This window comes from Sorangium sp. So ce321 (assembly GCF_051530195.1).
Lineage (GTDB): Bacteria > Myxococcota_A > Polyangia > Polyangiales > Polyangiaceae > Sorangium.
This window is the reverse complement of the sequence record NZ_CP150329.1, coordinates 2,529,977-2,645,319: the sequence shown is the minus strand read 5'-3', so window position 1 is coordinate 2,645,319 and position 115,343 is coordinate 2,529,977. Positions and strand designations below refer to the sequence as shown.

Annotated in this window: 85 protein-coding genes and 1 pseudogene (2 of these 86 running past the window's edge); 43 read left to right on the top strand and 43 right to left on the bottom strand. The window is 71.8% G+C overall.

The genetic code is table 11. From position 1 onward, the window contains the following. Positions 1-2,266: the 5' portion of a FecR domain-containing protein gene (locus WME89_RS10310; protein ID WP_438009046.1), read on the bottom strand. The gene continues 170 nt to the left of window position 1, outside the view; 2,266 of the gene's 2,436 nt are visible here — the first part of the coding sequence; the start codon lies at positions 2,264-2,266; its stop codon lies beyond the left edge, outside the window. 68 nt (positions 2,267-2,334) lie between these two features. Here WME89_RS10310 and WME89_RS10305 point away from each other — a divergent pair, with 68 nt between their 5' ends. Then, on the top strand, positions 2,335-4,158 hold the full coding sequence (locus WME89_RS10305) for an OmpA family protein (RefSeq protein ID WP_438009045.1): 1,824 nt from the start codon (positions 2,335-2,337) through the stop codon (positions 4,156-4,158). Positions 4,159-4,260: 102 nt separating this feature from the next. Next, a complete protein-coding gene (locus WME89_RS10300) occupies positions 4,261-6,045 on the top strand; it encodes an adenylate/guanylate cyclase domain-containing protein (RefSeq protein WP_438009044.1) in 1,785 nt (594 codons plus the stop codon). Positions 6,046-6,082: 37 nt separating this feature from the next. Here the strand turns inward: WME89_RS10300 and WME89_RS10295 are convergent, their stop codons facing one another. The 4 genes from WME89_RS10295 to WME89_RS10280 form a co-directional block, all read right to left on the bottom strand. Beyond that, a complete protein-coding gene (locus tag WME89_RS10295) occupies positions 6,083-7,090 on the bottom strand; it encodes a PAS domain-containing sensor histidine kinase (RefSeq protein ID WP_438009043.1) in 1,008 nt (335 codons plus the stop codon). Between the two features lie 11 nt (positions 7,091-7,101). Next, positions 7,102-7,353, bottom strand: coding sequence for a hypothetical protein (locus WME89_RS10290; RefSeq protein WP_438009042.1), 252 nt, complete (start codon positions 7,351-7,353; stop codon positions 7,102-7,104). 210 nt (positions 7,354-7,563) lie between these two features. Next, positions 7,564-7,920, bottom strand: a complete 357-nt coding sequence (locus tag WME89_RS10285; protein WP_438009041.1) for a response regulator — start codon at positions 7,918-7,920, stop codon at positions 7,564-7,566. Positions 7,921-8,248: 328 nt separating this feature from the next. Beyond that, positions 8,249-9,529: a serine hydrolase domain-containing protein gene (locus WME89_RS10280; protein WP_438009040.1), complete on the bottom strand. Its 1,281-nt coding sequence runs from the start codon at positions 9,527-9,529 to the stop codon at positions 8,249-8,251. Between WME89_RS10280 and WME89_RS10275 the strand changes: the two genes are divergently transcribed. The 12 genes and pseudogenes from WME89_RS10275 (at position 9,528) to WME89_RS10220 (ending at position 25,362) form a co-directional block, all read left to right on the top strand. After that, positions 9,528-9,692 (top strand): hypothetical protein, encoded by a 165-nt coding sequence (locus tag WME89_RS10275; protein ID WP_438009039.1) that lies wholly within the window; start codon positions 9,528-9,530, stop codon positions 9,690-9,692. The two genes, WME89_RS10280 and WME89_RS10275, sit on opposite strands and share 2 nt — an antisense overlap. A 2,332-nt stretch (positions 9,693-12,024) precedes the next feature. Next, complete coding sequence (locus WME89_RS10270; protein WP_437652375.1) at positions 12,025-12,480, top strand: hypothetical protein; 456 nt, start codon at positions 12,025-12,027, stop codon at positions 12,478-12,480. 1,125 nt (positions 12,481-13,605) lie between these two features. Further along, positions 13,606-14,061, top strand: a complete 456-nt coding sequence (locus tag WME89_RS10265) for a hypothetical protein (protein ID WP_437652375.1) — start codon at positions 13,606-13,608, stop codon at positions 14,059-14,061. A gap of 846 nt (positions 14,062-14,907) precedes the next feature. Next, complete coding sequence (locus WME89_RS10260) at positions 14,908-15,363, top strand: hypothetical protein (RefSeq protein WP_438009038.1); 456 nt, start codon at positions 14,908-14,910, stop codon at positions 15,361-15,363. A gap of 264 nt (positions 15,364-15,627) precedes the next feature. Beyond that, positions 15,628-16,812 carry a cytochrome P450 gene (locus WME89_RS10255; RefSeq protein ID WP_438009037.1) on the top strand — a complete coding sequence of 395 codons (1,185 nt, stop codon included), beginning with the start codon at positions 15,628-15,630 and terminating at the stop codon, positions 16,810-16,812. A 370-nt stretch (positions 16,813-17,182) separates the two neighbouring features. Continuing rightward, positions 17,183-18,430 carry a hypothetical protein gene (locus WME89_RS10250; protein WP_438009036.1) on the top strand — a complete coding sequence of 416 codons (1,248 nt, stop codon included), beginning with the start codon at positions 17,183-17,185 and terminating at the stop codon, positions 18,428-18,430. Positions 18,431-18,793: 363 nt separating this feature from the next. Then, a complete protein-coding gene (locus WME89_RS10245) occupies positions 18,794-19,384 on the top strand; it encodes a GTP-binding protein (protein WP_437511272.1) in 591 nt (196 codons plus the stop codon). 139 nt (positions 19,385-19,523) lie between these two features. After that, positions 19,524-20,837, top strand: coding sequence for a magnesium transporter (gene mgtE, locus WME89_RS10240; RefSeq protein WP_438009035.1), 1,314 nt, complete (start codon positions 19,524-19,526; stop codon positions 20,835-20,837). A 307-nt stretch (positions 20,838-21,144) separates the two neighbouring features. Then, positions 21,145-21,630 (top strand): hypothetical protein, encoded by a 486-nt coding sequence (locus WME89_RS10235; RefSeq protein WP_438009034.1) that lies wholly within the window; start codon positions 21,145-21,147, stop codon positions 21,628-21,630. Between the two features lie 245 nt (positions 21,631-21,875). Beyond that, positions 21,876-22,247, top strand: coding sequence for a molecular chaperone DnaJ (locus WME89_RS10230; protein WP_438009033.1), 372 nt, complete (start codon positions 21,876-21,878; stop codon positions 22,245-22,247). A 667-nt stretch (positions 22,248-22,914) separates the two neighbouring features. Beyond that, positions 22,915-23,277: pseudogene (locus WME89_RS10225) on the top strand (cellulose binding domain-containing protein); the annotation flags it as partial. A 288-nt stretch (positions 23,278-23,565) separates the two neighbouring features. Then, positions 23,566-25,362 carry a rhamnogalacturonan lyase gene (locus tag WME89_RS10220; protein ID WP_438011918.1) on the top strand — a complete coding sequence of 599 codons (1,797 nt, stop codon included), beginning with the start codon at positions 23,566-23,568 and terminating at the stop codon, positions 25,360-25,362. A 124-nt stretch (positions 25,363-25,486) separates the two neighbouring features. On the opposite strand, the gene WME89_RS10215 is transcribed toward WME89_RS10220, so the two are convergent. The 10 genes from WME89_RS10215 to ligD form a co-directional block, all read right to left on the bottom strand. After that, positions 25,487-26,596, bottom strand: coding sequence for a HupE/UreJ family protein (locus tag WME89_RS10215; RefSeq protein WP_438009032.1), 1,110 nt, complete (start codon positions 26,594-26,596; stop codon positions 25,487-25,489). Positions 26,597-26,692: 96 nt separating this feature from the next. Then, positions 26,693-27,694, bottom strand: coding sequence for a rhamnogalacturonan acetylesterase (locus tag WME89_RS10210; RefSeq protein WP_438009031.1), 1,002 nt, complete (start codon positions 27,692-27,694; stop codon positions 26,693-26,695). 156 nt (positions 27,695-27,850) lie between these two features. After that, positions 27,851-29,854, bottom strand: a complete 2,004-nt coding sequence (locus WME89_RS10205; protein ID WP_438009030.1) for a rhamnogalacturonan lyase — start codon at positions 29,852-29,854, stop codon at positions 27,851-27,853. 384 nt (positions 29,855-30,238) lie between these two features. Continuing rightward, complete coding sequence (locus WME89_RS10200) at positions 30,239-31,405, bottom strand: hypothetical protein (RefSeq protein WP_438009029.1); 1,167 nt, start codon at positions 31,403-31,405, stop codon at positions 30,239-30,241. Then, positions 31,402-32,460: a tetratricopeptide repeat protein gene (locus WME89_RS10195; protein WP_438009028.1), complete on the bottom strand. Its 1,059-nt coding sequence runs from the start codon at positions 32,458-32,460 to the stop codon at positions 31,402-31,404. The genes WME89_RS10200 and WME89_RS10195 overlap by 4 nt, the downstream gene beginning before the upstream one ends. Continuing rightward, positions 32,457-33,095: an RNA polymerase sigma factor gene (locus tag WME89_RS10190; protein ID WP_438009027.1), complete on the bottom strand. Its 639-nt coding sequence runs from the start codon at positions 33,093-33,095 to the stop codon at positions 32,457-32,459. Before WME89_RS10190 ends, WME89_RS10195 begins: the two co-directional genes overlap by 4 nt. Before the next feature lie 105 nt (positions 33,096-33,200). Beyond that, positions 33,201-34,403: an arabinan endo-1,5-alpha-L-arabinosidase gene (locus WME89_RS10185; RefSeq protein WP_438009026.1), complete on the bottom strand. Its 1,203-nt coding sequence runs from the start codon at positions 34,401-34,403 to the stop codon at positions 33,201-33,203. A gap of 332 nt (positions 34,404-34,735) precedes the next feature. Then, the gene (locus WME89_RS10180; RefSeq protein WP_438009025.1) at positions 34,736-35,644 is read right to left on the bottom strand and encodes a TolB family protein; all 909 of its coding nucleotides are present in this window, start codon (positions 35,642-35,644) and stop codon (positions 34,736-34,738) included. A gap of 149 nt (positions 35,645-35,793) precedes the next feature. Then, on the bottom strand, positions 35,794-37,281 hold the full coding sequence (locus WME89_RS10175) for an MDR family MFS transporter (protein ID WP_438009024.1): 1,488 nt from the start codon (positions 37,279-37,281) through the stop codon (positions 35,794-35,796). A gap of 119 nt (positions 37,282-37,400) precedes the next feature. After that, positions 37,401-39,746, bottom strand: a complete 2,346-nt coding sequence (gene ligD / locus WME89_RS10170) for a non-homologous end-joining DNA ligase (protein WP_438009023.1) — start codon at positions 39,744-39,746, stop codon at positions 37,401-37,403. A 556-nt stretch (positions 39,747-40,302) separates the two neighbouring features. On the opposite strand from ligD, the gene WME89_RS10165 reads away from it, so the two are divergent. Further along, positions 40,303-41,556 carry a GAF domain-containing sensor histidine kinase gene (locus WME89_RS10165; protein WP_438009022.1) on the top strand — a complete coding sequence of 418 codons (1,254 nt, stop codon included), beginning with the start codon at positions 40,303-40,305 and terminating at the stop codon, positions 41,554-41,556. A 195-nt stretch (positions 41,557-41,751) separates the two neighbouring features. Here WME89_RS10165 and WME89_RS10160 read toward each other — a convergent pair whose 3' ends face one another. Together WME89_RS10160 and WME89_RS10155 are read right to left on the bottom strand one after the other, a co-directional pair. Then, positions 41,752-42,186, bottom strand: coding sequence for a hypothetical protein (locus tag WME89_RS10160; protein WP_438009021.1), 435 nt, complete (start codon positions 42,184-42,186; stop codon positions 41,752-41,754). 411 nt (positions 42,187-42,597) lie between these two features. Continuing rightward, complete coding sequence (locus WME89_RS10155; protein WP_438009020.1) at positions 42,598-43,173, bottom strand: PadR family transcriptional regulator; 576 nt, start codon at positions 43,171-43,173, stop codon at positions 42,598-42,600. Between the two features lie 138 nt (positions 43,174-43,311). Between WME89_RS10155 and WME89_RS10150 the strand changes: the two genes are divergently transcribed. From WME89_RS10150 to WME89_RS10140, 3 genes are all read left to right on the top strand, one after another. Next, positions 43,312-43,722 carry a Smr/MutS family protein gene (locus WME89_RS10150; protein WP_438009019.1) on the top strand — a complete coding sequence of 137 codons (411 nt, stop codon included), beginning with the start codon at positions 43,312-43,314 and terminating at the stop codon, positions 43,720-43,722. 67 nt (positions 43,723-43,789) lie between these two features. Beyond that, the gene (locus WME89_RS10145; RefSeq protein ID WP_438009018.1) at positions 43,790-45,202 is read left to right on the top strand and encodes a sigma 54-interacting transcriptional regulator; all 1,413 of its coding nucleotides are present in this window, start codon (positions 43,790-43,792) and stop codon (positions 45,200-45,202) included. Between the two features lie 160 nt (positions 45,203-45,362). Beyond that, the gene (locus tag WME89_RS10140) at positions 45,363-45,953 is read left to right on the top strand and encodes a hypothetical protein (RefSeq protein ID WP_438009017.1); all 591 of its coding nucleotides are present in this window, start codon (positions 45,363-45,365) and stop codon (positions 45,951-45,953) included. Positions 45,954-46,099: 146 nt separating this feature from the next. On the opposite strand, the gene WME89_RS10135 is transcribed toward WME89_RS10140, so the two are convergent. Both WME89_RS10135 and WME89_RS10130 read right to left on the bottom strand, forming a co-directional pair. Then, positions 46,100-46,492, bottom strand: a complete 393-nt coding sequence (locus WME89_RS10135; protein ID WP_438009016.1) for a hypothetical protein — start codon at positions 46,490-46,492, stop codon at positions 46,100-46,102. Positions 46,493-46,605: 113 nt separating this feature from the next. Next, positions 46,606-47,991 (bottom strand): MATE family efflux transporter, encoded by a 1,386-nt coding sequence (locus tag WME89_RS10130; protein WP_438009015.1) that lies wholly within the window; start codon positions 47,989-47,991, stop codon positions 46,606-46,608. Between the two features lie 429 nt (positions 47,992-48,420). Here WME89_RS10130 and WME89_RS10125 point away from each other — a divergent pair, with 429 nt between their 5' ends. Continuing rightward, positions 48,421-49,908 carry a carboxypeptidase-like regulatory domain-containing protein gene (locus tag WME89_RS10125; RefSeq protein WP_438009014.1) on the top strand — a complete coding sequence of 496 codons (1,488 nt, stop codon included), beginning with the start codon at positions 48,421-48,423 and terminating at the stop codon, positions 49,906-49,908. A 448-nt stretch (positions 49,909-50,356) separates the two neighbouring features. Beyond that, entirely contained in the window at positions 50,357-51,559 is a 1,203-nt protein-coding gene (locus tag WME89_RS10120) for a glycoside hydrolase family 5 protein (RefSeq protein WP_438009013.1), read from the top strand. 239 nt (positions 51,560-51,798) lie between these two features. Here WME89_RS10120 and WME89_RS10115 read toward each other — a convergent pair whose 3' ends face one another. From WME89_RS10115 to WME89_RS10075, 9 genes are all read right to left on the bottom strand, one after another. Further along, positions 51,799-51,984 (bottom strand): hypothetical protein, encoded by a 186-nt coding sequence (locus WME89_RS10115; RefSeq protein WP_438009012.1) that lies wholly within the window; start codon positions 51,982-51,984, stop codon positions 51,799-51,801. 211 nt (positions 51,985-52,195) lie between these two features. Then, the gene (locus WME89_RS10110) at positions 52,196-53,896 is read right to left on the bottom strand and encodes an AMP-binding protein (RefSeq protein WP_438009011.1); all 1,701 of its coding nucleotides are present in this window, start codon (positions 53,894-53,896) and stop codon (positions 52,196-52,198) included. Then, positions 53,893-54,837, bottom strand: a complete 945-nt coding sequence (locus tag WME89_RS10105) for an SAM-dependent methyltransferase (RefSeq protein ID WP_437624930.1) — start codon at positions 54,835-54,837, stop codon at positions 53,893-53,895. Before WME89_RS10105 ends, WME89_RS10110 begins: the two co-directional genes overlap by 4 nt. Beyond that, positions 54,834-55,160 (bottom strand): acyl carrier protein, encoded by a 327-nt coding sequence (locus tag WME89_RS10100; RefSeq protein ID WP_437308924.1) that lies wholly within the window; start codon positions 55,158-55,160, stop codon positions 54,834-54,836. The genes WME89_RS10105 and WME89_RS10100 overlap by 4 nt, the downstream gene beginning before the upstream one ends. 155 nt (positions 55,161-55,315) lie before the next feature. After that, a complete protein-coding gene (locus tag WME89_RS10095) occupies positions 55,316-56,347 on the bottom strand; it encodes a hypothetical protein (RefSeq protein ID WP_438009010.1) in 1,032 nt (343 codons plus the stop codon). A 104-nt stretch (positions 56,348-56,451) separates the two neighbouring features. Then, a complete protein-coding gene (locus WME89_RS10090; protein WP_438009009.1) occupies positions 56,452-57,498 on the bottom strand; it encodes a polysaccharide deacetylase family protein in 1,047 nt (348 codons plus the stop codon). After that, the gene (locus WME89_RS10085; protein WP_438009008.1) at positions 57,491-58,339 is read right to left on the bottom strand and encodes a class I SAM-dependent methyltransferase; all 849 of its coding nucleotides are present in this window, start codon (positions 58,337-58,339) and stop codon (positions 57,491-57,493) included. Before WME89_RS10085 ends, WME89_RS10090 begins: the two co-directional genes overlap by 8 nt. Positions 58,340-58,348: 9 nt before the next feature. Then, entirely contained in the window at positions 58,349-59,113 is a 765-nt protein-coding gene (locus WME89_RS10080) for a class I SAM-dependent methyltransferase (protein ID WP_438009007.1), read from the bottom strand. 266 nt (positions 59,114-59,379) lie between these two features. Beyond that, positions 59,380-60,369 carry a transaldolase gene (locus WME89_RS10075; RefSeq protein ID WP_437652405.1) on the bottom strand — a complete coding sequence of 330 codons (990 nt, stop codon included), beginning with the start codon at positions 60,367-60,369 and terminating at the stop codon, positions 59,380-59,382. Positions 60,370-60,483: 114 nt separating this feature from the next. Here WME89_RS10075 and WME89_RS10070 point away from each other — a divergent pair, with 114 nt between their 5' ends. Then, positions 60,484-62,454: a MutS family DNA mismatch repair protein gene (locus WME89_RS10070; protein ID WP_438009006.1), complete on the top strand. Its 1,971-nt coding sequence runs from the start codon at positions 60,484-60,486 to the stop codon at positions 62,452-62,454. A gap of 49 nt (positions 62,455-62,503) precedes the next feature. Here WME89_RS10070 and WME89_RS10065 read toward each other — a convergent pair whose 3' ends face one another. After that, positions 62,504-63,442, bottom strand: a complete 939-nt coding sequence (locus WME89_RS10065) for an alpha/beta fold hydrolase (protein WP_438009005.1) — start codon at positions 63,440-63,442, stop codon at positions 62,504-62,506. 156 nt (positions 63,443-63,598) lie between these two features. Between WME89_RS10065 and WME89_RS10060 the strand changes: the two genes are divergently transcribed. Beyond that, the gene (locus tag WME89_RS10060) at positions 63,599-64,117 is read left to right on the top strand and encodes an LEA type 2 family protein (RefSeq protein WP_438009004.1); all 519 of its coding nucleotides are present in this window, start codon (positions 63,599-63,601) and stop codon (positions 64,115-64,117) included. A 103-nt stretch (positions 64,118-64,220) separates the two neighbouring features. Here WME89_RS10060 and WME89_RS10055 read toward each other — a convergent pair whose 3' ends face one another. Then, positions 64,221-64,925, bottom strand: a complete 705-nt coding sequence (locus tag WME89_RS10055) for a Uma2 family endonuclease (RefSeq protein ID WP_438009003.1) — start codon at positions 64,923-64,925, stop codon at positions 64,221-64,223. Between the two features lie 229 nt (positions 64,926-65,154). Between WME89_RS10055 and WME89_RS10050 the strand changes: the two genes are divergently transcribed. The 6 genes from WME89_RS10050 (at position 65,155) to WME89_RS10025 (ending at position 69,928) form a co-directional block, all read left to right on the top strand. Continuing rightward, positions 65,155-65,445 carry a hypothetical protein gene (locus WME89_RS10050; RefSeq protein ID WP_438009002.1) on the top strand — a complete coding sequence of 97 codons (291 nt, stop codon included), beginning with the start codon at positions 65,155-65,157 and terminating at the stop codon, positions 65,443-65,445. A 19-nt stretch (positions 65,446-65,464) separates the two neighbouring features. Beyond that, positions 65,465-66,346, top strand: a complete 882-nt coding sequence (locus WME89_RS10045) for a galactose mutarotase (protein WP_438009001.1) — start codon at positions 65,465-65,467, stop codon at positions 66,344-66,346. Between the two features lie 179 nt (positions 66,347-66,525). Continuing rightward, positions 66,526-67,566 (top strand): polysaccharide lyase, encoded by a 1,041-nt coding sequence (locus WME89_RS10040; RefSeq protein ID WP_438009000.1) that lies wholly within the window; start codon positions 66,526-66,528, stop codon positions 67,564-67,566. Positions 67,567-67,679: 113 nt separating this feature from the next. Beyond that, positions 67,680-68,045 (top strand): DUF2089 domain-containing protein, encoded by a 366-nt coding sequence (locus tag WME89_RS10035; protein ID WP_438008999.1) that lies wholly within the window; start codon positions 67,680-67,682, stop codon positions 68,043-68,045. Continuing rightward, positions 68,042-68,695, top strand: coding sequence for a YIP1 family protein (locus WME89_RS10030; RefSeq protein WP_438008998.1), 654 nt, complete (start codon positions 68,042-68,044; stop codon positions 68,693-68,695). Before WME89_RS10035 ends, WME89_RS10030 begins: the two co-directional genes overlap by 4 nt. Before the next feature lie 147 nt (positions 68,696-68,842). After that, a complete protein-coding gene (locus tag WME89_RS10025; RefSeq protein WP_438008997.1) occupies positions 68,843-69,928 on the top strand; it encodes an alpha/beta hydrolase in 1,086 nt (361 codons plus the stop codon). Between the two features lie 105 nt (positions 69,929-70,033). Here WME89_RS10025 and WME89_RS10020 read toward each other — a convergent pair whose 3' ends face one another. Then, on the bottom strand, positions 70,034-70,477 hold the full coding sequence (locus tag WME89_RS10020; protein ID WP_438008996.1) for a VOC family protein: 444 nt from the start codon (positions 70,475-70,477) through the stop codon (positions 70,034-70,036). A gap of 79 nt (positions 70,478-70,556) precedes the next feature. On the opposite strand from WME89_RS10020, the gene WME89_RS10015 reads away from it, so the two are divergent. Continuing rightward, positions 70,557-71,747: a peptide-N-glycosidase F-related protein gene (locus tag WME89_RS10015; RefSeq protein WP_438008995.1), complete on the top strand. Its 1,191-nt coding sequence runs from the start codon at positions 70,557-70,559 to the stop codon at positions 71,745-71,747. Between the two features lie 70 nt (positions 71,748-71,817). Here the strand turns inward: WME89_RS10015 and WME89_RS10010 are convergent, their stop codons facing one another. After that, positions 71,818-72,345: a hypothetical protein gene (locus tag WME89_RS10010; RefSeq protein WP_438008994.1), complete on the bottom strand. Its 528-nt coding sequence runs from the start codon at positions 72,343-72,345 to the stop codon at positions 71,818-71,820. A gap of 385 nt (positions 72,346-72,730) precedes the next feature. On the opposite strand from WME89_RS10010, the gene WME89_RS10005 reads away from it, so the two are divergent. Both WME89_RS10005 and WME89_RS10000 read left to right on the top strand, forming a co-directional pair. Further along, positions 72,731-78,211 carry a DNRLRE domain-containing protein gene (locus tag WME89_RS10005; protein WP_438008993.1) on the top strand — a complete coding sequence of 1,827 codons (5,481 nt, stop codon included), beginning with the start codon at positions 72,731-72,733 and terminating at the stop codon, positions 78,209-78,211. A 180-nt stretch (positions 78,212-78,391) separates the two neighbouring features. After that, complete coding sequence (locus tag WME89_RS10000; protein ID WP_438008992.1) at positions 78,392-80,071, top strand: VWA domain-containing protein; 1,680 nt, start codon at positions 78,392-78,394, stop codon at positions 80,069-80,071. Between the two features lie 183 nt (positions 80,072-80,254). Here the strand turns inward: WME89_RS10000 and WME89_RS09995 are convergent, their stop codons facing one another. From WME89_RS09995 to WME89_RS09980, 4 genes are all read right to left on the bottom strand, one after another. Continuing rightward, entirely contained in the window at positions 80,255-81,244 is a 990-nt protein-coding gene (locus WME89_RS09995) for an AraC family transcriptional regulator ligand-binding domain-containing protein (protein ID WP_438008991.1), read from the bottom strand. Between the two features lie 270 nt (positions 81,245-81,514). Beyond that, positions 81,515-82,759, bottom strand: a complete 1,245-nt coding sequence (locus WME89_RS09990; RefSeq protein ID WP_438008990.1) for an MFS transporter — start codon at positions 82,757-82,759, stop codon at positions 81,515-81,517. Then, positions 82,756-83,904 (bottom strand): hypothetical protein, encoded by a 1,149-nt coding sequence (locus WME89_RS09985; protein ID WP_438008989.1) that lies wholly within the window; start codon positions 83,902-83,904, stop codon positions 82,756-82,758. Before WME89_RS09985 ends, WME89_RS09990 begins: the two co-directional genes overlap by 4 nt. Positions 83,905-83,912: 8 nt before the next feature. Then, the gene (locus tag WME89_RS09980; protein WP_438008988.1) at positions 83,913-84,788 is read right to left on the bottom strand and encodes a phytanoyl-CoA dioxygenase family protein; all 876 of its coding nucleotides are present in this window, start codon (positions 84,786-84,788) and stop codon (positions 83,913-83,915) included. 292 nt (positions 84,789-85,080) lie between these two features. Between WME89_RS09980 and nrfH the strand changes: the two genes are divergently transcribed. The 6 genes from nrfH (at position 85,081) to WME89_RS09950 (ending at position 91,588) form a co-directional block, all read left to right on the top strand. After that, positions 85,081-85,620, top strand: a complete 540-nt coding sequence (gene nrfH / locus WME89_RS09975; RefSeq protein WP_438008987.1) for a cytochrome c nitrite reductase small subunit — start codon at positions 85,081-85,083, stop codon at positions 85,618-85,620. A 30-nt stretch (positions 85,621-85,650) separates the two neighbouring features. Further along, positions 85,651-87,189: an ammonia-forming cytochrome c nitrite reductase subunit c552 gene (locus WME89_RS09970; RefSeq protein WP_438008986.1), complete on the top strand. Its 1,539-nt coding sequence runs from the start codon at positions 85,651-85,653 to the stop codon at positions 87,187-87,189. A 46-nt stretch (positions 87,190-87,235) separates the two neighbouring features. Further along, the gene (locus WME89_RS09965; protein WP_438008985.1) at positions 87,236-87,700 is read left to right on the top strand and encodes a DUF3565 domain-containing protein; all 465 of its coding nucleotides are present in this window, start codon (positions 87,236-87,238) and stop codon (positions 87,698-87,700) included. A gap of 434 nt (positions 87,701-88,134) precedes the next feature. Next, positions 88,135-89,451, top strand: a complete 1,317-nt coding sequence (locus WME89_RS09960; RefSeq protein WP_438008984.1) for a M28 family metallopeptidase — start codon at positions 88,135-88,137, stop codon at positions 89,449-89,451. A gap of 167 nt (positions 89,452-89,618) precedes the next feature. Then, entirely contained in the window at positions 89,619-90,587 is a 969-nt protein-coding gene (locus tag WME89_RS09955; protein ID WP_437652426.1) for a TIGR03885 family FMN-dependent LLM class oxidoreductase, read from the top strand. 158 nt (positions 90,588-90,745) lie between these two features. Continuing rightward, complete coding sequence (locus WME89_RS09950; protein WP_438008983.1) at positions 90,746-91,588, top strand: alpha/beta fold hydrolase; 843 nt, start codon at positions 90,746-90,748, stop codon at positions 91,586-91,588. 415 nt (positions 91,589-92,003) lie between these two features. Here WME89_RS09950 and speB read toward each other — a convergent pair whose 3' ends face one another. From speB to WME89_RS09925, 5 genes are all read right to left on the bottom strand, one after another. Next, on the bottom strand, positions 92,004-92,984 hold the full coding sequence (speB, locus tag WME89_RS09945) for an agmatinase (protein ID WP_438008982.1): 981 nt from the start codon (positions 92,982-92,984) through the stop codon (positions 92,004-92,006). A 582-nt stretch (positions 92,985-93,566) separates the two neighbouring features. Further along, positions 93,567-95,684 carry a substrate-binding domain-containing protein gene (locus WME89_RS09940; RefSeq protein WP_438008981.1) on the bottom strand — a complete coding sequence of 706 codons (2,118 nt, stop codon included), beginning with the start codon at positions 95,682-95,684 and terminating at the stop codon, positions 93,567-93,569. Positions 95,685-95,963: 279 nt separating this feature from the next. Next, positions 95,964-98,102, bottom strand: coding sequence for a substrate-binding domain-containing protein (locus WME89_RS09935; RefSeq protein WP_438008980.1), 2,139 nt, complete (start codon positions 98,100-98,102; stop codon positions 95,964-95,966). A 191-nt stretch (positions 98,103-98,293) separates the two neighbouring features. After that, on the bottom strand, positions 98,294-98,977 hold the full coding sequence (locus tag WME89_RS09930) for a hypothetical protein (protein WP_438008979.1): 684 nt from the start codon (positions 98,975-98,977) through the stop codon (positions 98,294-98,296). 107 nt (positions 98,978-99,084) lie between these two features. Next, on the bottom strand, positions 99,085-99,786 hold the full coding sequence (locus WME89_RS09925) for a hypothetical protein (RefSeq protein ID WP_438011917.1): 702 nt from the start codon (positions 99,784-99,786) through the stop codon (positions 99,085-99,087). Between the two features lie 99 nt (positions 99,787-99,885). Here WME89_RS09925 and WME89_RS09920 point away from each other — a divergent pair, with 99 nt between their 5' ends. Continuing rightward, positions 99,886-104,868 (top strand): sigma 54-interacting transcriptional regulator, encoded by a 4,983-nt coding sequence (locus WME89_RS09920; RefSeq protein WP_438008978.1) that lies wholly within the window; start codon positions 99,886-99,888, stop codon positions 104,866-104,868. 40 nt (positions 104,869-104,908) lie between these two features. Here the strand turns inward: WME89_RS09920 and WME89_RS09915 are convergent, their stop codons facing one another. Then, positions 104,909-106,513, bottom strand: coding sequence for a hypothetical protein (locus tag WME89_RS09915; protein ID WP_438008977.1), 1,605 nt, complete (start codon positions 106,511-106,513; stop codon positions 104,909-104,911). Between the two features lie 623 nt (positions 106,514-107,136). Between WME89_RS09915 and WME89_RS09910 the strand changes: the two genes are divergently transcribed. From WME89_RS09910 to WME89_RS09895, 4 genes are all read left to right on the top strand, one after another. After that, positions 107,137-107,763, top strand: coding sequence for a hypothetical protein (locus WME89_RS09910; protein WP_438008976.1), 627 nt, complete (start codon positions 107,137-107,139; stop codon positions 107,761-107,763). A gap of 133 nt (positions 107,764-107,896) precedes the next feature. Continuing rightward, positions 107,897-108,253 (top strand): energy transducer TonB, encoded by a 357-nt coding sequence (locus tag WME89_RS09905; RefSeq protein WP_438008975.1) that lies wholly within the window; start codon positions 107,897-107,899, stop codon positions 108,251-108,253. Between the two features lie 152 nt (positions 108,254-108,405). Next, positions 108,406-110,556, top strand: coding sequence for a substrate-binding domain-containing protein (locus WME89_RS09900; protein ID WP_438008974.1), 2,151 nt, complete (start codon positions 108,406-108,408; stop codon positions 110,554-110,556). Beyond that, positions 110,549-111,154 carry an endonuclease V gene (locus WME89_RS09895; protein WP_438008973.1) on the top strand — a complete coding sequence of 202 codons (606 nt, stop codon included), beginning with the start codon at positions 110,549-110,551 and terminating at the stop codon, positions 111,152-111,154. Before WME89_RS09900 ends, WME89_RS09895 begins: the two co-directional genes overlap by 8 nt. 75 nt (positions 111,155-111,229) lie before the next feature. Here the strand turns inward: WME89_RS09895 and WME89_RS09890 are convergent, their stop codons facing one another. Continuing rightward, positions 111,230-112,303 (bottom strand): LysR substrate-binding domain-containing protein, encoded by a 1,074-nt coding sequence (locus WME89_RS09890; RefSeq protein ID WP_438008972.1) that lies wholly within the window; start codon positions 112,301-112,303, stop codon positions 111,230-111,232. A 126-nt stretch (positions 112,304-112,429) separates the two neighbouring features. On the opposite strand from WME89_RS09890, the gene WME89_RS09885 reads away from it, so the two are divergent. Then, a protein-coding gene (locus WME89_RS09885; protein WP_438008971.1) for an efflux RND transporter permease subunit crosses the window boundary here: on the top strand, positions 112,430-115,343 show its 5' portion. 257 nt of this gene lie beyond the right edge of the window; 2,914 of the gene's 3,171 nt are visible here — the first part of the coding sequence; it begins with the start codon at positions 112,430-112,432; its stop codon lies off the right edge, out of view.

The following is a 115,343-nucleotide window of genomic DNA, read 5'->3' as shown; positions in this document are numbered from 1 at the left end:
CGAGGTGCAGATCCAGCGCGCTGTGCAGCCGGAGCCACGGCGTCGCGTCGGCCGTCACGCCCGCCACCAGGAAGCCCTGCGCGGGCGGCGCGGCCAGCTCACCGCCGCCCGCCGCGCTGCCGTCGCCGCCCGCCGCGCTGCCGTCGCCGCGCGCTGCGTCGCCTGCCGCGGCTGCGCGGATGCGCGCGCCGGCGTCGACCACCCAGGTGAGCGGGCCCGAGGCGCCGCCGAGCGCGACCCCGGGCTCGACGCGGACCGGCGGGCCCGCGTCGGTCAGGGGCACGCCCAGGCGGAGCGTGGGGGCGAGCTCGAACGCCGATCGGCCGAGGCGCAGGACGCGCACGCGCGCGCCGAGCCAGCCGGCGCTGCCCGCCGCCTCGCCGTCGCCGGCCGGGTTCGAGCGGAGCGCGACGTCGAGCCCCACCGGTCCGACCGCGCCGCTCGCGCGCACCTGCCCCGCGGCGACCCAGCCGCCCCCCGAGCGCGCCGCGGCAGCGCCCACGGCGACCACCGCGGGCGGCGTCGGCGCGAGCCAGAGCACGTCGGAGACCCCGGACACCGGCAGCAGCGGGAGGTACGCGCCCAGCACGGGCGCGGCCGGCGGCGCCGGCAGGGGCGCCGCCGGCGCCGGCCCCGCGGCCGGCAGCTCGACCTCGCGCGTGCCGAGCACGCCGCCGCGGCCGTCGACGACGTCGAGCCGGACGCGCAGCGGCTCCCCGGGGCGCGCCGCCTCGCCGGGCAGCGGGATCCGCGCGGTCAGCGGGCCGCCGCGATCGCCCCCGGTGAGCGCGGCGGAGCGCACCCCGCCCGGCAGGTGGGCGATGAGCCGCGGCTCCACCCGCTGCGCGACGTCGATCCCCTCGAGCCCCTCGAGCGCGACGCGCGCCTCGAGCGCCCGGCCGTCCGCCGCCCGCGAGGCCTCGACCGCCGCGCTCACCTTCGTGTACCGGACCGGGAGCGACGTCACCGCGCCCCGCGCGAGCTCCGCCTCGACGCTGCCGCGCTCGCGCAGCCGGAGCTCGCGCGGGGCACGCTGGAGCAGGTCGATGCGCTCGGGGACGGGGCCGAACGGCCCGCCGTCGATGGCCAGCTCGAGCGCCGGCGACGGCGTGAGCTCGACGATCCCGTACGGGCTCGCGGTGATCTCCTGCGCCGACGGGGCGACGCCCCCGGCGGCCTGCGCGGCGACGAGGTGGAGCCGGCGCACCGCGCCCACCCCGAGGTATTCCTCCCGGTCGATCACCCGGACCCGGAGGAAGTAGGTGCCGGCCGGCATCTTCTCCGCGCGGAAGGACACGACGTCCGGCTTCACCTCCTCGCGGACGACGAGGTCGTTGAGCTCCGGATCGCGCGCCACCTCGACGCGGTAGCCGGCCGCCTGCGGCGCCGGCTTCCACGACGCCGACAGGACGCCGAGCCCCGCCGGGGCGAGCGCGATCGCCGGCACGCCCGCGGACGTCCACTCCGGCGCCGACGGCAGCGGGCGCGGGCGCGCGGGCGGCGACCTGCCCACGAACCGGGTGCCATGGTCCTTCGGGACCACGACGGAGAGGCCGCCCGAGCTGACCCCCGCCTTGCCGTCGAACACAGCGACCGTCGTCCGCTCCCCGCGCCGCTGCACCACCGTGTCGCGCGACGACGCGCTCACCCGGCCGCCCTCGCCCGTGACGACGTCGACCGACTGGCCGCGCAGCGCGGCGAGCGCCGCCTTCACCTCGCCGTCCGAGAGCTCGACGGCCGCTGGCGGCGTCTTCGACACCCGGGTTCGGCTCGCGGTACCGTAGATGACGACGAGCGTATTGGGCGCGAGGAGCACCCGAGTCCGATCCACAAACTCGATATCTGCCCGCCCGGCGTCCAGCGTGTTGACGCTCGAGTTCGTGAGGAGGGGCATCCCCGGAGTCGCCGGCGACCAGGCGCCGCCGGCCGGGCGCGCGCGCACGTCCGGGCGCAGCGACCGGATCTTCGCGTCCGGGATCGACGTCACCTCGGCCGGGAGGACGAGCGTGAGCCCCTCGGCCAGCGTCGTGCCCGGGCCGCACGCGACGCGGTTGTACCGCTGGATCAGCCCGACATGGCTGGACGAGCCGTAGAGGACATTTGCGATGTCATCGCAGGTCTCTCCGCGCTGCACGCCCCACTGGATGACCGCCTCTGGATATCCGGGCGTCGGCTCTCTGGCGCTCGCCGCGCCGGTGTAACCAACGTGGCTGGCGCAGCCGAGGAGCACCGCGATAGCGACGGACAGGCCATTTGACGATGCCACGCCCGCGGCACGCTACCGGATCGAGATCGGCGTTGCAAGAGACCAGGCAATGGGATACGAGCAGACCGATGGCGTATTGGTCGGCGCGCGTCCTCGCGCCCCTCCTGGCCTCCCCGCTGCTCGCCGCGGCTTTTTCCATGCCGGCCGCGGCGCAGGAGGCCACCGCGCTCGACAGGCTCGCTCCCGCGCCCGCGGGCGACGGGTTGTCCACTGTGCCTTCTGCCGTCGTGTCGGGCGATCTCCGGCCGGCGGTCGGACTTCTGTTCTCCTATTCTCATCAACCGCTCAGCATCCGCGGGACGGATCCCCCCGGCGCGGTAACGTGGGTGGACAGGCAGGCGATCCTCCACGCGCTCGCGAGCATCGAGCTCATGCGCCGGGTCAAGCTCGACCTCGACGCGCCGCTCGTGCTGGACCAGGGCGGCGCGTCCGGCGCTGTCGGGGGCATCAGCGTCACGGCGCCCGCCGGCGGCGTCTCGCTCGGGGATCTCCAGGTGGGCGGGAGGGTGGCGCTGCTGCCGCAGCAGGGGCTCCGGCCGGCGGCGGCGCTCGGGCTCTCGGTCTGGCTGCCGACCGGCGACGAGGCGGCGTTCTCCGGCGCGGGCGCCGTGCGCTACGCGCCGCGCGTGCTCGTCGGGGCGGAGCACCCGGGCTTCCTGTGGGCGGCGTCGGCGGGGGGCCGGTTCCAGCAGGACTCGGGGGACAGCCTGACCGGCAGCGAGGTCTTCGTCGCCGCGGGGGTCGGCGTCCGCAAGGGCCCGCTGCAGCTCGGGTCGGAGCTCTCCGTCTGGGCGGCCGCCGGCGCGCCGGCGGTCGAGGTCCCGGGCCGCGCCGGCGTGCCGCTCCAGGTCCCGGGCCGCGCCGGCGCGGAGCTCTTGCTCACCGCGCGCTGGTCGCTCGGCCCGCTCACGGTCGACGCGGGCGCCGGCCCCGGCTTCGGGCGGCTGCCCGGCACGCCCAAGGCGCGCTTCTTCGCGGCGCTCGGCCTCGCCGCGGACGTCCTGCCGGCGCCGCCCGCCGCCGCGGCCGCGGCCACGGCGCCCGCGGCCGCGGCGGGCGCCGATCACGGCGGCGCCGCGCGGTCGCCCGCGCCGGTCGCCGATCTCGATGGGGACTCGGTCCCCGACGCGGAGGACGCGTGTCCCCGGGTCATCGGCGAGGCGCGCCCGCCGGCCGTGGCGGCCGGCGCGCGGCCGGCGTTCCGGCGCGGCTGCCCGCCGGACCGGGACGACGACGGGATCTACGACGTCGACGATCGCTGCCCGGACGTGCCGGGCGTGAGCACCGCGGCCGCCGACGAGCCCCCCGCGAGCGCGGCGTCGCGGCCGCCGTCGGGCGGCTCCGCGAGCGCGGCGCCGCGCCCCACCTCGCGGCACGGCTGCCCCGCGGACACCGACGGCGACGGCATCCCGAACGTGGAGGACGCCTGCCCTTACGAGCGCGGCAAGCCGAGCGAGGACCGCGCGACGCACGGCTGCCCGTTCGCGGTGCGCATCGAGGGCTCGCAGATCGTCATCCTGCAGCAGGTGCAGTTCCCGACGGGCCGGGCCGAGATCGAGCCGGAGAGCTTCGAGCTGCTCTCCGAGGTCGCGGCGGTCCTCGAGGAGCACCCCGAGATCGCGCGGGTCGCCGTCGACGGCCACACGGACAACCAGGGCTCGGATCAGGGGAACCTGCGCCTCTCGCAGCGCCGGGCGCTCGCCGTCGTCGCGTGGCTGACCGCGCACGGCATCGACGCCCGCCGCCTCGAGGCGCGCGGCTTCGGCGCGCGCCGCCCCATCGCCGACAACCGCACCCGCGACGGCCGGGCGACGAACCGCCGCGTGGAGTTCCAGATCCGCAAACGGACGGACGAGGGCGCAGCCGGCTGGAAGGACGGCCCGCTTGAGTGACGCGCCCGGCGCGCCCTCGCCGTCGTCCCACCGCCGCCGCCCGCGCGCGCCGCGCGGCGGTGACGCCCGTCACCGCGGCGGGTGCCGCGCGGAGGTCCCGGCGTGAGGGCGCTCTCGCTCAAGACGAAGGCGATCGCGCTCTTCACGGCGATCGCCGTCGCCCCCGTGGCCGTCGCCGTGACGCTCCTCACCGACGTGAACCGCCGCGCCGTGCGGACGTCCGAGGAGAGCCTGCAGGCGGCGATCCTCTCCGAGGTGGCCTCGGTCTCGATCCAGCTCGTGCGGGACGTCGAGAGCGACGCCGTCGCGGCCGCGGCGATCTTCGGCCACGCGGCGGCCGGGGCGATCCGGGACGAGGATGCGGTCGCGTCGGTGCGCGCCCTCGTCGCGACGCGCGCGCTGATCGACGCCGTGCGGCTGGAGGTGCCCGAGGCGGGGATCAGCACGGTGGTCCGCAAGGCGTCGTCCGGCGCGGACGTGCCCGCGGCGCCGCCGGCGCTGCGCAGGCTGGCCGACGAGCACGGCGTGGGCTTCGGCGTGGTCGGGCCGGGCCAGGGCCTGCTCGTGGCCCGGGTGCGGTCGCCGGCCGACGCCGCCGACGCCGCCGGCGCGGCCGCGCCTCTGGGTCCGGCCGGCTACGTCGTCGCGCAGGTGGGGCTCGACGCGCTCGAGCGCGACCTCGCGGCGATCGCCGAGCGCCGCTTCGGCGGCCGCGAGGTGCGGCTGCTCATCGCGGGCCACGAGCGCCGCGCGATCGCGGCGTTCGGGGTCCCGGGCGCCGCGCCGGGCAGCGACGTCTCGGGCTTGCCGCTGTGGGGCAAGCTCCCCCCGGGCGCGGTGTGGACCGACAAGATCAGCGTGATCGGCCCGCACGACGAGGGCGGCCAGCGGATGATCGGCGCCGTCGAGACGCTGCCCGACCTCGGCTGGGCGGTCGCGATCTGGCGCCCGGAGCCGGTGGCCTTCGCGGCGCTCGACGAGATGCGGCGCCGCGGCCTCGCCGTCGCCGCGGGCGCGCTGGTCCTCGCGTTCGCCCTCGCGGTCTTCACCGCCCGGCACGTCACGCGTCCTGTCCTGCACCTCGTCGCGCAGGCGCGGCTCATCGGCGCCCGCCGCTGGCGCGAGATCGCGCTCGGCGACGCGCAGGGCGGCCGGCGCGACGAGATCGGCGAGCTCACGACCTCGCTCCGCCGCATGGCCGAGGACCTCGAGCAGGGCGAGGTCGACATCGCGCGCGAGGCGAAGCTCCGCGGGGATCTCGGCCGGTTCATGGACAAGGCCGTCGTCGACGCGATCGTCCGGGGCGAGCACCCGCTCGCCCTCGGCGGCAAGCGGGCGGCCGTGTCGGTGCTCTTCGCCGATGTCGTCGGCTTCACGCCGCTCGCCGAGTCGCGCGACGCCGAGCGGATGGTCGCCCTGCTGAACGAGCTCTTCTCGATGCTCACCGAGATCGTGTTCCGGCACGGGGGCACGGTCGACAAGTTCATCGGCGACTGCGTCATGGCGGTGTGGGGCGCCCCGCTCCCGCAGGAGGACCACGCGCGCCGCGCGCTCGCGGCCGCGGAGGACATGATGCGCTTCCTCGAGACGGCGAACGAGGAGTGGCGCGAGAGGTACGATATCGAGATCCGGCTCGGCGTCGGCGTGAACTCCGGAGAGGCGATCGTCGGCAACATCGGCTCCGACAAGCGGATGGAGTACACGGTGATCGGCGACGTGGTGAACGTGGCCTCGCGGCTCGAGGCGATCGCGGCGCCGAACCAGGTGCTTGTCTCCGAGGCGACGAGGGGCCTCGCCGGCGGCGCCTTCCCGCTGCGCGCGCTCGGCGAGCGCAACCTCACGGGGCGCAAGACCACCACGGTCGTCTACGAGCTCGATCCGGGCTGAGGGGGGCCGAGCGCGCCCGCGGGGCTCCCGCGAGCCCTCACGCTCCGCCCCAGCGGCCGACGACTGGCTCGCTCGCGCAGAGCGACAGGCACGATCCCACGGAGGAGAGCTCCTGGCAGAACCCCTCCGCGGTATCCCTCGCCAGCGACGAGAGATCGACGTCCTCCAGCTGCATCGCGAGCTGCCCCGCGCTGATCCGCGACACGTCGAGCAGGTCGTCGACCAGCTTGGTGAGCCGCTCCAGCTGCTGATTGGAGATCTCGAGGAGCTTGTAGAAGCTCTGCGTCCTGGGGTGCACCGCGAGCGCCGGATCGGAGAGGTGCCGCCGGAGCAGCTGCATGTGCAGGCGGAGCGGCGTGAGCGGCGTCTTCAGCTCATGAGAAGCGATGGAGAGGAACTCGTCCCGGACCCGGAGCGCCTCCTGCGCCTCGCCGAGCAGGCGCTCGCACTCCTTCTGCGCCTCGACCCGCTCGGTGATGTCCGTGCAGATCCCGCACACGCCGTACAGCACCCCCGACGCGTCGCAGAGCGGGACCTTGAGGGAAATGTACGTGTGCACGCCGTCCGGCTGCGGCAGCGTCATCTCCATCTGCACCGGGGCGCGGGCCGCCATCGCCTTGAGATCGCTCGCCCGGAACTTTTCGACGATCTCCGCGGGGAGCACCTGGTCGCCCGTCGTGCCGATCAGCTCCGCCAACGGGATGCCCCACACCTCCGCGAACCGGCGGTTGAGCGTGAGGATGCGGCGCTCGGTATCCTTGGCGTAGACGATCGCCGTCGTGTTCTCGACGATGGCACGGAGCAGCTCCTCGCTCCGGCGCCGCGGCTCGTCGGCTGCCCGCTTCTCGGTGATATCGGCGAGGATGCTCCGGTGATGGCAGATCCGCCCCGCAGCGTCCCGCTCGATCGCGGTCCGGTCATCGACCCATCGGACGCGTCCGTCCCCGCAGACCACACGATACTCCTGCTCGAACCGGTCGCGACCGACCGCCGCGCAGGCGGCGATCTCGCCTATGACGCGCTCCCGGTCATCCGGGTGAACCAACGACGAGAACGTCACCGCGCCCGAAAGGAGGTCACATGGCCGGCGGCCAAACACGGCCGACAGATGGTGCGCACCAAGGCCTCGAGCAGCCGCGAGAGGACGATCTCTCTGGAGATGGCCTGGGACGCCTGGAGCACGGCCATGAGGTCGAGCTGCTCCGCCCGCGCCCCGACGGCAGCCGCCGACCGGCCGGGCCCGGGCTCGAGCAGGTGCCGGGAGCGCTGGTCGGACCGGGCCACCTCGTCGTCAGATGCCGTGCGCATGGATCTCCTCCGCCGCCGCCGTCATGCCGCTCGCACGGAGCGTCTCCGTGCGAGCGGCACGGAGCGTCTCCGTGCACGGAGCGTCTCCGTGATGGTGTAGCTCTCTGTCATGGATTCTGAAGGCCGAGCTGTTCAGTCCGGCGTCTCGGTCCGGGCGGCATCCTGCAGGCTGTGTCCAGCCTGCCTGGTCGCTCGGACGTCGCGCGGCGTTCATCCACAGTAGTGATGGACGACGTCGAGGAGCGCGTCCAGGCTGATTGGCTTGCTCAGCACGCTCCGGGCAGGCAGCTCTCCCGCCCTGTCGGGAAAGGCCGTCAAGACCAGGATCGGGATCGTCGAGAACCGACGATCCTGCATCACGGCGGCGATGAACTCCCATCCGTTCATGATCGGCATCATCAGGTCGACCAGGATGACGCCCGGCCGCAGCGTCCCTTCGAGCGCTTCCAGCGCCGCCCTGCCGTGCTCCGCCGTATGGACCTCGTAGCCCTCGAGCTCCAGCGTCATCCGGAGGGTCTCCCGGATTCCCTCCTCATCGTCGATGATGAGTACGGTCTTGATATGCATGAGCTTCCCTTCCGTGTGGCGCAGTCCGGCGCGGTATGCCGGCGCCGCCCGCTCCTGGTCGATTCAAGCCCTCCAGCTGAGGCCGAGCGACCGGCTGTCCGGTCCTCGCTGACTCGATGTCCTTGCTATTACCCCACGTACACGCCCGCTGCTGTCGGGCCCCCCAGGATTCAGGCGCTCCGCCCTGAGCTTGCTCAGGGTGGTCGCCAGCGCCTCCTCCCCTCGGGAGACCTTTGTCGGATCGGGCGGGGGGGTGGACCTGGGCGGCGCAGTGGTGATGGGCGAGCAGCGCCGCGTCGCTGGAGAGGGAGCTCAGCGGCGCGGGCGATCAGTCGTGAACCGCGTTGATGATGCCGTCGAAGAACTCGGCGCAGCCGATGTTGTCGAGCATCCGGTCCCAGCCGAGCTCGTCGAACGGCTGCGGCAGGCCGTGGTTGGTCAGGAGGACGCCGATGATCTCGAGATCCGGATCGACCCACATCACCGTGCCGGCGCCGCCCGCCTTGCCGTAAGCGCGCGGCGACAGGCGCATGCCGCCGCTGGAGAAGCGCCTCGTCCAGAGCTCCCAGCCGAGGCCCTTCGGGGTGCAGAGGAGGTTGTTGATGGGCGAGGTGTCGGTCGCGGCCGCCGTCACCTGGGGCGTGTTGTTCTTCTTCATCTGGCGCACCAGATCGGGCCGCAGGATCTCGGCGTGGCCGTACGCGCCGCCGTTCATGATCATCTGGCAGAACACGGCGATGTCCCTCGCCGTGGAGAAGACGCCGTCGCAGCCGGTGATGCCGCCCAGCGCGAAATCCTGCTCGTCCTGCACCTCGCCGCGGACGACGCGGTCCCGGATGCTGGAGTACCCCGTGGCCGCGATGCGCTCGAGGAGCGCCGGGGGCGGGTTGTACATCGTGTCGTTCATGCCGAGAGGGCCCCAGATGCGCCCGTCCGCGACGGTACCGAGATCTTCGCCCGCGGCAGCCTCGATCATGCGACCGAGGAGGCGGTATGTGAGATCGCTGTAGAGCACCGACGTACCCGTCGGGTACTCGAGCGGCGTCTCGGCCATGAGGCGCCAGACGGCCTCGCCGTCCGTCATGTCCAGGAACTGGTTGTCCATGGGCAAACCGGCCGAGTAACGGAGCATGTCATAGACGGTGACGGCTCCCTTTCCGTTGGCGGCGAACTCCGGCAGGTGGCGGGCGACCCGATCGTTCAGCCGGATCACGCCCTCCTGGACGAGCGCGAGCGCCGACGCCGCCGTCGAGAGCACCTTGGTCATCGATTGCAGGTCGAAGATCGTATCGAGCGTCACCGGATCGTCGGCGCCGGCGACCTTGCTGCCGAAGGCCCGGTGACCCACGATGACCCCGTGCCGCGCGACAAGCGCCGTGGCGCCCGGGAACAGCCCGTCGTTCACCCGGCGCTGGATCCGCGCGAAGACGTCCTCCAGCCGTTCGGAGCTCATGCTCACGTCCTCGGGCTGCCCCGCCGTGAGCGTGGTGCAGGTGACGCCTCTCCAGGGGTCCGAGCCGAGCGCGGGCGCCGCGGCCGCCACCGCCGCGAACTGGGTCATCCCTTGCAAGAACTGCCTGCGGTTGAACGCTCGTCGTTGATCGGTCATGGCTCTTCCAACCTTGCTTTCATCAAGAATGAATGATTCCACGGAGCTTGCCCGGCAGAACCGGGGCGAGTTCAACGTGGGCGTCTGGCGCGCAGTTCGGCAACATGTGCGCCAGCGCGGCCTGCTCTCTTTCCCTTCGATCTGCGTCGTCAACAACACCTGATTCCGCTGCCTTTCAGCCGAGCGGCTGGGCGCGTCGCCTCCAGTTGAGTTGGCACGACGGGAATCAACGCGCAATCGATTGCGGGATGACGCAAGCAGATGTCCTCTCGTCTCGACATCCTGGACGACCGTGGAAGACCGTGGACGAATGCACCGGGGCGTTTCGACCTCGCTTCGAGGAGCGCTCTCGGGGTGCAGGCGTCACCGGCGATCGCGCTGCGGGGCGCGGGCGCGCTGCGCGACCGCCGCTGCGGAGACGCTCGATCGCCGCGGACGTCCCCTCTCGGCGAGGCGCCGCGCGCCGCGCTGACTGCCATCACATCACGAGGCCTTCGCGCAGGACCGCTCGATGGGAGCGCCTGGCCCCTCGAGGGCTCATCGGCCACCTCTCGCCTCGCCTGCTCGACTTGCATCCTGCCGATTCGCTCGATCAGCGCATATGCCTCCTGTGGTGAGTCGCGCGAGCGTCTTGCTGCCAGAGCATGATATCGACGGCGCTGCCCTGTCGCGGCGATGCCGTTCGTCAACGTGCCTGGATGTGAAGACACCGCCGCCGCGCCAGCCTCGGGCGACGAGCACGATCCAGTCACGCACGGCGACCCCGGCCCCTGGTGCGGCGGCGGCTGCTCGCGGCGCCCACCGTCGTGACCCGCTGGCCACCCGTGCGCTCGCCGCTGGCCACCCGCACACCCCCCGCTGGCCACCCGCAGCTGACCACCCGCAGCTGACCACCCGCAGCTGACCACCCGCGCGCCCGTCGCTGGCCGCTCGCCGCTCGCCGATGGCCACCCGCGCGCCCGCCGCTGGCCGCCCGCCGCTGGTCACCCGCCGCTGGCCGCCCGCCGCTGGCCACCCGCCGCTGGCCACCCGCCGCTGGCCGCCCGCCGCTGGCCGCCCGCCGCTGGCCACCCGCAGCTGGCCACCCGCAGCTGGCCACCCGCAGCTCGTCGCCCGCCGCTCGTCGCCCGCCGCCCGCCGCTCGCCCGCCGCTCGCCCCCGCGCGCTCGCCGGTCCCCGCGACCCTCATGCCTCGGCCTGCGCATCGGGAAGGACCTTCGAAGGCCCGTGACCGATGGGGCCGCCTACGCGCACCACCACTGCTGCATGGAGCAAGCAGCATGAGGCGCCTCTCATGCCTCGACCTGCGCATCGGGAAGGACCTTCGAAGGCCCGTGACCGAAGGGGCCGCCTACGCGCGCCACCACTGCTGCATGGAGCAAGCAGCATGAGGCGCCTCTCATGCCTCGGCCTGCGCATCGCGAAGGACCTTCGAAGGCCCGTGACCGAAGGGGCCGCCTACGCGCGCCACCACTGCTGCATGGAGCAAGCAGCATGACGCGCGGCACCAAAACTGTTCACGTGTGAACGACTTTTTTTCTGGATCACCGCTGCCGGCCCCGCACTCATAACGCAGCGCTCCGCTGCGGCTCGGCGCGACCGTCCATTTACCACACCATGCCTTGCCCCACGATCGCTGTATCGATGCCAGGCTTCTCCCGAATGAGCTTCTCTCTCGGCCCCGATGCTCACCGCCCGCGCGCGGATGCTCCCGGCGACTCCAGAGCTGACGGCTCGGTCCACTGCCCGCGCGCAACCGCCTTTCCGCAGCGTATTTTCGTCGTCAGGCGAGGCCGCGCTGCGGGACCGCTGCGAGTCACCTGGGCTGATGAGCTCGCCAGCGACTCCGAAGTTCGACGCCGACGTCGCAATGCCAGCGTCCAGTGAGGCTGCGTTGACGCAGCGCGCTCACAGCTTGCTCGGCAAAACCGGCTATGCTAACATGACAAATCGTATCGACAATGAATTAGCGCACGCGTCGAGAGCCCATCGACTCCGCGTGGACTGTTTTGTCTCGATGCCGCAGCCCTGGTGAGGCGCAGGTGTCTTCCCGATAACACCTGGCGACAGTGGCGTTGAACTTCTTGGCGACCCGGGCGCCCCCGATCGCGCCCCGGCGCTTGGCATCATCCGTGAATAGGCTCCGATGCGAAGACGAACCGGTCTTCGACAGAGCGCGAGAGCGCCGGGGCTGACATAGATAAGCATTGAAGTGGCGCATGCGACGCTCCGCGTCGACGCGCCGCACGGGAGGGCTTCTTCAATGAAGCCCGCTCGGCACAACACAGCTGTACGAAGTCGGCGTGAGAGCGCCGGACGACGACCCCAGGTCGGATCGATCGAAACGGACGCGCGCGTCGGACGACCCGAGCCGCCCGAGCACACGATCGATTCCATGGTTGGTTATAGGCTGTCGGCAACCCGGCGTTCTGCGTTCTGGCGAAGCAAACAAACAAAAACGAACCGAACACCCCTGATTCGAGGATAAAACGAACATGAAGTCGCTCAAGTCTCGCGTTCTCTCCGGCGTTGGCGCTGCTCTCGTTGCCCTCAGCCTCTCGGCCCCCGCGCTCGCGTCGTGGGAGGCTCCGGTCAAGGCCGACGCCCCGGACTACACCACCGTCGCGACCGGGCTCGTGGCCGTCGCCGCCCAGCTCACCGACACCCTGGACCTCAACGATGAGGTCATCAACGCCGAGCACATCAAGATCGTGTACCTCCAGGACGTCCTCAACGACGCCGATATCGACATCGTGGACAACACGCTGAACAACCTCGTCCTGAACCTCCAGATCCTCAACCTGCAGAACGTGCTGAAGGACGTGGACGTGGCCAACGGCATCAAGATCGGCGATGTCCTCAGCAACAACGACGTGGACGTGAGCGATGTCGTCGGCGTCAAGGTCTTCGACGTCAACGGCATCAAGAAGCTGCTCGTGTTCGTCAAGTGAGGCGGACCGCGCGACCCGGCGCCGAGCGCTGACACGCGAGACCGAAGCCCGGGAGGCCCGCCGCCTCCCGGGCTTCGCTCGATCCAGACGACCGATCGACCGGTCCTTTGACCGGCCAGCGCGCGCGCCGGCTCTCTCGCGGGCCGAGCGACACAGGCTATCGCCGCATGGCACCCGGGGTGCGCTCGCACGCCTCGCGGTCCATCACCCTCGCTGGGCCGGAGCGTTACGCGCGCACCATGGCGGCTCGGCGCGATCATCCATTCACGACGCTGTTGCCTCCCTCGCATTCGCGGTACCGGCGCCGGGTTCTTCCCGTGCGAGCTTCTCTCCATCACCCTCCGCTCACCTCTCGCGCGCTCCGCAGCCCCCGGCGATCCCGGAGCTGACGGCGCGGTCCGCTCCTCGCGCGCAGCAGCCTTTCCGCAGCGGATCTTCGCTGCCAGGCGAGGCCGCGCAGCGGGGCCGCTCCGCGTCACCAGACGTTGATGAGCTCGCCAGCGACTCGAAAGTTCAACGTCGACGTCGCACTACCACTGTCCAGTAACATTGCGTTGACGCGGCGCGCTCACGGCTTGCTCGGCAGAACCTGCTATAGTATCATGATAAATCACATCGACAATGACTTGGCGCATGCGTAGAGAGCCCATGAACTCCGCGTGGCCTATTGTCTCGATGCCACACCGCTGGTGAGGCAACCATGTCTCCCCGACACTACCGGGCGACAGCGGCGTTGAATTTCTTGTCGATCCGGGCGCCCCAGCCGCGACCAGCCGCGACTCTGCACTTGGCATCATCCGTGAATAAGCCCCAATGCGAAGACGAAACGGTCTTCGACGGAGCGCGAGAGCGCCGGAGCTGACATAAACGAGCATGAGCAGGCGCGCACGACCCTACGCATCGACGCGCACAACATAGCTGTACGAGGCCGGCGCGCGAGCGCCGGACGACGACCCCAGGTCGGATCGCTCGAAACGGACGCGCGCATCGGACGACCCGAGCCGCCCGAGCACACGATCGATTCCATGGTTGGTTATAGGCTGTCAGCAACCCGGCGTTCTGCGTTCTGGCGAAGCAAACAAACAAAAACGAACTGAACACCCCTGATTCGAGGATAAAACGAACATGAAGTCGCTCAAGTCTCGCGTTCTCTCCGGCGTTGGCGCTGCTCTCGTTGCCCTCAGCCTCTCGGCCCCCGCGCTCGCGTCGTGGGAGGCTCCGGTCAAGGCCGACGCCCCGGACTACACCACCGTCGCGACCGGGCTCGTGGCCGTCGCCGCCCAGCTCACGGACACCCTGGACCTCAACGATGAGGTCATCAACGCCGAGCACATCAAGATCGTGTACCTCCAGGACGTCCTCAACGACGCCGATATCGATATCGTGGACAACACGCTGAACAACCTCGTCCTGAACCTCCAGATCCTCAACCTGCAGAACGTGCTGAAGGACGTGGACGTGGCCAACGGCATCAAGATCGGCGACGTCCTCAGCAACAACGACGTGGACGTGAGCGATGTCGTCGGCGTCAAGGTCTTCGACGTCAACGGCATCAAGAAGCTGCTCGTGTTCGTCAAGTGAGGCGGACCGCGCGATCCGGCGCCGACCGCTGACACGCGAGACCGAAGCCCGGGAGGCCCGCCGCCTCCCGGGCTTCGCTCGATCCAGACGACCGATCAACCGGTCCTTCTGACCAGCCAGCTCGCGGGCCGGGAAACATAGGCTATCGCCGCATGGCACCCGGGGTGCGCTCGCACGCCCCGCCGTCCATCACCCTCGCTGGGCCAGAGCGTTACGCGCGCACCATGGCGCTCGGCGCGATCATCCATTCACGACGCTGTTGCCTCCCGCCGCGATCGCGGTACCGGCGCCGGGTTCTTCCCGTGCGAGCTTCTCTCCATCACCCTCCGCTCACCTCTCATATCGACAATGACTTGGCGCACGCGTAGAGAGCCCATGAACTCCGCGTGGCCTATTGTCTCGACGCCACACCCCTGGTGAGGCAACCATGTCTCCCCGACACTACCGGGCGACAGCCGCGTTGAATTTCTTGTCGATCCGTGCGCTTCAGCCGCGACTCTGCACTTGGCATCATCCGTGAATAAGCCCCAATGCGAAGACGAAACGGTCTTCGACGGAGCGCGAGAGCGCCGGAGCTGACATAAACGAGCATTGAACAGGCGCGCGCGACCCTACGCAGCGACGCGCACAACATAGCTATACGAGGCCGGCGCGCGAGCGTCGGACGACGACCCCAGGTCGAGATCGATCGAGACGGACGCGCGCATCGGACGACCCGAGCCGCCCGAGCACACGATCGGTTCAACGGATGTGGTGAGAGGCTGTCAGCAACCCGGCGTTCTGCGTTCTGGCGAAGCAAACAAACAAAAACGAACTGAACACCCCTGATTCGAGGATAAAACGAACATGAAGTCGCTCAAGTCTCGCGTTCTCTCCGGCGTTGGCGCTGCTCTCGTTGCCCTCAGCCTCTCGGCCCCCGCGCTCGCGTCGTGGGAGGCTCCGGTCAAGGCCGACGCCCCGGACTACACCACCGTCGCGACCGGGCTCGTGGCCGTCGCCGCCCAGCTCACGGACACCCTGGACCTCAACGATGAGGTCATCAACGCCGAGCACATCAAGATCGTGTACCTCCAGGACGTCCTCAACGACGCCGATATCGATATCGTGGACGACACGCTGAACAACCTCGTCCTGAACCTCCAGATCCTCAACCTGCAGAACGTGCTGAAGGACGTGGACGTGGCCAACGGCATCAAGATCGGCGACGTCCTCAGCAACAACGACGTGGACGTGAGCGATGTCGTCGGCGTCAAGGTCTTCGACGTCAACGGCATCAAGAAGCTGCTCGTGTTCGTCAAGTGAGGCGCACCGCGCGATCCGGCGCCGACCGCTGACACGCGAGACCGAAGCCCGGGAGGCCCGCCGCCTCCCGGGCTTCGGTCGGTCAAGATGACCGATTACCCGGTCATTTCGACCGGCCAGCGCGCGCGCCGGCCCGCTCGCGGGCCGAGAAACACAGGCCATCGCCGCCTGGCCCCCGGGGTGCTCTCGCACGCCCCGCGGTCCGCTCGCCTCGGCAGCCCCTCGAGGGCGCTGCCCGGCCGAGGGACCCGGGAGGCAACTGCGATGCATCATCGGATGGACGTGCTGGCGCCTGCGTTTCGCGCGGACCCGTATCCCCATTACGCCGAGCTCCGGCGCGAGGCCCCGGTCTGTCAGGTCGAGCCCGGCGGGATGTGGGCCGTGAGCCGGTACGAGGACGTGCTCTTCGTGCTGAAGAGCCCCGAGCTCTTCTCGTCGCACGGCTTCAAGGCGGCGTGGCAGCCGCCCTGGATAGGCTACAACCCGCTCGCGAACTCGATGCTCGCCCTGGACCCGCCCGCGCACACACGCCTGCGCGGGCTCATCCACCGGGCGTTCGGGTCGGGCACCGTGGCCCGGCTCGCGCCGCGCATCCGCGCCGTCGCCGGGGAGCTCGCGAGCGGCCTCGCGGGAGAGGTCGACTTCATCGACGCCCTCGCGATGCCGCTGCCGGCGTTCGTCATCGGCGAGGTGCTCGGGCTCGACCATGGGCTGCGCGCGCACTTCAAGCGATGGGCCGACGACATCCTCTCGGTCACGCCGGGGCCCGCGCCGCCCGCCAACCCCGAACGGATCCGGACGACGATCGCGGAGCTGACAGGGTACCTGAAGGACGTCGTCGCGGCGCGGCGCCGCGCGCCCGCGGACGACACGGTGAGCGACCTCGTCCGCGCCGAGCTCGATGGACAGGCGCTGACGGACACCGAGATCGTCGACTTCCTCGTCCTCCTCCTGCTCGGCGGGCTGGAGACGACGACCCACCTCCTCGGCAATGCGCTCCTCTTCCTGGCCGACCACCCGGACATGATGCGACGCCTGCACGACGCGCCCGACCTCGTGCCGCTCTTCGTCGAGGAGGTGCTCCGGTACGATGGTCCGAGCCAGTCCGTCCCACGGCTGACCACCCGTGAGGTCTCGCTCGCCGGGGCGACGCTGCCCGCCGGGGCCCTGGTGCTCGCGCTCGTGGCCTCCGCCAACCGCGACGAGCGGCAGTACCCCGATCCAGACCGGTTCGACCTGCACCGCGGCTCCCACGGAGGGCTCCAGTTCGGACACGGCATCCACTTCTGCATCGGCGCGGCGCTGGCCCGCATGGAGGCCCGCGCGGCGCTCGAGGCGCTCGTCGCGCGCTTCGCCCGGGTCGAGCGCTGCTCCGGGGAGATCGCCTACAACCGCACGCTCACCGTGCGCGGACCTGTGGCCTTGCCGCTGCGGTTCATCGCCGGCTGACGGCGCCTGGGTCGCGCCGGCCAGGCGCGGACCGGAGCGACGACTGCCGCGCTGAGGCTCCCGGAGCGCCTCACCCGATCTCGACGGCCAGGCCAGCCACGCCAACCACGCCAGCCACGCCAGCCACGCCAGCCACGCCAGCCAGGCCAGCCACGCCAGCCACGCCAGCCAGGTAAAACAGCCCAAAGCCCCCTCCCCGACCGCTCAGCTTGACAGGAGGCGCGCTGGCGCTATTCTCGTCGCACCGGTCAGGAACAGGATCCGTCATTCCACCGACCGACGAGTCATGACGGGCCGCGCAAGCGCCAGGCGACGATAGACCCGAGGATGTCTCCGAGCCCTCGTGGGCCGGGGATGATGAGGTCGCGCCATGCGAAAGGCGGAAATCGACGCCCTGGTGCGCGCGCACCGGGGCCGCGCCCGTCCGGTCGCCTTCTTTCACGTGCTTCGCCAGCCGGCGCTCGAGCCGGACGATCATGCCTTTCTCTCCGAGCACATCGAGGAGCTCGGGACATCGGATCTCCTGCGCTGGAGGGCGCGCTGCGAGAGCGGCTTCAGCGGACCTGTGATCCAGCAGCTCGCCCGGCTCGCGATCAGGGATCCCGCGCACTTCCAGCACGAGGTGCTGAGCGTGCCGCGCCTCGAGCTCGACGAGGAGGAGTGGATCGAGCTCTCGGATCTCGTGCGCGGGAAGGTCCCCGACGCGATCTACGAGCGCGTGCTCGCGCGCTGCCGGCGTGAGCCTGTCCAGTGGGCCTCCGGGTTCATGTTCTCGCCAAAGGTCTATCGGGGGCTGCCGCCGCTGCTCGACGGGAACGAGCTCGACGGCCTCGACGCGGAGCGCCCGGCGCTGCGCGATCTGCCGGTCGCGAAGATCCTCGCGGCGCGGCGCGCAGGGGTGCTGTCGCTCGACGACGACGCGCTGGCCGCGCTGGCGATGGAGCGCGCGCGCGGGTCGGACGAGGACTGGAGCGTCGATATCCCCCACTTCCCCGCGCCGCTGAAGGACGCGATCCTCGAGAAGGCCCGCCGGACGCCGAGGGCGGGAGAGCGGGCCAACCTGCTCGGCTGGCTCGAGGCGCACGGCGTGGCGAGGGCCGCGCTGATGGATATAGCGCTCGGGTCGATCCGCGCGGGGGGTGACGCCTATGCGGTGCTCTCGTGGCTCGCGCGCCAGCTGACGACGCGGGCAGCCTGGGACAAGCACGGCCTGGAGACGTTCTCCACGCTGATGTCGACGCGCGCCTTCTCGGAGATAGGCGAGCTCGTGACGCTCGCGTGGAGCGAGGCCAGCCAGGGCGGCAAGGAGATCTCCCGCGGCTTCCTGGAGGCGATCCAGGTCGCTTTCGCGCTGGTCCTGCTCGGGATGGCGCGGGAGGCGCTCGCGGCGGGCAACCAGTCGGCCGCGCTGGCGGCGCTGTCGGCGCTCGCGTGCCTCGACCCGCCCTCGCGGGTGAGCCGCGCCGTCCACGAGCTCCGGCGCATCCCGGGCGCGAGCGAGGATGTCGCGGAGCTCATCGCGGTGAACGAGCGGCTGGTGAAGCACAGCGACGCGCGCGACGCCTCGCTCGAAGGGTTCGTGGCCGCCCTGCACGCGATCGCCGACGCGTCCTGCTGAGCGCCGGCGGCGCGGCGCCAGGCGCGGCGACCATGGGAGTCGGCGCCGGCCGCGCGTGACGTGGGGCGGGCGCGGCGGCGCGGCGGCGCGGCGGCGCGTCGCGGCCCCGTAGCCCGGGCGCGCCCTGGCGCGCGCCGCGGACAGTGCGGCGATTCGAGAGGGGAGCGGCCGTCGCCCTCCCTTCCAGCGCGGGGTCGGCGATCGCCTGCTCTCCCGGTGCGGGAGGCGGCGGTCGCCTTCCCCTCCAGTGCGGGGAACGTCGGCCGCCTTGCTCTCCGGTGTGGGGGGCGCGGTCGCGCTCTCTTTCCAGTGCGGGGACCGGCTTTGCCTCCCCTCGAACGCGGACTCTAGAGGAGCACGCCGATGGCGTTCATCAACTATGCGAGCCGGGAGATCTACTGCAAGATCGTCTATTACGGGCCCGGGCTGTGCGGAAAGACGACGAACCTCCAGTATGTGTACGACCGGACCGTGCCGAACGCCAAGGGGCGGCTCATCTCGCTCAAGACCGAGAGCGATCGCACGCTGTTCTTCGACTTCCTGCCGCTGGATCTCGGGGGGCTGTCCGGCTTCCAGACGCGCCTGCAGCTCTATACCGTGCCGGGCCAGATCTTCTACAGGGCGAGCCGGAAGCTGATCTTGAAGGGAATCGACGGCGTCGTGTTCGTGGCCGACTCGCAGCGGGCCCGGCTCGACGCGAACCTGGAGTCGATGGACGACCTCTGGGACAACCTCAGAGAAGAGGGCCGCTCGCCCGGCCGGCTGCCGTTCGTCATCCAGTACAACAAGCGGGATCTCGACGGGATCGCCGACGTGGCGGAGCTCCGCGAGCTCCTCAACCCGAGCGGAGCGCCCGAGTTCGAGGCCGCCGCGGCGAGCGGACGCGGGGTGTTCGACACCCTGAGGGCGATCGCGAAGCTCGCCCTCAAGGAGATGGATCGCGGGCGCCGCTGAGGCCTCCCGCGCGCAGCAGGGCTCGTGTACAAGGGAGAGGACACGACGGCCGTGTCCTCGCGCCGCGGCGAGACCGAGCGCCCGCGCCGCCTCATCCAGCCTCACTCTCCCGCCGACTCACCCGCCGTGGAGGCGCGCCATGCCTGACGACCGTCTCACCGCCGCCGAGCTTCGCGAGATCTGGCCTGTCCTGTCGCCCGCGGAGCGCGGCGAGAGCTTCGAGCACGTCGACCGGAGCGAGGTCCACGGCTTCTTCCTGGGCCTGTCCGGGCAGGAGCAGGCGGCGATCCTGCTCGCGATGCGCGGCAGCGAGCGGACGCTCTGGATGCGGCTCCTCGCGCCCGACGACGCGGCCGACGTGATCCAGCTCGTCCCCCCGCAAGACCGCGCCTCGTTCCTCCAGCTGCTCGACGAGCCGACGCGGCGCGAGGTCGCGGCCCTGATGGCGTACGCCGAGGACGCGGCCGGCGGCCTCATGAGCCCGCGGTTCGCGCGCCTGCGGCCCGACATGCAGGTGGGCGAGGCCATCCGGTACCTCCAGCGGCAGGCCCAGGAGAAGGTCGAGACGATCTATTACGCGTACGTGCTCGACCAGGCGCAGCGGCTGCAGGGCGTGGTGTCCTTCCGGGACCTCTTCGTCGCGCCGGGCGACAAGGCCGTGTCCGACGTCATGCGCCGGGACGTCATCTCGGTGCCCGACACGCTGGACCAGGAGGCGGTCGCGCGCGTCATCGCGCAACACGACCTCAACGCGCTCCCGGTCGTCGACGCCGAGGGCAGGATGAAGGGCATCGTGACGGTCGACGACATCGTCGACGTCGTCCAGCAGGCGGCCACCGAGGACATCCAGAAGCTCGGCGGCATGGAGGCGCTCGACACGCCGTACATGCAGACCAGCATGCTGGCCATGGTGAAGAAGCGCGCCGGCTGGCTCTCGGCGCTCTTCCTCGGCGAGATGCTCACCGCGAGCGCCATGGGGCACTACGAGGAGGAGATCGCGAGGGCCGTCGTGCTCGCGCTGTTCGTGCCGCTCATCATCTCGAGCGGCGGCAACTCCGGGTCCCAGGCCACGACGCTGATCATCCGCGCGATGGCGCTCGGCGAGGTCGCGGTCAAGGACTGGTGGCGCATCGTCCGTCGTGAGCTCACCGCCGGTCTATCGCTCGGCGTCATCCTCGCCACGATCGGCCTCGTCCGCATCCTCGTGTGGCAGGCCATCTTCCACACGTACGGGGAGCACTACCGCGAGGTGGCCGCCACGGTGGCCGTGAGCCTGGTCGGCATCGTCACGTGGGGAACGCTCGCCGGCTCGATGCTTCCCTTCGCGATCCGCCGGCTGGGCTTCGACCCGGCCAGCGCCTCTGCGCCGTTCGTCGCGACCCTCGTCGACGTCTCGGGGCTCGTCATTTACTTCAACGTCGCGCAGCTCCTCCTCCGGGGGAGCCTGCTATAACAACCCTCCGCCGCGGCTCCGCCCGAGCGCTGGCTCGAGCACGACGACAGGGCGCGTCCTGCTAGCGTCGCAAGCGTCGCAATCATCGCGACCATGGCGGCCACGGCAGGATAACCGCCGCTCAGCCGCGATTTCTCTTGACGCATTCCCCAGCAGCTGAAAACGTGGCTCGCATCGTCGGCGAGCTGTCACTTCAGCAGAGCGCGGAGATCCGTTGATCGGCCGACCGGGCGCGCTCCTCGGAGCCCCGACGGAGGCGCGCGGCGTCATCCGGCGACACCGACCGTTCCATCAGGAGATTGCCCAGATGAAATCCGAACGCGCACGCCACCATGCAAGCCTCATTATCGCCGTCGCGGCCACCGCCCTCTTCGCGACCGGGTGTTTCGGGCTGAACGCCGCCGCAGGCGCCGCGGACGCCGAGGAGCGGGAAGCGCAGAAGGCGCAGCAGGAGAAGAAAGAAGCTCCCCCGATCCCCGCGCCCGGCAAGGTTCACGACGAGGCGCTCGCGAAGCAGCTCGTGGACAAGATGACGTCCAAGGGGACCATCACGGACGCCAAGGTGATCTTCTCCGATGACGAGTGGCGGATCGAGCGCAACGAGAACAGCGGGGTCGTGACCGGCCGCGTGACGAACGCCACCGTGATCTACAAGAAAAAAGACGGCAAGTGCACGCAGGACCCGTCGTTGCTGCGGCAAGAGTTCGTCGGCAACGAGTTCGTCGGCCCTGGCGTGTGGGCCCTGATGATGACCGACAAGTACGAGATCCCGTGTGAAAAGGGCGGCCTGTAGCGCGGTGCTCGGACGAGCGTGAGGTGAGCCGCCCGGGCGCCGAGGGGCCGTAGATTTCGCGCGATTTCCGCGAGCTTCCTCCTCGCGCCGCGCCTGCCGTGCTCGCCCGCTCTCAGGCCGCCCGGCCCTCGAGCCGCTCGAATGACCGGCACATGGCGCCGAGCGCGCGTCCGCTGTGCCGGCGCATCGCACCGGGATGCGCGAGAATACCTGCGCGCGCGCGGGAAATACAGTACACCCCAGCGATGATGGCAGAGACGTGCGGCATTTGCGGAGGCGACGGTCGCATCGCCAATTCGTTTGGAAACACCACCACGTGCCCGAGCTGCCACGGCTCGGGGCGTCGCTCCGACGAGGGGGGCCTCCGCGACGTCACGAAGACGAAGGCCTCGCACCACCGCCCGACGAACGTGGCGGCCGTCGTCGAGAAGCAGACGTGGCCCTCGACCCTCGAGGGCGGCCAGCTCGCGAACGAGGTCCGGGCCAGCGCGACCGTCTCGAACGAGACGAAGGCGAAGCTGACGCGCGAGATCATCGAGCACGAGGGCAGCCACGGCAAGTGCACGCAGACCTTCCTCAAGAAGATCCGCAAGCAGATCCGCCCGCCGACGCCCTGATCCAGGGCGCGAGCCGCGGGCGCGCATCACGCCGGGCCCGGCGGGCGCCAGCGACGAGCAGGCGCGCCCGGGCGGCCGCCGGAGGGGCCGGGACCACTGCACATTTGTCCACAGTCGGTGGCCTTCCTGTGGACAACGTGACCGCGGGCGCTGCCCGCTCCCTCCTGGCGCGGCCCAGACGGGCGCCGCCGGAGCGGGAGGGCGGCGCCTCGCCGGCGGATCACGGGTGCGCGGCACGCGCGAAGCGGCGTGTCCGGCGAGACCGCTGATCGAGCCCTGTTCAATCCTACAGCAGCAGCGCTGCGCCGATCACGCCGCCGTCCGTGCATGAGCCCGACAGGGGCCGATCTGCACGTGCTGCGGCGTGCAGCGCCCGGCGATCCTCCAGCGCCACCAGGCGGTCCTCATGACCGCGCGACCCTGGTGAGGCTGCTGGCGATCAGCGCAGATCTGGTTGCGCTGCAAGATCACAATCAGCGGCGAAACGCGCGACTCTCACGCTTTTGGTGATTGGGTTCGGGTCCCCCGAGCAACCAGGAACAGCAGAGTATGCCCCTCGATCTCCGGAGCGCCGCTGGCAGGTAAACCGCCGGCCGGAGGCGGCCGGAGGACGAGGTTTGCCGCGGCTCACCCCGGTGCGCCGCGTCTTTCAAGAGAGGATCTTTCCATGCGAACTTGCTTATCGGCAGCAACGGCCGCTGCCCTCGTGCTCCTCGGAGCGTGCGTGATGGACGGCACCCAGGAGCCTCAAGGAGAGCTCGAGTACCAGGAGGCGTGGGATCAGCCGCTGACGGGCGACGGGCTGACCGCCACGCTGACGGTTGCATCGGACTGGGGGAATGGATACTGCGCCGACGTCGGCATCAAGAACACAGGAACGACGGCGACCACGACCTGGCGGGTCGCCACCAACATGAACGGCTCCACGCTGACGAACGCGTGGAGCGCAACGACGAGCGTGAGCGGAGCGCAGCTGATCGCGACGCCCGCAGCCCACAACGCGGCCCTGGCCCCCGGGGCATCGACGAGCTTCGGGTTCTGCGCGTCAGCGAGCGGTCCTGCGCAGCGGCCATCGCTCGCCAGCGTGACGGCGGGCGGCTCGGGCACTAGCAGCGCCAGCAGCAGCAGCGCCAGCAGCAGCAGCGCCAGCAGCAGCAGCGCCAGCAGCAGCAGCGCCAGCAGCTCTAGCGGCAGCGGCAGCGGCGGCGCCGGCGGCAGCGGCGGCAGCGGCGGCACCGGCGGCACCGGCGGCGCTGGCGGCACCGGCGGCGCTGGCGGCAGCGGCGGCGGCATTGCCGCCCCGAGCGGCCACTACCAGATGGAAGACCTCGATCGCGGCGTCGTCGCCGTCAAGGTGTCGGGCGGCGTCTACGTCGGCTGGAGGATGTTCGGCTACGAATACGACGCGGCGAACCCGAGCGCGATCTCGTACGACGTGTACCGGAACGGCACGCGCGTCGCGAACGTCACGAACAGCACCAATTACCTCGACGCCGCCGGCACCACCTCGTCGACGTACGCTATCAAGGCCGTCGTCGGCGGCGCCGCGCAGGCAGCCTCGCCCGCCGTCGCCACCTGGGGCCAGAACTACCTGCGCATCCCCATCTCGGCGCCCGCGGGCGGGACCACGCCGTCGAAGTGCGATAACGCGGGCGAGAGCTACTCGTACGTTGCCAACGACGCGAGCACCGGAGACCTGGACGGCGACGGACAGTACGAGATCATCCTCAAGTGGGACCCCTCGAACGCGAAGGACAACTCCCAGGCCGGCTGCACCGGGCCCGTCTACCTCGACGCGTACAAGCTCGACGGGCGCCGGCTCTGGCGCGTCGACCTCGGGAGGAACATCCGCGCGGGCGCGCACTACACGCAGTTCGTCGTGTACGACTTCGACGGCGACGGGAGCGCCGAGGTCGCGGTGAAGACCGCGCCTGGCACGAAGGACGGGACCGGCACGGCCCTGCGCCGGGGCCCCGCCGCCTCCGACGACGACGCGGCGGACTACCGGAACGCCGCGGGCTACGTGCTCACCGGCCCGGAGTACCTGACGGTGTTCGCCGGGAGCAACGGCGCCGAGCTCGCGACCGTCGCCTTCGACGTGCCCCGAGGCACCGTCTCGTCCTGGGGTGATTCGTACGGCAACCGCGTCGACAGGTTCCTCGCCAGCGCCGGGTTCGTGAGCGACCTCGGGACAGGCCAGGACGCGAGCGGCAGGCCGGCGATCCTGATGGCCCGCGGCTATTACACGCGCGCCACCGTCACCGCCTGGCGCTTCCGCGACGGCGCCCTCTCCCAGATCTGGAAGGCCGACAGCAACGCGAACACCGCCTACACGGGCCAGGGCGCTCACTCCATGGCCGTGGCCGACGTCGACAACGACGGCGCCCAGGAGGTGATCTACGGGGCCTCCACGATCGACAGCAACGGCACCCGGAAGTGCTCGACCGGCTTCGGGCACGGCGACGCGCTGCACGTCAGCGACTTCGTGCTCTCGCGCCCGGGGCTCGAGGTGTTCATGCCCCACGAGGACGGCAGCCAGCCGACCTTCGACATCCACGACGCGAACTCCTGCGCCGTGCTCCACAAGGGCCCCGTCACGGGGGCCGACACAGGGCGCGGCGTGGCGGCCGACGTCTCCGCGAGCAACGCCGGCGCGGAGATGTGGACCAACTCCACGGGAGGGCTGCTGTCCGCCTCCAGCGGGTCGAACGTCGGGAGCCAGCCCGCGTCGGCCAACTTCCTGATCTGGTGGGACGCGGACGAGCTGCGCGAGCTGCAGAACAACACGTCGATCACCAAGTACGGCGGGGGCTCGCTGCTCAGCTGCAGCCAGTGCTCCTCGAACAACGGCACGAAGTCCACGCCGACGCTCACCGCCGACCTGCTCGGCGACTGGCGGGAGGAGATCGTGTGGCGCGAGACCGACAACTCGGCGCTGCGGATCTACACGACGACCAACGTGACGACGCGGCGGATCTACACGCTGATGCACGACCCCCAGTACCGCATGCAGATCACCTCGGAGCAGACCGCCTACAACCAGCCGCCCCACCCGAGCTTCCACATCGGCGGCGGGATGGCGGCGCCCCCGAGGCCGGACATCCACGTCAGGTAACGTCGACAGCGCGAGGCGGGCAGTCCGCGCCGCGGCCTCTCGCGCCGCGGCCTCTCGTGCCGCGGCCTCTCGCGGCGCAGACTACTCGCCAGCGCACCGGCGCACGCGGCCAGTCGCCGGGCGCTCAGCTTAAGGCGCGCTCCACCATCCAGTAGAGCCCAAGGGCGACGACCACCAGGGACAGGCCTCTTTCGCCGTGACGCGCGAACGCAGGCACGGCCCGCAACCGCCACAGGATCGGCAAGAACAGGAGGGTGATCCCCAGCTGTCCGAGCTCGACGCCGAGGTTGAACGAGAGGAGCGGGACCACGATCGAGCCTCCGTCCTCGCCGAGCCCCATCTCCCTGAGCACGCCCGCGAAGCCCAGGCCGTGAACGAGCCCGAAGGCGAACGTGAGCGCCCAGCGTCCCTTGGGCTCCTCGCCCCGGAGCAGGTTCTCGGCGCCGACGAACACGATCGTCGCGGCGATGAGCGGCTCGACGATGCGGCTCGAGAGCGTGACCACCTGGAAAACAGCGAGCACCAGCGTGAGCGAGTGCGCGAGCGTGAAGCATGTCACGATGCCGAGCGCCGACCGGACGCCGCGACACACGGCCAGGAGCGCGGCGAGGAACAGCAGATGATCATACCCCGTGAGGATGTGCTCCACACCGAGGCGCAGGTACTGGCCGAACGAGGGCACCTCGGGAGGCTTCGCCGGCCCCGGGGCCCCCGTGCCCGCTCCCGGCGCCTCGATGTCGATCTCGATCGTCGAGTCCTCGGCGCGCAGGAGCCGATGCCCAAGGAGCGCGCCCTCGCGCCTCACCGCGATCTCCGCGCCATAGGTGGGATCGGGCAGGCGCTTCAGGAGCACGGCGTCGAACCGGAGCGGGCCTGTCGGCGGTGGCGGATAGACGAGCGTCACCTCGACATCGTTCTCCTCCGTCAACGCGGCGCTCGACGCGCGGGGCCGCAGCGCCTCGCCGCCGGCGGTGACCTCGTGGAGGCGCGGCCCGCAGGCCTCCATGCGCGATCGCAGGGCCTCTGACGCGTCGGCCCCCTCCCTCGGGCGCTCGCCGGCCGCGGCCGGGCACGACGTCGCGGCCGTCCCGCGCCCCATCGTGGTCTGCACCTCGATCCGATCGGCGTGCAAGCTCGCCTCGACGGTGATCTCGAAGGGATCGTGCGCGGACGCGCTGCCCGGAGAGAGCAGCGCGAGCAGCGCGATCGGGAGAGCGGGCAGGAAGCAGCGCAAGAGACCTCCAGGAGACGGTGTTGGAACATGCGAGATCGAGGTGCGCGCGCCTCGCTCGCAGGGCTCAGCGGAGGGTAAAGAGGCCGACGCGCTGCCTCATTTCCGGTACTGCGCGAGCAGCAGGTCGGTGTCGGCGGTGCCGTCGGCCACGAAGCCCGCCATGATGCGGGCGCCGGTCTCCTGGAAATGGGTGCCGTCGACCGAGCCGTCCGCTCGGATGAGGAAGAAGTCCTCGCCCGCCGCCACGCACCCGATCGACCTCAGATAGACGAGCGTCTTCTCGTTGAGGTCGATGACGGGCACGTCCAGGTCGCCGCCGAGCTCCCGCATCGCCTGCGCATACGCGGCCAGGCCGTTGCCGAAATCATGGCTGTCCCCGGAGCAGGAGCGCCGCGGCGGCGGGGTGACCAGCACCGGTATCGCGTCGTGCTCCTGCGCGCCCGTGATGTACCGGGTGAGGTACGATTTGAAGTCCGTCGCGGGGTCCAGGTAATAGGGAATGGTGACGCCGTCGCGCTCGTACGTCGCGTTCCTGTTGCTGTCGTTGGTGCCGAACTGCACCAGCAGGTAATCTCCGCTCTGGATGTCGTCCAGGATGTCGGTCAGACGCCCCTCCTCGATGAACCGGCGCGCGGTACGGCCGCCGATGGCCCGGTTCTCGATGTGCACCCGCTCGTCGAAGAACTCTCCGAGCATCTGACCCCAGCCCGCCTGGTGAATCGGGCTGTTCACGTAGGTCTGTACGGTCGAGTCGCCGGCGACGTAGACCGAGACGTCCGGCAGCTCGGCGCTCCCGCCGCTGCCCTCCGCTCCACCGGCGGTGCTCGTCGTCCCCCCGGCCGCGCCACCGCCGCCGCCCCCTGCGCCTGCGCCGCCAGCGCCCGTGCCGCCGGCGCCACCCCCGGAGCCGCTGCTCGCGCTCCCCACACCGTTGCTGCTGCTGCTACTGCTGCTGCTGCTGTCGCTGGCGCTGCTGCTGCTGCTGCTGCTCTGCGCGGCGGGCTCGTCGTTGGCGTCTCCCGGGTCGCACCCCCCCGCGGCGAGGCCGAACACGAGGGAAGGCAACAGGACGGTCAAGCAGATGGGTCGAATGATCATGGCAGGCTCCTGAGAGAGGACGGTGCACGCACGAGCACGCCTCGACGGCGTGCCCGGAAAGAGGACATAAATGACATGCGCGTGCGGGCGCTCGAGAAATGAGCGGCGCCGGCGCGCCCGCCGCGGGGCGAGCGCTCGGGCGCCGCTCGGCGAGGATCACGGCAAGCAGGGCACCGAGATCTCCGGAGCGGGCGGGTCCGCCATGCCGTCGCCGAGGTAGAAGCTCGTGTGCGGAGGCTGGTTGTAGGCGACGTTCTGCCAGGCAACCCCGAGGCGGTACTGGGGATCGTGCAGGAGCGTGTGGATGCGCCGGTCCGTGGGGATCGTCGTGGTGTAGATGCGCAATGCCTTGCCGTCCGTCGTCCTCCACATCACCTCTTCCCGCCAGTCCCCGAAGAGATCGGCGCTGAGGGCAGGCGTCGCCTTCGTCCCGTTGTTCGAGTCGCACCCGTCGGCGGTCAGCAGGTTGCCCCCGCCGTACTTGCTGATCCGGTTGCGATCCAGGAGCTCCCGCAGCGGGTCGGCGTCCCACCAGGCCACGAAGTTGCACGACGAAGGAGCGTCGCCGACCCGGTCTCCCCGCACGTTCCACAGGCTGCCGCTCAGACCGGCGCCCGCGACCCACATCTCCAGCCCTCGGTGCGCCGGATCCAGATCGGCCGCCACGCCGCGGCCAGGCCCCTCCCCGTCGTCTCCGGCGGCCTTCGACGCCTTCTTCCACAGGGTCTCCCCGGTCCGGGCGTCGTTCAGGTGGGCCCCGGCGTCGTCGAATCGCTCCTGGATATCGAAGACCTCGATGCCCGGCCGGTCCGGGTCGATGTCGGTGAGGTGCATGGCGTCGCCATGCCCGTACCGGGTGTTCCACAGCGGCGACCCATCGTCGTCGATCGCCATCGCGCCATAGACGATCTCGTCCTTGCCGTCGGCGTCGACGTCGCCGACGCTGAGCTGGTGGTTGCCCTGCCCGGCGTAGTCCCGGTTCCCGTCTTTGCTGTCGAACGTCCAGACATTCGTCAGCTGGCCATCCCTCCAGTTCCACGCCGCGAGGACGGTCCTTGTATAGTATCCGCGGCACATCACGAGGCTGGGCCGCTTCCCGTCGAGGTACGCCACGCCGGCGAGGAAGCGGTCGACCCGGTTGCCGTACTTGTCTCCCCAGTCGTCGACGTTGCCCCGGGCCGGGATGTAATCGACCGTGGCGAGCTCGCCGCCGGTCCGCCCATCGAAGACGGTGAGGAACTCCGGGCCTCGGAGGACGTAGCCGTCGCCGTTCCGGTGGTTCGCGTCCCGGTCGCCGAGGATCTTGCCCTTGCCGTCGACGGTCCCGTCCGCGGTCTTCGCCGCGACCTCGGCCCGCCCGTCGCCGTCGAAGTCGAAGACCATGAACTGCGTGTAATGGGCGCCTTCCCGGATGTTGCGGCCCAGGTTGATCCTCCAGAGGAGGGTCCCGTCGAGCTCGTACGCCTCGAGCTTCGTCTCACCGGTGCTCCCCTTCTGCGAGTTGTCCCGGGGAGTCTGCTCCTGCTTCAGGACGATCTCGAGCTCGCCGTCACCGTCGAGATCCCCGACGGACGCGTCGTTCGGGGTGTGGCCGGGGAGGGTCTGCAGGGGAACCGTGATGTAGTTGCGCGCGATCACGGTCGCCGGCTTTGACGGCGGCTGCTCCTGCCCCTGGAGGACGGGCCGAACCTCGTACGAGGACCGGTCGCCCCCGTCGCGATCGACGTAGTTGGTGGACGCCACAATGGGCTCGGCGTTGATCCTGGTCCCGTCGCGGTAAAGGTTGAAGGCCACGTCCGGAGGATCCGTGCCCAGCAGGCGCCAGCCGACGTAGACGCCATCGCCCGTCCTCACCGCGACCAGGCCGCGCCCGAGGTTCTCCATGAGCCGCGCCGCCGGCTCCTGCCCGGCGCCGACGCAAGCGTTCAGGCTGCTCCCGCCGCCGGTTGCCCCGCCGCCTGCTCCCGGGCTGCCGCTGGCGCTGCTGCTGCCAGCGCTGCTGCTGCTGCCGCCGCTGGCGCTGCCGCTGCCGTTGCTGCTGCCGCTGCCAGCGCTTCCCGACGGCTCGCCGCCGCCATGGCCCGCGGCGCCGCCAGCGCCAGCCGAGCTGTCCTCGGCACCGCATGCGCAAAGGAGGGCCGCCGAGAGCAGCGCACGCAAAGGAACCGAAGCTCGTCTGTAAGCAAGAATGGTTGATCGAGACATGGACTCTCTCCTCCGCCGGCCGTCGAGGCACAACGCCACAGGGCGACCGGCAAGCGCGTGTCGCTCGAGCGGACACGAGCGCGCCCGCCGAGCGACCATGAGATCACGGTCCGCTGGGTGTGGATAAATTGGACGTGTAGGAAGAGGGTACCAGGCCACCCGCCAGGCACCGCTCTGCCTCCCTGTGCGCCGAAGCGCCCGGGATCAATCACACATTGTCACGATTTTCTGCAGGGGCCGGAGCCGTCGCTCGGCGATGCAATGTTGCGCCGACGAAGGGGATGGCGAAGCAGCTCGCGTCGAGCGAGACCCTCCTCCGGTCCCAGGCGCGCGCCGGCGTCAGAGCTCGACGCCGAGGAGCAAGCCGGGCCGGAAGCGGTAGCGCGCGAGGACCGTCTCGGTCCCCTGCTCGAGCGCGAGGTCGTAGCGGACGCGCGCGGGGTCGAGGTCGACGAAGAGCTCCGTGAACAGCGAGAGCTCCCGGGTCAGCGGGAGCCTGGCCACGAGCCCGGCCGCGAGCACGAGGGCGTACGAGGCGCTCGCCCCGGCAGGGACGAACGCGGCGGCGCCGTCGCTGCCCGGCCGCGGCGTCGCGTCCACGCGGTCGAGGCCCGCGCCGAGGCGCGCGCCGAGCTCGAGCGACGTCACGCCCGGGGCGACGGCGTGGAGCCAGGAGGCGTCGGCGCGGAGCGTCATCGTGCGGAGATCGAGGCCGATGCGCGGCTCCTCGTAGCGCCGCTCGAACTGGTACTGGAAGCGCGCGTCGACAGCGAGCCGGTGCCACCCCCAGCTCGCGCCGAGCGCGACGCGCACGCCGGGGCCGTGCGTGAGGCCGACCTCGGCCGAGTGCGCCATGACCCCGTAGAAGGCCCCGAGCTCCAGCGCGCGGCGCGGGGCCGCGGCGGCCGCGGCGGCCGTAGGCGCCGGTGCGCCGGCGGGCGGCTCCGGAGGCGCCGCCTCGTGGAGGATGAGCGCGCGCGCCTGCTCCCGGTCGAGCGAGGAGCGCGCGTCCTCGCGCAGCGACCGCAGCGAGAGCTCGACGACCTGGGCCACGGACTCGCGATCGAGCTCGTCGAAGCGGCCCGAGAGCTCGATCGAGCGCACGAGGAAGCGATCGGCCACGGGATCCGTGAAGTAGAGGGCGGCGCGGCGCGGATCGCTGAGGTCGATCCAGCACGAGAGGGCCACGCCGGGGGCGGCGCGCGTCGCGAAGAGCGCCGTCGCGTCGAAGCGCGGCGCGGTCCGGAAGCGGAGGGTGAAGGCGGAGAGCGCCTGGGACTCGAGCGCCGTCCGCACCGCGACGAGATCGCCCGCGGCGCCCGTGAGGACGAGCTCCACGACCGGCGCGCTCGGCGCGACGACCGGCGGCGCGACCGGCGCGACGACCGGCGGTGTGCCCGGCGGCGCTGCCGGGACGGCGCCGCCGCCGTCGGCCAGCGCGGACGCCGCGGCGAGCGCGAGCGCCGCGGCGAGCCCGATCCCGATCCCCGCCCGCTTCGTGATCACCCTCCGAGCTCGGCGAGGCGGCGGCGCGCGTGCTCGACGTAGGGCGAGCCCGGGTGCTCCCGGAGCAGGCGCCGCCAGCTCTGCGCCTCGTCGGCGGAGCGCCCGAGCGCCCGCAGGGCGCGCCCGCGGCCGTAGAGCGCCTCGACCGCCAGCGGGCGCGCGCCGGCGGTGCCCAGGTACCTGTCGAACTGCGCGAGCGCCGCGGCGGGCGAGCCGCTGTTGAGGAGCAAGCTGCCCAGCGACACGAGGGAGAGCGTGGCCTCGGGCGACCTCGCGAAGCCCTTCTGGAGCGCGCGGTAGAGCTCGATGGCGCGCTGGGTGCTGCCGGCGCGCCTCGCTTCGTTGGCGTCCCGGAAGAGCTGCTCCGCCGTCGGGGCGGAGGACGCGGCCGCGCCCGGCCCGCGCGGGGCCTCCTTCGACCGCGCAGCCGGCGCCGCGAGCTCCGGCAGCGCCGCTCCGGCGGGCGCCGCCGCCGCTCCTGCAGCACGTGCCGGCGCGCCGCCCGGCGCGGGCTCGCTGGCGGGCGGCGCGGGCTCGCCGGCGAGCGGCGCGGGCTCGCCGGCGAGCGGCGCGGCCACGCGCGGGCGGGACACCACCGCGCGCAGCGAGGGCTGGAGCAGGCGGACGCTCGGGGTCGACTGCGGGGGCGGGCGCCGCTGCACGAGCGCCGCCGCCGCCACGCCGCAGGCGAGGACGGCCGCCGCGGCGTAGAGCCAGGCGCTGCGCTTCCAGCGAGCCCCGCGCGCGCCGGCGAGGCCGCTTCCGGGCGGCGCGAGGTCGTCTCCGTGCCGCACGTCGTTGTCAGGCCGCACCGGCGCGCCCTCGCGCCGCACGTCGAGCGCTGCCCCGCCGATCGCGACGCTCGCGATGCGCGCGAGGAGCTCCGCGTCCCCGGGCTCCGCCGCGCCCACGGTGTCGAAGTCCTGCGCGATCCCCCAGCTGATCCGGCACGAATCGCAGGCGCCCAGGTGGGCGTCGAAGGCGAGCCGGTCCGGCTCGGTCGCGACGCCGCGGCGCACCCGCGTGAGGAGCTCGCTCCGGCAGTCCAGGCTCATGATTCCCTCCACCGGGAGAGCTCGGCCAGCTTGGCGTTGTTGGCGAGCGCGCGCCGCAGGGACTCCTTGCCGAGCCGGAGCCGGCTCCAGATCGTGTTCGGGGAGACGCTGGCGAGCGCCGCGATCTCGTCGACCGTGTAACCGAGCACGAAGTGCAGGGCGAGCGCCTCGGCCGTCGACCCCGGCATCCTGTCGAGCACCTCGAGCACCATCTCGCGCCGCCGGGTCGAGACCGCCTCGGCGAACGGCGAAGGGCCGCTCTCGTCCGCGGCCGCCTCGACCGGCGCGTCCGACACGTCGAAGCGCGCGCGCACGCGGAGGCGCCGGCGCGCGCCGAGCGCGGTCATCAGGGCGATACGGTTGGCGAAATGGACCACGGTGCACTCCGCGCGGAAGGAAGGCAGCGCCTGGAGCAGCGCGAGGACCGCCTCCTGCGTGACGTCCTCGACGTCGGAGTGACGGGGGCCGAGCACCTTCCTCACCGTCCGTAGCATGGAGCCGCCGAGCTCGGTGACGAGCGTGCGAATGGCCGCGGGGTCGCGCGCCGCCGCCGCGCGAGCGACCCCGAGCAGCTCGTCCGCCCGCGGAGGCGCTCCCTCCGCCGGGGGCGGGAGGTCGGTCGCAAGCTTTCGCACGTCAACCACGATGCACGAGGGCGGAAGTCCTGGTCAAGGCGCGCTTCGGCGGGCCTCATCGACAGCGGCCACGCTGCTCCGCGCAGGCCGCGAGCGGGGCGCACGTCACGGTCCTCCGGAGATCGGCCAGCCGTCGCCGTCCCACGCCAGATCGGAGATCCGCAGCGTGGGGGCGCCGTTCGCTTCCGCGTTGTACGCGTGATAGACGTTGTAGGCCCGGTCCTTGGCGAACAGGACGGCGTTGTGCCCGGGCCCTCGCCACCGGGAGTCCCCCGTGACGAGGAGGGTGCCGCCGCCGGACAGCATGGCCGTGCCCTCCCTGTCCACGTACGGGCCGTTGATGCTCGTCGAGCGGCCGACGGTGATCTTGTAGGTGCTGTCGACCCCGCGGCAGCAGGAGTCGAACGACACGAACAGATAGTAAAAGCCGCAGCGCCGGACGATGAACGGCGCCTCGAGCGCCCCGCCGGCGTCAGGGCGCGAGGCGAGGGCGTGGAGCGCGTCGTCGGCCCGCTCCCCCGATGGGGCGAGCTTCACCATCTTGATCCCGCTCCAGAAGCTCCCGAACACGAGCCACGGGGTGCCGTCTTCATCGAGCGCGACGTTGGGGTCGATGGCGTTCCAGTCGTCCCGGGTCGCGTCGTCGTTCGAGCAGATGGCGGCCCCTCGGTCCGTCCACGGCTCTGTCGAGTCGAGCGATGCCTTCGTCGCGTGTCCTATACACGACTTGTTGCTGCCGAACGTCGAGGCGGAGTAGTAGAGGTGGTAGGTGTCCCCGAAGTGGGAGATATCGGGCGCCCACAGGTCGCTCACGCCCGGCACCCGCGCCGCGAGCCAGGCGGGCCTCGCCTCGAACACCCGACCTGCAGGCTGCCAGTCGAGGAAGTCCGAGGAGGTCTTCATCGGGATCCGGTCGCCCGTCTGGAAGAGGTAATACCGGTCGCCGGCCTGGATGACCGACGGGTCGTGCGTCCCGAGGTTCCCGGACAGGCGCAGCGCCCCGGGCGGGCTCGCGGGGTCGTGGCGCGCCTCTGCGCACCGGTCGCCGCCCCCCGGGCCGCCGCCGCTCCCTCCGGCGCCGGCGCCGCCGCTGCCTCCCTCGCCGCTCCCTCCGGCGCCAGCGCCGCCGCTGCCTCCTTCGCCGCCGGTGCCGGTCGTGTCGGCGCGACCTCCCGCGCCGCTGGTGCCCGCGGTGGCGGCCGCGGTCGTCGTGGAGGTGGTGGCGCTCGTGGCGCCGCTGTCCTGACCCCCTGAGCCGGAGCTCGGGCCCGGGGTCTCCGAGCCACAACCCGCGAGCGACGCGACCACGCCGATCAGGAGGCTCCACGTACGTGCAGACCCACATCGTCGCCGCGACCGGTCAAGCAGAGGATGCATTGAAGCTCCTGGGGGGTGTTCTCGATCCCGTTTTCCCACGTGGAGCGGAGCGACCGCGATCAATCACGGGTCGCTCGATTTTCTCGTCAGGGGCCGCAACGATCGCGCTCGATTGGAAAGTTGCACCAGGGCAGGATGCCGTGACGCCACCCGGTCGTGGGCCTCCGGAGGGCGCCTGTGCCGGGGTCGCGCTCGGCGCCGCCCGCGTGCGCCGGCGTGGGATCGACGGCGCTCACCGCGGCGTGCGAGGCCTGGAGTCCGGATCAGGGTGTGAGGCGGCGGGCCTCGTAGATATCGGCCACGCCGGTCCGTGTCGACGCGAAGAACAGGACGGAGCCGTCGGGTGAGAGGTGCGGATCGGTGTCGCGCTCCTCGGGGAGGTTCACCGGCGCCTCGAGCGGCTCCGCGGCCTCGAACGCCGCTTCGGCGCTTGCCCGCCGTGCCCAGAACAGGTCTCCCCCTCCCGCGCGGCTCGATCGGAACAGGATCTGCTTGCCGTCGTCGAACAGGAACGGGGCGCCCTCGTCGCCTGGGCCGTCCACCCCGGCGAGCGGGACGAGCGCGCTCCAGTCGTCCTCCGGGCGTTCGCGCGACGCGATCGCGAGGTACGTCTCCGCGTCCGCGGGCGTGACGCCGGTCACGAGGTGGAGCCCTGGGGGATCGACGTGAGGGCCTATCACCGTGGCGCCCTCGACGGCGAGGGCGTCCACGTGCGCTGGTGTCCCCCACGGGTCGTCCCGGCTGGCGCGCGTGGCCAGCCAGATGCCCTCCGGATCGCGTGCGCTGAAGAACCAGATCTTGAGCCCGTCTCCGGAGACGGAGGGGGTGTCCTCGATCTCGGCGCTGTTGAGCTCCTCCACGGCGCGCGGCGCGTCCCACGGCGAGCCCAGCGCTGCCCGTCGCGACGTGAAGAGGTCCCGGTTCCCGTCGCGATCGGACATGAAGTAGATCTCGAGCAGATCGCCCGTGAGCGTCGGGTCTTCTTCCCTTGCCTCGGAGTTGACCTCCGCCACCGCCGCAGGCGCCTCGAACGTCGGCCGCACCGGCGCGCCTGCGCCGCCCTGTCCTGGCGTGAGGTTGCCGATCACGAAGTGCTGATCCTGGCACCCCGCTCCGCCGAGCGCGAGCCAGAGTCCCCACGCCGCCGCGATCTTCTGGCCCCGCCACCTCATCGATTCCCGTTCACACGTGAGAAAGTTGGCCTCGCATCAAACGTTCGCCCCGTCGACAACGGCGAGCTTCCGCGGACCGTGCTCGGCGCCGGGAGGCCTGACATCCGCCCCCCGTTCGACACCGGACGGCCCCCGGGCCCCACGCCGCCTCACCCGATGCCCGCCTCGCTGGGCGGCGCGACCGCCTTGTCGTCCCCCGCCTGGATGGGCACGCGGGGAAACCAGAGCGCCGAGATGAACCCGACGACGCCCATCGCCGCGATGATCCAGAACACCGTGGTGAGGCCGGACGTGAGCGCCTCCCCGAGGTGCTGCACGACCGCCGGGTCGAGCCCCCGCGCCCCCTCCGCCGTCAGCAACCGGCTCGCCGCGTCCTCGGGGATCGACGGGTCCTTCGCGAGCTGCGCCGTCAGGACGCCGCCCATGACGCCCACCGCCACCACGCCGCCGAGCAGCCGGGAGAACATCGTGCTCGCCGTCGCGATCCCGCGCTGATCCCAGGCGACGCTGCTCTGCACCGCGATGAGCAGCGCCACGTTCGACAGCCCCATGCCCACGCCGAAGACGAACGTCGTCGCGCGGAGCATCAGCGGCGTGTCGTGCGCCCCGCCGAGCGCGAGCGCGAGCCCCGCCACCGCCGTGAACCCGAGCCCGAGCCAGATGAGCGGGCGGAACCCGACCCGCGGGATGAGCCGCCCGCCGATCGCGCTCGCGACAGGCCAGCCGATCAGCATCGGGGCGATGGCGCTCCCGGCGTCGGTAGGGGTGCCGCGGAGCACGCCCTGCACGAACAGCGGCACGAAGGTGATCGTGCCCATCATCGCGCCGCCGAGGATGGCGCCGGCCACGTTGGAGATGAACATCACCGGGCGCCGGAAGAGCGGAAGCGGGACCATCGGCTCGGGCGCCCGGCGCTCCACCGCGAAGAACGCCGCGAAGAGCACGACGCACGCGATCGCGGCGACGAGCGTCGTCCCCCCGCCCAGCCGCCCCGTGGCGAGCAGCAGCGCGACGACGCCGGCAGACAGCAGGGCCGCGCCGAGGAAGTCGAGCTCGTGAGGCCGCTTCTCGATGCGCTCGTGGAACGAGGTCGCCACGAGCGCGGCGGAAGCGAGGCCGAACGGGATGTTGATGTAGAAGACCCAGCGCCAGGAGAAGTAGGAAACGATGAGGCCGCCCACCATCGGGCCGATGATGCCGAAGAGCCCCCACGCGGCCCCGAAGACGCCCTGGATCCGCGCGCGCTCGTTGAGGTCGAAGATGTCGCCCGAGATGGTCATCGCCATCGGCTGCATGGCCCCGGCGCCGGCCCCCTGGAGGGCGCGGAAGGCGATGAGCTGCGGCATCGAGCGCGCCGCGCCGCTCGCGATCGACCCGATCAGGAAGACGGCGATGCCGAAGAGCATGACGGGCTTGCGCCCGTAGATGTCCGACAGCTTGCCGCAGATGGGCACCAGCACCGACGAGGTGAGCAGGTAGGCGGTGGTGACCCAGGCGTACTGGTGAATGCCGCCGAGATCGCCGATCACGGTGGGCATCGCGGTGGCCACGACCGTCGACTCGAGGGCGGCCATGGCGAGGGAGAGGATGAGCCCGACGACGGTGAGGGCGCGGTGGGTCTTGCGTTCGGAAGCCATGCAGGTGGTCGGGGATGTGGTGTGGACGAGCCGGCCCGGCAAGCGTGACACCGCGCGGCGGCGCGCGTCGAGCCGGAAGGCGCGCGCCAACGCGGAAGGCGCGCGCCCGCCCGCCCGCGCTACGGCCGGATTCCAAGCGCGCGCAGCATCGCGGGCGTGATCCTCTGTCGGACCTCCCCGTAGCGCGCCCACGGGTCCTCCTTGAGCGAGGCCAGGCGCTCCGGCAGGTTCCTGATCGTGAACTGATCCGCGCGCACCTCCGGCCCGAGCTCCTCCCAGGAGAGCGGCGTCGACACCGGCGCCCCCGGCCGCGCCCGCGTCGAGTACGCGGCCACCGACGTCGCGCCCCGCGTGTTGCGCAGGTAGTCGATGAAGATCTTCCCCTTCCGCTGCGCCTTCGAGACCACGATCGTGTACCCCTTCGGGTCGCGCCGCGCGATGTCGCCCGCGAGCCCCTTCGTGAAGGCGAGGCACTCGTCCCACCCGCTCCGCGGCGCGAGCGGCACCACGATGTGAAACCCCTTGCCGCCCGTCGTCTTCACGAAGCTCTCGAGGCCGAGATCGGTGAGCCGCTCCCTGATCAGGAGCGCCGCCGCGATCACGCGGTCCCATGACACCGAGGGATCCGGGTCGAGATCGAACACCACCCGATCCGGCAGCTCGAGCTTCGATGCCGTCGAGTTCCACGTGTGGATCTCCAGGGTCCCCATCTGCGCGAGCGACACGAGCGCCTCGGCCGAGTCCGCCACGAGGTACTCGCCCGCCTTCGTCTTCTCCTGGATCGTCACGCGGCGGAGCGCCGACGGCCCCCACACCTTCGAGTGCTTCATGTAGATGCACTCCCGGTCCGCGCCCTCCGGGCACCGCACCAGCGTGAGCGGCCTGTCCTTCACCTGCGGCACCATCCGCTCGGCGATCGACGCGTAGTAGAGCGCGAGCTCGCGCTTGGTGATCCCCTGCGCCGGATACAGCACCTTGTCCGGGTGCGACAGGCGCACGCCCGCGACCGAGGTCTCCTCGCCGTCCTCCGCGCCCCTCGCCGCAGCCGCGCGCGCCCTGGCCGTCTTCTTCGGCGCCGCGCGCTCGCCCGCCCCGCGCGCCGCGGTCTTCTCCTTCTTCTCGGGCTCCTCGGGCTCCCGTCCCGGCGCGCTGCCGCACGAAGCGCGGACCCAGCCCGGGCCGCGGCCGGGCACATAGGGCGCGTCGATCCGCTTCGAGACGATCCCCTTCAGCGACAGCTGGCACCCCTTCTGGACGACCTCCTCCCACGAGCCCTCGACGTGGTCGGCGTAGCGCAGCGCGCCCTCGCCCGAGGAGCCGAGCAGCCGCTTCAGCGCCTGCTTCCTCGCCGAGAGCGGCGACGCCATGAGGTCGTGGCCCTCCAGGTACAGGAGATCGAACACGAAGTAGACGACCTCGCCGCCCCGCGGAGCTGCCTTTGCGCCGGGCGGCGGCGGGGCCGTGGTGCCGTCCCGCAGGAGCACCGCCACCTCGCCGTCGAGCAGCGCGCTCTTCGGCCCGAGCCCCGCGATCGCCGCGGCGATGTGCTCGAACCGGCCCTCGACGTCCTTCCCCTTCTCGTCCACGAGCCGGACGCGCCCTTCCTCGACCCGGGCCATGATCCGGCAGCCGTCGTACTGGATCTCGTGCAGCCAGCCCTCGCCGTCCGGCGCTCCGCTCGCTTTCCCCTTCCCCTTCCTCGCCGGCAGGTGCTCCGGCAGCTGAGGCCGCACCTTCGCCGGCATCACCGCCTTGCGCGCGCCCTCCACCCGCGCCGCGGCGCGCGAGAGGCCGCTCTCGCGCCGATCCCCGCGCCCGGGCGCCTCCTCCGGCGCCTTCTGCTTCTTCTTCTCGGCCCGGTTCGATTGCCACACCCGGTCCTTGGCCGCGGCGATCTCGTCGAGCTGCCTCCCGGTGGCCACGCTCTCGGGCCGGGCCTCCACGACGCTGTACTCGTTCATGGAGCGCGCCTCCGCGTCCTTCTCCTTGATGAGGAGCCAGCTCCTCCCCTCGTCGTCATCGTCCCGCCCGCGGGTCTTCACGAGCGTGAAGCCGCCGCGGAGCTTCTCGCCCCGCAGGAGGAACTTCAGCTTTCCGGCGTGATACCCCTTGTGCGGATTCTCGACCGGGACCCACGTGCCCCGGTCCCAGAGGAGCACTGTCCCGCCCCCGTACTGCCCTCTCGGGATGATGCCCTCGAAATCCCCGTAATCGAGCGGGTGATCCTCGGTGTGCATGGCCAGCCGCTTGACCTCCGGGTCGAGGCTCGGCCCCTTCGGCACCGACCAGCTCTTGAGCACGCCCTCGAGCTCGAGGCGAAAGTCGTAGTGCAGGTGCGAGGCGGCGTGCTTCTGGATGATGAAGGTCCGCTCCTCGGCGTCGGCAGGCGCGGCAGTGACCTCTTCCCCCCGTGGCTCGGGCGTGACGGAGAAGTCGCGTTTACGCCAGTACTCGCGCAGTCCCATGCGCCAGGATAGCAGAGGCGTCGCGCGCTGCAGCCCAGGCGCCGAGTCCGCGGGGGCCGCTCGAGCAGGGGAGTGACCTCCTCGGCGACGTCATCGACACCGCGCGCCGCGCGCCGGCACGCTCGAGGCGCTCCTCGAGCCGGAGGAGGACACATTGCGCGCGATCGTTCGCGCGGGCTGAGCCTGCTGATGGAAGGGCGCTGCGCCGCGCGGCGCAGGGTGGCCGCGAGGCAGAGGCCGACCGCTTGACGTCGCTCAGGCTGCTGATGTCACCGAGGGACGCGAGCGGCCGCCGAGGCGCGCCGGCCCCGGCGCGTCCCGCTCCAGGACCGGCGCCACGCCCTGCGCGCAGGCGGAGCGAGCTTGACGACGCGTCCTGTGTAGCCGATACCGCATCGGCGTATGCTGCGCGCGCCACGGCGCCAGCAGGCGCCGTCCAGGCCTGGCCATCGGACGAGATCCCCGACGTCACGAGGTAATCTTCTGCCCCGAACCTAGCTCACGCTTCCGCTGTGAGGGGCACGAAATCGAGCTGGTCACGGAGAAAGAGAGCAGCATGTCCGTAATGGAAGCCTCCTCCAGGGAAGGTCGGCTCATGTCGACCCTCGAGCGCCTGCTCGAGCTCCCGGCAGCCGACCTGCGGCAGTCGCTCAACCAGGCGAGCGAGCTCCTCGCGAGCGCGCTCGGCGCCGACAAGATCGACATCTTCCTCTTCGACCCCAGCAGAAAAACGCTGCGTGCCCTGGGGACGAGCAACACGCCGATGGGCCGGCTCCAGCGGTCGCTGGGCCTCGATATCCATCCGGTCGCCAACGGCGGCTCGATCGCCGGTGTCTTCACGACCGGCGATCCTCACGTCACCGGGCATGCGGACCAGGTGCACGGCGAGCTCCCCGGCGTGGTCCACGACCTCGGGGTCCGGTCGCACATCGCGGTCCCGCTCTTCATCGACGGCGAGCGGCGCGGGGTCGTCTCCGCCCAGTCCCCCGCGCCGGAGTTCTTCTCCGACGAGGACCTCCGCTTCCTCGGCGCTGTGTCGCACTGGATCGGCGCCCTGACGCACCGGGCGGAGCTGGTCGAGCAGGTCACCGCGGCGGCGCTCGTGCAGGGCCGGCGCCAGGTCGCCGAGGAGCTGATCACCGTGATGGCCCACGACCTGCGGAACTACCTGAGCCCGCTCCTGAGCCGCCTCGAGCTGCTGCACCGGCGCGCCGAGATCGAGGGCCGGGCCGATGACGTGCGCGACCTCGACCGGGCGAGCGATTCGGTCGCTCAGCTCGGCCACCTCATCTCGGATCTGCTGGACGTCGGGCGCCTCGAGCAGGGGCTGTTCGAGATCGTGCCGACGTCGATGGACCTTGCCGCGCTGGCGCAGGACGTCGCGCGGGCGCTCGGGACGCCCAGCGTCGAGGTCCGCGTCGAGGGCCCGCCGGAGCTCGTGGTCGCAGCGGACAGGGCTCGCCTCCGCCAGGCGCTCGAGAACCTCGTCAGCAACGCGATCAAGCACTCGCCCGCGGGGAAGTGGGTGCTCGTCAAGCTCAGCAGCGAGCTGCGAGCGGGGATGGAGTACGTTTATGTCGATGTCATCGACCACGGAGCCGGCGTGCCGCCAGAGCTCCTTCCCAGGATCTTCGACCGCTTCGTCACCGGCGGGAGCGCGTCGGGCATGGGCCTCGGGCTCTACCTGGCGAGCAGGATCGCCGCCGCCCACGGGGGCTCGTTGACGGTGAGCTCTCCTCCCGGCACCGGCGCGACGTTCCGGCTGAGCTTGCCGGTGAGCGGTCCGCCCGATCATCCGGAGAAGGCGTGATCCGGAACCGGAAGAGGAACGACCCAGCGCATCATCGCGCCTGATCACCCGCGGCGCAGCTCGCGTCGAACGGCGCGCGCGAGGGCACAAAACGAAGCTGGCGGAGCGGGCCCGCTTCAGGCCTGCTCCGCCAGGATCGCGGCGGCGCACGTCATCGCGCCGCGCTGTGAGGACGGCGCGCCGCCCTCACGGGCTTCACGCAGCCATCATCGACTTCATGCCCATCATGTTCGGCATCATGCCGCCCATCATGCCCATGCCGGGCATCATGTTCATCATGCCGGGCATCATGCCGTTCATCATGCCCATGCCGGGCATCATGTTCATCATGCCGTTCATCATGCCCATGCCGGGCATCATGTTCATCATGCCGGGCATCATGCCCATGCCGGGCATCATGTTCATCATGCCGGGCATCATCATGTTCGGCATCATGCCGTTCATCATGCCCATGCCGGGCATCATGTTCATCATGTTCGGCATCATGCCGCCCATCATCGGCATCATCATGTTCGGCATCATGCCGCCCATCATGCCCATACCGGGCATCATGTTCATCATGCCGGGCATCATGCCGCCCATCATCGGCATCATGTTCATCATCGGCATCGAGCTCATCGGCATCATCATGGTGGTACCCTCCGTCTCCGTCGGTGTTTCTGAGCACGGGTGTACTTGGCGGCGCGCACGCGAGCAATCGTGAAGGATATGGACGGATCGCTTTCCTCCAGGGGAGCGGACGCGCGCTCCTCGCGAGCGGACAGTCCGCCGTGTCTGGCGGAGGAGCGTCCACGATAGCGACGGGTCGCGCGGCTGAGCCCGCCGCGGCAGCAGCCCCGGGCGGCGGGTGTGCCGCGCGGGGCGGCGCCTGAGGAACTCCCTCATTTTGCAGCCCTTTCCAGCAGGGAAATTGAACAGGGAGGCGGGGAGACAGGGAGTACTTCGAAGATTTCCCTCCCCGTCTCCCCGCCTCCCTGTGAACTTTCCGAAGAATTTGAGGGGATACATCAGGGGCGGCGCCCGAGAAGGCGCTCTCCCGGGTCACCTGGCCTTGCGGCTCCCTCGCTTCGGGCCGCCTCGCTCCGCCGACAGCTCGCTGCGGGCGCGCTCGATCCACCGGAGCTCCGCGTCGCACCAGGCGAGCCCGTGCTCGATGCTCAGCCGCCAGATGTCGCGCTCGCGCGCCGACCGCGCCAGCGAGAAGATCTGCTCGTCCCCGAGCCGCCCCTCGTAGTCGACCCGGGTCGCCTCGATATCCCGGGCGTACCTCGCCAGGATGTCGTCGAGCTTCGCCGGCGGCACATGCGCGGCGAACACCAGCTTGAGCAGCAAGGGGTGCCGCAGCATGAGCGGCTCGAGCGGCGCCTCGAGCCACGCCTTCAGCGCCGCTCGGCCCGGCTCCGTCAGGGAATACACCTTCCGGTCCGGCTTGCCGTCCCCCGGCACCGTCCGCGCCTCGACGAGCCCCTCGCCCTCCAGCGCGTGCAGCTCCCGGTAGATCTGGCTCTGCGTCACGGACCAGAACGAGCGCACCGACCCGTCGAACCGCTGCTTCAACGTATAACCGCTCGTCGGCTCGAACGAGAGGAAGCCCAGGATGGCGCCGCGGAGGGACACGGCGCCGGACCCTAGAGCACCGGTATCCTATATACAATGTGATATAAGAGCTCGATCGCCGCCGGCGACGCCGGAAGAGCCCGCGCGCGCCGCGAGGCCGGCGGTGGCGGCCGGCCAGGGCTCGGCTACACCGCGCGGATGCTCCGACGGCTCCTCGACTGGCTCGATCGCGCGCTCTCGCCCCGCGCGCCCGCGCCGCCGGCCCCCGCCGACCTCGAGGCGCCCGGGGCCGAGCCGCCGGAAGCTCCCGCTCCGCCGGGCGCCGACGACATCGTGGTCATGCCGATCGAGGACGCGATCGACCTGCACACCTTCGCGCCGCGCGACGTCGCGTCGGTCGTCGAGGAGTACCTCCACGAGGCGCAGCAGCGCGGGTTCCGCGAGGTGCGGCTCATCCACGGCCGCGGCAAGGGCGTGCAGCGCCGGATCGTCCGGAGCGTCCTCTCGCGCCACCCCGCCGTGGACGACTTCCGCGACGCCCCGGCCTCCCGCGGCGGGTGGGGCGCCACCGTCGTGTGGCTCAAGGCCGCGGGCGACGCGCCGCCCTAGCTCCGCGCGAAGCTGGCCGCCCGCAGGGCCACTTGGAACGACCGCAGTCTCCTGCGAAGATGGCGCGATGCCGCGCCCCCCCGCCACGCCCGACGCCCCCGGCCTTCCCGGCGTCATCTCCGCCACGGAGCCCCGCATCAAGGCCGACGTGGTGGCGGTGCCCCGCCTCGAGCTCTGCGTCGAGCGCGAGGCGGGAAAGCCCGCGAGCCGGACGATGGTCCTCGACGGCGACTTCATCCGCGTCGGCTCCCACCCGAGCAACGACCTCGTCCTCGCCGACCGCGCCGTCTCGCGCTTCCACTGCATCCTCGAGCGCGTCAAGGCGACCTTCCGGCTGACGGACGTCGGCTCGCTCAACGGGACCTACATCGCGGGCGTCCGCGTGCGGGACGCCGACGCCATCCTGCCGGAGTGCCGCATCGAGCTCGGCGAGTCGGTCGTGCGCATCCGCGACGCCGATGCCGTCGCCGAGACCGAGCTCGCGCGCGCGGCGAGCTTCGGGGCGCTCCAGGGCGTGTCGGTCCCCATGCGGCGCCTCTTCGTCATCCTCGATCGCGTGGCGAAGAGCGCGCCCGACGTGCTCATCGAGGGCGAGAACGGCACCGGCAAGGAGGTCATCGCCACCGAGCTCGTCCAGCGCAGCGCGCGCGCCGACAAGCCGCTCGTCATCGTCGACTGCGGCGCCATCTCGCCGAGCCTCATCGAGAGCGAGCTGTTCGGCCACGTCCGCGGCTCGTTCACCGGCGCCTCGCGCGACCGCGCCGGCGCCTTCGAGGAGGCCGACGGCGGCACCGTCTTCCTCGACGAGATCGGCGAGCTGCCGCTGGAGATGCAGCCGAAGCTCCTCCGCGCCCTCGCCTCGCGCGAGGTGCGCAGGCTCGGCGAGAGCCGGGTGCGCAAGGTCGATATCCGGGTGATCGCCGCCACCAACCGGCGCCTCGAGCGCGAGGTGAACAGCGGCCGGTTCCGCGAGGACCTCTACTACCGCCTCTCGGTGCTCACCGTGCGCGTGCCGCCGCTCCGGGAGCGCAAGGAGGACATCGGCCTGCTCGTCCAGTGCTTCCTCAACGAGCTCGGCGCCAGCGACAAGGTGAACCTCTTTCCCCCCGAGGTGATCGAGGACATGAAGCGTTACGACTGGCCCGGCAACGTGCGAGAGCTGAGGAACTACGTCGAGCGCCGCGTCGTGCTCGGCGAGGGCGCCGCCATGGGGGCGACCGCGCCGGCCGAGCGCGGCGCCGCTCCGCCCGCCGACGCTCCCGCGCCGCCCGCCGACGCCGCCGCCGCCAACATCGAGATGCCGTTCAAGGAGGCGAAGGACGCCATCATCGACAGGTTCGAGCGGGACTACCTCGCCGCCCTGCTCGAGTGGTCGAACGGCAATGTAAGCCGCGCCGCACGCAAGGCAGGGCTCGACCGCATGTACCTCCACCGCCTCCTCCAGCGGCACGGCCTCCGGCGCGCCGCCGCCCTCGACTGAGCAGCGCCGGGCCACGCCGGACCGGCGAGTTCCCGGCGGCCTCCGCGGATCGGGCAGGGCGCCACCCGGCTGCACATGTCACAGTCGCGTCGCAATGGCGCGATCCGTCCGTGTGCGCAACCTCGCAAAATCCCTGAATGTTTCGGAGACCGATCTGCTCATGTGGCTGGCGGAGAACGCGCCCACCGCGGAGTTCCGGCACCCCGCGGATTTCCTACCCGCGGACGTCGTGGAGCGGGCCCAGCAGGCGCTCGGCCGGTCCCCGCCGCCGGCGCCCGACCCGGAGCCGATCGAGCGCCGCTGCGCCGGGTGCATGAAGCTGCCCGCCAGGGCCGCGGTGCGCGTCGTCGAGGTGGGCACCGATGCAGTTTGCGACATGTGCGGCAGCTCTGCGAACAAGCGCGCGGCGCTGGCGATGATCGAGGCGTTCCGCGCGCGCGGGCTCCGGCGGTTGCTCGTCGTCGGGGGCGGGCCGGGCACGGCCGAGGACCTGCGGCAGCTGCTCTCGGGCGAGGTCGACATCCGCATCGTCGACGGCGAGGGCCACCGCAACGCGACGAAGGCCGACGCCGATCTCCGCTGGGCCGATGTCGTCGCGGTCTGGAGCTCGACGATCCTCTCGCACAAGGTGTCGAAGCTCTACACCGATCAGCGCGCCACATTCCGCGAGAAGCTCGTCACCGTACCGAGGCGCGGCGTGGCCGCGCTCTGTATGGCGGTGGCCGACAAGGTGAGCACGCCGGCAGGATAGGTGTTCGCCTTACCTGCGCCCCAGAGCGGCGGTCACCCGCACAGGAGACGGGCCCAGATCGGCGTTTTCGGCGCGCAAGCGCACTCCTGTGCGCTGAGCACCGAAAACGTCGAGATGGGCCCGTATCCGAAGCGGGTGCCCGCCGCTCACCCGGCGCCGGCCTCGCCGGTCGCGCCCTCGTCAGGCCAGCTGCTCTTGTGCTCGGCGCTCGACTCCGGCGTCAGCGGCTTGCTCTGGTCGAGCACGCCGGGGATCACCTCGTTGCTCGACCCGCCCCCGCGCGGCGTGTCGACGGCATCGTCCGCGTCGCCCTCGTCGAGGTCCTCGCCGCGCGCCGCCTTCTCGCGCGCCCCGGGGTTGCCAGCGCTGCCCTGAGGCGCCGCCGCGGGCGCGCTGCCCTGAGGCGCCGCCGGCGCTCCCCCCTGCCCCGCCCCGCCCGGATCGCCCACGGTGCCCTCGGAGATCCCGCCGTAGCCGGGCGGGCTGGCAGCAGGGCTCTCGGCCACTCGTCCTTCCCTCGTGCGCTCGTCTTGAGCCATGACATGTCTCCTTCGCGCGGAGGTGCAGCAACAGACATGCCACTTGCTGGAGCGGAGACAGAGCGGAGGTAGAGCGGAGACAGATGGGGAGTCGGCCGGTGGTCGAGGAGCGGTCACTCAGGGCGGCTGTGGAGCCGCACGCGCCGGACGGTGCGCCGCGCGTGGGGCACCCAGCCGCGGAAGTGCCAGCGGGCGCACATGGCGAGGCCGCGGACCCACTCGTCCGCCGCGTAGGCCACCCAGATGCCGGCGAGGCCCCAACCGAGGCGCACGCCGAGCAGCCAGGACAGCCCGACGGCCACGGCGAACATCGAGAAGACGCCGAACCCGACCGGAAAGCGCGCGTCGCCGGAGGCGCGGAGCCCGTTGATGACGACCATGTTGATCGTGCGGCCCGGCTCGACGAGGAGGGTCAGCCAGAGCAGCCTGGAGCCGGTGGCGATCACCTCCGGATCGTCCGTGAAGAGGCCGAGCAAGCGGGGGCCGAGCAGCGCCGCGGTGAGCACCACGGTCACGCACACGCAGAGCCCGACCGCGAGGCCGCCACGCACCTGGCGATCGGCGCCGTGCAGCTCGCCGGCGCCGATGTGGTGGCCGACGACGATCTCGGTCCCGAAGCCGACCGACAGGCCGAAGAGCAGCAGGAAGTGCACGATCTGCATCGTGTACGTATGCGTGGTGAGCGCCGTCTGCCCCATGTCGGCGACCATGGCGAGGATGATCATGAAGCTGATGCGGTAGACGACGTTCTCGCCCGCCCCCGGCAGGCCGATGTGCAGCATCTCGCGGAGGCGATCGGGCCGGATGCGCCAGAAGTCTTCGAAGCTCGGTCGGATGCCGAGGCGCGCGACCCAGAGCTTCGAGTGCATCCAGAAGGAGAGGGCGCGCGCGATCACCGCGGCGAGCGCGAGCCCGTTCATGCCGAACCCCGGCCACCCGCCGACGCCGAACATGAGCGGCAGGCTGAGCGCCAGCTGCACGATGTACATGATGACGATGAGGCGCAGCGTGTCCCGGGTATGGGTGTGCGCGCGGAGCACCGACCCCATCGAGAAGTTCACCGCGTCGAACGCCAGCATCACGCCGACCGCGATCAGGTACGGCTGCGCGATCGGGAACAGCGACGGCGGCAGGCGCATCAGCTCGAGCAGGGGCCTCGCGCCGATCGCGATGATGGCGCAGCTGAGGAGGCCCATCCAGACGTTGGCCGCCAGCGACGCCCGCGCGACGTGCTCCGCGCCGACGCGGTCGCGCGCGCCGAGGTACTGAGTGACCACCACGCTCGCGCCGACGCTGACGAAGCGAAAGGTGATCATGAAGGTCAACATGATCTGGTTGGACAGGCCGTACGCGGCGGCGGCCTCGTCCGACAGGCGGCTGACCAGCCACAAGCCGAACACCCCGACGAGCATGTGCAGCAGGTGCTCGCTGAAGATGGGCCAGGTGATGTCGATCAGCCGCGGGCGAGGAAGAGACGGTGCAGGGACTACTGATTCCAAAGCGCCGCATCCTACTCCGCCACGAGCCGTCTCGCCACGACGGAACACGGAGCAGGGAAAGCAGGTCCTGCGCCGCGCGCCGCGCGCCTGCGTGTGGTGACGCCGCGCAGGCGCGTCGCTGCCGAGCTGAGCGCGAGGGGCGGCGTGGGGCGGTCACGTGGTCGACGGGACGGCGACTGGGGTGGTTGTCGCCTGTACGCGCACGGCTCGCTCGGTATCCGCGTCACTCGAGCAGCGCGCGAGGCGAGGAGCGGCGCCTCGCCGTGGAGGCGCTGTGGGAGAGCTGCGCTCGCGCGGAAAGGCGAGATGGCAAAAGCGTATCCCGGCACGCCATGTTGCATGCTTGTCCCTTCCCGGCTCGCCCTTGCCTCGATTACCCTGGAATGGGCGGAACAGGGCACCCTCGCCCCTCCGCGCTTGGAGGATCGAATGCTGAGATTGCATAGCAGCGCAGGATGGCTCCTTGCCGCCGCGGCCATGGCGCCGGCCGTCATCGCCGGGTGCTCTTGCGGCGATTCCGGCGGAACGGCCGCGAATGCGTCCGGCAGCGGCGACGCCGGCGCCGGGGCCCACCCGGGCGGCGGGAGCGGCTTCGGGGGCGAGCCGTTCATCGCGGGCAGCGGCGGATCGGGCGTCGGGAGCGGCGGGTGCGAGGGGCTCGAGTGCCAGCAGATCGCGTGTGAGGGCGGCGGCAAGACCACCGTGAGCGGCACGGTGTACGAGCCCGCGGGCAATATCCCGCTCTACAACGTCATGGTCTACGTCCCGAACAGGGAGCTTGACCCCATCACCAGCGGAGCGACCTGCGACCGGTGCGACGTGACGCTCTCCGGGGATCCGATCGCGACCGCGCTGACGGACACGAAGGGGCGGTTCGTGCTGGAGAACGTGCCGGTCGGCCAGGACATCCCGCTCGTCGTCCAGATCGGCAAATGGCGGCGCGAGCTCGTGCTGCCGCAGGTCGACGCGTGCGTCGATAACCCGACCGAGGACGGGACGGTGCGGCTGCCGCGCAACAAGGCGGAGGGCCATCTCCCGAAGATCGCGCTGACGACGGGCGGCGCGGACGTGCTGGAGTGCCTGCTGTACAAGATGGGAATCGACGCGGCGGAGTTCACGCCGGAGACGGGGGACGGGCGGGTGAACCTCTTCACCGGGCGCGCCCTCGAGGGCGACAGCGCGACGAGCCGGTACCGCGACGGGCTGAACAACGGCGCGACCTTCTCCCACGCCCGCGACTTCTGGGGCTCGCTCGACAACCTGAGCCAGTACGACATGGTGCTCCTGTCGTGCGAGGGGTCCGAGTTCGAGCAAGACAAACCAGAGGCGGCGCTGCGCGCGATGTTCGACTACGCCTCCGCGGGAGGGCGCGTGTTCGCGTCGCACTGGCACAACACATGGCTCCGGCTCGGGCCAGAGCGGTTCCCGGAGACGGCGGACTGGGACGAGGCGAGCGATCCCGACGACGGGCTCCCGGTGCTGGTGGACACGACGTTCCCGAAGGGCGAGGCGCTCCGGGACTGGCTCGTCACCGTGGGGGCGTCGATGGTGCCGGGGCAGATCGAGATCGATGATCCGCAGCACTGGGTCAACTCGGTCAACGAGGAGATCGCGACGCGGTGGCTCTACAACGACGAGAACGAGGAGTACGACGCGCGCGCGGGGGTCAAGTACTTCACGTTCAACACGCCCATCGGCTCGCCGGAAGAAGCGCAGTGCGGCCGGTTCGTGTACACGGACATCCACGTGGCGGCGAGCGACGTGGCCGGGGCGCCTTTCCCGAGCGGCTGCGAGGACGGCGACGGGGAGCGCCACGGGCTGTCGGCCCAGGAGAAGGCGCTGCTCTTCATGCTGTTCGACCTGTCGGCCTGCATCACGCCTGACGACGAGCCGCCGCCGGTCCCGGTGCCGAGGTGATTTCCTGAGCGAGAATGACGCTCTGCGCATGGATAGACCGTTGACCAGGGTGGTCACCCGACCACCAAGGGGAGCGCTGTATCCTGCGTGGAACACGCGAAATACGCCCGCGTGCTGCGGCAGACGCAGCGCAGCAGCGCCCGCTGCGCGGGTCTCACGGAGTGGCATGCGTCTTGCGGAAAATTTTAGTTGCCGGCACACCGAAGCTCGGTCTAAGCGGCACCGCGCAGCCGTGACCTCACGCCCCTCGCCAGTGCTCTGGCCGCTCGAGCCGCTCGAGCCACTCGAATGACAAGGGCTGCACACCGCACCGGGGTGTGAGCGGGGGTGTGCTGGTCCACAAGATCCACGTGAGTTAAATCCCTTAATTATTGTGTTGCAGAGGGCTTGCCATGGCGCGGAGGTCCCTCTTTAATGCCGCGCCATCCGGAGACTTTCCTTGGAGGACATGATGAACAGCGTTTCGCTTCGCGGTGTGCTTGGCAGGTCGACGTGGTCCTTCGGCCTCGCCGTGGTTGCGTTGCAAGCAGCCATGCTGATCGGCTGCGGTGACTCGTCGACGGACGACGGCGCGGGCGGCGCGGGTGGCGCGGGTGGCGGTGGCGCGACGACGGGGGCCTCGGCGACCACGGGCACCGGGGCGTCCACGAGCACCACGGCGACCTCGAGCACCACGGCGACCTCGAGCACCACGGCGACCACGAGCACCGGGGATGCCGCGACCACGACGAGCACGAGCTCGGGAGGGGTGCCCACCGACGGGACGCCCGTCGAGCGCCACGGGCAGCTCCGGGTGATGAACGGCAACATCGTGGGCGAGCACGGCTCCCCGGTCCAGCTCAAGGGCATGAGCCTCTTCTGGAGCCAGTGGAGCAACTACTACAACGCCGACGTCGTCAACTCGATCGCGGACAACTGGGACGCGACCGTCGTCCGCGCCGCCATGGGCATCGAGGAAGAGGGCGGCTACCTGGAGGACGCGAACGGCCAGAAGAGCAAGGCGAAGACCGTCGCCGACGCGGCGATCGCGAAGGGCATCTACGTGATCCTCGACTGGCACGATCACAACGCGCACCAGCACCAGGATCTGGCGAAGAACTACTTCCGCGAGGTGGCGCAGACCTACAAGAACGTGCCCAACGTGATCTTCGAGGTCTTCAACGAGCCGCTCAACACGAACAACTGGGCCGCCGTGAAGCAGTACGCCGAGGCGGTGATCGGCGAGATCCGCGGCCAGGGCGCCAACAACCTCGTCATCGTCGGCTCGCCGAACTGGTCGCAGGACGTGGACGCCGCCGCGGACAACCCCCTCAGAGACCCGAACGTGGCGTACACGCTGCACTTCTACGCCAGCACGCACAAGGGCTTCCTGCGCGACAAGGCCAACTACGCCATCGGCAAGGGACTGGCGCTGTTCGTGACCGAGTGGGGGACCTGCTCGGCCGACGGCAACGGCACGCTCGATCTCGGCGAGTCGCAGACCTGGCTCGACTTCCTGAACTCGCACCACATCAGCTGGGCGAACTGGTCGCTGGGCGACAAGGCCGAGGCGTGCTCCGCCCTCAAGCCCAGGTCGAACACCATGGGCAACTGGACGGACAACGACCTCACCGACTCGGGCAAGTGGGTGAAGAGCAAGATGGCGGAGTGATCCGCGCGCGGTCCCCGGGCGCTCGCCCCGGTGACCCGGCCCGACCGGGACCTCGCTCTTCCGGAAGCCCCGGTGGGAGCGAGGGCCCTCTCCCCCGCATCAGACACCCATTCACAAGCAGCGCGACGGGTCGGCGCTCCTCGCGAGCGACCGCCGATCGAGCGTCGGGGCGCTCGAGCGTCAGAGCCCGAGACGCCCGCTGCCGCGAGACGCAGACCGGGCGCACCGCCCCTCGCCGCTCACCCGCGCTCTTGTTTGCTCTCCACGGCCAGGGGCCGCCCGGCACAGAAGGGGCACTGGCCGTCCGAGCTCCAGTCGTCGTCATCGAGGCCGAGCGCCCGGAGCTGCTCGAGCTCCCAGGCGCGCGCCTCGGGCGAGAGCGGGGCGGGACAGGTGGACTTGTGGTCTCTCGGGCGGCTCAACATGGACGGTCCCGCTTGGTTGTGCTCCGGAGAGCGATTCAGGGATTTATCGCGTGCTGCCCTGCAGCGCCCGCGAAATCGGCCGCGCCGCGGCACGTCTGTCCCTCGTCGAGGCGAACGGAAAAGACCCCTGGAGGACGGCCGAGTGGCAAACGGGGAGCGCTATCCGGAAGAGCCTGTGTGCGGCGCCGCGCTCATCGAGCGGCGCCCGCGCTCATCGAGCGGCGCCCGCGCGCAGCCGCTCGGCGACCTCGCGGCGGCGCAGCTTGCCGCTCGTCGTCTTGGGCAGGTCGCCCGGCGGGACCAGGACGACATGGTCGACGGTGACGCCGCTCGCCCGCAGCGCCTCACGCACGCGCTCCACGAGGGCGGCGTGCTCGGAGGCGTCGGCGCGCGTCTCGGCCACCACGTAGACCGACTCGGTCTGGCGCTCCTCGACGAACAGCCCGACCGCGACGACGCACCCGGCCCGGATGCCGTCGACCCGGGCGGCGATGTCCTCGATCTCGGCGGGGATCATCGTGTGCCCGCCCTTGATGATCACCTCCTTCTTCCGGCCGGTGACGAACAGCGCCCCGCCGTCGAGGAAGCCGAGGTCGCCCGTGCGCAGCCACCCGTCGACGAGCGCCTCGGCCGTCGCCTCGGGCTCGTCGAAATACCCCTCCATCAACGTCTCCGAGCGCACCTCGATCTCCCCCACCGTGCGCTCGGGGACGGGGCTGCGCCCGGCGTCCACGATCCGGATCTCCGTGCGCGGGATCGGCCTGCCGACGCCGACGAGCTCCAGCGAGAGGGGGCCGGGCGCGGCCTCCTCGATGCGGCCCTCGCGCTCGAGCAGGCCGCGATCGACCGTGAGGAAGCGCGGCGCGGCGAGCAGGTCGGGGAACGTGACGGCGACCGTCGCCTCGGCCAGCCCGTAGACGGGGAAGAACGCCTCGACGCGGAAGCCCGTGGGCGCGAACGCGTCGGCGAAGCGGCGGAGCAAGGCGGGGGAGATCGGCTCCGCGCCGATCATCGCGCAGCGCCACGCGCTCAGGTCGAGCCCCGCCTCGACGGCGCGGCGGGCGAGCCCGATGCAGATGGAATAGGCGCTCGGCGGCCCGAGCGAGATGACGCCCCGGATGCTCGACATCTCCGCGAGCCACGAGAACGGCCGCGTCCGGAACTCGAGCGGCGAGAGCATGTGGACAGGGAAGTCGTTGAAGAGCGGGAAGAGCAGCCCGCCGACGAGCCCCATGTCGTGGTGGAGCGGCAGCCACGACACGCCCCCCGCGCCCTCGCCGCGCACCGGGAGCCGCTGGCTCATCGCGTCGAGGTGCAGCATCAGCCGCTCGTGCGGGATGACGACGCCGCGCGGGTGCCCGGTGCTGCCGCTCGTGAGCTGGATGAGCGCGGGGCCGGGCGCGCCGTCCGGGTCCGGCAGCGAGCCCGGCAGCAAGTCCGCGAGGCGCGCGTCGAGCAGCGGCTCGGCGGCGATCTGCACGATCTGCGAGCGGTCGTCGACCCCCGCCCCGCCCTCGCCCTGCGCGAAGCCGAGCAGCGCGGACGAGACGACGAGCGCGCGCGCGCCGACGCGGGCGGCCGTCCGCCGGAGCTCGCCGAGGAACGCCGCGACGTCCGTGAGCCGGTAGGGCACGCCGACCTGGATCGGCACCGCGCCGAGCACCCAGACGCCGAAGAGGCACGGCACCGCCACCTCGACGTCCGTCACGAGCAAGAGCACGCGGTCGCCCGGGCGCACCCCCGCCTCGGTCAGGCCCGACGCCGCCGCGCATGCGCGGCGCCAGTACTCCGCCCACGTCCAGCCGACGAACTCGCCCTGCTGCTTGTGGTAGAACCCGAACCGGTCCGGCGTCGCCTCGGCGCGGGCCCTGAGGAGGCCCGCGACCGTCCGCGCAGAGGGCGCGCGGCTCACGGCGCGCGCCCCGGCTCGGGCGAGGGCGCGACGCCGAGGCGCTCGCGGCCGCCGGCCTTCGTCGCGACGATCATGTACTCGAGCGCGGTGCGGCGCGCGAAGGACAGCCGGCCCACGGTCATGTAGGTCTGGAGCAGCCGCGAGAAGCCGGGCGCGCGCTCGTCGATGCGGGCGCGGTTCGCGCGCACGTTGTCGATCCACCGGGCGACCGTGTGCACGTACGAGCTCGTGAGATCCTCGACGCGCCGGATATCGAGGCCGGCCTGCTCGATCAGCCCGAGCTCCTCGGCGAGCGAGGTGAGGCGGCAATAGCCGAGCGCCTGGACGAAGATGTACTGCGTGGCGGCGCTCTCCCGGTCCCCGCGGGCGCGCGCGGGGAAATAGCAGTCCGAGATGAGCAGCCTGCCGCCCGGACGCAGCGCGGCCGCGATCTTCTGGTGGATCCGCTCGCGGTTGTGCATGTGCACGATGCTGCCCACGAAGAGCACGGCGTCGAGCGACCCGGGCTCGAGGTCGACATCCTCGATGTGCGCGAGATCGATGTGCACCCGCGAGGCGACGCCCGCCCGGTCGGCGCGGCGGAGCGCCTCCTGTCGCTGCTTGTCGCTCAGCGTGACGCCCCGGAAGACCCCGCCGGTGTGCTGCGCAAGATAGATGAGGTTCGACCCCCAGCCGCACCCCACGTCGAGCACGCGCTCGCCAGGCTGGATGTCGAGCTCGCGACGGACCCAGTCGTACTTCCGCTCCTGCGCCGCCTCGAGGCTCTCGGCGGGGTCGAGGAAGATGCCCGTCGCGTAGGCGAGGCGGCTGTCGAGGACCATGGAGAAGATCTCCGGGTCGTTCTGGTAATGGGCGGCGACCTCCCGCCGCTCGTGCTCCCGCTGCTCCTCGGGCGTGCGGGCGGCGGCCTCGCGCTCGGCGCGCGTGCGCGGCGCGGTCACGGGGCGCCTCCCCGGCCGCCCCGCGCCGCGAGCTGGGCCTCGACGAAGGCGATCACGTCGCCCACCGTGCTGATCTGCGCCTGGTCGGGCGCCGCGAAATCCGGCGCGACGATCTGGAATCGCTCCTCCAGCGCGACGTTGACCTCGATGAGCGCCAGCGAATCGACGCCGAGGCCGCTCTCGAGCGACAGGTCGGGAGTCACGGCATCGACGCTCATCCCACATCGCTCTGCAATGATGGTGCGGACCTCGCGGGCGATCTCCGGATCTCCCCCGCCCGCCGCCTGCGGCTGCTTGCCTGGCGCCGCCTCGCTCTTCTTCATCGCGCTCTCCTGCTCTGGGTTCGGCGCGCGCGACCATCAACGCGTCAGCGCGAGACGAACTCCACGCCAGCGCCGGTCACGGCCGCAATGGGCCGTACCATGATTGCCATTCGTCGTCCATGACGGATGAGCACGCTCGCCCGTCGTGAAGCGGCTCAATCGCCGAAATCGCCGAAATCGCCGTCGGCCCCGCCGCCTTCATCGAGCCCGCCGCCTTCATCGCCCCACGGGTCGACGTCGTCTGCCGCATCGCCCGCATCGCCCGCGTCGCCCGCGTCGTCCGCCGCGGGCTCCTCGTCGCCCCCGCGATCGCTGTCGTTCAGGAGGTCAGGATTCGCGGCGGCCTCCTGCGCCGTGCCGAGCGGCATGCCCGCCGGGCTCACGAAGAGCACGTGGGGGGGCGTGAGCATGTGCATGAACGACGAGATGAGCATCACGTCGAGCATCATCCCGAGCGGGCTGGGCGGATAATAGACGACGAACGGGTCGTAGCCCGGGTGGGTGGGATTCACCGGACGCTGCTCGGCGGCCGCGCCATCGCCGCCCGGCGCGTGCACGACGCGCGCCTCGGCGTGGTGCTGCGCCACGCGCGCCTCCGGCATCACCGCCTTGAGGGCGCCCTCGAGCCGCCCGACGAACGACTCGAACTGCAGCCGCGCCGTCTCGAACAGGGCCGGGTCCTTCACGAGGGGCTCGACGCGGCGGCGGTAATCGTCCGCGGGCTCGCCGGCTCGCGGCTCGAGGTCGCGCAGGCGGCCGCCGACCGAGATGATCCCCGCCGGCTCGTCCTCGGCGTGCTCGGTGCGGGCCCGCGCCTCGATGACGAGGTGCAGCCCCGCCTCCTCGTGCTCGGCGGCGAACCTGAGCTCCTGAAAGCCGCGCCCGAACACGGCGGCGTGCTCGGACAGCGCGAGCACGAGATCGGGCAGGTCGTCCGGCTTGCCGTCGGTGTCCTGGAAGATGACCGTATCGTCGATCACGAGCGAGAGGGCGTTGCCTACCTCGAGCTTGACGAGCGCCCGCCGCACCTGGTCGACCACGGCGGTGGCCTCGAGCTCGACGCGCAGGCGATCCGTGTCGAGGTCCACCGCGGCGCCGAGGCCGCGCTTCACCCTCTCCCAGAGGGTGGGGTTGCGCTGGATGATGCTGCCCTTGAGCGATACGTGGATCTGTCCGGTGAGCCGCATGCGCGCTACTTAGCACCGGAGCGCCGGCGCCGTCCGCGCCGCCGCACCGACGGCGCGACCCGGCGAGGCCCCGGCCGCGCCGCCCCGGCCGCCGCCGGCCGCGGTCAGCCGAAGTTGAGCCGCTGGGCGACGCGCTTGTACGCCTGCTCGACGACGCGGCGGGCGTGGTGGATGGCGTTCGAGTGGGGGAACTGCAGGGAGGGCGGCGCGCCCTCGTCGGTCTCGGGCGACGCGTCCGCGAGCCGGCGCGCGAGGGCGCCCACGGTGTCGACCTCGAAATCCTTCGAGTTCTCCTTGAGGAAGCGGCAGAGGCCGCGGAGCCGCTCCACGTTGAGCCGGTTCGGGTAGCCGCGGCGCTCCGCCGCCGAGTCGAGGAAGTAGAACTCGAAGGAGTGGGTCACCAGCGTGACCTCCTTCACCCCGAGCGCGCGATAGCGGAGGAGACAGTGCTTGATCTCGTCGAGCGTCACCGCCGTGATCTGGAGGTGCCTGAAGCGCTTCGTCGGCTCGATGAAGTTCGTGACCGGCAGCTCGTACACCCCCTCCTCGGGCGTCTCGAAGAGGCCGAGCCGCGCGCCGGGATACTGCATCTTGCAGTTCTTGGTGAAGTAGCAGGGGTTGTAGTTGCTGCTCAGCACGAGCCCCGCCCGCTTCATCGCGCGCCAGGTGTCGTTGTTCGCGCCGAAGTTGCCGGCGCGGTAGCCGAGCAGCTCGGCCTCGGGGACGCCCGCGCGCACGAGCAGGTCGCGCCCCTCCAGGAGCAGCCGCGCCTGCTCCTCGACCGGGTAGTCGGCGATGTCGTCCGAGACGCGGCGCTCGCCCCGGGTGTGCCAGTCCGCGCGCCGCTGCACGGGGTGCACGTGGAGCTGCACGTCGTGGCCGCGGCCGTGGAGCGCCTGGCACACGTTCGTGAGCCCGTCCATCCCGAAGCTGTACGAGCCGATCGCCTCGACGAAGAACGTCCCGCGCTGCCCGTACGCCTCGAGCTCGCGCATGATGAGCTCGATGCCGAGGGGATCGCGCTGGTTGACGAAGCGGCCCCAGATGCGGAGGTCGTAGCCCATCGCGGGAGAGATGTTGTCGCCCGTGATGCGCTCTTCAGCGCACTCCACGTCCACGGTAATGTATACCCGCGTCCTCCCGTCAGCCATTGCCTGTACCTCCCTCACCGCGCTTCTGAAGAACCATCGTGACCGTCGGCGCCACGAAGCCGACGTGCATCCCGAGCGGCCCGAGCACCCGGTTCGCCGCAGAGAAGGCCAGGAGCCGTGGCCCGGACATGCCCATCTTGGCCTTGAGATCGACGATCAGCCGGCCCCGATCCTGCTGCGAGATATCCGCATAGTCGCCGAACCCCCGCCGGAGCTGCCAGGGAAATACGCTGTAGATCGACCTGCCCGGGAAGAGCGGGCGCAGCGCGCGAGGCACGTAGTTCATCAGCGGGCGGCGGCTGTGGAGCTCGATCGGCCAGAGGCGGTTGCTCGTGCCGAGGATGACGATGAACCCCCACCGCTCGAGCACCCGGTTGATCTCGCGCTGGACGGCGCCGAGGGCCTCGGGCGGGATGTACTCGAGCACGCTGTTGCACGACACGAGCTCGAACTCCTCGTCCGCGAACGGCATCGAGGCTGTGTCGGGGACGTGAACGGCGCGCACCTTGTCTCCGACCCCGTGGCGCTCGGCGTTCAGCTGGGTCAGCTCGACGTACGTGGGGTCGACGTCGATCGCGGTCACGTCCGCGCCCAGGGCCGCGAGGACGACCGACGTCGCGCCGAGGTGGCAGCCGAACTCGAGCACCTTCTTGCCGCGGACGGACGTGAAGAGGTCGTCGTAGGCGTGGCGGCTGTGCCGCCACTCCCAGGCGACGTACCCTCCCACCCACGGATCGTCCGGATCCCAGCCATGGCGGTGGGCGCACTCACGGAAACGGCGGTCGGCGTCCGCGTCCTGGACCGCCGGCGGGGAGAGGGGATTCTCGAGGGGCTCGCTCATCGGGGAAGTTCAGGCGTCGGGTGTGCCCCCGGCCAGCCTGGGCGCCCTGTAGATGGCGAAAAGAAAGGGGGAAAACCAGGGATTCGTCTCGCCAGGGACCACCCGGCGAGCGATGGCCTTGATCGGCGGGACGAGCTTCCAGATGACACGCCGCGCCAGGAGCGGCGCTTCGTCGTCCAGCCAGAAATCGAAATGCCCGCCCGTGTAGCGCGCCTGGACGATCTCGGCGCCGTTGCGCCGGGCGGCGGCCTCCAGGAACGGTAGGTTCATGATGCGGGTGTTGTGGCCGTTCAGGTTCTTGCGATCGAGCAGCCAGTGGAGCGCCTTCTGCCCGCCGGCGAAGTTCGGCATCCCCACGACCACCATGCCCCCCGGCTTCACCATCTCGAAGTGCCGATCCACCACCGCCCCCGCGTCACCGAAGTGCTCGATGAAGCCGAAGGAAGCAACGATATCGAATTTTTCCGCTGGCTTCCAGGAGAAGAAGTCCCCCTTCTCGATCTTGCCGACCCGGATGCCGCGCTTCGTGAGCTCCTGCTCGACGACGCCCGGCTCGCAGGCGTAATCTAGGCCGTAGGCCTCGTACCCGAGCTTCCCGCAGAAGTCGGCGAGGATGCGGCCCGGGGCACATCCGATCTCGAGGAACGACAAACCTTCTCCGCGCGGAAGGAACGGCGCGACGTCGTCGTAGATCTCGCAGCCGCCCCCCATGTCCTCGGCGTCGGCGTAGCCCTTCCAGTGGTTCTCCCAGTACTCCTGTGACGTGAGCTTCAACCTCGCCTCCTCGATGACCTGGCGCCAGGGACGGCTCCACCGGCGAACCGGAAAGAGAACTGCAATCCGCCGCGCGTGACGGCGCGCGGTCGATTGCGTCCCGAGAGCACTTCAAGTCGACGAATCCTAGAAGAGTGGAAGGGCCGTACGCAAGCCGGCCCTCCGCCTTCTTCCCCCGACGGCGCGGCGCCGGGCGAGGGGCCTGTTTTCGCGGGGCTCGCCCCTCGCCGTCGCCCCTCGTCGCGCGCGCGCCGCCTCGCCCGCCTTCAGGAGGCGGGCGTCTGCTGGAGGCGCTCGCGGAGCAGGACCTCGAGCGACGCGAGCGCCTTCGCGAAGCCGTCGATGCCCTCGCTGAGCTTGTCGCTCGCCATCCGGTCGGCGGTGTGCATCGCGCGGAACGTCGCCTCATCCATCGTGATCTTCTCGATGTTCATGGAGCGCGCCGCCTCGGGGTCGAGCTTCCTCGGCAGATCGCCGGGCGTGGAGGCGAGCTCGGCGAGCAGCTTCGGCGAGATCGTCAGCAGGTCGCTGCCGGCGAGCTCCTTGATCTCGTCGAGGTTGCGGAAGCTCGCGCCCATCACCTCGGTCTTGTAGCCGTGCTTCTTGTAGTAGTTGTAGATCTTCGTGACCGAGACGACGCCGGGGTCCTCGGCCGGCGCGTAGCTCTTGCGGCCCGTGTCCTTGAGGTACCAGTCGAGGATGCGCCCGACGAACGGCGAGATGAGCGTCACGCCCGCCTCGGCGCACGCGATCGCCTGGTGCAGCCCGAAGAGCAGCGTCAGGTTGCAGTGGATGCCCTCCTTCTCGAGGACCTCCGCCGCGCGGATGCCCTCCCAGGTCGAGGCGATCTTGATGAGGACGCGCTCGCGCGAGACGCCGGCCTCCTCGTAGAGGCGGATGATGCGGCGGCCCTTCTCGATGGTCGCCTGGGTGTCGTAGGAGAGGCGCGCGTCGACCTCGGTCGAGACGCGGCCGGGGATGATCTTCAGGATGCGCAGGCCGAAGTCGACGGCGAGCCGGTCGAACGCGAGGCTCACGGCGTCGCCTGGCTCGTCGCCCCGGCTCGCCTCCTTCTGCGCCCACGCGAGCGCGCCGCCCACGATGTCCGTGTACTCGGCCATCTGGGCCGCGGCGGTGATGAGCGACGGGTTCGTCGTCGCGTCCTGGGGGCGGAACTTCTCGATCGAGTTGATGTCGCCGGTGTCCGCGACGACGACGGTGTACGCCTTGAGGCGATCCAGCAGGTTCTGGTCCATGGCGCCATTGTACGAGCAGCCGGGCAGGACGCCTCCACGCTTTCGCGGCCTTCGTGTGAGGGGCGGCCCCTCCCGCTGGATGCACGGCCCGCGGTGGCCTATGGACAGCGCCCCGTGGACCCGCCCCCCGACGCCGTCTCGCAGCACGTCCTGTCCGCCTATGACGACCGCCTGTCGGTCCTGCGCGCCGAGGCCAGCGCCCTCGAGCGCCGGTCGAGGACGTTCTCGGTGCTGCGCGGGGTCTCGTTCGTGGCCGCGGCCGTGACCGGGGGGTACGCGCTCTTCGGCGACGTGCCGCGGTGGGTCGCGTACGCCGCCATCGCGGTGACCGCGGCGTTCCTCGGGCTGCTCGTCGCGCACGCGCGGCTCGTCACCCGGATGACGGAGGTCGAGCAGCGCATCGGGCTCTACGTGCGCGGCAAGCGGCGCGTCGCCGGCGACTTCGCCGATTTCCCGGAGCAGGGCGCGCGCTTCGCCGCGCCGGACCACGACTACGCGGGCGATCTCGACGTGTTCGGGCAGGCGTCGCTGTTCCAGCTGCTCGACGTGGCCCAGACCGGCGAGGGCGAGGCCACGCTCGCGGCGTGGCTCGCCGAGCCCGCCCCGGCGCCCGAGGTGGCGGCGCGGCAGGCGGCGGTGCGCGAGCTCGCCGGCCTCGGCGCGTTCCGTGAAGACTTCGCGGTGGAGGGCATGCAGGCCGGGGCGCGCGGGCGCGAGGCCGGCCCGCTCATCGCGTGGGCCGAGGCGCCCCCGGCGCTGCTCGGCGCGGAGGCGCGGGCCGGCGGCCTCCCGGTGAGCGCGCTCCTGACCGCGGCGAAGGTGCTCGTGCCGCTGACGCTCGCGCTGCTCGCGGCGCCGAGGTTCTTCCCGGGGGCAGAGCTCGGGCTGCTGCGGCACGCGTGGCTCCTGCCGCTCTGCGCCCAGTTCCTCGTGCTGCTCGCGCTGCGGCCCGCGATCGCGCCGATCATCGCGGCGGCGTCGTCGCGCGAGGCGCCGTTCGCGCGGTACCGGCCGCTCCTCGCCCGCATCGAGCAGCAGGCGTTCTCGTCGGCGCTGCTCGACGAGCTCAAGGCCGCGCTCGCCGGGCCCTCGGGCGTGCTCGCCTCGCGGGAGATGACGGCGCTCGAGACCCGCGTGGGCTACGCGGACCTGCGCCACAGCGGGCTCATCCACCTGCTGGCGGACATCTTCCTGCTCTGGGACGTCTGGTGCGCGGTCGCCCTCGAGCGGTGGAAGCTGCGCGCGGGCCAGCACGTGAAGGCGTGGATGCGGACGCTCGGGCAGGTCGAGGCGCTCGCGTGCCTCGCGACGTTCGCGCACGAGAACCCCGACTACGCCTACCCCGAGGTGCGGGACGGCGAGCCCCGCTTCGCGGCGACGCGGCTCGGCCACCCGCTGCTGCCGCGCGACCGCCGGGTGACGAACGACGTCTCGCTGGAGGGCGCGGGCGCCGCGCTGCTCGTGACGGGCTCGAACATGTCGGGCAAGAGCACGCTCTTGCGCGCGATCGGGGTGAACGCCGCGCTCGCGCTCGCGGGCGCGCCGGTCTGCGCGTCGTCGCTGTCGATGTCGCCGGTCCGCGTCCGGACGAGCATGCGGATCAAGGACTCGCTCGAGCACGGCGTCTCGCACTTCTACGCCGAGCTGACCCGCCTGAAGCGCGTCGTCGACGGCGTGGACGCGGGCGAGCGGGTGCTGTTCCTGCTCGACGAGATCCTCCACGGCACGAACGCGCGGGAGCGCCAGATCGGGGCCAGGGCGGTCGTGCGGCACCTGGTGGAGCGGGGGGCCATCGGCGCTGTGTCGTCCCACGACATGGGGCTCGCCGTGCTGGAGCAGGAGACCGCGGGCCGGGTGCGCAACATGCACTTCGAGGAGCTCGTGGTCGAGGACCGGATGACCTTCGATTACAAGCTGAAGCCCGGCGTCGTGACGAGCGCGAACGCGCTGCGGCTCATGAAGATCGTCGGGATCGATCTCGACTTCTCCGAGAGCGAGCGCGCGGCCGAGCCGACGGCGACGGCCGCGGCGGCGACGGCCGCGGCGGCGACGGCCGCGGCGGCGACGGCCGCGGCGCGGGAGTGAGCGCCGCGTGCTCCTCGGCGAGGACGGCGACGGCGAGCGGATCAGCCCGCTACGTCGCAGCCTGGCCCGTGCCCTGATCGGGCGGCGCGGCGCGCTCCCCGCCGGCGCCTGACGCCGGCGCCGCGCTCGCCCCGCGCGAGAGCACCTCCTGCGCGAACGCGACGATCCGCTCGGCGAAGCGGCGCGGGTCGTCGACGTGCGGGCAGTGGCCGATGCCCTCGGGCTCCTCGATCTCCGCGTGCGGCGGGAGGTGCCGCCGGTAGTACGCGAGGTTGGCGCTCGGCATCAGCCGGTCCGAGCGGCCCCAGATGAGCAGGATGGGCATCGAGAGGGAGCGCAGCTGCTCGGGGGTGAAGGCGTGGTCGCACCGGGCCGAGCTCGTGAAGGAGAGGATGGTCTCGCGCGAGAACATCTGCACGACGTCGCCGGCGACGAGCGGGGTGAACCAGGGGACGCGGTGGTAGAGGCGCGCGAAGAACGCGCGCGCGTCGGCCCGCGACCGCAGCTTGAACACGCGGAGCAGCTCCGCCAGCTCCGTCTCATCCATGCAGGCGCCGGCCGGCGACGCGAGCACCAGCGCGCGCACGCGGTCCGGCGAGCTCAGCGCGAAGTTCACGGCGACCGCGCCGCCGAGGGAGTTGCCGACGACGACGGCGGGCTCGTCGAGCTCGCGCCCGAGCAGCTCGTTCATGGCGGTGGAGAGGCACTCCGGCGTGAACGCCGACGCCGGCGGCGCGCTCCACCCGTGCCCCGGCGCCTCCGCGGCGATGACGCGGCGGGCGCGCCGCCGGAGGCGCTGCAGCACCGGCGCGAAAGGGAGCGCCGAGGAGCCGATGCCGTGGAGCAGGACCACGGTCGGGAGCGGGCCCGTGCCCGCGGCATCGTAGAGGTGCAGCCTGCAGACCGACGTGTCGACCCAGCGGCTCTGCACCCCGGACCTGTTCAGCGCCCTCTTCCCGAGGCGCTCGGCGAGCGGGAGGATGCCCATCAGACGGGCATAGCAGATCGAGGGCGTCCCCGCGCGGGCGGCAGCGCGAGGCGGGAGAGCGCGCTGGTCGATGCGCGGATGCGCCGGTGCGCCGATGCGCCGATGCGCCGATGCGCCGCGCGCGGCCCGAGCCGCGCCCGATTTCCGTTGAGCTCCATGGGATTCCGCGCCACACCTCCTCCCGTGCGCTCGTTGCTCCTCGCCGCCGCCGTCCCCCTCGTCGCGTGCTCGCGCCCCGAGCCGCCGACGCTCAGGCCTGAGGTCGCCGCGGTGACCGCCGTCACCGCCCAGGGCATCGATCTCCGGGTCCAGATCCAGGTGTACAACCCGAACAGCATCGATCTCTCGACGCGCTCGGTGAAGGCGAACGTGCTGCTCGACGGCAAGTACGACGTCGGCACGGTGACCGTGCCCGCGCCGCTCAAGCTGTCCGCGAAGCGGTGGACGCCGCTCCAGGTGCCGCTCTCGGTGAAGTGGCAGGATCTCACCAGCATCGCGGTGCTGACGGCGCAGGGCCGGGGTGTCCCGTACCAGGTGAACGGCACGGTCGCGATCGGCGGGGAGACGCTCAACGTGGATCTTCCGTTCCGCCTCGCGGGTACGATCACGCACGATCAGCTCGTCGCGGCGGTCGGGAAGTCGCTGCCCGGCCTGGGCCTGCCCGGCCTGCGCTGAGCAGGGCGGGCGGGGGCCTCGCAGGGGGAGGCGACGTCGCGCTGGCTCGAGCGCTTCGTGAGCGCGCGACCCGCCGGCGCTCACCGGCTCGCGTGAGTGGACTTCACGTGAGCGGTCCGAAGCGCTTCTCGTACGCCGCGAGCTTGTCCGCGAGCGTCTGCGCCCGCTCCTCCGCCGCGCGGGCCTGCTCCTCCGCGGTGGGGAGCACGCGCCCGTCGGCGTCCAGCCAGCGGAGCCATTTCCCTTTGCTGCCCAGGTACAGGCCTTCGCGCACGCCGAGACGCAGCCCGAGCTGCTGGCTGACCAGCTCGCCGTCCGCGTTCGAGGCCATGCGCTCGTAGCTGCGAGAGCCGATGTCGAGCAAATGACCTTCCAGCATGTTCTTTATCGGATCGAACATGAAGTACTCCGGCACACGCAGCACCTTCGCGTAGATGCGCATCTTCTCGCCGCGGTCGACCGACTCCGTGCTCTCCGAGAGGAGCTCGATCACCAGATCGGGTGTCCTGCCGTTCTCTTGCCACACGACCCACGACTTCCTGTCCCGGCGCACCGTGTCGAGCACCACGAAGACGTCCGGACCACGGAAGTCGTTCTTCATGGTCTGGAGCTCGCTGAAATAGATCGCCATGTTGCCGCTGACATAGACGTCGTCGCGACCTTTCCAGAAGAGGTCCAGCGACTCGATCAACAGGAGCATCTGCTTGCGGTGGCGATCGCTCTCCATGGGCTCACCGTCGTCGTGGGGGAGTTCGTCCTCTCCGGGCGGCGGGATCGGGACGAGCGAGGTCTCGCTGGCGTACGGCATGGGCTTCCTGGGCGATCGTACCAGGTTCCTCGGAGACCGCAGCCGCGGCGATCCGGCAGGCGCTCTCGACCCCGAGGCGGCTCGCGCCCGGCGGCGCGCCGCGCCCACCGAGGGCCCGGCGCTCCCTGTTGTCTCGGTCCCGCGGAGCTTGCAGAATCGGGGCGGAGGATACGTCCGTGCCCGTCTACGAGTACACCTGTCGCGCGTCGCCGCCGGATCGCGCAGCCGCATGTCCGGCGGCCTGATCTTCCACGACGGCGACGGCGGCGGCGCCGTCGCCCGCTGCGCGCGCTGCGGCGCCGAGGCGGCGGGGCCGTGCGCGCGCTGCCACGCGCCCGTGTGCGGCGACTGCTGCGTGCTCACCGAGGGCGGCGCGCGGGTCTGGGCGATCTGCCTCGCGTGCGAGGATCGCGGCGGCCGCTCGCTGCGCCGGGGCTGGGCGACGGTCCTCGGGTGGATCGCGCTCCCGATCGCGGCGCTCGCGGCGCTTGTCGCGCTGCTCGAATGGCTGCACAGGTGACGAGGAGACCGGAGGACCCATGTTCAGCGTGAAGGAAATCCAAGGCGCGATCCCCACCGTGGAGCTCGCCGACAGCGACGCCGCGAGCCGCGCGGTGCTGGCCCCGGCCCGCGGCGGCATCCTGACCGAGCTGACCGTCGGCGGCCGCGAGCTGCTCTACCTGGATCGCGCCACGTTCGACGATCCGACCGCCAACGTGCGCGGCGGCAACCCGGTGCTCTTCCCGTCGCCGGGCAAGCTCGCCGGCGACGCCTGGTCGACGTCCGGCGCGGCGGGGCAGATGCGGCAGCACGGCTTCGCGCGCGCCCTGCCGTGGTCGCTCGACGACCGCGGGACCCTCGCGTCGGGCGGCGCCTACGCGCGCCTCGGGCTGCGCTCGAGCGAGGCGACCCGCGCGCAGTACCCGTGGGACTTCCGCGCCGAGTTCACCTACACGCTGCGCGGCAGGGCGCTCCGGATCGATCTGCGCATCACCAACGAGACCGGCGAGGGCGCGCCGCCGATGCCGTTCGGGGCCGGGTTCCACCCGTACTTCGCCGTCGCCCAGGCCGACAAGCCTCGAGCCTCGATCGAGACGCGGGCGACGCGCGCGTTCGACAACACCTCGAAGAAGGAAGTGCCCTTCTCCGGCTTCGACCTGACCCAGCCCGAGGTCGACCTCCACCTGCTCGATCACGGCTCCACCGAGAGCGCGCTCTCGATCGCGGGCGATCCCGGGGTGCGCATCGCCGTCCGTGGCTCGCCCGAGTTCACGCGCTGGGTCGTGTGGACCTTGCGAGGCAAGGACTTCGTCTGCCTCGAGCCGTGGACCTGCCCCGGCAACGCGCTCAACACCGGAGAGCAGCTCATCCACCTGCCGTCGCAGCAGACGCGGGAGCTCTGGATCGAGCTCTCGGCCTGACGCCGCCTGGCGCGCCCGCGCGCGCCTTCGCGGTTGACGGCCAGCCGGAAAACGCGTGAGATCCGCCGATGACTTCTGCTGCTCACCTTATCGCACACCGATCCCTGCTTGCCCGCTGCCGAGCGCTGCTCGGGCGGCGGTCGCTCCTCCTGTCCGCCGCGCCCGCCGCGGCGCTGGCCATGACGGTCACGACGGGCGCCTCGGCGGCGCCGGTCTGGACCGGAGACTTCGAGACAGGCAACCTGTCCCAGTGGAACACGAGCCTGAACGGCGAGCACATCACCGTGGTGACGTCGCCTGTCCTGCAGGGCACGCGCGCCGGGCAGATCCAGCTCACCAATGACGCCGTGTGGCCCAGCAACGGCATCAAGCGCGTCGAGCTGAACCACAAGCCGGCGGCGGGCCGCACGGCCGAGGGCGCCCAGACGTATTTCGCCTGGAGCTTCTATCTCCCCGAGGCGCTCGCGGCGGACCCGCCGACCCAGATCGGGTACTGGGAGTCCGACGCCACGTACAATCAGATGATGTCGTTCGAGGTCGTCGGACAGCGCATCAGCTTCGCCACGCGCAAGCCCAACAACAAGGTGCACTGGGAGGCGAACGGCGCGGTGACGCCCGGCGTGTGGCACCGCATCGCGCTGCACGTCCGGTGGTCGACGAACCCGTCCCAGGGCTCGGTCGACGTGTGGTTCGACGGCGAGCAGGTCGTCACCGCGGGCCAGGCGCAGACCCTCGCCGACAACAACGCGCACTTCACGCAGCTCGGCCTGCTGCGCAACCCGGCCGAGTTCACCGACAGCCCGATCATCGTCCTCGATGACGCCGTGGAGGGCGACACGCTCGAGGACGTCCGCCCCGAGCTGCCCTCCACCGGGGAAGGCGGCGCCGGGGGCGCAGGCGGCGGCGGGACCGGCGGGGCCGACAACACCGGGGGCGCGGGCGCCACGACGAGCGCCAGCGCCAGCACCAGCACCAGCACCAGCACCGGCGCTGGCACGGGCGGCGGCGCCGCGAGCGGCTCCGGCGCGTCGACCTCCGCCGCTTCCGGCGCCGGCGCCACCGGCTCGGGCTCGGGCGCCGGCGGGGCTGACGAAGGGGGCGACGAGGGCGACGAGGGCGGCTGCAGCTACCGCGCCGTCGGCTCGTCCGCGCCCGCGCCCGCGGCGATCGCCGGCCTCCTCGTCGCGCTCGCCTTCGCGCGGCGGCGCGAGCGGCGCTGAGCCGCCGCGGGCGGGGGTAGCCCGGCATCCGATCAAAAAATCAAAACTCGAAATCAATTTTGTTAAACACGAGATTGACATTATTGGCCGCGCGCCAATAATACAGTCATCCCGTGGCAAGATTCGTCGTTCGATGCCCGAGCTGTGACGGCGAGCTGCGCGCGACGCGGCTCGGCTGTCAGGCCTGCGGAACAAACCTGGACGGTCAGTTCGAGATCCCCGCGCTGCTCCAGCTGCCGCCGGACGATCTCGCCTTCGTGACCGCGTTCGTGCGCTCGTCCGGGAGCCTGAAGGCGATGGCTCAGCACCTCCAGGTCAGCTACCCGACCGTGCGCAACCGGCTCGACGAGGTCATCGGCCGGCTCGACGCGCTGGAGCAGGGGGTTCAGCGGCGCCGGCACGAGATCCTGGACGCGCTCGAGAACGGGCGGCTCTCCGCGAAGGAGGCTGAAGAGGCGCTGCGGAAGGTGGGACTATGATGATCACCACGCCCGACGAGAGAGTTCGCGCGCTCGTGCGCGACAACGTCATCAAGCCCGCGGAAGGCGAGCGGCTGCTGGCCACGATGGCGCCGCGGCCGCCCCGGCGCGGCTGGCGGCTCGCGCTGGACCCCTTCGAGCGCTTCGGCGGCGGGGTCGCCGCCGCCGCGGGGCTCGCCCTCGCCGGGCTGAGCGTCGCGATCACGCGGCTCGGCGTCCGCTTCGACGGCTTCCTCGACCTGCACGCGACGCCGGACGTCATCCCGGTCAGGACAGCGCTCCTCGAGCAGGTCGTCGCGTGGCCCCTGCCCGCCCTGCTCTTCTGGGCCTACGCGCGGCTCCTGCGGCGGCGCGTCCGGCTCATCGATTTCCTCGGCGTGACGGGGCTCGCGCGCGCGCCGCTCGCGCTCGCGGCCCTCGCGCTCGCCCTGCTCGCCCCCGAGGCGCCGGCCGGCGCGCCCAGGCTCACGCCCGGGCTGGCCGCCCTCGCCGTCGCGGCGACGCTGTGCCTCGCGTGGTTCCTGACGCTCCTTTACCAGGCCTTCAAGAACGCCTCCGGCCTGCGCGGCGCGGCGCTCGTCGCAGGGTTCATCGGCCTCGTGCTCGCGTCGGAGATCCTGTCGAAGGTCGCGCTCGCGCACCTCGGCTGACCGTCTCCCCGGCGCGCCCCGCGGTCCGCGGCCCGCGGCTCGCGTGACGCGCGCTCGTTCGTGCTCGCTCATGCTCGCTCGCCGCGAGGGCGCACCGGTGCGCTCCGGCGGCGGAATACCGCTCCTTGCCTGTTCGGAGGGTTCGTCATGTCGTTGCGATCGTGTCTCCTGGTCCCGGCGCGCCGCGCCGCATTCGCTGTCTCCTGCGCGGCCGCGCTCCCGCTGTCGTCCCTCGGCGCCGGCTGCGGAGCCGGCGAAGACGGCGCGCCGCCTCCCGGCGGAAGCAGCGCGCTCCCGGGCGACGCAGGGCCGCCCCCGGACACCCCCGCGTGTCCGGAGGCGGCGAGCGCCGAGATCGCGGTGGAAAACGCGCGCGGGGCGCTGGCGGGCACGCTCGAGGTGCCGGCCGGGTGCGGGCCGTTCCCTGCGGTCTTGATCATCCCCGGGTCGGGGCCGAACGACCGGGATGGCAACAGCGCGGCCGACGGCAGCGGGTCGAGCGCCTACAGGCTGCTGGCGGAGGGCCTCCGGGACCTGGGGATCGCGTCGATCCGCTACGACAAGGCCGGGATCGGCGGGAGCGTCGCCGCGGCGCCCCGCGAAGAGCAGGAGATGCGCTTCGAGATGGGCGCCGACGACGCCGGGCTGTGGGTGAAGAAGCTCCGCGACGACGGGCGGTTCGCGACGGTCACCGTCGCGGGGCACAGCGAGGGCGCGCTGCTCGGGATGCTGGTGGCCCAGGGGACCGAGATCGACGGCTATGTCTCGATCGCGGGCGCGGGGCGGCCGGTCGGCGCGGTCCTGCGCGAACAGCTCGCCAGCCTGGCGGACGAGGACCGCGAGAGAGCCTACGAGATCATCGGCCAGCTCGAGGCGGGAGAGCTCGTGGAGGAGGTCCCGCAAACGCCGCTGTTCATGGGGCTGTTTCGCCCGAGCGTGCAGCCGTACATCGTCTCGTGGATGAAGTACGACCCCGCGGCGGAGATCGAGGCGGTGACGGCGCCGATCCTCATCGTGCAAGGGACGACCGACATCCAGGTCAAGGTGGAGGACGCCGAGCTGCTCGCCGGCGCCCGGCCCGACGCGGAGCTGGTCGTCATCGAGGGGATGAGCCACATGCTCAAGGAGGCGACGCTCGCGGACGCGTCGCAGCAAGCGGCGTACACCGATCCGACGCTGCCCGTCGTGGCGCGCCTGTTCGAGGCGCTCGAGGGGTTCATTCCGGTGGAGTGACGCGCAGGCGGAAGACGGGAGGGGAGAAGGCGAATCGCGACGAGCGGGCGCGCTGGCGCTGACCGGGCCTCCTCGCCTCGAGCGGCGCTCGCCCGCATTCCGCGGTCAGCTCGAGAGCTGCGTCTCTTCGTAATAACGTGCTTCGAGCGTGTTTCCGTCCGGATCCTGGAAGTAGAACCAGTGCACGGTGGAGCCGCGCGCGCCGAACGACGGGCTGCTCTTCGTGTGCATCGCGACGCCCGCCGCGGCGAGCCGGGCGGCCAGGGCGTCGAGCTCGTCGCGATCCATCGCGAAGCAGACGTGGTTGATGGGCCTTCCGGCGGCCGACGGCTTCTCCTCGCCGGTGTACTTCCGGAGGAACTCGGCGGAGGAGACGGACATCAGGTCGAGGATCGAGGTCTCGGACAGGCGAACGCTCGGAAACGGGGCCTTGCCCGCCCGGAACTCCTCGGCGCGGACGCTGGTCAGCCCGATCACCTGGGTGTAGAACTCGAGCGCGCGGAGCGGATCCTCGACCCACAGGACGACATGATCGATGTGGAGTGACATGGCGAGGAGGATGCTACCGCAGCGGGCGCCACGCAGGCCATCGTGGCGCCCAGCCAGCAGGCACGGCCCGGAGGATTCCATGTCGCTTGGATGTTGTGCGCGAGGCGCCCTCGCCGCGGCGCTCGTATTTGCCGTCGTCATGGGGGGATCCGGCTGCGGCAAGGACGCGCCGCAGGCGCCCGGGGGAACGCCGCCGGGGGCCGGCGGGGCCGGCGGGACAGGAGGGTCGGGCGGCTCGGGCGGCTCGGGCGGCAGCTCGACTGACGGGGAGACGGCGACGCCTCTTTCGATCACGGCGTTCGAGAAGGTCCGGATCACGAGCGACTCGGGCCAGCCGAACTTCCAGCAGGCGAACACGGAGCTCGAGCTCCCCGACGGGCCTTTCGCGAGCGTGAAGCTCGTCGTGGACCTGGAGACCACATGTTACCCGTTCGAGACGTGGGAGGACAACCCGCCGCCCGAAGGCCAGAGCTGGCCTGCGGACTGCGACGCGTTCGATCGGAACTTCGAGTTCTCGCTGGACGATCCGGCCGATCCGGCGGTCGAGCCGCCCGGGATCGAGCTGGTCCGCGCGATCACGCCGTTCGGGGGGCCGCTGCACCTGGAGGTGGACATCACGGACGTGGCGAACGGGCTCGCCGCGGGCAAGCACCGGCTGCGGGCGGTGATCCCGACATGGTCCGACGGGAGCGGGCAAGTGAGCGGCTCGAACGGCGGGTGGAACGTGAGCGCGACGATCGAGGCGGTGCAAGGGCCCGCGCCGAGAAAGGTGCTGGCGGTGATCCCGCTCTTCAATGGATCGCAGACGAGCGCTGACAGGCCAGGACCGCTCTCCGTGCGCGTGCCCGAGGGGACCGTGAGCTCGCGCCTCGAATACCGCGCGACCGGCCACGGGGGCGGCGAGATCGAGACGGGGTGCATCGGGCCGGCAGAGGAGTTCTGCAAGCGAACCCACAGGATCCTGGTGGACGGGGCCGAGATCGAGCGGATCAAGCCGTGGCGGAGCGACTGCGAGGAGCTCTGCACGCTCACGCACTACGGGCCAGCGGACGCCGGCTTCGACTACTGCCTGGAGAACCCGTGCGGGGCGATCGAGAGCGTGAGGGCGCCGAGGGCGAACTGGTGCCCAGGGAGCGAGTCGCCGCCGTTCGCCTGGGACGCGGACGAGCTGCGCGCGCCGGGCGAGCACACGCTCGAGTGGGAGCTGTCGGCGCTCGCCGAGGGCGGCCTGTGGAGGATCTCGGCGACGTACCTCGCTTTCGGCGAGTAGCGCGGGGCTGCGCACCTGGACGGCCCGAGCGCCTGGGGTGTATCGGCAGCGGCCTTCATTGGCCGCTCGATCAGCTGAAGCGCGCCCGGATGGGCGCCGGGCTCTCGCAGATCGGGCACGCGTCCGCGCGCTCGGCGATCTTGCCGCAGTCCTTGCAGTCGACGCGGTAGCCGTGGAACCCGGGGTCGTGCAGCTCGACGCTCGTCTGCGCCTTGTCCGCGCGCTTTCCTTCGTACTTCACGCGCGCTGGCACGAACGCGATGAAGCGCACCTCGATGTGCTCGCACCGCGGGCACCGCTCCGGCACCGCGTACGCGTTGGTCGTCGTGAGCCCGCGCGCGAGGCCGCCTTCGCCATGGCACCGCGGGCAGCGATCGTCCTTGAACAGGACGTGCTGGCACGCGCCGCATGTGACCTCGTACAGGCCGTCGACGAACATCTCGCCCTTGTAGACCCACTTGACCGGGCCGACCGGCTCGCCCTCCATGAGCGGAACGAGCCCGTCCACGTACGAGCGTAAGCTCAGCTGCCGTCCCCCGCACGAGGGACACCCCGCCTCGACCAGCTCGGCAAACGCGCGCTCGGAGAGCTTGCTCATGTACGCCGCCTTCTAGCACGCCTCGGTCCACTGCGTACCGGTCGGGTGCGCGCGTGCCGGTCGGGCGACGGAGCGTCGACGGCGTTCACGACGCCCGATCGACGACGCGGAGGGCACCGTCGGTCGCCGGAGCCGCGCCCTGGTCTGGCGCGATTTGTCGCCGCGTGGCGCGATTTGTCGCCTTCGCGATCGGTTTACAGCCGAGTACACAGGCGCTCGCAATGGGAGAGCGCCTGTGTCTGCGCGAGCAGGCCGGGCGAGAGCCGATTCGCTCCGTCTCATCCCATCAACAAGGCCGTCGAGGGCTTATTCCATGACAAGTCTCAGATCCTTGCTGATACGCCAGCATGCTCAATCACGCGCTGCCCCGTGGCGCGCGGGGCGCTTGCCGCTCCTCGTGTGCCTGGGCGCGATCACGGCCGCCTGCACGGCCGGCACCGACGATCCGGTCGAGCTGGACGGGCCCGTCGGTCAGGCGGAACAGGCGCTGTGCGCGCCGGACGACGAGGCCTGCAACGACAGCACCATCCACGACTGGCCGACGTGGTCCCAGCAGCCCGACCGGCCGGACGCCGTCATCGAGGGGGAGGCCCCGGACGCCGGCACAGGCACGTTCCAGGTCCAGGCGTGCGATCCGAGCCAGCTCGGAAAGCTGCCGGAGAACCCGAACCCGAAGGGCGCCGACCTCCAGAACATCACCACGAACTTCCACGTCCTCCAGTCGATCCAGCTCCTCGCGTCGATCGTCAACAAGACGGCCGAGGCGATCAACGGCCTCAAGACGGAGCCGGCCGCGGACGCGGACAAGGGCACGTGCGTCTGTAGCCAGCAGGTGTCCACCCAGTGCCTCGACGTCATCCAGCAAGACAAGACGACGTACGAGGAGTGCATCAATTTCTGCGACCCGAGCTCGTCGACGGCGAACCCGTGCAGCACCGGCGTGCTCGTGTGGCTCTCCAACGACATCCAGCAGACCCAGGCCGGCAAGGCCAAGTGGGCGCTCAGCACGGTGAAGTGGCTCGACAAGATCGCTGACGAGATCGGCGGCGGTCAGTTCGCCAGCTTCCTGAGCCAGTTCGGCGGCGAGCTCGACAACATCAGCGAGGTGATGTCGAAGATCCAGTGCTACGTGGACCAGTACACCGAGGGGTACCACCTCGGCAGCTACTCGGATCAGCGGCCCGACCTGCACATGTGCGTTCCGTGGGCCGGGCACGGCGCGTACGCCAACCTGTCGGACAGCGACCGGTGGGGCATCGGCGGCCGTTACACGTCGCACAACCTGAGCAAGGAGCGCCGCGCCCAGATGCGCACCGGCGGCTTCGCCGTGACCGCGTTCGGCGAGACGCTGAGCATCCTGCCAGGGATGGAGTTCAACATGCAGCTTGACGGTTACAAGTGGTTCAACCGTGAAGCTCCCCTCGGCATCGAGGAGCTGGGCCACCTCGCCGGCGGCGGGGTCAGCCTCGACGCCGCGAAGAAGCTCGGCGTCTTCTACCTCGCGGACGAGGACCAGATGACGTCCCTGGACTCCGACGGCGACGGCCGCGTCTCCCCGCAGGAGTTCCTGATCGGCACGTACATGCCGTTCAACTACACGCCGACCGACGGCGTCCCGGCCCAGCTCACCTGGCCCCGGGACGGCGCGGAGGCGGTCGAGGACTGGGAGGGGAAGTCGGCCGCGATCCTCGCCGCGGCGCTCAACCTCGACCTGAAGCTGAAGCCGCTCGAGAAGGAGCTGACGCCGATTCCCATCCCGCCGGTCCCCGGCGCGTACCTCATCCCGTACTTCAAGCTCGGCGCAGGGGCGAAGTGGTACGACGAGGCCTATCACATGCGCAAGCGCCTGCAGGAGGCGCTCAACAAGAACACGCCGAACAAGATCTCCGATCTCGACTTCAACCGCGACATGCACGGCTTCCAGGCGCCGGACGTGACCGCGGAGGCCGGGACGCAGGTGTCGGTGAGGCCGGAGGTGGGCGCGAAGCTCTTCCTCGGCGTGCCGATCGGCAAGTTCCTGAAGGTGGGCGTGGAGGCGAGCATCGGCTTCTCTGTCGATCTCAAGCCGAAGGGCTCCGGCGGCGTGGTCGACCTCAACGCCTCGCTCGAGCAGGCGCTCGTGAACAGCAACCCGAACGAGGACCTCGAGTGCAAACCCGTCTTCTCCTACAAGGATGAGGCGTCCTGCTCGAGCAAGTACATCCCCGGCTCGTCGCTGGATCTCGCCTGCTCCCCGCTCGAGACAAAGAACTCCTGCTGCGTCACGTTCATCAACGGCAGCCGCGCCTGCCTCGACGACTGGACGGGGGTCACGCAGGACCTGTGCAGCCCGTCGAAGCTCTCGTACGCGCTGTTCTCGACGTTCCTGAAGGAGAAGGACGCGAAGACGTACAAGAACCTCTTCCAGCACGCCTTCACGACCCAGTGGAGCGCGAACAAGACGTGCGAGGAGTGCGCGAACGACGGCACCTGCCCGAACAGCTTGCGCGCCCCCGCGATGCCCGAGATCTCGGCGTGCGCCAAGCACGGCGTGTGCTGCCTGCCCTCGGTCTCGTCGCCCTACGGTGCGGCGTACACGCTGTCGCTCACGGACGGCACGTTCGGCGGGTCCCGCTTCCTCCAGCCCACCGACCTCGCCTACGACCGGACCGGAAACCGCCTCTACGTCGCGGACCGGACCGCCATCCGCCGCATCAACCCGCAGACCGGCCAGGTGACGACGATCGCCGGGTCGTCCGCGGCAGGCAACGTCGATGCGGTAGGGACCGCCGCGCGGTTCAACACGATCTCGGGCATCACCTACGACGCGGGCTCGCTCTACATCGCCGATCGCGGCGCTCGCTCGGTCCGCAAGCTCGACCTGACCACGAACCAGGTGACCACGATCGCGGATCGGTTGGTGTTCCTGACGCCGCGGGACGTCGCCGTGCACGACGGCGGCCTCTTCATCACCGACAGCGGCGCCCGCACGGTGATCCGCATCCCGCTCCCCTCGGGCACGGCCACCACCGTGGCCGGCACGTCGGGCCAGGCCGGCGGCACCGACGGCATCGGCGCGGCGGCCCGGTTCTCGGAGCCGACCAGCATCGTCGCCGACGGGCGCGGCAGGCTGTACATCAGCGACACGTTCAACAACACGCTGCGGCGGCTCGACGTCGCCTCGACGGCGGTCACCACCGTGGCCGGGACCAGCGGCTCGGCGGGCTCGGCGGACGGCATCGGCGCGGCCGCCCGGTTCACCGCGCCGAAGGGGCTCGCCGTGGACAGCGCGGGTCACGTGCTCGTCGTCGAGGGCAACAAGCCCGGTCGCGTGAGGAAGCTCGACCCCGAGACCTCCGCCGTGACGACCGTCTCCGGCGCTCCCGGCACCGTGGCGGCGGACGGCCTGGCCGACGACGCGATCTTCGAGCTGCCCTCGGGCGTGGCCGTGCTCCCGAACGGCGACATCTACCTGAGCGACACGACCCCTGGGACGGTCCGCAAGATCAGCGGCGACTGCAACTCGGGCATCCCCGGCGCCGTCGTGTACGACGTGACCGAGGCCGAGTGCCCCGGCAACTTCGACGCGTACAGCTGCCTGTCCGAGACCAAGGTCGACTCCACGGAGTGGCAGGGCCCCGGGTGCCACCCGCTCCAGACAGGCTTCCTGTCGGCGTGCGGCTGCACCTCGAACGCCGATTGTGCCAGCGGCGAGACGTGCGATGTCCAGGCGAAGGTGTGCACCGTCGGCGGGACCGCCGTCGATTGCGTCTGCACCGCGCAGAGCACCTGCCCGAGCTCGCCCGGCCGCGCCTGCGTCAACGGGGCGTGCGCCCGGCACTGCACCTACAGCCCCTCGACGGCCAACACGGCCTGCGGCCTGACCGAGGTCTGCACGCCGAGCGGCACGTGCGAGCCCAAGGCGGGCCCGAACGTCCCGTACGCCGAGGAGGTGATCTGGGGCATGAGGAACGGGGATGACCCGACCCACGCGATAGCTACCTACGGCCTGACCGAGATCGAGCTCATCGCCGCGCTCAACGCGGGCATCCACGTGGGCCTCGAGGCGAGGCTGTTCAAGAAGTGGAAGAAGTTCACGCTGTGGAAGTGGCGCCGGACCTTCGATATAGGCTCGGTCTCGAAGTACAAGTTCCAGCCCGGGCTCGAGGCCACCTACCAGTGGGACAGCTCGCCGCTCGGCGACGTGACGAACTACCAGCCCGGCGAGGTCACGCGGTACACGCAGGTGAACGCGTCGACGGCCGACTTCCTCGCTTGGTGCAAGGACGAGCTGTCGCTGCACACGGCCGACCCGCTGCCCCCCACCACCGATGACGTCGTCGGCGGCATGGAGGATGTCGTGAACTTCGGCTTCGACGTGGGCGAGACGGTCTCGTCGGCCGAGAACCTCTGCATCAACGGCCAGCCCATGACCACCTGGCTGCAGGATCAGGACGCGCTCACCCAGGCGTTCGTGCAAGGGACCTGCTCCTACGTCGGGCCGTCGACCGGCTCGCGCGGCAGCCTCAGCTTCCCTTGCCAGGAGTCGCATCGCCACCTGCTCAAGCACTGGGGATGCCTGGACACACAGCGCACGGCCAACTCCATCCAGCTCGCCATCGGCGCCTTCAACAGCGCCGTGGTCAACCCGGGGACGGCCCACTTCGACCTGACGAAGGTCCTCGTCGACCCGGACGCCGGCCTCGAGCCGGAGAACCTGGTGAAGCGGACCGCGATCTCCGAGGCGTGGCTCGCCGAGGTGGAGACCTGCTTCGACGACCACTACGAGGACACGATCCCCTGCGCGTGCACGACGGACGCGGACTGCAACAGCGGCCCTGGGCAGACCTGCGTGAGCGGGACGTGCAAGACGCCGGAGAACACTGTCGCCGAGTGCTCCGTCGTGGAGAACACGGGCGTGACCGTCGAGCGGTGCTGCGGCGACGGCGTGCAGCAGGCCTCGGAGCAGTGCGACGACGGCAACACGGCGAGCGGCGACGGATGCTCGGCGCTCTGCAAGCCGGAGTCGAAGGGCGCGTGCTGCCGGTCGGGCGGCTGCACCGACCTCGGCCAGGGCGGCATCGGCTCGGGCCAGAGCTGCGAGAACGCCGGCGGCTACTTCGTGAGCGGCTACAGCTGCTCCGAGGTCGACGCGTGCGGGAGCGAGCCTGTCGGCGCTTGCCACGAGGCCGACGGGACCTGCCACGCCCCGACCTCCCAGTCGCAGTGCGCTGCGGTGCCCGGGGCGGTGTTCACCGTCAACGGGGCCTGCGAGAACCCGGTCCTGACGCTGGACCTGCAGCCCGGGAGCGCCGGGCTCGACGCGACCATCAGCAACATGACCGGGGCCAGCGGGACGAACTACGGCAGCTCCCCCAACCTCACCGCGGGGTCCTGGACGGCGAGCAGCGTCTGGTACCGGAACCGGGGCCTGCTCCGCTTCGATCTCTCGCCCGTCCCGGCGGGCGCCACGATCGAGCGGGCGCGCCTGAACCTGTATGCGGACCCGGACGCGCGCCTGTACGGTCAGGGGACCTACAACCCGTATTCCCCGGGGCACCTCACGGTCGGCGGCTCCAACGCCTTCCTGCTCCAGCGCATCACCTCGTCGTGGCAGGAGAGCACGGTGACGTGGGCGAACCAGCCGAGCGTGTCGACGGCGAACCAGGTGCTCCTGCCCCAGAGCGCTTCCTCGAGCCAGGATTACGAGAACATCGACGTGACCGCGCTCGTGCGAGACATGCTCGCCACGGCCGGGAACAACCATGGATTCATGATCCGGCTCCAGAGCGAGGCGAACAGCTACAGGGAGGTCTCGTTCACGTCGAGCGACCACGCGACCGCCCTGAGGCGCCCGAGGCTCGTGGTGCTCTACCGCAATCCCTGAGACCCGGAGTCGCCGGGCCGGCCAGGGTGGCAGGGGGCGGGCGGTCGTCCATGGGACGACGCCCGCCGCCCTGCCACCCCGGCCGTCGCCGATGCGCCGGCCCGGCGGCGCCGCGTTCACCCGATCTTCAGCTTCTGTCCGAGAACGCAGCGGAACGCAGAGAAAGAACCAGAGACGACGATGAGATACGCAGCTCGAACTTTCGCAGGCATCACCGGCGGCCTCCTCGCGGGCGTGGTGGGGCTGTCCACGGCGCTGGCGCAGGTCACGCCGCTCGACACCAACCACGTGGTCATCATCGACCGCTCCGGCAGCATGACCGGGACCAACCTCGCCCTCGCGCAGCAGGCGGCGAAGGTCTACCGGAGCACGCTCGCCTCGAGCAACGTGCCCGCCTCGCAGTCGTTCACCGAGCAGATCGGCCTGGCGAGCTATTCGGACACGGCCTCGGAGTCCTTCCCGATCACGCCGATCCCGGCGTCCGGCTACGACGCGGCCGTTGACGCGCTCGTCGCGAGCGGGTCGACGTCGATCGGGGCGGGCCTCGGGCAGGCGCTCGACATGCTCACCACGGAGAGCCCGACCAAGGGGCCGCGCGAGTGCGTCGTCCTCCTGTCCGACGGGCAGCACAACACGCCGCCGGCGCCGAGCACCTTCCTCCCGAACTACATCCACCGCGTGGACGAGGTCCACTCGATCGCGCTCGGGTCGGGAGCGGACGAGGCGATGATGAGCGACATCGCGACGAGCTACGGGATCTCGCCCGGGCTCTACATGCGCGCCGACGTCAGCTCCGACATCGACCAGCTCGAGCTGCTGGGCGCGTTCAACCGCATGGCGAACGACTGCCGCGAGGGCGGCATGATCGACCAGGGGCTGACCCCGATCCCGGCGGGGACGACGATGTGCGCCGACGCCCTCGTCTCGGCCGCTCAGATCGTGGATTTCACGATGATCTTCGTCGGCAGCGCCGCCCCCGACGTGTACCTGACGCCGCCGTCGCAGCACCCGACCTCCCAGATCACCGAGACGAACTACGGGGCGTCGGGCTCCGACTTGACCTTCTTCTCGGCCGACAACTTCAAGCGCTTCTCGCTGAACCTCACGCAGTCGTACGAGGAGGGCTTCTGGCAGTTCTGCGCCGTCAACAACTCGTCGTCGACCATCTATCTCTATTCCTCCGTGTCGACGCTGATCGACGACATCCAGCTCCAGGTCACGACGAACGGCCTGAACGTCGGGTCGCAGCCGCTGACCGTCGAGGCCGCGGTGACCCACCTGGGCGCCCCGGTGACGGGCGCCACGGTCAGCGCCGAGATGACCGCGCCGAGCGGCGCGGTCACGCCGCTGACTTTCCATGACGACGGGCTCCTCGCGCACGGCGACTCGACTCCCAACAACGGCGTTTACTCGCTGAAGTTCAACCAGTTCACCGAGACGGGCAGCCACCAGATCACGGTGTTCGCGGACCACGCCGGCAACCCCAGCGTGCCGATGTTCACGCGCCAGTACACGTTCGGGGTCTACAAGAACCCGACCCCGACGCCGACCTGCCAGGGCCTCGGCCAGGCGGGGCCGGCGACCACCGCCACGGTGAACGGCGCGGCGTGCTTCCAGATCGACCCCGCGAGCTACCCGACGGGCTGGACGCCGGCGAACCTGTGGCTCCAGGTGACCTCGATGGACGGCATGTCGCTGAACGGCGTCGCCGTGTCCATCAACGGCGGGCCGGCCCAGAGCCCCGCGGCGAACAGCTGGTCGACGCAGCTCTCGACGCCGTTCCCGGGCGCAGCGAACCCCGTCGTCTACCAGGTGAGCACGACGGGCAGCCGGCAGCTCCAGCTCGCGTGGCATCCGTGATCGCCGCGGCGCCCCCGGCGCGGGCCCGCCTTCGCGGCGCCCGCGGGCGGGGGCGCGGGTGAGCGCCCGCGGGCGGGGGCGCGGGTGACCCTTCTTCATGGCCGCGACGCCGGTGGGCCCTGGGCTCCCGGGTCGCGGCGCGCTCCCCGACGTCGCGGCGCGCTCCCCGGCGTCGCGGCGCGTCTACCGACGCCGCAGCGCGCGGGACACGGAGCGGGCGCTCACGTAGCCGAGCTCGGCGGCGAGCATGTGCCGCGAGGGGTTGGCGCTGGCCAGGCACCGATCCATGAGCGCGACGCGTGTCTCCGCGAGGAGCGCGCGGTGCGACGAGCCCTGCTCCCGTAGCTGCCGCTGGAGCGTGCGTGGGCTCACGCCCATGCGCTCGGCCACCTGGTCGACGTTCGGGTTGCCCGCGGCGATGCACTCGCGGAGCACGTGGCGGACCTCGTCGACGAAGCCGGACGGCGCGGCGGGCGGCGGCGCGGCGACCCGGCTCAGCTGCTGGAGCCGCAGGTGCGCGGACTCCTCGAGGATCTCGCACAGCCGGGGGTCGGCGGAGCCGAACGGCATCTCCAGGTGCTCCCGGCGGAAGACAAGCTCGTCGCAAGGGGCGCCGAACTCGACCGGCGCGTCGAAGATCCGTTCATATGCACCTGCGGTACATTTGCGATGGTGTCGGAAGCGCACGGCCAGCGGGCGGACGTACTCGCCGGAGAATGTCCGCGCCCGGAGCACGGTCATGCCGACGAGGAGCTCCGACACGGCGGGCACGCCGTTGGGAGAGACGTGGCGGAAGTGCGCATGGCCGCCGTCCACGTGCAAGCTCATCACGCCGGAATCGGCGAACAACGGGGCGAAGCGGATGAAGCGGGCGAGCGCCGCGCCGAAGCTGGCGCTGCTCCGCGACAGGTAGTCGAGGATGTCGAGCGTGCCGACGTCGAGCTTCTCGGCGACGTGGAGCCCGAGTACGGGATCGCCGCTCACCCGCTCGGCGGACGACCAGATGTACCGCGCTGCGCTCAAGGGAATCGGCACCCCGCGCCGGCAGAGGGCCTCCGGCGGCAGCCCCGCGCTTCGCAGGACCGCCTCGAGCGGCAGGCCGAGCTTCGGTGCGGCCGAGATGAGGAGCAAGACGAAGTCGGAGAATGCAGCCGGTTCTGGCTCTTGGGGCACATTTCCTCACAAGCTCAAGAACTAGCAAAGATAGAGGGCTGTGCGGGGCCTTGCAACCCGGGCAGGGCGTCGGGAGCGTGCGCTCCCGTGGACGCCACACCTTCACCATGTTCTGCCCATGCGCTCGCCATGCCCGCTCGTCGTCGAGACGCGCGGTCCGGCTGCCGCTGATCGTGCAGCCGCAGCCAATGGGCGCCGGGCATCACCACGGAGGTCGGCTCGCTCTCGGCTGGTCGGAAGCGACCCTCACCAGACGTCTGGCGATCGCCCCTACACCCGCGCGGTCTCCTCGAGCTCCTTGCCGCGCGTCTCCGGCAAGAGCCACAGGATGAGCGCCAGCGCGACCAGCGGGAAGATCGCTGTCGCGGACACCGCCTGTCCCCAGCCGATCTCCTCCGCGGCGAAGCCCACGGCGACCGGAGACAGGATGTAGCCGATCCGGCCGAGCAGGTTGTTGGACCAGGCGAGCGCGTCGCCCCGGAGGTGCGTCGGGAACAGCTCCGTCATGTACGCGTTCAGCACGGGGAGCACGCCGCTCGCGCCGAAGATCGCGAAGACCAGCGCGGCCGTCAGCCCGGCGTGCGAGCCCAGCGAATACGCGCCGAGCACGCCGGCCGCCGCCAGCGCATAGATGATCACCGCGCCCCGGCGGCGGCCCACGACGTCGAGCAGCTTGCCTGACGCGAAGATGAGCGGCATCGACACCACCGCGGCGAACGTGATGCTGGCGCCCACCTCGGCGTCGCTGAACCCGCGCTCCCGCAGCGCGAACGTCTTCCAGAACGTCACCGCGTTCTGCGTGCAGACGTACGTGAGCCCCCAGATCAGCGCGAGCTGCAGCATCCGCCCGCGGTACGGCGAGCGCCAGATGCGCGTGAACGGCTGCGCGCCCGCGAGCTCCCGCGCGACCGCCGCCTGCTCGAACCGCGCCGTCTCGCGCAGGCCGCGCCGCGCCACCGCCATGATCACGAGCGGGATGCCGCCGACGAAATAGACGCTGCGCCACCCGTACGAGGTCGAGAGGAGCAGCGGCACGACCCCGGCGCACACGATGGATCCGAGGCTCGAGAACGCCTGGATGACGCCGATCACCATCCCCCGCCTGTCGCTCGGGTACTCCTCGGCCGCGTACACCGTGCTGACCGCCCACTCGCCGATGAGGAAGATGCGCGCGAGCAGCTGGCAGACAGCGAAGACATAGACGTTCGGCGCGAACCCCGTGAGCACGGAGAAGAGCGTGTATCCCGCGATGGTGATGGTGAGCACCCGCCGCCGGCCCCACTCGTCCGCCTTGCGCACGAGCAGGTAGGCGAGCATCGTCCCCGAGTTGATGACCCCGACGAGGAGCCCCTCGTGGCGCGCCGCGAGCCCCATCTGCGCGCCGAAGTTCGGGAGGATCTGCGTGAGCGCCAGGTAGTCGTAGCCCTCGAAGAACGAGGCGACGCTCAGGAACCAGAACAGCCGCCGCTGGTACGGCGTGAACGGCGTCTTCTGGTGCGGGGCAGCTGTCGTCATGTCGCCTGTTCCCTCGGCCCGAGCGGGCGCTCGTAGACGCGATAACGCCGGTAAGGCACGCACCCGGCCGACTCCACGATGTGCCGCATCGGCGCGTTGTCCTCGTGGATCAGCGAGGCCTCGAGCCGCTCGTACCCCGCCGCCCGCAGGCCGTCGACGACGTGCTGCACGAGCAGCGCGTAGAGGCCCGTCGACCGGTACGCCGGCACGACGCCGATCAGCTTGAAGCTCGCCGTCCGGACGCGGCGCAGCGCCGCCGCCGCGCGCGCCCACCCGAGCGGCCATAGCCGCCCGCGCGCCGCCGCGAACGCCTCGTTCAGCTCGGGGAGGCACACGGCGAACGCCGCGGGCTCGCCGCGCACCGTCGCGATCTGCAGGAGGCGCGGGTTCGCGAGCGCCACGAAAGCGCGGCCGAGGTTCACGAACTCCGCGCGCGACATCGGGACGACCTCCGGCACGCCGCGGTACGCCTCGGTGAAGACCGCGTGGGCGATCTCCATGTCGCGCGAGAGGCGGTGGACCGCCACGCGGCGCACCTCCAGGTCAGGGATGCGCACGGACGCGGCCTTCTGGCGCAGGGCCTCCGGGAGCTCCCGCCGGCGCCCCGCCGGGTCGAGGAGCGGGGTGTCGTAGGCGAGCATGTCGTAGCGCTTCGAGAACCCCTCGGCCTCGATGAGCTCGCGGTAGTACGGCGGGTGGTGGCCGGCGAGCAGCGGCGGCCGGGACTCGTACCCCTCGATCAGGAGCCCGATGTCCTCCACCCGCGTGACGTTGCGCGGGCCCCGCAGCGACGTCGCGCCGAGCGCCCGCGCGCGCTCGCTCACCGCCGCGAAGAGCGCCCGCGCCACGTCGGGATCGCGCTCGCACTCGAAGAAGCCGAAGAACGCCGTGCGCTCGCCGCCGTGGCGATCGTGAGCCTCGTCGACGAGGAGCGAGAGGCTCCCGACCGTCTCGCGCCCGCGCCGCGCCCGGAAGAAGCGCAGGCTCGCGCGGCGGAAGAAGGGGTTCTTCGGGTCGATCCGCCGCAGGACCAGCGGGCGGAGCGGCGGCACGTAGGCCGGATCGGCCGCGTGGAGGCGGAGCGGCAGATCGAGGATGTCGGTGAGCTCAGCGCCGCCCCTCGCCTCCTCGATCGCGATCGACATCGAGGCGCTCAGTACCCCGCGAGCCGCTTCAGCCGGAAATAAAGCGGCGTGGGGCTGTCCTCGTGCTTCTCCTTGAACGGCCCGCTCATGAGCGGCAGGTACATCACGCGCCGCTGGCTCGCGTCGCCCGTGGCCGTGGCCTGCGCGACGCGGTGCCAGATGCGGCCGTCGTGGATGGTGAGATCCCCTGCCTCGGCCTCGAGCGCGTACTCGCCGGGGTCGGGCCGGTGGTCGAGGAAGTACGCCTTGCGGGTGACCATCTCGAAGAGACCCTGGCGGTGCGAGGAAGGGATCAGCCGCACGCCGCCCTTCGAGAGGGGCGAGTCGTCGAGGTAGAAGCCGACGTTCAGGTAGCGGCGCGGCTTCTCCAGATAGAAGACGTCGCGCAAGCTGTCCGTGTGCCAGCCGAGGCGCTGGTACGTCGACCCCGGCTCGTGGCGGTAATGGTTGATCACGAGCCCGTCGCGCTCCCGCTCGCCGATCCGGTAGCCAGGCCCGGCCACGTCGAGGATCGCGCCAAAACGGGGATCGCGCAGCAAGGCGCGGAGGCGCTCGCCGAAGAGCGACGCGAACACCATCCGCTGGATGTAGCGCGACCCGTCCTTCCTCGCGCCGAAGATCAGCGGGACGCCGTGGATGTGCGTCCTGCCCTCCGCGACGAGCCGGCGGTCGATGTCCTCCACCTCCTCGATGAGCGAGCGCACCGTGTCGCGGCCGGCGAAGCCCTTGAAGCGGATGAACCCGTACGTGTCGAGGAAGTCCTGCTGCTCGGCCGTGAGCGCGCCGCCGAGCGTGAAGTCTGGCAGCCGGAGCTGCTGGTTCGCCGGAGGCAGGCCGGCGCTCGCGGGCGGTGCGGCACGGGGCGTATCGCGCGGGGCGTTCACGAGAGATCTCCTCGCCGCTCACTAGCGCAGCCGGGCCGCGGCGGGAACAGCCGGCCAACGGGAGCGCGCGCCGCGCGGGGTCTGCGCCGCGGCGCACGGACTGCGCGCGCCGCGCCGCCTCGCGCTCGGCGACGCCTCGGGGCGGCATCCCCGCCCCGCGCCGGCAAGCTGCCTCCCCCGCCCCCCCGCGCCGCGCTGTCGCTCATCGCACCGTCATCGCGCGAGCGCCGCACGTCCATCTCACGTTCCGCCCAGGTCGTGGCACCTGCCTTGCAAACGCGGCTCGCGACCCATGATCCGTCAGCCGGACCGAGATGCGGAAGGGGAGCCGCGCAGCGAACCGCTCGAGCCCGCCGTCCGGGAGCGACCGCGCGGCGAGCGCCGCTGGACACGGGGCCTGCCGCTCGCGCTCTGCGTCGCGCTCGGGGCGGCCATCGGGCTCGGCGGTTACACGTTCGTCTACGCGAAGGGCGCGTCCTATCTGCAGAACGACCCGTCGGCGTGCGCCAACTGCCATATCATGAACGAGCAGTTCGACGGCTGGCAACGCTCGAGCCACCGCGCTGTGGCGGGGTGCAACGACTGCCATGCTCCGCACACCTTTTTTGGCAAGTATGCCACGAAGGCGACGAACGGGTTCTGGCACTCCTTCGCCTTCACCTCGGGCCGCTTCCCGGACCCGATCCGGATCAAGCCAGGCAACCTCCGCATCACGGAGGAGGCCTGTCGCGGGTGCCACGACGACATCGTGCACGCGATCGACAGCGAGCACCGCGGCGCGCCCCGACTCTCGTGCGTGCGCTGCCATGAATCGGTGGGCCACCTGCACTGAAGCGCGCCCGCCGCTCGAAGGATGGATACGATGACGGAGCCCAGGGACGAAGCATCCACGACCAGGAGCCCGCGGCAGCCGGCGCTCCGGCGCTACCTGCCGCTCATCGCGGTCGGCGCGGCGGCCGCGACGGCCGGGATCGCCGCGCTGCTCGTCAACATCTTCGAGCACAAGCAGGAGGCGAAGAGCCCGTTCTATCGCGTCGTCGAGCTTGACGACACGATAGAGGACCCGGCGGTCTGGGGGAAGAACTTCCCCATCCAGTACGACGGCTACCGGCGCACCGTCGACCAGAAGCGCACGCGCTTCGGCGGGAGCGAGGCGGTGCCGCGCACGCCCACCCAGGCCGACCCGCGCAGCGTCGTCGCGCAGTCGAAGCTCGAGGAGGACGGGCGGCTGAAGACGATGTGGGCCGGCTATGCGTTCTCGCGCGACTTCCGCGAGGAGCGCGGGCACGCCCACATGCTCGAGGACCAGGTCTACACCGAGCGGCAGGTCGCGACGAAGCAGCCGGGGACGTGCATCCACTGCCACGCGTCGGTGTACGTGCCCTACAAGAAGCTCGGCGGCGGCGACCTCATGCGCGGGTGGGAGGCCATGAACCAGCTGCCCTTCCCCGAGGCGCGCAAGCTCGTGACGCACCCGGTCTCGTGCATCGACTGCCACGATCCGCAGTCGATGCAGCTCCGGGTGACGCGGCCCGGCTTCCTCGAGGGCATCCGCGCGCTCAAGGCCTCGATGGGCGAGGAGGACTACGACGTCAACACGATGGCCACGCGCCAGGAGATGCGCTCGTACGTCTGCGGCCAGTGCCACGTGGAGTACTACTTCAAGGGCCCGGAGAAGCGCCTCGTGTACCCGTGGGCGAAGGGGATCAAGGTCGACGAGATCTACGCCTACTACGAGGAGACGGGGCACGCGGACTGGACGCACGCGGAGTCGGGCGCGAAGGTGCTGAAGGCGCAGCACCCCGAGTTCGAGATGTGGAATCAGGGCGTCCACGCCCGCTCCGGGGTCGCGTGCGCGGACTGCCACATGCCCTACCAGCGGGTGGGCGCGGCGAAGGTCAGCGATCATCATATCCAGAGCCCGCTCCTCAACATCAACCGCGCGTGCCAGACGTGCCACAGGTGGCCCGAGGACGAGCTGCGGCAGCGGGTGGAGACGATCCAGGAGCGCCACTTCGAGACGCGGAGCCGCGCGCTCGACGCGGTGACGGAGCTGATCGGCGACATCCGGCGGGCGAAGGAGGCGGGCATGGCGGACGAGGCGCTCGCCGGCGCGCGGGCGGCGCAGCGGAAGTGCCAGTTCTTCGTCGACTTCGCCGAGGCCGAGAACTCGTCCGGCTTCCACGCGCCCCAGGAGGCGATGCGCATCCTCGCGTCCGCCATCGACACCTGCCGTCGCGGCCAGCTCGCGCTCCGCGACGGCGCCCCGCCCGGAGCCGCCGGAGCGATCGCGGCGCCGGCGGGCTCCGCGGCGGCAGCAGGCTCGGCTGCGCCGGCGGGCTCCACGGCGCCGGGCGCTTCCGCGGCGCCGGGCGCCCCCGCGGACGCTGGCGCACACTGATCCTCGTCCCGTCGCCGCCAGGCCTCGGGTGACGTAAGCTGGGACGATGCTCCGACCGATCACCGGCTATCACCAGGACGACGCGAGCGACTGGGTGGCCGAGCTGAGCTGCGGTCACGGTCAGCACGTCCGGCACAAGCCACCCTTCCTCACGCGGCCCTGGGTGATCACCCCCGAGGGCCGCGCGTCGATGCTCGGCACCGAGCTCGATTGCGTCCGCTGCGATCGGCTCGAGCTGCCCGACGGGCTGGTCGCGTACAAGCGGACGGCGGAGTTCGACGAGGGCACGATCCCCGGCGGCCTGCGGAGGGACCATGCGACCAAGCCCGGCGTGTGGGGCGTCATCCACGTGGTCTCGGGGCGGCTCCGCTACCGTATCGATGGGCTGGGCGGGCGAGATCACGTGTTGAGCCCGGAGGCCCAGGGGATCGTGGTGCCGGAGGTGCTGCACCACGTCGACCCCGAGGGCCCGGTGAGGTTCTTCGTGGAGTTTCGCCGCAAGGGCGGGTGACCCGACCCGTCGGGCGCGCCTCGCGTCGCGGTCGCGACCTGGGTAGAGCCAAGGCCAGCGAACGGGTTGAAACCCCGAGAAAAGCAACCACAGAGGCACAGAGGACACAGAGTTTTTTTGTTGTTCCTCTGTGTCCTCTGTGCCTCTGTGGTTCAAATCTCTTCATTCCCGGGTCGGTGTTCCAGGGGCAGCTCGATCTCCTCTTCAACTCATCGTCATCGCCGCCTGCCCAGCAGGCCGAGCGGCCGCTTCTTGCGCGCATGCTCGCGCGCTGCGGACCGACAGGCTGGACCGTGACTCGATAGCTCCAAACGAGTATGCCTGTGAGCTGCAATGCATCCGCCGCCAGATGAGTCAGCGCCGGTCGCATCGTGAGATAGTTCTTGGATTCTTCATGTGAGATCCGTAGGGTGGCGCCAAAAGGGGAAGACAACATGGCGATACGCCGTAATCGCTCCTGGGCCACCGCCGCGGGATGCGCCGTCCTTGCGCTGTTCTCGGCCTCGTGCGCCGCCGGGGACCCGACCGCGCCGGCAACTCAAGAGGTCCACGTCTCGCTCGTGGACAAGGACACCGTCACGACGTTTCTGAACCGCCTCGCCACGCCGGATGGCCAGATCGTCGCCACCCGCGCCGCGGTCGACGGCGCCCGACAGAGCGCCGCGCTCGCGGAAGAGCGCGACGCTCCGCTGCACCTCGTCGAGGGGCCGCTGCCCGACGCGCCCCTCCCGGGGGAGCGCGCGCGCGTCGGCGGGTTCGCCGTCGTCGCCGTCCCCGCCGGGCGCGACCCGCACGACTGGCTCGGCTCGCGCCGCTACCACGCGGAGCCGATCGCGGAGCGCGAGGTCGCCGTGTCGAGCGCGCCGAGAGCGCAGCGCGCCGGCGCTCCGCCGGACAAGCGCGCGACGCTCGAGGGCGAGGCGCCCGACATCGCCATCGACGCCGGGTTCCTCGAGGCGCGCCTCGGAGAGCTCTCCGGCGCCACGCCCGTGACCGTCGGCGGCCGCACGGTCGTCATCCGCGAGCGCGGCTCCGAGAGCGGGCGCTCCCTCGCCCGCGCCTGGCTGCGCCAGCAGTACGAGGCCATCGGATTCACCGTCCGGGAGCATGCCTATCGAAGCGGCTGGAGCCAGGGCGTCAATGTGATCGCGGAGAGGCCCGGCGCCGACCCGTCACGCGTCCTCATCCTCTCGGCCCACTACGACTCGGTCAGCAACGCCGGCGCGGACGACGACGGCTCAGGCATCGTCTCGTCGCTCGCCATCGCCCGCGCGCTGAAGGACGCGCCGCTGCGCGTCGGGCTCCGCTTCGTCGCCTTCGATCAGGAAGAGACAGGCCTCCTCGGCTCGAAGGCCTACGCCCAGCAGCTCGAGCGCGACAGGCAGCTGGCGCAGGTCGTCGGCGTGCTCGACCTCGAGATGACCGGATACGACTCGAACGACGACGGGCGCTATCACGCCATCCACTGCAACGAGAACACATCGGCCGAACTGGCCGCCTCGGTCGAGTCCGCCGCGACGCGCGCCGCGCTCGGCCTGGTCCGGGCGGAGGCCTGCACGAACCGCAGCGATCACGCCGCGTTCTGGCGCTACGGGGTGCCGTCCGTCGCCGTGGCGCAGGACTTCTTCGGCGATGACGGCAACCCCTGCTACCACGAGCGCTGCGACAGGGTCGATCGCCTCAACTGGGACTACATGCGGCGGCTGACCCAGGCCGTCGGGGTCGCGGCGGCGGGCATCGTGCTCGAGTGACGAGCTGCCGCCGCCAGCGGGCGAGCGGGCGAGCGACGACCGCGCGCCGCTGCTCCCCGCATGGCGCGGTGATTGCTCCGACGCGGAAGCGCGGCACGCTGACGCGCCGACGCGCGCCCGCCGAGTCCACCGGCGGAGCCGGGCGCGACCAGGAGCCTGGCGGACTCATGCGGAAACTCGCGATCGGTTATCACGCCTCCCACGAACAGCTCGCCCCCTCGACCTTGCTCCGGCACGTGCGCCACGCCGAGCAGGCCGGGTTCGCGGCGGCGATGTGCTCGGACCACTTCCACCCCTGGGGCGAGGCCCAGGGCCACAGCGGCTTCACCTGGGCGTGGCTCGGCGCGGCGCTACAGGCCACGTCGCTGTCGTTCGGAACGGTCTGCGCCCCCGGGTACCGCTACCACCCGGCGGTGATCGCCCAGGCGGCCGCCACGCTGGCCGAGATGTACCCGGGGCGCTTCTGGATCTCGGTCGGCAGCGGGGAGGCGCTGAACGAGCATATCACCGGGGAGAAATGGCCCGATCACGCCGAGCGGACCGCGCGCCTGGAGGAGTGCGCCGAGGTCATCCGGGCGCTGTGGCGCGGCGAGACCGTGACGCACCGGGGCCGCGTCGTCGTCGAGGGCGCGAAGCTCTACACGCGCCCCGCGGCGCCGCCGCTCCTCCTCGGCGCGGCGATCTCGCCGGCGACCGCCGGGCGCGTGGGGCGATGGGCCGACGGGCTGATCACCGTGTCGCAGAGCAAGGACCAGCTCCGCGAGGTGGTGCGCCGCTTCAGGGAGGGCGGCGGCGAGGGCAAGCCGATGATCCTCCAGACGAAGATCGCCTATGACGCCGACGAGGGCGCCGCGCTCCGCGAGGCGCACGCGCAGTGGCGGACGAACGTGCTCCCGCCGCGGCTCCTCGCGAGCCTGGTGATGCCCGAGCACTTCGACGCGGCCGCTTCCTTCGTGCGGCCGGAGGACGTGGCCGCGCAGGTGCGCGTCTCGGCCGACGTCCAGCGGCACGTGGCCTGGCTGCGCGAGGACGCCGAGCTCGGCTTCGACACGATCTACGTTCACAACGTGACGTTGAACCAGCAAGCGTTCATCGAGGTCTTCGGCGAGCGCGTGCTCCCGGCGCTGACCCGATGACGAAGCGGCGAGACGGGCCCAACAACATGGCCGCTCGCAAGGTTCCTCGCCAGGGCACCGCCAGGGCTGCGCGAGGCGATCTGCCACACATGGTGCGATGTGGCGGGCGCAGTGGAGGTCTGGCGCGGCGCCGCGGTCTGTGATTTCAGTGGATCACGATGAGGGTACAGGCAGGCGACGTCCGGCTGTTCTTCGATGTGGAAGGGTCAAAGCTCGTCCCCGAGGGCCCGGTGATGCGCGAGCGCCCCACGGTCATCCTGCTGCACGGCGGGCCGGGCGTCGATCATACAGAGTTCTTCCCCTTCGGCGCGGCGCTCGCCGAGGTGGCCCAGGTCGTCTACCTCGACCACCGCGGCTGCGGGCGCAGCGATCGCAGCGGGCCCGAGCGGTGGAACCTCGAGACGTGGGCGGACGACGTGCGGGCGTTCTGCGACGCGCTCGAGATCCAGCGGCCGGTGGTGTTCGGACACTCGTTCGGGGGCATGGTGGCCCAGGCGTACGCGGCGCGATACCCGGATCACCCCGGGAAGCTCATCCTCTCGAGCACGACGGCCAGGCTCCGCCTGGATCGCATGCTGCCTGTCTTCGCGCGGCTCGGGGGCGCGGAGGCGGCCGACATCGCGCGCCGGTTCTTCGCGGACCCGATGCCCAATTTCAGCGACTACATCCGGGTCTGCCTCCCGCTCTACCGCCAGTCTCCGGGGGACGAAGGCGCGCTCGAGCGCGCGGTCATCCACCTCGACGTGGGCGGCCACTTCGTGGCGGGCGAGATGCAGACGTACGACCTGCGCGCGGCGCTCGCGCGCGTCGGGTGCCCGACCCTCGTGCTGTCCGGCGATCTCGACCCGTTCGCGACGGTCGAGGACGCGCGCGAGCTCGTGGCGGCGTTGCCCCGGGAGCTCGTGCAGGCGCGGCCCTTCCCCCGCGCCGGGCACGCGGTGCTCGACGACGCGCGCGCGGAGGCGCTCGCGGCGGTCCGGGAGTTCCTGAGCTCGCCCTGAACGACAGCGGGCAGGAGGCCACGACGCCAGGACAGCCATGAGGCCCGCCCTCGCGCCGCGCGCCCGGCGGCCGCTCCGCCGGGCACGGTGACCAGTGGACGGCAGCTCCGCGCGCGGGGAGCCTCAGGCGCCCCGTGCAGGGCACAAAAAAACAGAGCGCCCATTCGACGGCGGGGGGGGAAGCCGTCACGGGCGCTCTGATCTACCTGGTTAGCAGGATGCAGGCCAGGGCCGTCCCTGCATGTTTCCAGGGGTTACCCCCAGGGAAGCGCCCGACATCTTTCAATCCTGCGATCGGTGCTTGCAGACCTGGCATCTCAGCGGCACGCCGGGGCCTGCCGGCGACCGCGCCGCAAGGCCCATGGCCCCATGGCGCCGGCGCGCTGCCTGCAGCCATGCCGGCGTCGGGCCCACGTCAGCCGGCGAGCCCCGGCGCCGCGGCGGCGCCTGGCCGGCGCGCGTACAGGACGAGGTGCTCGTACGCGATGGTCGCCGCGGCCAGCGCCGTGATGCCCGCGGCGTCGTAGGCCGGCGCGACCTCGACGACGTCCATGCCGACCACGTCGATGCCCGCGATCCCGCGCAGGATCTCGATCGCCGTCGCGGTGCTGAGCCCGCCGCAGACGGGGGTGCCCGTGCCCGGCGCGAAGCTGGGATCGAGGCAGTCCACGTCGAACGTCACATACACCTTGCGCCCCGCGACCGCCTCCCGGACGCGCTGGATCACGGCGGCGGCGCCGTTGCGGTGGACCCAGGGAGCGTCGAGGATCTGGAATCCACACGTATCCGGGTTGTGGGTGCGGATCCCGATCTGCACCGAGCGGGCCGGATCGACGATGCCCTCCCGAGCGGCCTGGAAGAACATCGTGCCGTGATCGATCCTCCCGGCCTCGACGTCGTGGCTCCATGTGTCCGAGTGGGCGTCGAAGTGGATCAGCGAGAGCGCGCCGTGCTGCCGGTGAAGGGCCCTCAGCACGGGCAACGTGACGAAGTGGTCGCCGCCGATCGACAGCGGCGCGGCCCCGCCGCGGAGGATCCCCGCGATGTGCGCCTCGATCGCGGCGGGGACATCCATCGGCCGGCCGAGATCCCACTGGCAGTCGCCGTAATCGACGACAGCGAGCTGCTCGAGCGGGTCGAGCTCGCAGCCATACGGGCGGTCCCACGCGAGCAGGGCAGACGCCTCCCGCACGGCGCGGGGGCCGAAGCGCGCGCCGGGCCGGTGCACCGTCGCCGTGTCGAGCGGGAGCCCCGTGACCGCGACGTCCACCCCCGTCAGATCCCGCGAGTACTTGCGGCGCAAAAACGAGAGCGCGCCCGCGTACATCGGCTCGGACGAGGCGCCCGTGAGGGACTGTGCCGTGAACGCATGATCGCCGCGGGTGCTATTCGCCATCTCGCCTCCGTCCCATCCTCGGATGACCGCTCACCGACAGACACCATGAAACCGCGCGGTGGAGCCCGGACCTCCCGCGAGCGCCGGCCGCGCCGCGCGGGAGCCGCCGGCGTCCCCGTGCGAGCGGCGACCCGGGCCCTGCCGGCGGTGCATCGCCAGCGGCCCGCGAGCCCGATCCGCAGCAGCGCGTCGCTGCCGGCGCCGGGTCCAGGAAGAGGCGGACACCTGGGCACAAAAAAAAGAGCGCCCATTCGACGGCGGGGGGGGGAAGCCGTCACGGGCGCTCTGCTCCAGGTAGTTTGCAGGATACGGGCCAGGGCGATCACCGCAGGTTCTTGGGGGTTAGCCCTAGGTGAATGCACCGATGCCTTTCACTCCTGAGATCGGCCTTGCAGGCATGGCAGCTCGGCGGCTCGCGGCGAGCACCAGGGGAGAGGCTGCCGGGCGAGCGCAGCCGGCCGCCGCGCGTTCGATCGGGCGAGCGCAGCCGGCAGCCGCGCGCTCCGCGAGCGAGGGGGTCGGCCACGGAGCGGCCGGCCGGCGGGAGCCCGGGGCGCCGGGGGCCCTGCCCCGCCCGCCTGCTCATCGCCCGGGCCGCGTGAGCCGGCTTATCGCGGCGGCGAGCGACTGGAAGATGGATATCCCATGCAGCTCGATGCCGAGCTCGACCATGCTCTGCGCCATCCTGGGCCCCACGCCCACGAGGCTCACGCGCGCCCCGAGCAGACGCGTCGCCTGCGCCGTCTGCACCAGCGCCGCCGCCGTCGCCTCGTCCACCAGCGGCACGCCCGTCAGGTCGAGCAGCACCCACCGGGCGCCCTCCCGCGCCACCCCCGCGAGCACCGCCTCCAGGATCTGCCCCGCCCGCGCCGCGTCGATCGCCCCGATCAGCGAGATCAGCAGCACCCCCGGCAACAGCGGGATCACCGGACAGCCCAGCTCCCGCACCGTGCTCGACAGCGCGCGCTCGCGCTCGTACGCCGCGGCCAGCATGTCGCGCTCCTCGTGCAGCGCGGCCTCCATGTCGTGGCGCTCGAACGCCGCGACCAGGAGCGATAGCCACATGGCCAGCGGCTGGAGGTTGTCCGTGAAGCTCTCCGTGTGCAGCCCTCCCAGCACCAGCGTGCCCCAGTCGCGCCGCGCGTTCGCGATCGGGACCATCACGAGATAGCCGCTCGGCTCGTCCGGTGAAGCAGCCTCCATCAGCTCGGGCGGCGGAAAGAGGCCGGCCTCGCACCGGTCCCCCACGAGCGCGGCGAGGCCCGGATCGTCGGCGCGCACGGCGTCGATGATGAGCTCCGGCCCGCCCCGGCCCGCGTCCTTCGCCCACAGCGCGATGCACGCCACGCGCACGGTTGTGTGCCGCAGCCACCCGAGGCGATCGTCGCTCCAGATCTGCGTCGACGTGAGCAGCCCGCTCATGTCCATGTTGGCGCGGACGAGCCGCTCGAGGCTCCTCACGCCGCGCCGCTCCCACGCCATGAGGGCCCGCTGCTGCGCGAGGCGCGCGCTGTTGAGGAAGGCCTCCATCCGGCCCGCGGCCTCCGGCGCCGGCGCGCCGGCGAGCTGCCGCGCGGCGGTCTTCTCGACCTGCTCCAGCACCGCGAGGAGGGTCTCGACCCTGTCGTTGCGCGCGACCGCGGCCGCGAAGGCGCGCTCGAGCGCCGCCAGGTCCGGCAGCTCCGCCCCGGTGAGCGCCGCGCCGACGCCGCGCGCGATCACCTCGGCCTCGGGCCAGATCAGGGGCGCTTCGTCGGGCGACGCGAGCGCTGGCCCCTCGAGCGCGCGGTTCATGCGCCAGGACAGCTCGCCCTGCCAGTCGCCCCGCTGCCCGAGCTCCGGCGGGGGCGGGCCCGCTGCGCCCCGGGCGCTGCCGCACGAGCGCCGCACCACCAGCTCGGCGGGGACGCGGGTCACGAGCTGCGACGGGGCGCGGCCGTCGATCTGCTCGATGAGCCGCTCGACGGCCACCCTCCCGAGGAGCTCGGGGTTCTGCCGCATCGTGGTGAGCGGCGGGTCGCAGTGCTGGGCGATGCTGATGTCGTCGAAGCCCACGACGGCGATGTCGTCGGGCACGCGGTAGCCGTGCGCCCGGATCGCGTTCAGCGCGCCTATCGCCATCTCGTCGTTGCCCGCCACGATCGCGTCGCAGAGCTTGCCGTCGCGCTCGAGCAACGTCCGGAAGCGATGCTCGGTGTACCAGATGGTGCACTCGTCGAAGTACGAGAGCAGGTTGAGATCGGTGTCGAGCCCGTGCGCCCTCATGGCCTCGTCGAACGCCTCGCCCCGCTCGACGAAGTCGTCCGAGGACGATTTGCCTATATAGGCGATGCGGCGGTGGCCGAGGCCGACGAGGTGATCGACGAGCCGGCGGATCGAATCGCGGTTCTCCGCCCGGACGACCGGGCAGCGCGCACCGAGCGCGGGCCCGCAGAAGATCACGGCCGGCTTCCAGCCGGACAGCAGCTCCTCCAGGCCGTCGGTGATGTACATGGTGATCCAGCCGGCGACCTGCTGGAGCCCTACCCCGCGCCCGTGCACCGACCGGGGCGACCCGCAGCTCAGGAGGAGCTGGTAGCCGCGCTCTCGCGCGGCGCGGTGCATGCCAGCAAACGCAGCGCAGTTGAAGGAGTTGTCGAAGGCGGCCGACGCGACGCCGATCACATTCGAGGCGCGCTGGTTGACAGGCCCTGTGCTCATCCCGGTCGTGACCTCGCCCATCCCACGCTGCGAGCCTATCACCGACCTCGAGCCCGCGACCGGTGAACTTCGGCGCAACCGCCGGAGCCGTCGAGCCAGTGCGCACCCGCGCCGCCACCTCATCCCTCCAGCGCGACCGCCTCGGGTGAGGGCATGTAATTACTCCGGATCCGGTCAGACACGTTGGTAAGCAGGACACCCCGGCTCCGGTCAGACACCCTGGTGAGCAGGCCCCTATCGGCTCCGGAGCGGCCGCGCGAGAGGGAGTCGAGAGCCCCGTCAGCCGGGGGACTGCGTCAGGTGGTTTATCGCGGCGGCGAGGGACTGGAAGATGGATATCCCATGCAGCTCGATGCCGAGCTCGACCATGCGCTGCGCCATCCTGGGCCCCACGCCCACGAGGCTCACGCGCGCCCCGAGCAGACGCGTCGCCTGCGCCGTCTGCACCAGCGCCGCCGCCGTCGCCTCGTCCACCAGCGGCACGCCCGTCAGGTCGAGCAGCACCCACCGGGCGCCCTCCCGCGCCACCCCCGCGAGCACCGCCTCCAGGATCTGCCCCGCCCGCGCCGCGTCGATCGCCCCGATCAGCGAGATCAGCAGCACCCCCGGTAACAGCGGGATCACCGGACAGCCGAGCTCCCGCACCGTGCTCGACAGCGCGCGCTCGCGCTCGTACGCCGCGGCCAGCATGTCGCGCTCCGCGTGCAGCGCGGCCTCCATGTCGTGATGCTCGAACGCCGCGACCAGGAGCGAGACCCACATGGCCAGCGGCTGGAGGTTGTCAGCGAAGCTCTCGGTGTACAGCCCTCCCAGCACCAGCGTGCCCCAGTCGCGCCGCGCGTTCGCGATCGGGACGATCACGAGATGTCCGCCCAGCTCGTCCGGTGAGGCGGCGTCGAGCAGCTCGGGCGGCGGAAAGAGGGCGGCCTCGCACCGGCGCCCCACGAGCGCGGTCAGGGCCGGATCGCTGCTATGCACGCTGTCGATGAGGAGCTCGGACCCGGCCCCCCGATCGTCCGCCCACAGCGCGAGGCACCCGACGCGCACGGTGGTGTGCCGCAGCCACCCGAGGCGCTCGTCGGTCCAGATCTGCTTCGAGGCGAGGAGCCCGGTCATGGCCATGTTGGCGCGGACCAGCCGCTCGAGGCTCGTCACGCCGCGCCGCTCCGACGCCGCGAGGGCCCGCTGCTGCGCGAGACGCACGCGGCCGAGGAAGGTCTCCATCCGGCGCGCGGCGTCCGGCTCCGGCGCGCCGGCGAGCTGCCGCGCGGCGGTCGCCTCGACCTGGCTCACCACCGCGAGGAGGGCCTCGATCCTGTCGTTGCGCGCGACCGCGGCGGCGAAGGCGCGCTCGAGCGCCGCCATGTCCGGCAGCTCCGCCCCGCTGAGCGCCGCGCCGAGGCCCTGCGCGATCACCTCGACCTCGGGCCAGACGAGGGGCGCCTCGCCGGGCGGCGAGGGCGCTCCCAGCGCGAGCAAGGAGCCCAGCTGCCTGGGTAGGTCGCGCTGCCAGTCGCCTCCCGGCGCGTCGAGCGCCGGCGCGAGCGGCCCGGGGTCCCACGAGGCGCTGCCGCACGAGCGCCGCACCACGAGCTCGGCGGGGACGCGGGTCACGGGCTGCGGAGGGGGGAGGCCGTCGAGCAGATCGATGAGCAGCTCGACCGCCTTCTTCCCGAGGAGCTCGGCGTTCTGCCGCATCGTGGTGAGCGGCGGGTCGCAGTGCTGGGCGATGCTGATGTCGTCGAACCCCACGACGGCGATGTCCTCGGGCACGCGGTAGCCGCGCGCCTGGATCGCGTGGATGGCCCCTATCGCCATCTCGTCGTTGCCCGCCACGATCGCGTCGCAGAACTTGCCGTCGCGCTCGAGCAGCTCCCCGAGGCGCTGCTCGGTGTAGACGATCGAGCTCCCGTCGAAGCAGGAGAGCCGGTTGAGACCTGTCTCGAGCCCGCCCGCGCTCAGCGCTTCTTCGAACGCCCTGCTCCGCTCGACGAAGTCGTCCGAGGACCACTTGCCGATGAAGGCGATCCGGCGGTGGCCGAGGTCGATGAGGTGCTGGACGAGCCGGTGAATCGAATCGCGGTTCTCCGCCCGGACGATCGGGCAGCGCTCGCCGAGCGCGGGCGCGCAGAAGATCACGGCCGGCTTGCCGTCGGACAGCAGCTCTTCCAGGCCGTCGATGGTGTACATCGCGATCCAGCCGGCGAACTGGCGGAGCCCTAGCCCGCGCTCGGCGACGCTCCGAGGCGACCCGTAGTGCACGAGGAGCTGGTAGCCGCGCGCCCGCGCGGCGCGGTGCATGCCACCGAAGACGACGGCATTGAAGGAGTTGTCACAGAAGAGCGACGCGACGCCGATCACGCTCGAGGTGCGCTGGCCGATAGCCCCCGTCTCCATCCCGGTCGAGATGCCCCCCATGAGCTGGCGAGCCTATCACCGGCCTCGACGGAGCGAGCAGGGAACTTCAACGGGAGCGATCGGGCTCTCTCGGCGGGTCGCGCGCTCCGGCGCGACGCTCCCCGGGTGCGCGCATGTGGATGTTCCTGCACGGGCATGCGAGCGCGGTCGGCGCCGCCGGCGCCTCCCTCGGGCGGCCGCTCGCGGCGCGGTCAGGTGCCTTGACGAGCGTGCCCGAGGGAGGGCTCCGGACCGACGCAGCCGCAGCCGCACTCGTTGACGAACTGCGACTGGCTCTCCGCGCAGATGAAGTCGATGAGGTGGCATTCCTCGATGTCGTGAGAGACATAGCGCACGTCCGGATCGCTCGAGTCCGGGCAGGCCGGCGCCTCGGGGGCGATACAGCCGCACCCGCACTCGTTGACGAACATCGTCTCGGGCGGCGAGCACGCGAAATCGAGGAGCTCGCACTCCCGCAGATCGCTCGATACGTAATGAACCGCCGGATCGCTCGGGTCCGGGCAGGTTGGCGCCTCGGGGCCGATGCAGCCGCACCCGCACTCGCTGAAGAAGTGCGTCTGCGGCGGCGAGCACGCGTAATCGATGGCCTCGCACGCCCGCGGGTCGCGCGATATGTAATGGACCTCCGGGTCGCTCGGGTCCGGGCAGGCCGGCGCCTCGGGGCCAATGCAGCCGCACCCGCACTCGTCGGAGAAGAGCGTCTGCGGCGGCGAGCAATCGAAGTCGATGCGGGCGCACTCCTCCGGGTCGTGGGAGACATAGCGGACCTCCGGGTCGCGCGGATCCGGGCAGTCACCGCCGCTCACCTGGGGTTGGCACCCGAGCGGACCGAGGAACGCGGATATCGAAAGGAACCACAAGGCATTTGATCGCATGTTCGTCTCCATGGTCTTGTCGCAAGAGAGAGGGTTCGTGGGAGCGCGCCTCCACCTGGAGGCCCGCCAGAGGCTCCCCGGAGGGGGCCTGCAAGCTTCTCGTCGACTCAGGGCACGCCGCGCCCGAAGAGCGTCACCGCGCGACGGATGACCGCGGTGGCCGCGGGGGAGGACGCCTCGATGAGCAGCACCTCCTCGCGCAGGCCGGACGCGCGCGGCCGGAACTCCACGCGGACGTCGAGGGGCTCGCCGGGCGCGAGGACAACGGGCGCCGGCCCTCCCTGCAGGGCGAGGTCGGCGGCCGGCGCGCGGAGCGCGATCGCGTCGATCGCGAGCGGATCCGCGCAGCTGTGCTCGAGGCGGAGGGCGACGGTGGACACCTCGAAGGCCGCCGTGTCGGGCAGCTCGAGCTCCGGCTCGACATGGAAGCAGTCGGCCAGCGGGCGCGGCGCGCGCTCGAGGACGCCGTCCGCGACGACGAGATCCACCGGCGCGGAGCGGTGCTCGCCGCGCCGCGCCTGCACGCGCACCTCGTCGCCCAGACGAACATCCGGCGAGAGGAAGAAGCTCCCGTCGGCGCCGACCTCGGCGACCGCGGGCGGCGCGGTCCCGTCGAGGTTCACCGCCCAGACGGCGTCGGCGTTCGTCGCGCTCCCCGGTCCGCCGGCGAGGTCGACCGGCCCTGTGTCGCACACCATGCAGACGTCGCCGGTCACGTCGCCGAGCTCGGGCGCAGCCGGCGGCTCCGGGATCGGGTTCACCCCGCACCCGGCCACGCACGCCACCAGAAGAACCGCGAGCCAGCGCATCACGCCGCCAGGCTGTTCAACAGCCGTGCCAGCGCGACCGCTCGGGTTTCCCGAGAGTCCGGTCGCCTTGTTTGTACCATTGTGTTCCACTCTGTACCGATGGTACAGCCCGGCATTGCGCCAGGGGTCGTCGTCGACGGCCGCTACGACGTCGTGCGCGCGCTCGGGCGCGGCGGGCTCGGCTCCGTCTTCGAGGCGCGCGACCGCCTCTTCGAGCGCGACGTCGCGCTGAAGGCGCTGCGCCTCGGCTCCGCGGGCGCGGTCGAGGCGTTCCGGCGCGAGTTCTCGCTGCTCGCGGCCTGCGCCCACCCGCGCCTGCCGCGCGCGTACGACTTCGCCCGGACCACGTCCGGCGGCGCGCCGCTCACGTACACGACGGCGGAGCTCATCCGGGGCCGGACGCTCGCGGAGCACGCCCGGGGGCGCGCCTTCCGCGCGGCCTTGCCCGTCCTGCTCGACGCGCTCGACGCGCTCGGCTGGCTCCACGGCGCGGGCATCGTCCACGGCGACTTCAAGCCCGACAACGTCCTCGTGCGCGACGACGGCGCGGGCGTGCTCATCGACCTCAGCGCGGCGCGCCGGATGCGCGCGGCCGCGGAGGACCTCTCGGGCACGGCGCGGTTCCTCGCGCCCGAGCTCCTCCGGGGCGCCACGCCGAGCGCGCGCTCCGACCTCTTCGCCGTGGGGCGCACGCTCGAGGACCTGTTCCCGCTCCTCTCCGGGGCGCCGCCCGCCGCCGCGCGCCGGCTCGCGGAGCGGCTGACCGCGGAGGACCCGGCCCGCCGGCCCTCCGGCGTCGACGAGGTCCTCGAGACCCTCTCCGCCGGCGGGCTGCCGCGGCGCGCGCCCGCCGTGCTGAGCGAGCCGGGCGAGATCGTCGGGCGGGAGCGCGAGGTCGAGGCGTTCGGCGCGGCGCTCGAGGCGCTGCTCCGGGGCGAGCGCGGGCCGCGCGCCGTGGTCGTCACGGGCGAGGAGGGCGCCGGCAAGTCGCGGCTGTTCCGCGAGCTCAAGTGGCGCGCGCAGCTCCGCGCGCCGGTCTTCGAGGGCGCCCCCCGCGGCGACGACCCGCTCCGCGCGCTGCTGCTCCGCGCGCTCGGCGGCGGATCGCTCCCGGCCGGCGTCGACGCGCTGCTCGGGGCCCGCGGCGTGCTCGCGCGGGCGCGCGCGCCGCTCGCGCACGCCGACCGGGCAGAGCGGCCGCGCGTGCTCGCGATCGACGACGCGGACCGGCTCGGCGCGCACGACCGGGCGCTGCTCGAGGCGCTCGTGCGGTCGACAGAGCCGACCGACGCCCTCCTCTGGCTCATCGCCTCCGCCGATCGGCTCGGCGTGAGGGGCGCCTCCGTGATCGAGCTCCCGCTCGGCCCCCTCGGCGAGGAGGCGGTCCGGGTGTGGACGGCGCCGCTGGCCACGGCGGCGCGCGCGTCGGACCTCCTGCGCGCGAGCGGCGGCCGCCCGCGCGCGCTCAAGGAGCTCTGCGCCGCGCTGGCGCAGCGCCGGCTGAGCGAGGCGGAGCTCGACCGGTTCGTGGACACGACGGGCACCCCGGAGCTCTGGCGCCGGCGCGTGGCCGCGCTCGACCGCGGCGAGGCGCGCGCGCTCGCGGCGCTCGCCGTCGCCGACCCGCTCGGCCCCGACGCCGCCGCGGCGCTCGGCGTGGGGCGCGCGGCGCTCGACGCGCTCGAGGCAGCGGGGATCGCGCGGCTCGACGGCGACGGGCACCGCCTCGGCCAGCCCGGGCAGGCGAGGGCGCTCGTGCCCTGGCTCGACGCGGGGGTCGTGCGCGAGGTGGCGCGGGCGCTGGCGGCTCACCTCGCCGGCGCGGAGGAGGGGGCGCTCGCCCCGGCGCGGAGCAGCCAGCGCGCCGCGGACCGGGCGAGGGCGCTCGCCCTCGCGGGCGACCACGAGGCGGCGCGGCGGGCGCTCGCCGCTTCCGAGCCGATGTTCGAGTGGGCGCCGCGCGCCTGGGTGCGCGCGGCGGACGCCGCTTGCGCGGCCATGCCGGAGGCGCGGACGCTCGTGGCCGCCGCGTCCGCGCTCGAGGCGGCGGGCGACCCGAGGCGCGCGCTGTCGCTGCTCGCGCGGGCGAGGCGGGGGACGCGGGCGAGTCGACCAGGCGCGCCCGCGCCGCCGCCCGGGGTCGGCGCGGAGCTCTCGTACAGGGCGGCGCGCTGCTACGAGAAGCTCGGCAAGGTCGCGCGGGCGCTGCGGCAGCTCGCGCGCGCGCGCGCCCTCTCGGCCGGGGCGGTCGACGTGGTCGACGTGCGCCTCGCGAGCCTCTCCGCGCGCTGCCTCCTGCGCCTCGGCCGCTACGACGAGGCCCGGCGCGAGGCCGAGGGCGCGCTCGCCGTCGCGGAGGCCGCGGCCGCGCTCCCGGCCGGCGAGGCGGCGGCGTCGCCCGGCGCGGCGGCGTCGCCCGGCGCGGCGGCGTCGCCCGGCGCGGCGGCGTCGGCCGCCGCGGAGCTCGCCGAGACGCTGGGCCTCGCGCTCGGGTACCTGAGCGACCAGGCCGGGGCGCTCCGCAGCCTCGCGCGCGCCGTGGCGCTGCGGCCGGCGTCGGACTCGCCCCGCGCCCGCGTCCGCACGCTCAGCTACCACGCGCTCCACGCCTACCGCGCCGGCGACACGGCCCTCTCGGCGCGCGGGTTCCAGGACGCGCTCGACCTGGCGGAGGCGGAGGGCCTCGGCGACCTGCTCGCGACGGCCGCGCTGAACCTGGGGACGGCGCGGCACCAGCTCGGCGACTGGGGCGCGGCGCTGCGCTGCTACGAGCGCGGGCTGCGGGCGGCCGCCGCGTTCGCCAAGGAGCGGACCGAGGCGACGCTGCGCTTCAACCTCGCGAAGATCCACGCGGACATCGGCCTGCTCGAGCGGGCCGAGCTCGGCGTCGCGCGCCTGCGCGCGCTCGAGGGCGCGGAGGTGCCCGGGGAGATCGCCGCGGCGGCGCTCGGGCTCGCCGCGGAGATCGCCGCCGCGCGCGGCGCGCTCGGCGAGGCGACGCGGCTGCTCGAGGAGGCCTGCGCGGGCCACGCGGCGCGCGGCTCGAAGCGCGAGGCGTGCGAGGCGATGATCCACGCCGCGGAGGTCGCCCTGGCGGCGCGGGACCGGGCCGCCGCGGGCGCCCGGCTCGCCGAGGCCGCGGCGCTGCTCCGGGAGACCGACGCGGCGGACCTCGCGCTGCGCCGCGCGACGGCGGGCGCGGAGCTCGCGCTCGCCCTCGGCGACACGGACGCGGCCCTCGCGGAGGTGCAGCGGGGCGCGGACCTCGTGGCGAGGGTCGCGCAGCTCGAGCTCCACGCGCGGCACGAGGAGGTGTCCGCGGAGGTGCTCCGCCTGCGGTCGGCGGCGGCCCTGGCCGAGCGGCACCGCACGGCGGCGCTCGAGTGCTGGGAGCGCATCGGGAGCACGCTCCCCGCGGAGCTCGCCGAGGTCTTCTGGCGGCACCCCCGGCGGGCCGCGCTCCGGGTCGGGCCCGCGCAGCCGGCGGCCCGCATGGAGCTCGTGATGAAGCTCCTCGAGGTGAACCGGCGCCTGAGCTCGACGCTCGACGCGGAGGAGGTGCTCCGCCTCGCCATGGACGCGGCCATCGAGCTGACCGGCGCCGAGCGGGGCTTCGTGATCCTGGCGTCGCCGCCGTCACCGTCGCCCTCGCCTCCGGTGGACGCGCGGGCGAAGGTCAGGCTCGAGGTCGCTGTCGCGCGGAACCTCGACCGCGAGCGCGTCGGCAAGAGCCAGCTCAAGTTCAGCCACGGGATCGCGAAGCGGGTGGTCGAGCGCGGGGAGGCCGTGCTCACGGTCGACGCGCTGGCCGACGAGCGGTTCCACGGGAACGCGTCCGTGCACAGCCTGCGGCTCCGGTCGATCGTGTGCGTGCCGATCCGCGCGCACGGCGCGGTGCTCGGCGCCGTCTACCTCGACAACCGGTTCCAGCGCGGCAAGTTCGCGGCGGGCGACGCGGATCTGCTCGGCGCCTTCGCGGACCAGATCGCCGTCGCGCTGCACAACGGAAGGCTGGTGGCCGAGCTCCGGGACCGGACGCGGGCGCTGGAGGAGGAGCAGCGCCGGGTCGCGGAGCTCATGCGCTCGCAGGCGGACGAGATCGAGCGGCTCTCGCACGAGCTCGAGCGGACGCGCGCGGACGCGCGCCACGATTTCCCGGAGATCGCGGGGCGGAGCGCCCCGATGCGGGCGGTGCTCGCGCTCTGCGAGCGCGTCGCGGAGAGCGACGTGACGGTGACGGTGACGGGCGAGAGCGGCACGGGCAAGGAGCTCGTCGCGCGCGCCATCCACTCGGGCGGGCCCCGGCGCGAGGGGCCGTTCGTGGCGGTCAACTGCGCCGCGCTGCCCGAGGCGCTGCTCGAGTCGGAGCTCTTCGGCCACGTGAAGGGCGCCTTCACCGGCGCCGTCCGGGACCACGGCGGCCTGTTCCTCGCGGCGCGTGGCGGGACGCTGTTCCTCGACGAGCTCGGCGAGATGCCGGTCGCCGTGCAGGCGAAGCTGCTGCGCGCGCTCCAGGAGCGGGAGATCCGCCCCGTGGGGGCGGACCGCAGCATCCCTGTGCCCGACGTACGGGTCGTCTGCGCGACGAACAGGGACCTGCGGGAGGAGGTCGCCCGGGGGCGCTTCCGCGAGGATCTCTACTACCGGATCAGCGTCATCGAGATCCGCCTGCCGCCGCTGCGCGACCGCCCGGACGACATCCCGGCGATCGCGCAGGCGGTCGTCGAGAAGCTCGCGGCGCGCCAGGGCCGCCCGGCCTTCCGGCTGTCCCGGGGCGCGCTCCGGCGGCTCACGACGTATGGCTGGCCCGGCAACGTGAGGCAGCTGGAGAACGTCCTGGCGCGCGCGTGCGTGCTCGCGCCCGGCCCGGAGATCGGCCCGTCCGACATCCAGCTTCCGGCCGCGGCGCCCGCGCCGCGGGGCAGGTCGCGCGCCGACTACCGGGGCGCCGAGGAGGAGCGGATCCGCGCCGCGCTCGAGCTCTCCCGCTGGAACGTGTGCGAGGTGTCGCGGAGCCTCGGAATCGCGAGGACGACGCTCTACCGGAAGCTCGCGCGCTACGGGCTCCTGCGCGGCGAATGAGCGTCGGCCTGCGCTCATGGCGTGGGCCCGGCGCTGGCGGCTAATCCCAGACGCGCACCACCATGAGCCCCAGGTTCGATCGCTTCCCCGCGGCCACGATGCGGCCGTCGCGCTGGACGGCGACGGCGTCGAGGCGGTTGGTCTCCGGGTGGTCGTCGAGCACGACGGCCCCCGAGGCGCCGAACCCTGGATCCTTCGTGCCGTCCGGCAGGAACCGGAGGATCGAGGCCGTCACGCCCGCGCTCGCCGTGCCTCCCGCGACGGCGCCGAGGATCTTGCCGTCGGCCTGGAGGGCGACGCCGTAGCCCCGCACATAGTGCCCCTCGCCCGCGCTCGCGCGCAGCAGACCGCTCCCGCCGAACGCCGCGTCCGCCGAGCCTTCCGCGTCGAAGCTCGCGAAGACCCACTCGTTGACGCCGTCCAGCGCGTAGCCCACGAGGAACGTCTTCCCGTCGGGTGTGAGGGCGAGGTCGGCGTCCCGGTACGGCGCGTGGTCGAGGGTGCCGGTGCCGCCCGTCCCGTAGTCGGGATCCGGTACCCCATCCGGGTCGAACCGGGTCACCGCGAAGGTCGGTCCACCGGAAATCGTCCTCGTTCCTCCGGCCACGAGCCGGTCGCCCTCACCGACAGCGAGCCCATGAAACGGGCTCTCCTCGATCGCCACCACGCCCCCGCCGCCGAAGGCGCGATCGACGTCGCCGGTGGGAGAGAACCTCACGACGACGCCGCGGTTGCCGGCGGCCGCGACGCCGACGGCGACGATCGCGCCGTCGCTCTGGATCGCGACGTCGAAGCCCTCCGTGTCGCTGCCAAAGGCGGGATCGAGCGTCGCGACCCCGCTCGCGCCGAAGGCCTGGTCGACCCCGCCGTCCGCGTTGAACCGGACGATCGCGATCCGATCGTTCCGTGTCCCCACCGCGAGGATGCGCCCGTCCGGCTGGAGCGCGAGCGACTCCACCGCTCCCGCCTGGCCGACGACGAGGCCCTCCGTACCGAACTCGGGATCGAGCGCGCCGCTCGGCAGGAAGCGCGCGAGCCCCCAGGTCGCTCCGTCGACCCCGGCGACGAGGATCTTGTCGTCCGCCTGAACGACGACGGCGCGCGCCTCGTGCGCCGTCCCGCTGGAGGCGATTCCATCTCCATCGAACGACTGGTCGAGCGTCCCCGGCGGGTCGGCGACGAGGAGGGAGACCGGCACCGCGCGCTCCTCCAGCCCGGGCGCGCTGGCCCGGAGCGACGGCGTCGCTCCGCCGACCGACGCGAGCGCGTCGGCGGTCACCGTGAGCACGCCGGTTGCCTCGTCGCCCGGGACCACGACCGGGCTCGCCGTGACCCCGCCCGGCAGATCCGACAGCGAGAGCTCGACGTCGCCCGCGAAGTCGCCCGAGCGCGCGACGGTGACCGTGAGCTCCGCGGAGCTGCCGCGCACGACGCGCGGCGCCGCCGGCTCGATCGCGAGGGTGAAGCCCTCCTGGGCCGTCCCGCCCTCGCCGCCCGTCCCGCCGCCGCCCGTCCCGCCGCCGCCGTGCCCGGGCCCGCCGCCACTGCCGCTCCCTCCCTCCCCTGCCGCGGCGCCGCCGTCGCCGTCGCGCGAGACCTCGTGAATCCCGAGGATGCTCTCGCAGCCGAGCGCAAAGGAGGCCATGGCCGCCCCCGCGAGGCAGGCGGCGCGCGCGAATCGGACGCCTCGGACTGGCCGGATCAGCGCGCTCCTCGGCGCGGGCGGCGCGAGCGGGGAGAACATGCCAGCACGCTATCACACCGCCCCCGCGCTGGACGCCGCGCCGGCGCTCCCCCGCTCCGGGCGCAGGCGCGCTCCACCTGCTGCGCGAGCGCATCCGCACCCTTGGCCAGGCGGGATCGGGAGCGCGTCGATCTCCGCTGTCCATGAATCAGGCACCGAGTCACAGAGGCACAGCGGACACAGCGTGTCTCACCGCTCTTGTCCTCCATGACCTCTTTCCGTTTGGCTCGGCCTCTCCGTTCCGATCCCGCGACGCGCGTGCTGCACGCAGCCCTGGCGCAGCCTCGCCGGGCCTGGACGGCCCGCTCGCTCCGCTCCATCACGCTCTCGGGTCGCCGGAGGCGCGCGGCCTGCGTCGCCCTGCTCCTCCGCTGACCGCCAAGCCGTGGTCCGCCAGCGGCGCGCAGCCCCGACCCGGCGGCAGGCCGCTCGCCGCGCCTCGACCGCTGCGCCCGGAAGGTCCACCGCTCCTCGATGGCGGGCGTGTACTGTACATCCGTTCAATCATCTGCTAGCCGACAGGCATGCGCTCCCGCAAGGCCGCCGCCGCCGTCGTCGTCGAAGAGCTGCCGCCCAACGAGGATCCTGTCGACGCGATCCCGCCCGACGACACGGCGGCGGACGAGACCTTCTCCGGCGACGGAGCGCCGCCCTCGCTCGAGCGGATCTGCATCGACTGCGGCAGCGGCGGCGGCGGCGGTCACGACGGCTGCGCGCACCGCGAGCGCGCCCGCTTCCACGCCCCGCCGCGGGCGGCGCTCGAGCTGGTCGCGCGCCTGCGCCGGGCCGCCGCCGAGCACCGGGCCGCCGCCCGCGCCCTCCGCGCCCTCGTGACCGCCGAGCACGCGCGCGGCCGCGCCGAGCTGGAGCGGGCCGAGCCGGAGCCGCCGCCGGAGCCGGAGCCGCCGCAGCGCGAGGCGCCGGAGCCGCCGGCGCCGCCCCCGCCTGCGGCGGCGGCGCCGGAGCCGGTCGAGCCGTCGCCGGCCATCTGCCCGCGCTGCGCCGAGCGGACCGCCGAGCGGACCGAGGGCGAGCCTGCCGAGGCGGAGGCGCCGCCGCGCCGGCCGAAGCGCCGGGGGCGCGTGGTCCTCGAGCAGCAGGCCCTCCCCTTCGCGAGCGACCCCGAGCAGCCGCCGGCGCACGGGGCGTGAGCCCGGGCCGAGCCGCTGCGGAGGGAGCCGGTCACGACTGGAGCGACGTCGCGTTGGCCCGATGTCGACGAGCCGACCCCGCACAGCCAGCGAGCGTGGGATCCGCCGCCGTTCCGGGGTATGCGTTGCTTCCATGACGAGGCACACCCGGGCGTCCATGACGCTCCTGCTCCTCTCCGCCCTGCTCCCAGCAGGCGCATGCGGCGGCGCGTCGCCTCCTGAGCTCATGAGCACCGGAGAGCACGGCGCGTGGGCTTGCTCCTTTCCCGAACAGGCAAAAGACATCGAGTCGGCGGTCACCGTCATCGCCGTGTACGTCGGCGCGGACGGCTCCCCTCGATCGGTGCGGGTCCTCAGCGATCCAGGATACGGCTTTGGCCAGGCCGCCGCCCGGTGCGCCATGACGAAGCGATTTCGCCCGGCGCAGGACGAGCACGGGACCCCGATCGTGGCCTGGTCGCCGCCGATCACGATTCACTACACGCGGTAGTTCCGGGGAGCCCTGCACCTGTCCTGCCGCTCTCGCCACCTGAGCGCAGCCGGTCGGCATGACACACGCGGGGATCCCATGATAGGTGTGCCCGTTTGTGATCGCGGCGCGGCGGCACGCCGGAGCCGAGGACAACCGAGGACTCTCCCACCATGTCGCTCGACAGAGCCATCGGCATCATGTGCCCCGACATCTGGGGGACGTATTTCTGCGAGCTGCTCGGCGGCATCCAGTCGGCCGCCGGGCGCTCCGGATACCGGGTGATCGCCATCAGGTCGTCCCCGCGAGAGGTCCACGAGCTGAAGCTCGCGCGCGACCAGATCGACGGGTGGATCGCGGTGATCGATCCGACGGATCTCGAGCGCTTCCTCGACGACGGCCGGCCGGTCGTGACGCTCAGCACCCACGCGAGGGACGCGCGCTGCCCCTACGTCGTGCCCGACAACCACGGGGGCGCCCTGGCGGCCGCCCGTCACCTGATCGAGCACGGGCACAGGCGGATCCTCTTCGCGGGGAACATGACCCATGAGGACATCCGGCAGCGCTTCCAGGCCTACCGGGACGCGCTCGACGAGCACGGCATACCGTTCGATCCCGGGCTCGTCTTCGAGCTCCCGAACAACGAGCGGGCGAGCGGGCGGCTCGCCGCGCAGCGCCTCTTCGAGCTCGGCCTGTCCTGCACCGCGATGTTCATGGCCACCGATCAGGGGGCGCTCGGGGCGCTCGACGCCCTCACCGAGGCAGGCCTCCGCGTCCCCGAGGACATGGCCCTCGTCGGGTTCGACGACATCGAGGCGGCCAGGTACGCCTCCCCGCCGCTGACCACCGTCCGCCAGCGGTTCGACGCGCTCGGCAGGACGGCCGCGCAGATGCTCATCGATCTCCTCGCCGGCCGGGAGGTGCCGAGCGGGGGGCACGTCGGGCCGACGACGCTCGTCGTGCGCCGCTCCTGCGGCTGCTCGCCTGCCCCGGCGGCGGTCGCGCCGGGCGCGCGCGGGATCGCCGCTGGCCAGAGCGCAGCGGGCCAGGCCGACGCGCTCGCCACGCTCGCCCAGGAGCTTGCCGCCCTCGCGAGCTTCTCGGCGCCGGTCGACCCGGAGGCCGCGCCGGCAGACGCCTGGCCCGGGGTGGCGGACGTGCTCGCGGGGCTCGAGGCGGCCGCCCAGGGCCGGCCTGGCCCCCAGGCGGCGGCGCTGGAGCGGGCGTGGCGAGACGTCGCGGCGCAGATGCCCGACGTCGGCATGCTCCTCCGGATGGTCGACCGGCTGGAGCAAGCGGGCCAGGCGATGCTCCGCGGCGCGGCGGACGCCGCCGCCGGGGAGCGCGTCGCCGCGTACATCCGGCAGGCCCGGCACGACGTGGTGCAGGGCCGCGTGGCGATCGAGTCGACGCGCGCCGACTACCTGAACGGCCTGCTCGACATCAACCTCGTCATCCGGGAGACGCTCCTGGAGCACGCGGCCGGCGGCGGGAGCAAGCTGAGCTGGCTCTCCGCCGTGCAGATGAGCTGGGGTTGCCTCGCCGTGTGGGAGGCGCGCGGCGACGCCGGCCCCGTGCTGCGGATCGTCGAGAGCGCCTCCCCCGGCAAGCCGCTCGCCTCGCCGGCGGCGGACACGCGCGTCGAGGCAGCGGAGTTCCCGCGCGGCGACTGGCTGCCCGCCGCCGTCCAGTACGACGGCGACCACGTCATCCGGCTCCTCCCGCTCCGCAGCGACGGCGAGGATCGCGGCATCCTCGCGGTCTGCGCCCCGGTGAGCAGCCCGCTCGGGCTCGATCACCGGGACATGGACGTGTGGGTGGCGATGCTCACCGCCTCGTTCGAGCGCGCCTCGCTGATCGAGTCGCTGGTCGAGCAGGAGCGGCAGACGCGCGCCGCGTACGAGCGCGAGCGCGCCCTGGCCGACGCCGTGCGCCGGCTCGGCTGCCCGGTCATCCCGCTCGACGCGGGGGTGCTGCTCGTGCCGCTCGTCGGCGCCATCGATCTGGAGCGCGCGCGCCACATCCTCGAGGTGGTGCTCGCGGAGATCAGCCGCCAGGAAGCCGAGGTGCTGCTGATGGATATCACCGGCGTGCCCGTCGCCGACCTGCAGGTGGCCGAGTCGCTGATGAAGACGACCCGCGCCGCCCTCCTGCTCGGCGCCGAGGTCATCGTCGTGGGGATGCGGCCGCAGGTCGCGCAGGGGTTCACCCACCTCGGCATCGACCTCGAGGGGATGACGCTCTACCCGACGCTCGGCAGGGCCCTCTCGGCGCTGCGGAACCGGAGGGGGCCGGTCGCGGCGCCGCGGGTGCCCCGTGCCTGAGCCGCGGCCGGCCGGGCCCGCGGCGGACCACGGCCCCACTGGAGAACCGGCGGCGGGGCGGACCGGCGCGACGGCGGGCGAGGCGCCGCGGATCGCGGTCCTCGACGTCCACTACGAGGGAGAAGGCGCCAGGGCCGCGTGCGTGATCGCGGAGCGCTGGACCGACGCGGCGGCCAGCGAGGAGCAGATCGCGACGCTCCCGTCCGTCATGCCGTATCGCCCCGGCGCCTTCTTCGAGCGCGAGCTGCCCTGCCTGCTCGAGGTGCTCGGGCGCGTGCGCGCCCGCCCCGCGGCGCTCGTCATCGACGGCTACGTGGAGCTCGACGAGGCCGGCGCGCCCGGCCTCGGCGCGCACCTCCACGAGCGCCTCGGCGGCGCGGTCGCGGTCGTCGGCGTCGCCAAGACGGCCTTCCGCGGGAGCCGCTTCGCCGCGCACGTGTGCCGCGGCTCGAGCCAGCGGCCGCTGTTCGTGACCGCGCGGGGGCTCGACCTGGGCGACGCCGCCCGGCTCGTGCAGGCGATGCACGGGGCGCACCGCATCCCGACGCTGATCGCCCGGGCCGACGCGCTCGCGCGAGGGCGCGCGCGGCCGGGATGACCTGCTCGCAACGGCCTGTCGAGGTGTCGAGTCGCGCGACATGGCCGCTGGCGCCCGGGACGCTCCGAACGCGCGCTACTCCTCCTCCGCCGCGGCCGCCCGGCGCGCGCCGGCCCCGCGGGCGCGGCGGCCCGGCTCGCCCTCGCTCTCGCCCGGAGCGCGGCGGCCCGGCTCGCCCTCGCCCTCCTGCCCCGGCTCGCCCTCGCCCTCCTCCCCCGGAGCGCGCCGCCCCGGCTCGCCCTCGCCCCGCGCCCGGCGCGCCGCGCGCGGCTTGTCGACGCCGACCCGCCGCACGAACGCAAGGAACTGCCCGAGCGTGGGAGAGGCGTCGCCCGCGCGCCACGCGAGGAGGAGGTCGGTCGACGGCGCGCCCACGATCGGCCGCAGCGCGAGCCCGCTGCGCCGGATGTTCTTGATCGAGTCCGGCAGGATGGAGACGCCGAAGCCCGCCGCCACGAGGCTCAGGATGTCGAGGTGCAGCGCCTCCTGCACGATGCGCGGGGAGAAGCCCGCCTGGCGGCAGAGCGCCACCACGAGGTCGAAGAAGGCCGACCCCCGCTGGCGCGGGAACACGACGAACGGCTCGCGCGAGAGCAGCTCGAGCGGGATGCGCTTGCGCCCCGCGAGCGGGTGGTCGGCCGGCAGGGCGACGACCAGCGGCTCGCGCCGCACGCACTCGGCGGAGAGCCGGGCGTCGTCGAGCGGCGCCCTCACGAAGCCGACGTCGATGCGCCCGTCCTTGAGCGCCTCGATCTGCTCCTGCGGCGGCATCTCGCGGAGCGCGAGCTCCACCGACGGGAACTCCGTGCGAAAGGCGCGGACCAGCTCGGTGATCCCGCTGTAGGCGAGCGACGACAGGTACCCGACCACGAGGCGCCCTGTCTCGCCGACGCTCGCGCGCCGGGCCTCGTGCACCGCGAGCTCGAGCGCGTCGAAGACCCGCCGGACCTGGGCGAGAAAGACCTCGCCCGCGGGCGTCAGATCGACGCGCCGGCGCGAGCGATCGAAGAGCGAGAAGCCGAGCTCCGACTCGAGATCCTGGATCTGCCGGCTCAGCGGGGGCTGCGCGATGCCGAGCCGCCGCGCCGCGCGGCCGAAATGCCGCTCCTCGGCGACGGCCGTGAAGTACCGGAGGTGGCGCAGATCCATACCTTGAAGGTATCGTGTGATACGAAATAATAGATTGGACGAACGTCAGGGGCACCCTAAATGCGGAGCCTGCCCCAGGCGTCGCCCCCACCCGGGGCGCTCCGGTGGGGGGACGGGAATTGGCCCATGTGGCTCGTCCGGATCGCGCTTCAACGCACGTACACGTTCATCGTGATGTCGATGCTGATCGTCATCCTGGGCGTGTTCACCATCACCCGGATGCCGACGGACATCTTCCCCGACATCGACATCCCGGTCCTGTCCGTCATCTTCAACTACGGCGGCCTCCCCCCCGAGGAGATGGAGAAGCGCATCGTCAACAATTACGAGCGCTTCCTCACGACCACCGTCAACGACATCGACCACATCGAGAGCCAGTCGCTCACCGGCATCTCGATCATCAAGATCTTCCTCCAGCCCGGCGCCAGCGTCGAGGCCGCCACGGCGCAGGTCACGGCGATCTCGCAGACCGCCATCCGCCAGATGCCGCCCGGCATCAGCCCGCCGCTCATCATTCGCTATAGCGCCTCCAGCGTGCCCATCCTCCAGGCCGCGCTCGAGAGCGAGTCGCTGAGCGAGCAGCAGCTCTTCGATTACGCGGTCAACTTCATCCGCGCCGACATCGCCACGATCCGGGGCACGCAGATCCCGTACCCCTACGGCGGCAAGCAGCGCCAGATCATGGTCGACATCGACCCGCAGCGCCTCTTCGCCTGGGGGCTGTCGCCGCGCGACGTGAACGCCGCGCTCGGGCTGCAGAACGTCATCCTGCCCTCGGGCACGGCGAAGATGGGGGAGAACGAGTACCCCGTCATCATGAACAGCAGCCCCGCGGCCTTCGAGGACCTCGGGAAGCTGCCGCTCAAGACCGTCAACGGGACGACCGTTTACCTCCGCGACGTCGCCAGCGTCCGCGACGGCAGCGCGCCGCAGACGAACATGGTGCACGTGGAGGGCAAGCGCAGCGTGCTCCTCAGCGTCCTCAAGAACGGGAACGCGAGCACGCTCGACGTCACCTCGCGCATCCACGCGATGCTGCCGGCCACGCTGGAGAAGCTCCCGAAGGAGCTCAAGGTCTCGCTGCTCTTCGACCAGTCGATCTTCGTGCGCGCGGCGGTCGACGGCGTGGTGCACGAGGCGCTCATCGCCGCGGGGCTCACCGCGCTGATGATCCTGCTGTTCCTCGGGAGCTGGCGCAGCACGCTCATCGTCGTCATCAGCATCCCGCTCTCGATCCTCGTCTCGATCATCGCCCTGAACGCGCTCGGCTACACGCTCAATGTGATGACGCTCGGCGGGATGGCGCTCGCGGTCGGCATCCTCGTCGACGACGCGACGGTGGCGATCGAGAACATCCACCGCAACCTCGGGCAGCGGAAGCCGTTCATCCGCGCCATCGTCGACGGGGCGCAGGAGATCGCCGTCCCGGCGCTCGTCGCCACGCTCTGCATCTGCATCGTATTCGTGCCGGTGGCGTTCATCACCGGCGCCGCGAAGTCGCTCTTCGTGCCGATGGCCCTGGCGGTCGTCTTCGCCATGCTGATGTCGTACTTCCTGTCGCGGACGCTCGTCCCGACCCTCGTGCGCCTGCTGCTCGAGCGCGAGGCGGCGGAGCACGCCCACGGCCACGGTGAGCACCCGAAGAGCCTGTTCGGGCGCGTCTTCGCCGCGTTCAACCGCGCATTCGACCGGCTGCGGGCCGCCTACGGCGGGTGGCTCGCGTGGGCGCTCGCGCACCGCGCCGGGTTCGTCGGCGTGTTCCTCGCGTTCGTCGCCGCCTCGGTCGCGCTGATCCCGCTGCTCGGCCGCGACTTCTTCCCGAGCGTCGACGCGGGGCTGATCAAGCTCCACGTGCGCGGCGCGCCGGGCACCCGCCTCGAGGAGAGCGAGCGGCGCTTCGCCCGCATCGAGCAGACCATCCGGGAGGTGATCCCGCCGGACGAGATCCGCACGATGCTCGACACCATCGGGATCCCGGCGAGCGGCATCAACTTGTCCCTGAGCGAGGGCGCGCAGATCTCGTCGGCCGACGGGCAGATCTTCATCGCGCTCGCGGAGCACCACCGGCCGACGGCCGGCTACGTCCGGCAGCTCCGCGCGAAGCTCAACGCGACGTACCCCGACACGACGTTCTTCTTCCTCGCCCCCGACATCTCGACGCAGGTGCTGAACTTCGGCCTCGCCGCGCCGATCAACGTCCAGGTCGTGGGCCCGATCGGCAAGGAGGACGAGACCCTCGCCGTGGCGCAGAAGATCGCCGGGCGCGTGGAGAAGGTCCCTGGCGCGGTGGACGTCCACCTCGCGCAGGTGCCGGAGCGGCCGCAGCTCCGCATCGACGTCGACCGCACCATGGCCGACCAGATGGGGCTCAGCCAGCGCGACGTGGCGAGCGACGTCCTCGTCTCGCTCTCGTCGAGCGGGCAGACGTCCCCGACCTACTGGCTCGACAAGCGCGGCGTGCAGTACCTCGTCGCCGTGCAGACGCCCCAGCACGCGATCGGCTCGTTCGACGACGTGAACGCCACGCCCCTGTCGACCGGCGACGGCCGCCCCCAGCTCCTGTCCAACGTCGCGTCGCTGTCGCGCGGCACCGGGCCGGCCAACATCACCCACTACAACGTCGCGAGGACGTTCGACGTCCAGACGAACGTCGACGGCACCGACCTCGGCTCGGTCGCGAGCGCCATCGAGCGCGTCGTCGACGAGCTCAGGCCCGAGCTGCCGCGCGGGACGAAGGTGACCATCAAGGGGCAGGCGGAGAGCATGGACTCCTCGTTCCAGGGGCTCGGCTACGGGCTCCTCTTCGCGGTCGTGCTCGTTTACCTGCTGATGGTCGTGAACTTCCAGTCGTGGCTCGACCCGCTCATCATCCTGATGGCGCTCCCGGGCGCCGTCGCGGGGATCGCGTGGATGCTCTTCGTGACGCGCACGACGCTGAGCGTGCCCGCGCTCATGGGGTCCATCATGTGCGTCGGCGTCGCCACGGCGAACAGCATCCTCGTCGTGACGTTCGCGAACGACCAGCGCAAGCTGGGCCGCG

Excerpts from the sequence above, each read along its gene's own strand:
- WME89_RS10045 (WP_438009001.1), top strand. The coding sequence starts at position 65,465 with ATGTTCAGCGTGAAGGAAATCCAAGGCGCGATCCCCACCGTGGAGCTC.
- WME89_RS10145 (WP_438009018.1), top strand. The coding sequence starts at position 43,790 with ATGCCGCGCCCCCCCGCCACGCCCGACGCCCCCGGCCTTCCCGGCGTC.
- WME89_RS10030 (WP_438008998.1), top strand. The coding sequence starts at position 68,042 with ATGATGATCACCACGCCCGACGAGAGAGTTCGCGCGCTCGTGCGCGAC.
- WME89_RS10075 (WP_437652405.1), bottom strand. The coding sequence starts at position 60,369 with ATGGACCAGAACCTGCTGGATCGCCTCAAGGCGTACACCGTCGTCGTC.
- WME89_RS10280 (WP_438009040.1), bottom strand. The coding sequence starts at position 9,529 with ATGACCGATCAACGACGAGCGTTCAACCGCAGGCAGTTCTTGCAAGGG.
- WME89_RS09905 (WP_438008975.1), top strand. The coding sequence starts at position 107,897 with ATGACGAGGCACACCCGGGCGTCCATGACGCTCCTGCTCCTCTCCGCC.
- WME89_RS10065 (WP_438009005.1), bottom strand. The coding sequence starts at position 63,442 with ATGGGCATCCTCCCGCTCGCCGAGCGCCTCGGGAAGAGGGCGCTGAAC.
- WME89_RS10230 (WP_438009033.1), top strand. The coding sequence starts at position 21,876 with ATGATGGCAGAGACGTGCGGCATTTGCGGAGGCGACGGTCGCATCGCC.
- WME89_RS09910 (WP_438008976.1), top strand. The coding sequence starts at position 107,137 with ATGCGCTCCCGCAAGGCCGCCGCCGCCGTCGTCGTCGAAGAGCTGCCG.
- WME89_RS09950 (WP_438008983.1), top strand. The coding sequence starts at position 90,746 with ATGAGGGTACAGGCAGGCGACGTCCGGCTGTTCTTCGATGTGGAAGGG.
- WME89_RS10245 (WP_437511272.1), top strand. The coding sequence starts at position 18,794 with ATGGCGTTCATCAACTATGCGAGCCGGGAGATCTACTGCAAGATCGTC.
- WME89_RS09935 (WP_438008980.1), bottom strand. The coding sequence starts at position 98,102 with ATGGGGGGCATCTCGACCGGGATGGAGACGGGGGCTATCGGCCAGCGC.
- speB (WP_438008982.1), bottom strand. The coding sequence starts at position 92,984 with ATGGCGAATAGCACCCGCGGCGATCATGCGTTCACGGCACAGTCCCTC.
- WME89_RS10040 (WP_438009000.1), top strand. The coding sequence starts at position 66,526 with ATGACGGTCACGACGGGCGCCTCGGCGGCGCCGGTCTGGACCGGAGAC.
- WME89_RS09925 (WP_438011917.1), bottom strand. The coding sequence starts at position 99,786 with ATGCGCTGGCTCGCGGTTCTTCTGGTGGCGTGCGTGGCCGGGTGCGGG.
- WME89_RS09955 (WP_437652426.1), top strand. The coding sequence starts at position 89,619 with ATGCGGAAACTCGCGATCGGTTATCACGCCTCCCACGAACAGCTCGCC.
- WME89_RS10115 (WP_438009012.1), bottom strand. The coding sequence starts at position 51,984 with ATGTTGAGCCGCCCGAGAGACCACAAGTCCACCTGTCCCGCCCCGCTC.
- WME89_RS10175 (WP_438009024.1), bottom strand. The coding sequence starts at position 37,281 with ATGGCTTCCGAACGCAAGACCCACCGCGCCCTCACCGTCGTCGGGCTC.
- ligD (WP_438009023.1), bottom strand. The coding sequence starts at position 39,746 with ATGGGACTGCGCGAGTACTGGCGTAAACGCGACTTCTCCGTCACGCCC.
- WME89_RS10160 (WP_438009021.1), bottom strand. The coding sequence starts at position 42,186 with ATGATGATGCCGATGAGCTCGATGCCGATGATGAACATGATGCCGATG.
- WME89_RS10260 (WP_438009038.1), top strand. The coding sequence starts at position 14,908 with ATGAAGTCGCTCAAGTCTCGCGTTCTCTCCGGCGTTGGCGCTGCTCTC.
- WME89_RS10265 (WP_437652375.1), top strand. The coding sequence starts at position 13,606 with ATGAAGTCGCTCAAGTCTCGCGTTCTCTCCGGCGTTGGCGCTGCTCTC.
- WME89_RS09930 (WP_438008979.1), bottom strand. The coding sequence starts at position 98,977 with ATGCGATCAAATGCCTTGTGGTTCCTTTCGATATCCGCGTTCCTCGGT.
- WME89_RS09990 (WP_438008990.1), bottom strand. The coding sequence starts at position 82,759 with ATGACGACAGCTGCCCCGCACCAGAAGACGCCGTTCACGCCGTACCAG.
- WME89_RS09920 (WP_438008978.1), top strand. The coding sequence starts at position 99,886 with ATGGTACAGCCCGGCATTGCGCCAGGGGTCGTCGTCGACGGCCGCTAC.
- WME89_RS10025 (WP_438008997.1), top strand. The coding sequence starts at position 68,843 with ATGTCGTTGCGATCGTGTCTCCTGGTCCCGGCGCGCCGCGCCGCATTC.
- WME89_RS10135 (WP_438009016.1), bottom strand. The coding sequence starts at position 46,492 with ATGGCTCAAGACGAGCGCACGAGGGAAGGACGAGTGGCCGAGAGCCCT.
- WME89_RS09985 (WP_438008989.1), bottom strand. The coding sequence starts at position 83,904 with ATGTCGATCGCGATCGAGGAGGCGAGGGGCGGCGCTGAGCTCACCGAC.
- WME89_RS10285 (WP_438009041.1), bottom strand. The coding sequence starts at position 7,920 with ATGCATATCAAGACCGTACTCATCATCGACGATGAGGAGGGAATCCGG.
- WME89_RS09960 (WP_438008984.1), top strand. The coding sequence starts at position 88,135 with ATGGCGATACGCCGTAATCGCTCCTGGGCCACCGCCGCGGGATGCGCC.
- WME89_RS10220 (WP_438011918.1), top strand. The coding sequence starts at position 23,566 with ATGGAAGACCTCGATCGCGGCGTCGTCGCCGTCAAGGTGTCGGGCGGC.
- WME89_RS09915 (WP_438008977.1), bottom strand. The coding sequence starts at position 106,513 with ATGGCCTCCTTTGCGCTCGGCTGCGAGAGCATCCTCGGGATTCACGAG.
- WME89_RS10010 (WP_438008994.1), bottom strand. The coding sequence starts at position 72,345 with ATGAGCAAGCTCTCCGAGCGCGCGTTTGCCGAGCTGGTCGAGGCGGGG.
- WME89_RS09900 (WP_438008974.1), top strand. The coding sequence starts at position 108,406 with ATGTCGCTCGACAGAGCCATCGGCATCATGTGCCCCGACATCTGGGGG.
- WME89_RS10050 (WP_438009002.1), top strand. The coding sequence starts at position 65,155 with ATGTCCGGCGGCCTGATCTTCCACGACGGCGACGGCGGCGGCGCCGTC.
- WME89_RS10270 (WP_437652375.1), top strand. The coding sequence starts at position 12,025 with ATGAAGTCGCTCAAGTCTCGCGTTCTCTCCGGCGTTGGCGCTGCTCTC.
- WME89_RS10000 (WP_438008992.1), top strand. The coding sequence starts at position 78,392 with ATGAGATACGCAGCTCGAACTTTCGCAGGCATCACCGGCGGCCTCCTC.
- WME89_RS10180 (WP_438009025.1), bottom strand. The coding sequence starts at position 35,644 with ATGAGGTGGCGGGGCCAGAAGATCGCGGCGGCGTGGGGACTCTGGCTC.
- WME89_RS10055 (WP_438009003.1), bottom strand. The coding sequence starts at position 64,925 with ATGCCGTACGCCAGCGAGACCTCGCTCGTCCCGATCCCGCCGCCCGGA.
- WME89_RS10195 (WP_438009028.1), bottom strand. The coding sequence starts at position 32,460 with ATGAGCCTGGACTGCCGGAGCGAGCTCCTCACGCGGGTGCGCCGCGGC.
- WME89_RS10095 (WP_438009010.1), bottom strand. The coding sequence starts at position 56,347 with ATGCGGCTCACCGGACAGATCCACGTATCGCTCAAGGGCAGCATCATC.
- WME89_RS10085 (WP_438009008.1), bottom strand. The coding sequence starts at position 58,339 with ATGAGCGAGCCCCTCGAGAATCCCCTCTCCCCGCCGGCGGTCCAGGAC.
- WME89_RS10120 (WP_438009013.1), top strand. The coding sequence starts at position 50,357 with ATGATGAACAGCGTTTCGCTTCGCGGTGTGCTTGGCAGGTCGACGTGG.
- WME89_RS10150 (WP_438009019.1), top strand. The coding sequence starts at position 43,312 with ATGCTCCGACGGCTCCTCGACTGGCTCGATCGCGCGCTCTCGCCCCGC.
- WME89_RS10100 (WP_437308924.1), bottom strand. The coding sequence starts at position 55,160 with ATGAAGAAGAGCGAGGCGGCGCCAGGCAAGCAGCCGCAGGCGGCGGGC.
- mgtE (WP_438009035.1), top strand. The coding sequence starts at position 19,524 with ATGCCTGACGACCGTCTCACCGCCGCCGAGCTTCGCGAGATCTGGCCT.
- WME89_RS09970 (WP_438008986.1), top strand. The coding sequence starts at position 85,651 with ATGACGGAGCCCAGGGACGAAGCATCCACGACCAGGAGCCCGCGGCAG.
- WME89_RS10275 (WP_438009039.1), top strand. The coding sequence starts at position 9,528 with ATGGCTCTTCCAACCTTGCTTTCATCAAGAATGAATGATTCCACGGAG.
- WME89_RS10015 (WP_438008995.1), top strand. The coding sequence starts at position 70,557 with ATGTCGCTTGGATGTTGTGCGCGAGGCGCCCTCGCCGCGGCGCTCGTA.
- WME89_RS10165 (WP_438009022.1), top strand. The coding sequence starts at position 40,303 with ATGTCCGTAATGGAAGCCTCCTCCAGGGAAGGTCGGCTCATGTCGACC.
- WME89_RS10210 (WP_438009031.1), bottom strand. The coding sequence starts at position 27,694 with ATGATCATTCGACCCATCTGCTTGACCGTCCTGTTGCCTTCCCTCGTG.
- WME89_RS09965 (WP_438008985.1), top strand. The coding sequence starts at position 87,236 with ATGCTCCGACCGATCACCGGCTATCACCAGGACGACGCGAGCGACTGG.
- WME89_RS10125 (WP_438009014.1), top strand. The coding sequence starts at position 48,421 with ATGCTGAGATTGCATAGCAGCGCAGGATGGCTCCTTGCCGCCGCGGCC.
- WME89_RS09940 (WP_438008981.1), bottom strand. The coding sequence starts at position 95,684 with ATGAGCACAGGGCCTGTCAACCAGCGCGCCTCGAATGTGATCGGCGTC.
- WME89_RS10305 (WP_438009045.1), top strand. The coding sequence starts at position 2,335 with ATGGCGTATTGGTCGGCGCGCGTCCTCGCGCCCCTCCTGGCCTCCCCG.
- WME89_RS10020 (WP_438008996.1), bottom strand. The coding sequence starts at position 70,477 with ATGTCACTCCACATCGATCATGTCGTCCTGTGGGTCGAGGATCCGCTC.
- WME89_RS09890 (WP_438008972.1), bottom strand. The coding sequence starts at position 112,303 with ATGGATCTGCGCCACCTCCGGTACTTCACGGCCGTCGCCGAGGAGCGG.
- WME89_RS10250 (WP_438009036.1), top strand. The coding sequence starts at position 17,183 with ATGCGAAAGGCGGAAATCGACGCCCTGGTGCGCGCGCACCGGGGCCGC.
- WME89_RS10090 (WP_438009009.1), bottom strand. The coding sequence starts at position 57,498 with ATGGCTGACGGGAGGACGCGGGTATACATTACCGTGGACGTGGAGTGC.
- WME89_RS10060 (WP_438009004.1), top strand. The coding sequence starts at position 63,599 with ATGGGATTCCGCGCCACACCTCCTCCCGTGCGCTCGTTGCTCCTCGCC.
- nrfH (WP_438008987.1), top strand. The coding sequence starts at position 85,081 with ATGATCCGTCAGCCGGACCGAGATGCGGAAGGGGAGCCGCGCAGCGAA.
- WME89_RS10290 (WP_438009042.1), bottom strand. The coding sequence starts at position 7,353 with ATGCGCACGGCATCTGACGACGAGGTGGCCCGGTCCGACCAGCGCTCC.
- WME89_RS10140 (WP_438009017.1), top strand. The coding sequence starts at position 45,363 with ATGTGGCTGGCGGAGAACGCGCCCACCGCGGAGTTCCGGCACCCCGCG.
- WME89_RS10255 (WP_438009037.1), top strand. The coding sequence starts at position 15,628 with ATGCATCATCGGATGGACGTGCTGGCGCCTGCGTTTCGCGCGGACCCG.
- WME89_RS10235 (WP_438009034.1), top strand. The coding sequence starts at position 21,145 with ATGAAATCCGAACGCGCACGCCACCATGCAAGCCTCATTATCGCCGTC.